The organism is Yoonia sp. R2-816 (genome assembly GCF_046762905.1).
Lineage (GTDB): Bacteria > Pseudomonadota > Alphaproteobacteria > Rhodobacterales > Rhodobacteraceae > Yoonia.
The window spans coordinates 1-110,011 of record NZ_JBKQXN010000207.1; the positions used below are offsets into that span (position 1 = coordinate 1).

The 110,011-nt window shown below is 58.0% G+C and carries 125 protein-coding genes, 2 tRNA genes and 1 pseudogene (1 of these 128 cut by a window edge); 76 read left to right on the forward strand and 52 right to left on the reverse strand.

All coding sequences use genetic code 11. The features are described 5' to 3' along the window. Positions 1-39: 39 nt before the first annotated feature. Positions 40-1,053 (reverse strand): IS30 family transposase, encoded by a 1,014-nt coding sequence (locus ACFWW2_RS12225; RefSeq protein ID WP_393928357.1) that lies wholly within the window; start codon positions 1,051-1,053, stop codon positions 40-42. Positions 1,054-1,395: 342 nt separating this feature from the next. On the opposite strand from ACFWW2_RS12225, the gene kdsA reads away from it, so the two are divergent. Continuing rightward, positions 1,396-2,241, forward strand: coding sequence for a 3-deoxy-8-phosphooctulonate synthase (kdsA, locus tag ACFWW2_RS12230; protein WP_393928358.1), 846 nt, complete (start codon positions 1,396-1,398; stop codon positions 2,239-2,241). Between the two features lie 26 nt (positions 2,242-2,267). On the opposite strand, the gene ACFWW2_RS12235 is transcribed toward kdsA, so the two are convergent. Next, the gene (locus tag ACFWW2_RS12235; RefSeq protein ID WP_393928359.1) at positions 2,268-3,644 is read right to left on the reverse strand and encodes an ISNCY family transposase; all 1,377 of its coding nucleotides are present in this window, start codon (positions 3,642-3,644) and stop codon (positions 2,268-2,270) included. 501 nt (positions 3,645-4,145) lie between these two features. On the opposite strand from ACFWW2_RS12235, the gene ACFWW2_RS12240 reads away from it, so the two are divergent. The 20 genes from ACFWW2_RS12240 (at position 4,146) to ACFWW2_RS12335 (ending at position 13,197) form a co-directional block, all read left to right on the forward strand. Next, positions 4,146-4,829 (forward strand): hypothetical protein, encoded by a 684-nt coding sequence (locus ACFWW2_RS12240; RefSeq protein ID WP_393928360.1) that lies wholly within the window; start codon positions 4,146-4,148, stop codon positions 4,827-4,829. Further along, entirely contained in the window at positions 4,829-5,005 is a 177-nt protein-coding gene (locus tag ACFWW2_RS12245) for a hypothetical protein (protein ID WP_393928361.1), read from the forward strand. Before ACFWW2_RS12240 ends, ACFWW2_RS12245 begins: the two co-directional genes overlap by 1 nt. Before the next feature lie 130 nt (positions 5,006-5,135). Beyond that, positions 5,136-5,354 carry a hypothetical protein gene (locus tag ACFWW2_RS12250; protein ID WP_393928362.1) on the forward strand — a complete coding sequence of 73 codons (219 nt, stop codon included), beginning with the start codon at positions 5,136-5,138 and terminating at the stop codon, positions 5,352-5,354. A 462-nt stretch (positions 5,355-5,816) separates the two neighbouring features. Beyond that, positions 5,817-5,942, forward strand: coding sequence for a hypothetical protein (locus ACFWW2_RS12255; RefSeq protein WP_393928363.1), 126 nt, complete (start codon positions 5,817-5,819; stop codon positions 5,940-5,942). Between the two features lie 128 nt (positions 5,943-6,070). Further along, a complete protein-coding gene (locus ACFWW2_RS12260; RefSeq protein WP_393928364.1) occupies positions 6,071-6,274 on the forward strand; it encodes a hypothetical protein in 204 nt (67 codons plus the stop codon). Next, on the forward strand, positions 6,267-6,590 hold the full coding sequence (locus ACFWW2_RS12265; RefSeq protein ID WP_393928365.1) for a hypothetical protein: 324 nt from the start codon (positions 6,267-6,269) through the stop codon (positions 6,588-6,590). Before ACFWW2_RS12260 ends, ACFWW2_RS12265 begins: the two co-directional genes overlap by 8 nt. Continuing rightward, entirely contained in the window at positions 6,574-7,128 is a 555-nt protein-coding gene (locus ACFWW2_RS12270) for a hypothetical protein (RefSeq protein ID WP_393928366.1), read from the forward strand. The genes ACFWW2_RS12265 and ACFWW2_RS12270 overlap by 17 nt, the downstream gene beginning before the upstream one ends. Next, positions 7,115-7,807, forward strand: coding sequence for a hypothetical protein (locus ACFWW2_RS12275; protein WP_393928367.1), 693 nt, complete (start codon positions 7,115-7,117; stop codon positions 7,805-7,807). Before ACFWW2_RS12270 ends, ACFWW2_RS12275 begins: the two co-directional genes overlap by 14 nt. Positions 7,808-7,999: 192 nt before the next feature. After that, positions 8,000-8,128 (forward strand): hypothetical protein, encoded by a 129-nt coding sequence (locus ACFWW2_RS12280; RefSeq protein WP_393928368.1) that lies wholly within the window; start codon positions 8,000-8,002, stop codon positions 8,126-8,128. Positions 8,129-8,130: 2 nt separating this feature from the next. After that, positions 8,131-8,952, forward strand: coding sequence for a major capsid protein P2 (locus tag ACFWW2_RS12285; protein WP_393928369.1), 822 nt, complete (start codon positions 8,131-8,133; stop codon positions 8,950-8,952). Positions 8,953-9,034: 82 nt separating this feature from the next. Further along, positions 9,035-9,520, forward strand: coding sequence for a hypothetical protein (locus tag ACFWW2_RS12290; protein ID WP_393928370.1), 486 nt, complete (start codon positions 9,035-9,037; stop codon positions 9,518-9,520). Continuing rightward, positions 9,520-9,774 carry a hypothetical protein gene (locus ACFWW2_RS12295; protein ID WP_393928371.1) on the forward strand — a complete coding sequence of 85 codons (255 nt, stop codon included), beginning with the start codon at positions 9,520-9,522 and terminating at the stop codon, positions 9,772-9,774. Before ACFWW2_RS12290 ends, ACFWW2_RS12295 begins: the two co-directional genes overlap by 1 nt. A gap of 81 nt (positions 9,775-9,855) precedes the next feature. Then, entirely contained in the window at positions 9,856-10,248 is a 393-nt protein-coding gene (locus ACFWW2_RS12300) for a hypothetical protein (RefSeq protein ID WP_393928373.1), read from the forward strand. Further along, a complete protein-coding gene (locus ACFWW2_RS12305) occupies positions 10,245-10,931 on the forward strand; it encodes a hypothetical protein (protein WP_393928374.1) in 687 nt (228 codons plus the stop codon). The genes ACFWW2_RS12300 and ACFWW2_RS12305 overlap by 4 nt, the downstream gene beginning before the upstream one ends. Continuing rightward, a complete protein-coding gene (locus ACFWW2_RS12310) occupies positions 10,931-11,182 on the forward strand; it encodes a hypothetical protein (RefSeq protein WP_393928375.1) in 252 nt (83 codons plus the stop codon). Before ACFWW2_RS12305 ends, ACFWW2_RS12310 begins: the two co-directional genes overlap by 1 nt. Then, positions 11,179-11,868: a hypothetical protein gene (locus tag ACFWW2_RS12315; protein WP_393928376.1), complete on the forward strand. Its 690-nt coding sequence runs from the start codon at positions 11,179-11,181 to the stop codon at positions 11,866-11,868. The genes ACFWW2_RS12310 and ACFWW2_RS12315 overlap by 4 nt, the downstream gene beginning before the upstream one ends. Then, the gene (locus ACFWW2_RS12320; protein WP_393928377.1) at positions 11,868-12,611 is read left to right on the forward strand and encodes a hypothetical protein; all 744 of its coding nucleotides are present in this window, start codon (positions 11,868-11,870) and stop codon (positions 12,609-12,611) included. The genes ACFWW2_RS12315 and ACFWW2_RS12320 overlap by 1 nt, the downstream gene beginning before the upstream one ends. A 1-nt stretch (position 12,612) precedes the next feature. After that, entirely contained in the window at positions 12,613-12,795 is a 183-nt protein-coding gene (locus ACFWW2_RS12325; RefSeq protein ID WP_393928378.1) for a hypothetical protein, read from the forward strand. Further along, complete coding sequence (locus tag ACFWW2_RS12330) at positions 12,792-13,001, forward strand: hypothetical protein (RefSeq protein WP_393928379.1); 210 nt, start codon at positions 12,792-12,794, stop codon at positions 12,999-13,001. The genes ACFWW2_RS12325 and ACFWW2_RS12330 overlap by 4 nt, the downstream gene beginning before the upstream one ends. 1 nt (position 13,002) lies before the next feature. Next, positions 13,003-13,197 carry a hypothetical protein gene (locus ACFWW2_RS12335; RefSeq protein ID WP_393928380.1) on the forward strand — a complete coding sequence of 65 codons (195 nt, stop codon included), beginning with the start codon at positions 13,003-13,005 and terminating at the stop codon, positions 13,195-13,197. A gap of 20 nt (positions 13,198-13,217) precedes the next feature. Here ACFWW2_RS12335 and ACFWW2_RS12340 read toward each other — a convergent pair whose 3' ends face one another. The 5 genes from ACFWW2_RS12340 to ACFWW2_RS12360 all read right to left on the reverse strand — a co-directional run bounded on the left by ACFWW2_RS12340 (position 13,218) and on the right by ACFWW2_RS12360 (position 17,808). Then, the gene (locus ACFWW2_RS12340; RefSeq protein WP_393928381.1) at positions 13,218-13,661 is read right to left on the reverse strand and encodes a hypothetical protein; all 444 of its coding nucleotides are present in this window, start codon (positions 13,659-13,661) and stop codon (positions 13,218-13,220) included. 245 nt (positions 13,662-13,906) lie between these two features. Beyond that, entirely contained in the window at positions 13,907-14,926 is a 1,020-nt protein-coding gene (locus tag ACFWW2_RS12345) for an SDR family NAD(P)-dependent oxidoreductase (RefSeq protein ID WP_393928382.1), read from the reverse strand. Further along, positions 14,926-16,092: a nucleotide sugar dehydrogenase gene (locus ACFWW2_RS12350; protein ID WP_393928383.1), complete on the reverse strand. Its 1,167-nt coding sequence runs from the start codon at positions 16,090-16,092 to the stop codon at positions 14,926-14,928. Before ACFWW2_RS12350 ends, ACFWW2_RS12345 begins: the two co-directional genes overlap by 1 nt. Positions 16,093-16,178: 86 nt before the next feature. After that, a complete protein-coding gene (locus tag ACFWW2_RS12355; RefSeq protein WP_393928384.1) occupies positions 16,179-17,033 on the reverse strand; it encodes a hypothetical protein in 855 nt (284 codons plus the stop codon). 106 nt (positions 17,034-17,139) lie between these two features. Continuing rightward, positions 17,140-17,808 carry a hypothetical protein gene (locus tag ACFWW2_RS12360; protein ID WP_393928385.1) on the reverse strand — a complete coding sequence of 223 codons (669 nt, stop codon included), beginning with the start codon at positions 17,806-17,808 and terminating at the stop codon, positions 17,140-17,142. A 1,344-nt stretch (positions 17,809-19,152) separates the two neighbouring features. On the opposite strand from ACFWW2_RS12360, the pseudogene ACFWW2_RS12365 reads away from it, so the two are divergent. The 4 genes and pseudogenes from ACFWW2_RS12365 to ACFWW2_RS12380 all read left to right on the forward strand — a co-directional run. Then, positions 19,153-19,668, forward strand: a pseudogene (locus ACFWW2_RS12365) (glycosyltransferase family 2 protein); the annotation flags it as partial. Positions 19,669-20,116: 448 nt separating this feature from the next. Continuing rightward, the gene (locus ACFWW2_RS12370; protein ID WP_393928386.1) at positions 20,117-21,040 is read left to right on the forward strand and encodes a hypothetical protein; all 924 of its coding nucleotides are present in this window, start codon (positions 20,117-20,119) and stop codon (positions 21,038-21,040) included. Positions 21,041-21,118: 78 nt separating this feature from the next. Further along, positions 21,119-21,565, forward strand: coding sequence for a type II 3-dehydroquinate dehydratase (gene aroQ / locus ACFWW2_RS12375; protein WP_393928387.1), 447 nt, complete (start codon positions 21,119-21,121; stop codon positions 21,563-21,565). Then, a complete protein-coding gene (locus tag ACFWW2_RS12380; protein WP_393928388.1) occupies positions 21,562-22,323 on the forward strand; it encodes an autoinducer binding domain-containing protein in 762 nt (253 codons plus the stop codon). Before aroQ ends, ACFWW2_RS12380 begins: the two co-directional genes overlap by 4 nt. Before the next feature lie 396 nt (positions 22,324-22,719). On the opposite strand, the gene tsf is transcribed toward ACFWW2_RS12380, so the two are convergent. The 3 genes from tsf to ACFWW2_RS12395 form a co-directional block, all read right to left on the reverse strand. Next, on the reverse strand, positions 22,720-23,592 hold the full coding sequence (gene tsf, locus ACFWW2_RS12385) for a translation elongation factor Ts (RefSeq protein WP_393928389.1): 873 nt from the start codon (positions 23,590-23,592) through the stop codon (positions 22,720-22,722). 74 nt (positions 23,593-23,666) lie between these two features. Further along, positions 23,667-24,467: a 30S ribosomal protein S2 gene (gene rpsB, locus ACFWW2_RS12390; RefSeq protein ID WP_393928390.1), complete on the reverse strand. Its 801-nt coding sequence runs from the start codon at positions 24,465-24,467 to the stop codon at positions 23,667-23,669. A gap of 164 nt (positions 24,468-24,631) precedes the next feature. Next, positions 24,632-25,978, reverse strand: coding sequence for a HupE/UreJ family protein (locus ACFWW2_RS12395; protein ID WP_393928391.1), 1,347 nt, complete (start codon positions 25,976-25,978; stop codon positions 24,632-24,634). Here ACFWW2_RS12395 and ACFWW2_RS12400 point away from each other — a divergent pair. The 5 genes from ACFWW2_RS12400 to ACFWW2_RS12420 all read left to right on the forward strand — a co-directional run bounded on the left by ACFWW2_RS12400 (position 25,971) and on the right by ACFWW2_RS12420 (position 30,020). Then, complete coding sequence (locus ACFWW2_RS12400; RefSeq protein WP_393928392.1) at positions 25,971-26,771, forward strand: DUF4198 domain-containing protein; 801 nt, start codon at positions 25,971-25,973, stop codon at positions 26,769-26,771. The two genes, ACFWW2_RS12395 and ACFWW2_RS12400, sit on opposite strands and share 8 nt — an antisense overlap. 36 nt (positions 26,772-26,807) lie before the next feature. Further along, entirely contained in the window at positions 26,808-27,701 is an 894-nt protein-coding gene (locus ACFWW2_RS12405; RefSeq protein ID WP_393928393.1) for a PfkB family carbohydrate kinase, read from the forward strand. Then, on the forward strand, positions 27,698-28,603 hold the full coding sequence (locus ACFWW2_RS12410) for a pseudouridine-5'-phosphate glycosidase (RefSeq protein ID WP_393928394.1): 906 nt from the start codon (positions 27,698-27,700) through the stop codon (positions 28,601-28,603). Before ACFWW2_RS12405 ends, ACFWW2_RS12410 begins: the two co-directional genes overlap by 4 nt. A gap of 82 nt (positions 28,604-28,685) precedes the next feature. Continuing rightward, the gene (locus ACFWW2_RS12415) at positions 28,686-29,414 is read left to right on the forward strand and encodes a DUF502 domain-containing protein (RefSeq protein WP_393928395.1); all 729 of its coding nucleotides are present in this window, start codon (positions 28,686-28,688) and stop codon (positions 29,412-29,414) included. Positions 29,415-29,417: 3 nt separating this feature from the next. Then, on the forward strand, positions 29,418-30,020 hold the full coding sequence (locus tag ACFWW2_RS12420; RefSeq protein WP_393928740.1) for a LysE/ArgO family amino acid transporter: 603 nt from the start codon (positions 29,418-29,420) through the stop codon (positions 30,018-30,020). Here the strand turns inward: ACFWW2_RS12420 and ACFWW2_RS12425 are convergent. Both ACFWW2_RS12425 and ACFWW2_RS12430 read right to left on the reverse strand, forming a co-directional pair. Then, positions 30,013-31,044, reverse strand: a complete 1,032-nt coding sequence (locus tag ACFWW2_RS12425; protein WP_393928396.1) for a patatin-like phospholipase family protein — start codon at positions 31,042-31,044, stop codon at positions 30,013-30,015. The genes ACFWW2_RS12420 and ACFWW2_RS12425 overlap by 8 nt on opposite strands. After that, entirely contained in the window at positions 31,041-31,814 is a 774-nt protein-coding gene (locus ACFWW2_RS12430) for a 3-hydroxybutyrate dehydrogenase (RefSeq protein WP_393928397.1), read from the reverse strand. Before ACFWW2_RS12430 ends, ACFWW2_RS12425 begins: the two co-directional genes overlap by 4 nt. Before the next feature lie 371 nt (positions 31,815-32,185). Between ACFWW2_RS12430 and ACFWW2_RS12435 the strand changes: the two genes are divergently transcribed. The 4 genes from ACFWW2_RS12435 (at position 32,186) to ACFWW2_RS12450 (ending at position 35,481) form a co-directional block, all read left to right on the forward strand. After that, positions 32,186-33,898 carry an extracellular solute-binding protein gene (locus tag ACFWW2_RS12435; protein ID WP_393928742.1) on the forward strand — a complete coding sequence of 571 codons (1,713 nt, stop codon included), beginning with the start codon at positions 32,186-32,188 and terminating at the stop codon, positions 33,896-33,898. A 70-nt stretch (positions 33,899-33,968) separates the two neighbouring features. Continuing rightward, positions 33,969-34,439 (forward strand): arsenate reductase ArsC, encoded by a 471-nt coding sequence (locus ACFWW2_RS12440; protein WP_393928398.1) that lies wholly within the window; start codon positions 33,969-33,971, stop codon positions 34,437-34,439. Further along, a complete protein-coding gene (locus tag ACFWW2_RS12445) occupies positions 34,436-35,086 on the forward strand; it encodes an aquaporin (RefSeq protein WP_393928399.1) in 651 nt (216 codons plus the stop codon). Before ACFWW2_RS12440 ends, ACFWW2_RS12445 begins: the two co-directional genes overlap by 4 nt. A 47-nt stretch (positions 35,087-35,133) precedes the next feature. Next, complete coding sequence (locus tag ACFWW2_RS12450) at positions 35,134-35,481, forward strand: hypothetical protein (protein WP_393928400.1); 348 nt, start codon at positions 35,134-35,136, stop codon at positions 35,479-35,481. A 27-nt stretch (positions 35,482-35,508) separates the two neighbouring features. On the opposite strand, the gene ACFWW2_RS12455 is transcribed toward ACFWW2_RS12450, so the two are convergent. Further along, positions 35,509-36,132, reverse strand: a complete 624-nt coding sequence (locus ACFWW2_RS12455) for a helix-turn-helix domain-containing protein (protein ID WP_393928401.1) — start codon at positions 36,130-36,132, stop codon at positions 35,509-35,511. 65 nt (positions 36,133-36,197) lie between these two features. Between ACFWW2_RS12455 and ACFWW2_RS12460 the strand changes: the two genes are divergently transcribed. The 3 genes from ACFWW2_RS12460 (at position 36,198) to ACFWW2_RS12470 (ending at position 39,678) form a co-directional block, all read left to right on the forward strand. Beyond that, positions 36,198-37,712, forward strand: coding sequence for a class I adenylate-forming enzyme family protein (locus ACFWW2_RS12460; RefSeq protein ID WP_393928402.1), 1,515 nt, complete (start codon positions 36,198-36,200; stop codon positions 37,710-37,712). After that, on the forward strand, positions 37,699-38,346 hold the full coding sequence (locus ACFWW2_RS12465; RefSeq protein WP_393928403.1) for a DsbA family protein: 648 nt from the start codon (positions 37,699-37,701) through the stop codon (positions 38,344-38,346). The genes ACFWW2_RS12460 and ACFWW2_RS12465 overlap by 14 nt, the downstream gene beginning before the upstream one ends. A gap of 135 nt (positions 38,347-38,481) precedes the next feature. After that, a complete protein-coding gene (locus ACFWW2_RS12470; RefSeq protein WP_393928404.1) occupies positions 38,482-39,678 on the forward strand; it encodes a multidrug effflux MFS transporter in 1,197 nt (398 codons plus the stop codon). A gap of 9 nt (positions 39,679-39,687) precedes the next feature. On the opposite strand, the gene mfd is transcribed toward ACFWW2_RS12470, so the two are convergent. Both mfd and ACFWW2_RS12480 read right to left on the reverse strand, forming a co-directional pair. Next, positions 39,688-43,137 (reverse strand): transcription-repair coupling factor, encoded by a 3,450-nt coding sequence (mfd, locus tag ACFWW2_RS12475; protein ID WP_393928405.1) that lies wholly within the window; start codon positions 43,135-43,137, stop codon positions 39,688-39,690. A gap of 39 nt (positions 43,138-43,176) precedes the next feature. Further along, positions 43,177-43,701, reverse strand: a complete 525-nt coding sequence (locus tag ACFWW2_RS12480; protein WP_393928406.1) for a hypothetical protein — start codon at positions 43,699-43,701, stop codon at positions 43,177-43,179. Between the two features lie 120 nt (positions 43,702-43,821). On the opposite strand from ACFWW2_RS12480, the gene hemB reads away from it, so the two are divergent. From hemB to ACFWW2_RS12505, 5 genes are all read left to right on the forward strand, one after another. Further along, a complete protein-coding gene (gene hemB / locus ACFWW2_RS12485; protein WP_393928407.1) occupies positions 43,822-44,823 on the forward strand; it encodes a porphobilinogen synthase in 1,002 nt (333 codons plus the stop codon). A gap of 272 nt (positions 44,824-45,095) precedes the next feature. Continuing rightward, the gene (locus tag ACFWW2_RS12490) at positions 45,096-46,331 is read left to right on the forward strand and encodes a DUF4123 domain-containing protein (RefSeq protein WP_393928408.1); all 1,236 of its coding nucleotides are present in this window, start codon (positions 45,096-45,098) and stop codon (positions 46,329-46,331) included. A 63-nt stretch (positions 46,332-46,394) separates the two neighbouring features. Then, entirely contained in the window at positions 46,395-48,026 is a 1,632-nt protein-coding gene (locus tag ACFWW2_RS12495) for a hypothetical protein (RefSeq protein WP_393928409.1), read from the forward strand. A gap of 179 nt (positions 48,027-48,205) precedes the next feature. Continuing rightward, the gene (locus tag ACFWW2_RS12500) at positions 48,206-48,931 is read left to right on the forward strand and encodes a hypothetical protein (RefSeq protein ID WP_393928410.1); all 726 of its coding nucleotides are present in this window, start codon (positions 48,206-48,208) and stop codon (positions 48,929-48,931) included. Then, a complete protein-coding gene (locus tag ACFWW2_RS12505) occupies positions 48,928-49,284 on the forward strand; it encodes a hypothetical protein (protein WP_393928411.1) in 357 nt (118 codons plus the stop codon). Before ACFWW2_RS12500 ends, ACFWW2_RS12505 begins: the two co-directional genes overlap by 4 nt. 11 nt (positions 49,285-49,295) lie before the next feature. Here ACFWW2_RS12505 and ACFWW2_RS12510 read toward each other — a convergent pair whose 3' ends face one another. Continuing rightward, positions 49,296-49,550, reverse strand: coding sequence for a PAAR domain-containing protein (locus tag ACFWW2_RS12510; RefSeq protein ID WP_393928412.1), 255 nt, complete (start codon positions 49,548-49,550; stop codon positions 49,296-49,298). Then, positions 49,547-51,508, reverse strand: coding sequence for a type VI secretion system Vgr family protein (locus ACFWW2_RS12515; protein ID WP_393928413.1), 1,962 nt, complete (start codon positions 51,506-51,508; stop codon positions 49,547-49,549). The genes ACFWW2_RS12510 and ACFWW2_RS12515 overlap by 4 nt, the downstream gene beginning before the upstream one ends. 470 nt (positions 51,509-51,978) lie before the next feature. Here ACFWW2_RS12515 and ACFWW2_RS12520 point away from each other — a divergent pair, with 470 nt between their 5' ends. Beyond that, positions 51,979-52,536: a YSC84-related protein gene (locus ACFWW2_RS12520; RefSeq protein WP_393928414.1), complete on the forward strand. Its 558-nt coding sequence runs from the start codon at positions 51,979-51,981 to the stop codon at positions 52,534-52,536. On the opposite strand, the gene ACFWW2_RS12525 is transcribed toward ACFWW2_RS12520, so the two are convergent. After that, complete coding sequence (locus ACFWW2_RS12525; protein WP_393928415.1) at positions 52,526-53,812, reverse strand: DUF2254 domain-containing protein; 1,287 nt, start codon at positions 53,810-53,812, stop codon at positions 52,526-52,528. The two genes, ACFWW2_RS12520 and ACFWW2_RS12525, sit on opposite strands and share 11 nt — an antisense overlap. 114 nt (positions 53,813-53,926) lie before the next feature. Between ACFWW2_RS12525 and ACFWW2_RS12530 the strand changes: the two genes are divergently transcribed. Next, on the forward strand, positions 53,927-56,335 hold the full coding sequence (locus ACFWW2_RS12530) for an FAD-dependent oxidoreductase (protein WP_393928416.1): 2,409 nt from the start codon (positions 53,927-53,929) through the stop codon (positions 56,333-56,335). Further along, positions 56,332-56,922, forward strand: a complete 591-nt coding sequence (locus ACFWW2_RS12535; protein WP_393928417.1) for an NTP transferase domain-containing protein — start codon at positions 56,332-56,334, stop codon at positions 56,920-56,922. The genes ACFWW2_RS12530 and ACFWW2_RS12535 overlap by 4 nt, the downstream gene beginning before the upstream one ends. Here ACFWW2_RS12535 and ACFWW2_RS12540 read toward each other — a convergent pair. The 3 genes from ACFWW2_RS12540 to ACFWW2_RS12550 form a co-directional block, all read right to left on the reverse strand. Next, a complete protein-coding gene (locus tag ACFWW2_RS12540; protein WP_393928418.1) occupies positions 56,915-57,526 on the reverse strand; it encodes a Hint domain-containing protein in 612 nt (203 codons plus the stop codon). The genes ACFWW2_RS12535 and ACFWW2_RS12540 overlap by 8 nt on opposite strands. Positions 57,527-57,784: 258 nt before the next feature. After that, positions 57,785-57,870: transfer RNA gene (locus tag ACFWW2_RS12545), tRNA-Leu, on the reverse strand. 63 nt (positions 57,871-57,933) lie between these two features. Beyond that, positions 57,934-58,788: a neutral zinc metallopeptidase gene (locus ACFWW2_RS12550; protein WP_393928419.1), complete on the reverse strand. Its 855-nt coding sequence runs from the start codon at positions 58,786-58,788 to the stop codon at positions 57,934-57,936. 112 nt (positions 58,789-58,900) lie between these two features. Between ACFWW2_RS12550 and ACFWW2_RS12555 the strand changes: the two genes are divergently transcribed. Both ACFWW2_RS12555 and ACFWW2_RS12560 read left to right on the forward strand, forming a co-directional pair. Beyond that, on the forward strand, positions 58,901-59,479 hold the full coding sequence (locus tag ACFWW2_RS12555) for a YqaA family protein (RefSeq protein ID WP_393928420.1): 579 nt from the start codon (positions 58,901-58,903) through the stop codon (positions 59,477-59,479). Continuing rightward, on the forward strand, positions 59,476-59,955 hold the full coding sequence (locus ACFWW2_RS12560; protein WP_393928421.1) for a disulfide bond formation protein B: 480 nt from the start codon (positions 59,476-59,478) through the stop codon (positions 59,953-59,955). The genes ACFWW2_RS12555 and ACFWW2_RS12560 overlap by 4 nt, the downstream gene beginning before the upstream one ends. Here the strand turns inward: ACFWW2_RS12560 and ACFWW2_RS12565 are convergent. Next, on the reverse strand, positions 59,912-60,331 hold the full coding sequence (locus ACFWW2_RS12565) for an Lrp/AsnC family transcriptional regulator (RefSeq protein ID WP_393928422.1): 420 nt from the start codon (positions 60,329-60,331) through the stop codon (positions 59,912-59,914). The genes ACFWW2_RS12560 and ACFWW2_RS12565 overlap by 44 nt on opposite strands. Positions 60,332-60,417: 86 nt before the next feature. Here ACFWW2_RS12565 and rocF point away from each other — a divergent pair, with 86 nt between their 5' ends. From rocF to ACFWW2_RS12580, 3 genes are read left to right on the forward strand one after another with little or no spacing between them, the layout of a single operon-like run. Further along, positions 60,418-61,347, forward strand: coding sequence for an arginase (rocF, locus tag ACFWW2_RS12570; RefSeq protein WP_393928423.1), 930 nt, complete (start codon positions 60,418-60,420; stop codon positions 61,345-61,347). Then, positions 61,344-62,390 (forward strand): ornithine cyclodeaminase, encoded by a 1,047-nt coding sequence (locus tag ACFWW2_RS12575; protein WP_393928424.1) that lies wholly within the window; start codon positions 61,344-61,346, stop codon positions 62,388-62,390. The genes rocF and ACFWW2_RS12575 overlap by 4 nt, the downstream gene beginning before the upstream one ends. Before the next feature lie 55 nt (positions 62,391-62,445). Further along, the gene (locus ACFWW2_RS12580) at positions 62,446-63,219 is read left to right on the forward strand and encodes a fumarylacetoacetate hydrolase family protein (protein WP_393928425.1); all 774 of its coding nucleotides are present in this window, start codon (positions 62,446-62,448) and stop codon (positions 63,217-63,219) included. Between the two features lie 25 nt (positions 63,220-63,244). On the opposite strand, the gene ACFWW2_RS12585 is transcribed toward ACFWW2_RS12580, so the two are convergent. Continuing rightward, positions 63,245-63,511, reverse strand: a complete 267-nt coding sequence (locus ACFWW2_RS12585) for an usg protein (protein ID WP_393928426.1) — start codon at positions 63,509-63,511, stop codon at positions 63,245-63,247. Between the two features lie 196 nt (positions 63,512-63,707). Between ACFWW2_RS12585 and gyrA the strand changes: the two genes are divergently transcribed. After that, positions 63,708-66,437 (forward strand): DNA gyrase subunit A, encoded by a 2,730-nt coding sequence (gyrA, locus tag ACFWW2_RS12590; protein WP_393928427.1) that lies wholly within the window; start codon positions 63,708-63,710, stop codon positions 66,435-66,437. A gap of 80 nt (positions 66,438-66,517) precedes the next feature. Here the strand turns inward: gyrA and ACFWW2_RS12595 are convergent, their stop codons facing one another. Further along, positions 66,518-67,096, reverse strand: a complete 579-nt coding sequence (locus ACFWW2_RS12595) for an outer membrane protein (RefSeq protein ID WP_393928428.1) — start codon at positions 67,094-67,096, stop codon at positions 66,518-66,520. A gap of 494 nt (positions 67,097-67,590) precedes the next feature. Here ACFWW2_RS12595 and ACFWW2_RS12600 point away from each other — a divergent pair, with 494 nt between their 5' ends. The 4 genes from ACFWW2_RS12600 (at position 67,591) to gluQRS (ending at position 71,427) form a co-directional block, all read left to right on the forward strand. Further along, positions 67,591-68,517 carry a porin gene (locus ACFWW2_RS12600; RefSeq protein WP_393928429.1) on the forward strand — a complete coding sequence of 309 codons (927 nt, stop codon included), beginning with the start codon at positions 67,591-67,593 and terminating at the stop codon, positions 68,515-68,517. Positions 68,518-68,584: 67 nt separating this feature from the next. Next, on the forward strand, positions 68,585-69,940 hold the full coding sequence (trmFO, locus tag ACFWW2_RS12605) for a methylenetetrahydrofolate--tRNA-(uracil(54)-C(5))-methyltransferase (FADH(2)-oxidizing) TrmFO (RefSeq protein WP_393928430.1): 1,356 nt from the start codon (positions 68,585-68,587) through the stop codon (positions 69,938-69,940). A gap of 21 nt (positions 69,941-69,961) precedes the next feature. Beyond that, positions 69,962-70,579: a class I SAM-dependent DNA methyltransferase gene (locus ACFWW2_RS12610; protein WP_393928431.1), complete on the forward strand. Its 618-nt coding sequence runs from the start codon at positions 69,962-69,964 to the stop codon at positions 70,577-70,579. Next, positions 70,576-71,427, forward strand: coding sequence for a tRNA glutamyl-Q(34) synthetase GluQRS (gene gluQRS, locus ACFWW2_RS12615; RefSeq protein ID WP_393928432.1), 852 nt, complete (start codon positions 70,576-70,578; stop codon positions 71,425-71,427). The genes ACFWW2_RS12610 and gluQRS overlap by 4 nt, the downstream gene beginning before the upstream one ends. Here the strand turns inward: gluQRS and hisI are convergent. Further along, on the reverse strand, positions 71,396-71,770 hold the full coding sequence (gene hisI, locus ACFWW2_RS12620) for a phosphoribosyl-AMP cyclohydrolase (RefSeq protein WP_393928433.1): 375 nt from the start codon (positions 71,768-71,770) through the stop codon (positions 71,396-71,398). The two genes, gluQRS and hisI, sit on opposite strands and share 32 nt — an antisense overlap. A gap of 67 nt (positions 71,771-71,837) precedes the next feature. Between hisI and ACFWW2_RS12625 the strand changes: the two genes are divergently transcribed. Beyond that, positions 71,838-72,284 carry an iron-sulfur cluster assembly scaffold protein gene (locus tag ACFWW2_RS12625; RefSeq protein WP_393928434.1) on the forward strand — a complete coding sequence of 149 codons (447 nt, stop codon included), beginning with the start codon at positions 71,838-71,840 and terminating at the stop codon, positions 72,282-72,284. Positions 72,285-72,552: 268 nt separating this feature from the next. Here the strand turns inward: ACFWW2_RS12625 and ACFWW2_RS12630 are convergent, their stop codons facing one another. From ACFWW2_RS12630 to ACFWW2_RS12650, 5 genes are all read right to left on the reverse strand, one after another. Continuing rightward, positions 72,553-72,675 carry a hypothetical protein gene (locus tag ACFWW2_RS12630; protein ID WP_393928435.1) on the reverse strand — a complete coding sequence of 41 codons (123 nt, stop codon included), beginning with the start codon at positions 72,673-72,675 and terminating at the stop codon, positions 72,553-72,555. Between the two features lie 100 nt (positions 72,676-72,775). After that, positions 72,776-74,866, reverse strand: coding sequence for an ATP-dependent DNA helicase RecG (gene recG / locus ACFWW2_RS12635; protein ID WP_393928436.1), 2,091 nt, complete (start codon positions 74,864-74,866; stop codon positions 72,776-72,778). Next, entirely contained in the window at positions 74,863-76,962 is a 2,100-nt protein-coding gene (gene ligA, locus ACFWW2_RS12640; protein ID WP_393928744.1) for an NAD-dependent DNA ligase LigA, read from the reverse strand. The genes recG and ligA overlap by 4 nt, the downstream gene beginning before the upstream one ends. 179 nt (positions 76,963-77,141) lie before the next feature. Next, positions 77,142-77,855, reverse strand: a complete 714-nt coding sequence (gene ctrA, locus ACFWW2_RS12645) for a response regulator transcription factor CtrA (protein WP_393928437.1) — start codon at positions 77,853-77,855, stop codon at positions 77,142-77,144. Positions 77,856-77,946: 91 nt separating this feature from the next. Then, entirely contained in the window at positions 77,947-78,225 is a 279-nt protein-coding gene (locus ACFWW2_RS12650) for a DUF1153 domain-containing protein (RefSeq protein ID WP_393928438.1), read from the reverse strand. A 129-nt stretch (positions 78,226-78,354) separates the two neighbouring features. On the opposite strand from ACFWW2_RS12650, the gene mnmA reads away from it, so the two are divergent. The 8 genes from mnmA to ACFWW2_RS12690 all read left to right on the forward strand — a co-directional run bounded on the left by mnmA (position 78,355) and on the right by ACFWW2_RS12690 (position 84,900). Then, complete coding sequence (gene mnmA, locus ACFWW2_RS12655) at positions 78,355-79,494, forward strand: tRNA 2-thiouridine(34) synthase MnmA (RefSeq protein WP_393928439.1); 1,140 nt, start codon at positions 78,355-78,357, stop codon at positions 79,492-79,494. Positions 79,495-79,713: 219 nt separating this feature from the next. Next, positions 79,714-79,902, forward strand: coding sequence for a hypothetical protein (locus ACFWW2_RS12660; protein WP_393928440.1), 189 nt, complete (start codon positions 79,714-79,716; stop codon positions 79,900-79,902). Positions 79,903-80,017: 115 nt separating this feature from the next. Then, complete coding sequence (locus ACFWW2_RS12665) at positions 80,018-80,881, forward strand: ATPase (protein ID WP_393928441.1); 864 nt, start codon at positions 80,018-80,020, stop codon at positions 80,879-80,881. A 36-nt stretch (positions 80,882-80,917) separates the two neighbouring features. After that, on the forward strand, positions 80,918-81,835 hold the full coding sequence (gene metA, locus ACFWW2_RS12670; protein WP_393928442.1) for a homoserine O-acetyltransferase MetA: 918 nt from the start codon (positions 80,918-80,920) through the stop codon (positions 81,833-81,835). Continuing rightward, entirely contained in the window at positions 81,825-82,814 is a 990-nt protein-coding gene (locus ACFWW2_RS12675) for an alpha/beta fold hydrolase (RefSeq protein ID WP_393928444.1), read from the forward strand. The genes metA and ACFWW2_RS12675 overlap by 11 nt, the downstream gene beginning before the upstream one ends. 87 nt (positions 82,815-82,901) lie before the next feature. Further along, on the forward strand, positions 82,902-83,771 hold the full coding sequence (gene ppk2 / locus ACFWW2_RS12680) for a polyphosphate kinase 2 (protein ID WP_393928445.1): 870 nt from the start codon (positions 82,902-82,904) through the stop codon (positions 83,769-83,771). Next, on the forward strand, positions 83,764-84,381 hold the full coding sequence (locus tag ACFWW2_RS12685) for a TetR/AcrR family transcriptional regulator (protein ID WP_393928446.1): 618 nt from the start codon (positions 83,764-83,766) through the stop codon (positions 84,379-84,381). Before ppk2 ends, ACFWW2_RS12685 begins: the two co-directional genes overlap by 8 nt. 3 nt (positions 84,382-84,384) lie before the next feature. Then, a complete protein-coding gene (locus ACFWW2_RS12690) occupies positions 84,385-84,900 on the forward strand; it encodes an acyloxyacyl hydrolase (RefSeq protein WP_393928447.1) in 516 nt (171 codons plus the stop codon). A gap of 309 nt (positions 84,901-85,209) precedes the next feature. Here the strand turns inward: ACFWW2_RS12690 and ACFWW2_RS12695 are convergent, their stop codons facing one another. From ACFWW2_RS12695 to ACFWW2_RS12705, 3 genes are read right to left on the reverse strand one after another with little or no spacing between them, the layout of a single operon-like run. Continuing rightward, complete coding sequence (locus tag ACFWW2_RS12695; protein ID WP_393928448.1) at positions 85,210-86,295, reverse strand: ABC transporter ATP-binding protein; 1,086 nt, start codon at positions 86,293-86,295, stop codon at positions 85,210-85,212. Continuing rightward, positions 86,292-87,092, reverse strand: coding sequence for an ABC transporter permease (locus ACFWW2_RS12700; protein ID WP_393928449.1), 801 nt, complete (start codon positions 87,090-87,092; stop codon positions 86,292-86,294). The genes ACFWW2_RS12695 and ACFWW2_RS12700 overlap by 4 nt, the downstream gene beginning before the upstream one ends. Continuing rightward, a complete protein-coding gene (locus ACFWW2_RS12705) occupies positions 87,089-87,961 on the reverse strand; it encodes an ABC transporter permease (protein WP_393928450.1) in 873 nt (290 codons plus the stop codon). The genes ACFWW2_RS12700 and ACFWW2_RS12705 overlap by 4 nt, the downstream gene beginning before the upstream one ends. A 107-nt stretch (positions 87,962-88,068) precedes the next feature. On the opposite strand from ACFWW2_RS12705, the gene ACFWW2_RS12710 reads away from it, so the two are divergent. Then, the gene (locus ACFWW2_RS12710) at positions 88,069-88,308 is read left to right on the forward strand and encodes an Lrp/AsnC ligand binding domain-containing protein (RefSeq protein WP_393928746.1); all 240 of its coding nucleotides are present in this window, start codon (positions 88,069-88,071) and stop codon (positions 88,306-88,308) included. A 51-nt stretch (positions 88,309-88,359) separates the two neighbouring features. On the opposite strand, the gene rpsI is transcribed toward ACFWW2_RS12710, so the two are convergent. Both rpsI and rplM read right to left on the reverse strand, forming a co-directional pair. Beyond that, positions 88,360-88,860: a 30S ribosomal protein S9 gene (rpsI, locus tag ACFWW2_RS12715; protein ID WP_393928451.1), complete on the reverse strand. Its 501-nt coding sequence runs from the start codon at positions 88,858-88,860 to the stop codon at positions 88,360-88,362. Continuing rightward, positions 88,860-89,357, reverse strand: a complete 498-nt coding sequence (gene rplM, locus ACFWW2_RS12720; protein WP_393928452.1) for a 50S ribosomal protein L13 — start codon at positions 89,355-89,357, stop codon at positions 88,860-88,862. Before rplM ends, rpsI begins: the two co-directional genes overlap by 1 nt. A 241-nt stretch (positions 89,358-89,598) precedes the next feature. Here rplM and ACFWW2_RS12725 point away from each other — a divergent pair, with 241 nt between their 5' ends. Together ACFWW2_RS12725 and ACFWW2_RS12730 are read left to right on the forward strand one after the other, a co-directional pair. Beyond that, entirely contained in the window at positions 89,599-89,913 is a 315-nt protein-coding gene (locus ACFWW2_RS12725; protein ID WP_393928453.1) for a hypothetical protein, read from the forward strand. Beyond that, positions 89,913-90,956, forward strand: a complete 1,044-nt coding sequence (locus ACFWW2_RS12730) for a hypothetical protein (RefSeq protein ID WP_393928454.1) — start codon at positions 89,913-89,915, stop codon at positions 90,954-90,956. The genes ACFWW2_RS12725 and ACFWW2_RS12730 overlap by 1 nt, the downstream gene beginning before the upstream one ends. On the opposite strand, the gene ACFWW2_RS12735 is transcribed toward ACFWW2_RS12730, so the two are convergent. Then, complete coding sequence (locus tag ACFWW2_RS12735; RefSeq protein WP_393928455.1) at positions 90,949-91,374, reverse strand: PaaI family thioesterase; 426 nt, start codon at positions 91,372-91,374, stop codon at positions 90,949-90,951. The two genes, ACFWW2_RS12730 and ACFWW2_RS12735, sit on opposite strands and share 8 nt — an antisense overlap. Positions 91,375-91,425: 51 nt before the next feature. Here ACFWW2_RS12735 and ACFWW2_RS12740 point away from each other — a divergent pair, with 51 nt between their 5' ends. After that, positions 91,426-92,208, forward strand: coding sequence for an enoyl-CoA hydratase (locus ACFWW2_RS12740; RefSeq protein WP_393928456.1), 783 nt, complete (start codon positions 91,426-91,428; stop codon positions 92,206-92,208). Here the strand turns inward: ACFWW2_RS12740 and ACFWW2_RS12745 are convergent. The 3 genes from ACFWW2_RS12745 to ACFWW2_RS12755 all read right to left on the reverse strand — a co-directional run bounded on the left by ACFWW2_RS12745 (position 92,205) and on the right by ACFWW2_RS12755 (position 95,712). After that, positions 92,205-93,674, reverse strand: a complete 1,470-nt coding sequence (locus ACFWW2_RS12745; RefSeq protein WP_393928457.1) for a carboxypeptidase M32 — start codon at positions 93,672-93,674, stop codon at positions 92,205-92,207. The genes ACFWW2_RS12740 and ACFWW2_RS12745 overlap by 4 nt on opposite strands. 3 nt (positions 93,675-93,677) lie before the next feature. Next, the gene (gene ctaA / locus ACFWW2_RS12750) at positions 93,678-94,811 is read right to left on the reverse strand and encodes a heme A synthase (RefSeq protein WP_393928458.1); all 1,134 of its coding nucleotides are present in this window, start codon (positions 94,809-94,811) and stop codon (positions 93,678-93,680) included. Positions 94,812-94,965: 154 nt separating this feature from the next. After that, the gene (locus tag ACFWW2_RS12755; protein ID WP_393928459.1) at positions 94,966-95,712 is read right to left on the reverse strand and encodes an RNA methyltransferase; all 747 of its coding nucleotides are present in this window, start codon (positions 95,710-95,712) and stop codon (positions 94,966-94,968) included. Between ACFWW2_RS12755 and ACFWW2_RS12760 the strand changes: the two genes are divergently transcribed. Further along, positions 95,711-96,109 carry a TfoX/Sxy family protein gene (locus tag ACFWW2_RS12760; RefSeq protein WP_393928460.1) on the forward strand — a complete coding sequence of 133 codons (399 nt, stop codon included), beginning with the start codon at positions 95,711-95,713 and terminating at the stop codon, positions 96,107-96,109. The genes ACFWW2_RS12755 and ACFWW2_RS12760 overlap by 2 nt on opposite strands. A 61-nt stretch (positions 96,110-96,170) precedes the next feature. After that, complete coding sequence (locus ACFWW2_RS12765; protein ID WP_393928461.1) at positions 96,171-96,797, forward strand: thiamine phosphate synthase; 627 nt, start codon at positions 96,171-96,173, stop codon at positions 96,795-96,797. On the opposite strand, the gene ACFWW2_RS12770 is transcribed toward ACFWW2_RS12765, so the two are convergent. The 3 genes from ACFWW2_RS12770 to ACFWW2_RS12780 all read right to left on the reverse strand — a co-directional run bounded on the left by ACFWW2_RS12770 (position 96,774) and on the right by ACFWW2_RS12780 (position 98,687). Next, a complete protein-coding gene (locus tag ACFWW2_RS12770; RefSeq protein ID WP_393928748.1) occupies positions 96,774-97,550 on the reverse strand; it encodes a lysophospholipid acyltransferase family protein in 777 nt (258 codons plus the stop codon). The two genes, ACFWW2_RS12765 and ACFWW2_RS12770, sit on opposite strands and share 24 nt — an antisense overlap. Before the next feature lie 46 nt (positions 97,551-97,596). Next, positions 97,597-98,373 (reverse strand): GNAT family N-acetyltransferase, encoded by a 777-nt coding sequence (locus tag ACFWW2_RS12775; RefSeq protein ID WP_393928462.1) that lies wholly within the window; start codon positions 98,371-98,373, stop codon positions 97,597-97,599. Between the two features lie 131 nt (positions 98,374-98,504). Further along, on the reverse strand, positions 98,505-98,687 hold the full coding sequence (locus tag ACFWW2_RS12780) for a DUF3553 domain-containing protein (protein WP_393928463.1): 183 nt from the start codon (positions 98,685-98,687) through the stop codon (positions 98,505-98,507). 29 nt (positions 98,688-98,716) lie between these two features. Here ACFWW2_RS12780 and ACFWW2_RS12785 point away from each other — a divergent pair, with 29 nt between their 5' ends. Continuing rightward, positions 98,717-99,307 (forward strand): histidine phosphotransferase family protein, encoded by a 591-nt coding sequence (locus ACFWW2_RS12785; protein ID WP_393928464.1) that lies wholly within the window; start codon positions 98,717-98,719, stop codon positions 99,305-99,307. On the opposite strand, the gene ACFWW2_RS12790 is transcribed toward ACFWW2_RS12785, so the two are convergent. The 8 genes from ACFWW2_RS12790 to ACFWW2_RS12825 form a co-directional block, all read right to left on the reverse strand. Beyond that, positions 99,304-100,560: a glutamate-5-semialdehyde dehydrogenase gene (locus ACFWW2_RS12790; protein WP_393928465.1), complete on the reverse strand. Its 1,257-nt coding sequence runs from the start codon at positions 100,558-100,560 to the stop codon at positions 99,304-99,306. The two genes, ACFWW2_RS12785 and ACFWW2_RS12790, sit on opposite strands and share 4 nt — an antisense overlap. Before the next feature lie 11 nt (positions 100,561-100,571). Then, complete coding sequence (proB, locus tag ACFWW2_RS12795) at positions 100,572-101,678, reverse strand: glutamate 5-kinase (protein ID WP_393928466.1); 1,107 nt, start codon at positions 101,676-101,678, stop codon at positions 100,572-100,574. Then, positions 101,666-102,715 carry a GTPase ObgE gene (obgE, locus tag ACFWW2_RS12800; protein WP_393928467.1) on the reverse strand — a complete coding sequence of 350 codons (1,050 nt, stop codon included), beginning with the start codon at positions 102,713-102,715 and terminating at the stop codon, positions 101,666-101,668. Before obgE ends, proB begins: the two co-directional genes overlap by 13 nt. A 19-nt stretch (positions 102,716-102,734) precedes the next feature. Further along, the gene (locus tag ACFWW2_RS12805; protein WP_393928468.1) at positions 102,735-103,295 is read right to left on the reverse strand and encodes a GNAT family N-acetyltransferase; all 561 of its coding nucleotides are present in this window, start codon (positions 103,293-103,295) and stop codon (positions 102,735-102,737) included. 136 nt (positions 103,296-103,431) lie between these two features. After that, positions 103,432-103,947 carry a GNAT family N-acetyltransferase gene (locus ACFWW2_RS12810; RefSeq protein WP_393928469.1) on the reverse strand — a complete coding sequence of 172 codons (516 nt, stop codon included), beginning with the start codon at positions 103,945-103,947 and terminating at the stop codon, positions 103,432-103,434. Next, the gene (locus ACFWW2_RS12815; RefSeq protein WP_393928470.1) at positions 103,944-104,486 is read right to left on the reverse strand and encodes a GNAT family N-acetyltransferase; all 543 of its coding nucleotides are present in this window, start codon (positions 104,484-104,486) and stop codon (positions 103,944-103,946) included. The genes ACFWW2_RS12810 and ACFWW2_RS12815 overlap by 4 nt, the downstream gene beginning before the upstream one ends. A gap of 127 nt (positions 104,487-104,613) precedes the next feature. Beyond that, the gene (gene rpmA, locus ACFWW2_RS12820) at positions 104,614-104,883 is read right to left on the reverse strand and encodes a 50S ribosomal protein L27 (protein ID WP_393928471.1); all 270 of its coding nucleotides are present in this window, start codon (positions 104,881-104,883) and stop codon (positions 104,614-104,616) included. A gap of 12 nt (positions 104,884-104,895) precedes the next feature. Then, entirely contained in the window at positions 104,896-105,585 is a 690-nt protein-coding gene (locus ACFWW2_RS12825) for a 50S ribosomal protein L21 (RefSeq protein WP_393928472.1), read from the reverse strand. A 177-nt stretch (positions 105,586-105,762) separates the two neighbouring features. Between ACFWW2_RS12825 and ACFWW2_RS12830 the strand changes: the two genes are divergently transcribed. Then, entirely contained in the window at positions 105,763-106,110 is a 348-nt protein-coding gene (locus tag ACFWW2_RS12830) for a hypothetical protein (protein ID WP_393928473.1), read from the forward strand. Between the two features lie 11 nt (positions 106,111-106,121). Here ACFWW2_RS12830 and ACFWW2_RS12835 read toward each other — a convergent pair whose 3' ends face one another. Next, positions 106,122-106,958 carry a DUF2059 domain-containing protein gene (locus ACFWW2_RS12835; RefSeq protein WP_393928474.1) on the reverse strand — a complete coding sequence of 279 codons (837 nt, stop codon included), beginning with the start codon at positions 106,956-106,958 and terminating at the stop codon, positions 106,122-106,124. Positions 106,959-107,098: 140 nt separating this feature from the next. On the opposite strand from ACFWW2_RS12835, the gene ACFWW2_RS12840 reads away from it, so the two are divergent. The 4 genes from ACFWW2_RS12840 to ACFWW2_RS12855 all read left to right on the forward strand — a co-directional run bounded on the left by ACFWW2_RS12840 (position 107,099) and on the right by ACFWW2_RS12855 (position 109,867). Next, a tRNA-Ser gene (locus ACFWW2_RS12840) sits at positions 107,099-107,188 on the forward strand. A 569-nt stretch (positions 107,189-107,757) separates the two neighbouring features. Next, positions 107,758-108,492: a helix-turn-helix domain-containing protein gene (locus ACFWW2_RS12845; RefSeq protein WP_393928475.1), complete on the forward strand. Its 735-nt coding sequence runs from the start codon at positions 107,758-107,760 to the stop codon at positions 108,490-108,492. An 82-nt stretch (positions 108,493-108,574) separates the two neighbouring features. After that, complete coding sequence (locus ACFWW2_RS12850) at positions 108,575-109,192, forward strand: antibiotic biosynthesis monooxygenase family protein (protein WP_393928476.1); 618 nt, start codon at positions 108,575-108,577, stop codon at positions 109,190-109,192. A 234-nt stretch (positions 109,193-109,426) separates the two neighbouring features. Continuing rightward, on the forward strand, positions 109,427-109,867 hold the full coding sequence (locus tag ACFWW2_RS12855) for a BLUF domain-containing protein (RefSeq protein WP_393928477.1): 441 nt from the start codon (positions 109,427-109,429) through the stop codon (positions 109,865-109,867). A 96-nt stretch (positions 109,868-109,963) separates the two neighbouring features. Here ACFWW2_RS12855 and ACFWW2_RS12860 read toward each other — a convergent pair whose 3' ends face one another. Beyond that, positions 109,964-110,011 carry the 3' end of an ABC transporter permease gene (locus ACFWW2_RS12860; RefSeq protein WP_393928478.1) on the reverse strand. 1,218 nt of this gene lie beyond the right edge of the window, so the window shows 48 of its 1,266 coding nt (coding positions 1,219-1,266); its start codon lies off the right edge, out of view — the gene reads right to left on this strand; its stop codon occupies positions 109,964-109,966.

The window sequence follows — 110,011 nt, forward strand, 5'->3', positions numbered from 1 at the left end:
TGTGAACTCACGCTGAAGTGCAGTTCCTGATATGTCGTTTTACTCCAATCGGTTCTGGATTTCCATCAGCTTGGTTTCGAAGATCTCGGCAGGGGTGTGATACCCGAGGCACTTGCGCGGTGTGGAATTGAGGCGGTGGCAAATCGACCTCAAATATCGATTTGTCAGCGCCGTCGGTTCGGTTGAGCGGGGGAGATACTTCCGCAGCCTGTTGTTCGTATTTTCGACGGTACCTTTCTGGTACGGCGCTTGCGGGTCGCAGAACCACGCATCCGCACCGATCCCGGCCTTGAGATGCTTCCAAGCCGAGAACTCCGTGCCGCGGTCGAAGGTAATCGACTGGCGCGCGTCGGCGGGCAGGGGAGCCAGGCCCTGGATCAGCGCCTCCATGATCGGTTTCGACTGGCGATCTTCATTGCGCATGACAACAGCATAGCGGCTGACGCGTTCCACCAGGGAGGTTACGTTCACCTTTCCATGCTCCTTGCGGAACATCATCAGATCGCACTCCCAGTGGCCGAACTCGGCGCGTTCTGAAATGCGCTCAGGCCTGTGTGACAGGCTTTGGTCGTCAAATATATGGGTCCTGTTGTGTCTGCGGTGGCCACGCGGTCTGCGGCGTCGGCGATGTTCGGGCAGGTAGCGATAGAACTGCTCGTCGCGACCGTCCTTGGAATAGGCGAAGCGATAGATCGTCTCGTGGCTCACACGGATCGGGTGCCGTTCCAGACGCATCCGGCCTGCAATCTGCTCGGGCGACCAGCCGGCCTTAAGCCGGTCGTCTTCGATAGCTTCCTTCAGTTCAGGGTGAACGATCATCTTGCGATGGACCGCGCGACGCGCCTCGTATTTGTCCTGAGCGACAAGCGCGTGATAGCCATCCAGCTCCGGCAGCTCGCCGTCTGTGTATCGGTTCCGTTTGATGTCCCGGTAGATCGTGGAAGGGTCGCGTCCCAATCTGTCTGCGATCTCTGATATCGGCATTTTGGCTTCAAGACACATTGCAAGCTTGCGTCGTTCGTCCAGCTTCAGGTGACAGTAGTGGCTTCCCATTCTTCATACTCCATGCAACTCTCTGTATTCGTACAGAATTTGCACTTCGTTTGTGAATCCACCAGTAGATCAATTTGTTGCAACCAAGTAGAAATGTCACCGGTTGCGCAAAGCAGAAGTGTCACCTCAAGCACCAACGGTAGCAAAGCCTGACAGGGCGGAGACCTCACATATCGCAGCCCTGGCTGGCTTTGCGGGGGCAGGGAAGCGAACATTGGTGTGTCGAGCAGCCAAGGTCTCAAGAGAGCCCTTCTTACTTCCCGTGAAATTCAATAGATCAGCCGATGCCTTTTGTGTTGGGCATGATAAAGATGCTTCTAACGTGGATTGAGGGGAAGTCTCTTGGCTGATGTAACGGTAGCAGATATTTGTGTAGGTAACCGCAATGCGATGACCTTGATAGGTGGTATGAATGTCATCGAGTCACGTGACTTGGCCTTTCGCGTTGCTGAAGCATTTGTGTCCGTTTCTCGAGAGTTGGACATCCCATATGTTTTCAAAGCTTCTTTTGACAAAGCAAATAGATCATCGTTCCACTCTTACAGGGGGCCGGGCCTAGACGAGGGGCTGAGGGTGCTGCAGGATGTCAAATCTGAGTTTGGTGTGCCTGTCATTACTGACGTGCATGAGGCCGCCCAAGCAGATCCGGTGGCTGAGGTTTGCGATGTGTTGCAAGTGCCGGCGTTTTTAGCTCGCCAAACTGACCTAATTGCAGCTGTTGCCGCCACGGGTGCAGCAATTAATGTGAAAAAACCTCAGTTCATGAGCCCATCACAAGTCAAAAACCTTGTTGAGAAACTTCGAGAATGCGGCAATCAGCGTATCATGCTCTGCGAACGTGGGTCGTGCTTCGGATACGATAATTTGGTCGTGGACATGCTCGGCATCAGAACAATGAGAGAGTGTAGCGATGATGCCCCAATCATATTTGATGTTACTCACGCGCTGCAAATGAGAGATGCAATGTCCAATGCTTCTGGCGGTCGACGCAACCAAGTCGCAGAGTTAGGTCGGTCGGGCTTGGCTGTAGGCATCGCAGGATTGTTCCTTGAAGCCCATCCTGATCCGGACAACGCAAAATGTGACGGCCCAAGCGCCCTACCATTGGATCGCCTCAAAGAGTTTTTGATACAGATGAAGGCGGTCGATGATTTGATAAAAGATATGCCTGATTTGGATTTGCATTGAGGATACCAAACTCAAACAACTGAACGTCAGCTATCGGTCGGCACACCTGCTGTTGCCGCACGTTCGGCCCGACGACGTTCATAGTATGCATCCAATTTAGATGGCGCCCCGGGCGAGCGGCGGCCTTTCTTTTTGTACCCATTTTTAGCGCTGATCGGTTTGACCTTGGGTTGTGGTGCAGACTTGTCTTGTTCCTCTTTGATATATGCGAGAACCGCGCCCAGTCGTTTGTTCTCCGTGACGGCAGCATGTGTGATCCGTCGTTCGGGATTGAGAATGGAGTGGGGCAGGGCAACGCCTTGGGCACGCACCTGAATCTGACCATCGGCCAGTTCGTAAACATCAACATATTTGCCGACCAAACCGCGTGTGAAATCGTTCACCTCCAGTTTGATGCGCTTGCGGTCGTATTTGAGCGTCAGATCCTTTGCGACATAGCGTTTGTCCCGAAGACAGAACACCTGTGCGAGACGATCTGGTTCGATGTTCAGTGCACGATGCAGGTTGTCCGGCCGGGCCGGAGCCTTTGCAAACCTGGCATTGTAGCGTTCAACGAAACCGGCGAGAAACGCGTTTCCGTCATCCATGTTAGAGACGCCAGCGATGCGCAGTTCCTTCACAAGCCGATCCTGAAGTGTCCGGTTTGCGCGTTCGACGCGGCCTTTAGCCTGGGAACTGTTTGCACACAGAATCTCGATGTTCAGCTCAGCCAGCGCACGCCCAAACTGGGTCATGCCGGTCATATGCTTGCTCGGCTTGGCAACCCGAAAGACGGAGTGTTTATCGCTGTAGAATGCGACTGGCCGACCATGTTTGAGGAGATAGCTTTCTAGTGCTTCGAAATAGCTGAACGTGCTCTCGGATTCCACGAACCGCAGTTCCATCAAGGTGCTGGTGGCGTCGTCGATGAAGACGAGAAGGGTGCATGGATCGGCACGATCTTCGAACCACCGATGATCTGATCCGTCGATCTGGATCAGTTCGCCAAAGCATTCCCGGCGCAGGCGCGGTTGGTGAAATGTCCGGCGTTGCTTGCGAGACAACCAGATGCCATCTTCCTGCATCCATTTGCGGACGGTCTCTCGGGACACTTTGAAACCGTGATGTTCGGCCAGCATCTCAGCCGCCAAGGTTGGCCCAAAATCTACGTAACTCTCTTTGATCAGGGCCAAGGCATAGGCACGCTTGGCATGATGGATGCGATTGTTCGGAGGTTTGCCACGCGCCTTGTGGCGGATCGCGGACGCGCCATCCTGGCGATATCGCTTCAACAGCCTGAAAACTTGACGGCGCGTCAGGTTTAACATGTTTGCCGCATTGTCGACCGACAGCCGACCATCATCAACCTGTGCCAATACTTCCACGCGGTTCAGCTCGCGCTCGCTCATAATCACCCATCCCATGCCCGATCTCTCTGCCTGTTATCGTTGCGGGCGAGAGTGACATTCCTGAATTGCAGATGGGTGACATTTTAGCTTTGCTGCTACATCAATTTTGGGCGCATAATCAGTAAATCGGTACGCATTTTTGCAAGAAAAACAGGGGCTTAAAAAGTCTTACGCCCCCATCCCCAAGGCAAGTTTACCAAAACAACCAAAGGATGGGGGCGCTATAACGCGGCCTGCGTACCTACTCTATATATTGCGTGCGATGACCTGACAACCCCTAGAGGCATGTCATGGAAAGAACAGGACGCGGACCCGCATTCACCCCAGAAGAAGACCTGCAAATCGTTTACCTTAAGGCAATTGGCCACTCATATCGGGACGTCGCTGATAGGTTTATGACAGGCCGGTCGCGCCGGTCGGTAAAGACGCGCGCCTCGCGGCTCGAACAGTCAGGGGAGGCGGCCAAGATACGCCAGACCCTGCGAAAAAGACTGAACACGACCGCAGACGCGTAACATGGCACGCGAAAAGCAAGGGCCGAAGCCCTATGGCTACAGCTATCAAAACGCTGTGATTGAAGCCGCTGAAATCATGGAGCTTAAGTTTGGCCCCCTGACCGTGCTGAAATGCCTTGTTAAGCATTGCAACTTCGACAGCGGCGAAGCGCGGCCCAGCAAGGACACGCTGGCCGCATTGGGCGGGCAAGGCGTGCGCACCGTCAAGCGCCACCTTAGGACGCTTGAAGATACGGGTATTATCGAGCCGTTGGCCTACGCGACAGGTGGTCACGGTCGGTCAACCGTCTACAAATTCGGCCTGCCCATGTGGTCCCGGCCCCGCTGGCGCGCTGGCCTCGCAAACTACAGTGCCAAAATGGCATGGTTACGCGATGAGCGGCAGACTTACGGTGCCAATTTGTCCACTTACCGTGCCATTTTGTCCACTTACGGTGCCAATTTGGCACCCCAACCAGATAGAACAGATAAAGAAATGAAGGCAGAGGAGAAGGCCCCCGCTAGTCGCGGGGCGGGGCCATCCGACGCCGATGGCGTCTGCCCCGAAAGCGGACGGCCAGACCGTCCATCCGCTTTTCGCGAGTGGGATGGGAAGGAGCCATACGGCCAATATCTGACTGAGTTGAAAGCTGCTGAAAGAGAGGCGCTTCGCGCCGCGGAGAATGAACAGGGAGTGAAAATCTGATGGCGTACACGAGACAGATAGCCCGGAAACATTTGATAGCGGATGGTCTGGAACTGGCGGCACAGACCTGCCTAGAGCGGGCGCGTGATCCAGAAACCAGCGCGGGCGCCAAAGCCAGATACCGGCAGCTATCCGATGACTATCAGCAAGAGGCTGAGCGGGTGAGGGCGGAATGAGCGGGCAAGGGGCATCGGTGCCAAATGTTGACGATTGTAAATGTCCGCGCCGATGTTGACGAAGGTAAACTTCGCGGCGAGCTGGCCCAGTAGGGCAAGAAGTTGACGAACGTAAACAAGGGCAAGAACCATGTACTACCTGTGGAAATACAAAGATGACAACACACTGGTCAGAACTCAACACAGACCAGTGTACGGCAAGGACTGGATTGTAAAGCCCAAAGGGTGGAGCTCCAGACAGGCGGCGCACGCATACGCCAAACGCCACGGGATTGACTGCATCGTCCTGAGAGAGCGTGAGGGCAAGCAGATCGACCTAGAGGATTACATAAAGAAGAAGGGGCGCTGAGGCCCCTTACTCATCATCAAAAATAAAAGCCTCGGAGCCATCTGATCAGAATCCAATATCTGATCAGAACCCAAAACAAGTAACCGCAAAGCGATACTGTCAGAACGACAAAGGCGAGAAAGAGAAGGGCGGGGGCATCAATCCACATAGCCAAAGCATCCTTACGCTTGATTCAATGATCAGAGAATTGAAGCAAAGAAGCCTTCAAAAAGAAAACTATCGTTCAATAGGTAAAAGCTATAAGGATCGGGGTAAGGTATTGTATTACCTACATTATTGACCCGCTACATCTGGTGTGTTGCTATATGAAAAGGGCGACGAATCGCTCCGTCGCCCAAATACCCAAGTGGAAGGTGTTGAAGCACCTTTCACAAAACCCGCTAGCAACGGGATATAGCGCTATGAGTGATCCATATCGGATAGCGTCTGTTCCGTCAATGCTGGCCAACGATGGAGAAAGACATGGATGCAGACTTGAATAAAGTCGTGCTACTGGCTGTCTGTCTCGCTGCGGCTTACGCAGTGGTCAAGACGCCAGCGCACCAGCTACCCACCATTGGGCGTCTTGCGGCCAAAGCACTGACGTAAAGAAACTCAGTGAGGTCATACAGAGGCGATCCGCAATTAGCGGGTCGCCTCTTTCCTTTTGCGGGATTCTCATATTGACGGTAATATGATACCCCATACGGGCGCGTAACCACATAGGAGGCACGCCCGTGCAAACCACCCAAAATCGAGCAGTCCGCGAAAAGATCACGACGCTACGTGGCGAGATCGCAGGCTTCACACCCGTGAAAGTCATGGCCAACCCAATGTCGATCCAGATGACCGCACTACGTACGTGCGATCTGCTGGCGGAATTGCTGGACCTGATCGACGCCCAAACCCCGTACGTGGACGAGGGGCAGGGCCATGACTGATCCATACCCCGATATCCAGCGCAACAAGACGGTCATCGCCAAGATCGACTGTCCCTGTTGTGGCCGCGTCAATCCGATCCGCATGAACAATGCCAACAAGCTCTTCTTCACCTGCAAATGGCCGACGGGCGACGATGGCACGGTATGCCTTGTGGAGCGGCGATACTCACACAAAGAGACTGCCGAGATGATGCGCAAATACAATCAAGACAAACTCAAGATGAAGAGGCCACAGGATGCCACCGAAGAAGACACAGGAACCGACACCGGAACACCAGCCAAGCGAGGCGGAGGCGTCTATGACTTCTACCAATGATGAAGGTCTGGCCGCACTGGAAAGCATGGCCATGCCGGATATCACACCGGGTGACGCGGACGCGGACGGCCCGCAGCAGGTTGACGACGACGGCAACCCGGTCTTTGAGCCTGAGAGCTTCGAGCCTGAGAAGCTGACCAAGGATGCGTTCTGGGCGGCGTTCAAGGCGGCGTTCCAGTTGGGATCGGTCATGTTCCCCGGCGGTCCATTGCCGCAGCTTGCCATTCAACCCCACGAGCAGGATCACGCCCGCGCGGCCTCTGATGCAACCTATGATCTTCTGGACGCCTATGCGCCGTTCTTTCTCGACAGCGGACGCGATCAGTTGATGCTGTTCATGACGGCCGGGTCATTCTTCTTTCTCAAAGCCAAGGTTGTGCAGATGGCGGTCTTGGAGCGTCGTGCGGAACGGATGGACACCGCCCAGGCATCGCGGCACGGACCGCGACCCCAGCCGCGCCGCCCTTCGCGAGCTGAGCCGGTTGGCGAGGTGTGGGAGATGGACCCAGAGGAGGTTCGGGCCGATGAGCAGGGCTAAAAACGCGGGCCGCATTGGCGTCTGGGGAGCGTCTGGCAGTGGCAAGACGACATACCTGCTTGACCGGCTGCATGGCCGGGGCAGGGTGGTTGTCATGGACGTGACCGGCGACATTGTTGCCGAGGGCTTCAAGCGCTGTGCAACCGTCGATGAGGTGCGCAAGGCGATGGTCGCCGACTGGCGCAAATTCCGCTTGGCATATTGCCCACAGCCGGGGCAGGAGGCGCGTTGCCTCAACCAGTTGGCCGGAATGCTGGCGACAGCACAGAAAGGCTACGAGGCGAGGCAGCATGACATGATGCTGACGCTTGCCGTTGATGAGATGGCAGACGCATTCCCCGCGGCTGGCGGGCCTACCAAGGCCCCCAATTTTGCCACGCTATGCAGTCAGGGTCGGCACAAGGGCGTTGAACTCTTCGGCTGTTCGCAGCGTATCGCGGAGGTGCATTCGCGCTTCCGGGGCAACTGTACCGAGGCAGTGGTCTTTACCAACATCGAACCGAATGACGTTGCACGTTCGGCAGCGACGTTGGGCCTCAAACCGGCGGACGTGGAAAGCCTCAAGCCGCTGCAATTCCTGCATCGCGTTCGTGCGGGGGAGGTCTCATCTGGGGGTGTGACACCCGGTCGCAGAAAAAAGCACAAAACCACGTACGTTACGTACGTGGGGAGACGCTGAGACAGGTTTCCGCATTTCCCGTTAACTGGCCGCACTGAGAGATCAGAGCGGCCATTTTTTTGTGAGGTGAGCGGATGAAAAAGCAGATTGCCAGCGCAGTTATCGCGGGCCTCATCCTGCTGGTCATCCGTGAGATCATCTTCAACCGGCCCGACGATCCGAAACCCGGAATGATGGTCTAGGAGGCCCTTCATGATCAAGAAACAAGATGTGCGGCTTGGCGTAACGGTCGGGGTGGCAATCCTCGCAACCGGCTACCTGATGGCCATGTTCGGCAACAACCCAATCGTCGCGCAATCGCGCATCGGCTACGGGGGCTAAGAATGGTTTATCGCCTTCAGAAACTCCCGACGCCGCAAGGTGTGGGCGCCAGCCAGACGGCCACCTGTCGGATTCCGCTCGGGCCGACCTACACGGCCCTGATGCTGGAAGTGAAATCCGGTCAAACCAACCAACCGGTGACAACCGTCAACCTCGACAATGGCATCGGTGAAATCCGCCTGATTGTGGATGGCGACACCAAAATGCGGGGCGATGCATCCTACTTCCGCAAGCGTGCGGCCTTCTATGGCATCCCGTGGGTGCAAGGGTGCCTGCCGCTGATGCTGACAAGCCCTTGGGCGCGCACGCGCGGCGGCGAGGACAGCACCGGCTACGGCACCGCAGGTGGCACCATGTCCAACTTCACGCTTGAGGTTGATTTCACGGCAACGCTGAACAATCCCAAGCTCGAAGTCTATTCGCGTCAGTCTGACCCGCGCCCCTTTGGCACCCATTTGCGCATCCAGCCCTATGCCGACAATTTCGGCTTTGTGGGTGAGCATGAGATGGCGGGCATCCCGGCCCTTGGGCCGCACCGCTTGCTGGCCCTTGATATCGACAATGCCAATATCGGCGAACTGGAGGTGCTGGCCAACAATGTGCGTCAGTACATCTCGACGCCGATTATCCGCGAACAGCAATTGCGCACCTCTGGGCGCACGCCGCAGGACGGGTTCACGCATATCGACTTCATTGGCGAACAGCGCATGGACGAGGCCCTGCCTCTGACGCTGACCGACTTCCGGGTGAAAGCCGATTTCACCACGGCACCGGACGCGTTCAAAATCTACGCGGCCACGATCCAAGACGACAACATCACCTGACGGCCAATAGGTGAGTGTCCCGGCGGCGGAGCCATGAGTGGTCCCGCCGCCCCCCAAATCCTTCAACAATGGAGCGCCAGACATGCGCAGCCCAACCGACTTTCAGTATTCCGGCAATGCCCCGTCCACAGACGGGCTTGTCCGCCTTGCACGCGGCTGGTTTGACGCCGCTGGCAAGCTGATCATCCCCGCCAAGGCCACAACCAGTCCGGGCAGCCCAACAACCCACCAGTACCGCCCGCCAAGCATCCGGCGCGTGCGCAGCCCCACCGATTTCCAGTACCGGGGCAACCGCGAGAACGTCCGGCCTGTGACGACCGTCACGACCGTGGAAACGGACGGGGCCAGCGGGTTGTTCAAGGATCTCCGCGATGCGGCCCGCAACAGCCTTCTGACGGGGCTTGACGACGCGCTCGACCGTGGTCGCGCCCGGCTCACAAACGGCTCTGGCGGCGGTGCTACCGCGCAGCCAGCGGACTACCCGACGGGTGAAGGCAGCGGCATCCCCGTGGGGCTGATCGTCGGCGCTGCTGTTGTTGGCGGCATCCTCTACCTGAAGTTCGGCTGATGGCGATTTCGGCTGATACACTTCTGGACGATCCCAACAGCGCTGCCGCCTTGGGCAGTGCGGCGACAGGCTTGCCGCCGTTCAGCCTTACGGCAGGACCGGCAACAGCGGAGGGTCGCAACCAAGGCACCAACACTGCAGCGACAGGCACGTTTTCATTCGGCGAGGCACCGACGGGGCTGGCCGCCGTCGCGCAAACCGCCGTGCCGTTTCTGATTATCGGGGGCGTCTTATGGTTCGCGATGCGCGGCTAAAGCGGTGCTGGACGCAACACGCGGGCCTTGTCCGCAAACTGAGAGGCCGCATGGCCTGCACGTACGTTATGGAGGCTTACCTTGGTGTTCAGATTTGGCAGCACTAGCAGAAGCAGCAACCTCACCGAGAACCGCAGCACGGTCGAAGACAACCGTATCGCCGCTGATGGCGAGGGGCGTGTCTACCGCCTTGATGAGGGCGACCTGACCATTACGGATGGCGGGGCCTTTGATCTGGTCGAAACCGCCTCGATCCGCGCCTTTGAGGCCGCAGAGGGAGTGGGGGACATCTCCCGCGATCTGACGCTGCGGTCGCTTGATCTGGCAGAGAACAGCCTTGCACGGGCCGATGCGGCATTCTCTGACGCTGCCGCCCGGTCAGGGTCGGAACAGGCGCAATTCTTCGAGCGGCTCGTCAAATACGCGGTCCCTGCAATCGCCATCATCTTTGTAGCCCGGAGTTACTTCAAATGAGCACAGCTTCTTACCGCAAACTGGCCTACGCCATCCGGCCCGGGGATATTCAGGACATCAATCGGCAGGGTGATTTCTTTCACGTGTTGAGCGCCGACGGCGATTTTTCGGTCGCTTGGGATGATGGGGGAGCGACCCCGTTTTTTGCCGGTCTCGAATACGAGGTGCGCGACGGGCGCAGCTTCAACAAGGTGCAGATCATCAACACAGGTCAGGCTGATCTCAATATCGAAGTGGGCATCGGGCGCGGCGGTATCCGTGACAGTCGCCTGACGACCTCCGGGTCGGTGGATGCGCGCGACAATGGCGGCGCATCCTTTGATGATGTGGTGTCCGGCCTTCAGACAGTGCGCACCGGGGTTAATGAAACGGTGTCTGGCGTTGATGCGCTGCGTCAAGAGCAGTGGCTCGACCTCAACAGCTATACGCGGGGCTTTTTTACCGCAAATACGACGATAGTAAATGAGTTCCAAAACACGAATGGCTTAGACGTTCTCTTTGCGCAGCTTTCATCGGGCAGCAACACCACAGCGCAGCTCGGGGTCGGCGGTCTTCCATTACTGCAGGCGAGCAATGGCGGTTCTGTCCTGATTGAGCGTTTGCACATCCACGAGGGTTTAAGAGTGAGATACGAACATGGCGGCGACGGCTGCGCACTGTGCATTGCCTACAGGAGGCTGTAATGGCGCGCTGGGTCAAAGCCATGGTCGCGGCGGGCATCGTTGGCACTGTCGGCTGGGCCGTCCGCGAGGTGCAGGCCCGTGAGGCGCAGGAGGGGCAGGGAGCAGAGAACAGCCTTGCACGGGCCGATGCGGCATTCTCTGACGCTGCCGCCCGGTCAGGGTCGGAACAGGCGCAATTCTTCGAGCGGCTCTTGAAATATGCCGTCCCTGCCATTGTCATCATCTTCACTGCCCGGAGTTACTTCAAATGAGCACCGCATCTTACCGCAAACTGGCCTACGCCATCCGGCCCGGGGATATTCAGGACATCAATCGGCAGGGTGATTTCTTTCACGTGTTGAGCGCCGACGGCGACTTTGCGGTCGCGTGGGATGATGGGTCCGCCACACCGTTTTTTGCCGGTCTCGAATACGAGGTGCGCGACGGGCGCAGCTTCAACAAGGTGCAGATCGTCAACACGGGCGGCGGTGTTCTCAATATCGAAGTGGGCATCGGGCGCGGCGGTATCCGTGATAGCCGCCTGACGACATCCGGGCCGCTAGATGCGCGCGACAATGGCGGTGCATCCTTTGGCGACGTGGTGAACGCCGCCGAAGAGGCGCAATGGCTCGACTTTAATGGTGTTTATCGGAAACACATTGATTTTGATTTTGATCCCAATCAGTCAATCATAGGGCCCAACGCCCATAATGGGGTCGAAATTCTCCATGCGCAGCTTTCATCGGGCAGCGCGACCACAGCAAAGTTCATACTGACTTATAGCCCCCCGGTGGTGGGTGGCATAGGGCTGCCAATAATCAGTGACCTTCCACTCCTGCAGGTGAGTAACGGCGCTTCTGCCAGTATTGAGCGGGTGCGGGTCCCATGGACAGTAGATTTGAAGTACGCGCATGGCGGCCCCGGCTGCGCGTTGTGCATCGCTTATAGGTTTCTGTGATGGCGCGCTGGGTCAAAGCCATGGTGGCGGCGGGCATCGTGGGCGCTGTTGGCTGGGCAGTGCGCGAGGTGCAGGCCCGTGAGGCGCAGGGACGTGTCACGCCCGCGTCCAGCGGCAACACTGGCGGGGTCCGGCCTCAAGATGCCTTGCGGCGCTTTGGCGACGTCTTCCTGCGCCCTGTTGGCGGCAATGCAGGTCAGCGCCCCACTCAGGGCCACGTACGTACGGCGCGCGGCAGCGGCAATGTTGAGCCGCTTCTGAGCCTGATCCGGAAACACGAGAGCAGGGGCGATTACGGTATCGTGTGGGGTGGGATCGCGCGCAAGGATCACCCGCCACGTACGTTGCCGACGATGACCATCGGCGCGGTGCTGGCATGGCAGGACAGCATCGACGCCAAGTACAATTCCGAAGCCGCCGGGGCGTACCAGATTTTGGAGGATACCCTGCGCGGCATCTACAGGCAGGCGGGCCTGACGCAAAAGGACCTCTTCAATAAAGCCAATCAGGACCGGCTTGCGATTGCGCTGCTGCGCCGCCGGGGCCTTGATCAGTATCGCAACGGCCAGATCACGGACGTGGTGTTCGCGCAGAACCTTTCCAAGGAATGGGCCTCACTGCCTGCGCAGACGCGGGACAAGCGCGGACGCAAGGCGACGGGACAAAGCTACTACGCGGGCGATGGTCTGAACAAATCGCTCGTCTCGAAATCGGCTGTCTTGGCCGCAGTAAGGAGAATCTGACATGCCACTTCCCGCACTTGGGTGGATTATCCTTGGCATCGGCGGCATTGCCGGGGCCGGATGGGTCGCACACGAAACCGGCGACGCCATGGACAGCGCCACGCGCCTGACCAAGGCCGCGACCGTCGCGGGGGGCCTCTACGTGTCCTACCAAGTCCTCAAGACGACTGGGGCCATCAAATGACCACTGTGGAACTGATGTTGGCCGTTCTCATGGGGGCAAACCTGCTTGGGGTAGGGGGGCTGTACTACCGTGTGGGCGCGGCCATTGCCACCATCGAGAACACGGGCAAGCGGGTAGACCGTCTGCATGACGACATGACGCGGCTGATGGGCCGGGTCACGGAACTGGAACGGCACCAGCGGGTGCGCTTAATCAAGGAGAACTAACATGTTATCATTCCCCATTCGTTTCCTGTTGTCGGATCGCGTAACTGCGTCCGTCTCGCGCCATGTTGGCGGTGCCGCAGGTGCTGCGGTGCTGGCGATGGGGCTGGCCAACGAGGTTGACGCCGCCGCCGTGGGTGGCGCGGTCGGCACGCTCGCCGCGTTCGGGCTGGCCGTCATCAAGGAATGGGTGCGCTAGGCCCACTTTGCAATTCACCGTTACCGGGCGTCCTGATCCCGCCATTCATCCCTGAGACGCCGCCCGGTGGCCTCGGAGACGCCAATCGCTTCGCTTGCGGCTTTGAGGGTCTTTCCGTTTGTAATCAGCGTCAGCAGCCTGAGGGTTTGTTCCCGGCGCCCGCGTTCGCGGCGCTGGCGGCGCAGCATTTGGGCGCGGATTGCAACGGGCAGGACCTGCTGACCTGTGGCGCGGGCGACAATTGTGGCTTGCGCGCGGATTTCGGCGGCGGGCAAGTTGATGAGCTGCATGGCGGCGGCATCCAGTGCGGCCAGATGTGGGGGCGGGGTCTGGGGCCGCTCTGGCGCGCTCATGGCATGGTCAAGCTGGTCGGCCAGTTTGCGGTGTTGGCGGGCTTGGTCTTCGAGGTCAGTTGCGATGCGCCGCAAATTGGCGCTGACGTCATTGAATCTGGGATCGGGCATAGAGAGGCGTGCCACTTAGGTGAACGACATTGAGCAGCCTTTAGCGTGGTGCCTCTCTCCAACGCCAACCAGACCTTGCAAGCCATGTACCAACATGACGGGCGGCTGCCAAGACCCTACAGATGGGGGGGGACGCTATATTTAGTGTTGAACGGGGCCGCACTATACGCTATCAGGGGTTTACCAAAACAACTAAAACAGGTCAAAACCCGTATAATCAGTATTATGTAAAAAAACTAAGTCGACTAATTGACTGCATAGTAATCCCGGTGCCAGTCAACATAGGACCTGGCTCCTTCGATAACGCTGGTTTTCGGTGTATAGCCGGTCAACTGCCTTAACAATGTTGTATCGGCCCAGGTTGCTGGTACGTCGCCGGGTTGTATTGGCAGCATTTGTTTTTCGGCCTTCCCTCCAGCGGCCTGTTCAATTGCGCCGATGAAATCGAGCAGTTTTACAGCCTCGCCATTGCCGATATTGACGACCCGCCACGGCGCCACTGGCGACAGGCTATCGCCCTCCGGCACCGTACCATCATCGGGTCGTTCGGGGATCGCATCCATCAGCAACCTTATTCCGCGCACCAGATCAACGACATAGGTGAAGTCGCGCTGCATGTCGCCGTGATTAAAGACCTTGATGGGTCGGCCGTCAAAAATCGCCGATGTAAACAGATATGGCGCCATATCCGGACGCCCCCATGGCCCGTAGACCGTAAAGAACCGAAACATTGTCACAGGACAGCCAAAGAGATGCGCATAGCTGTGTGACATCGCCTCGGTCGCTTTTTTTGTTGCCGCATAGTAGGACATCTGGCTGTCTACCTTGTCGGTTTCCCGGTATGGCATTGCGGTATTGGCACCATAGACGGAGCTGGTTGAGGCGATCAGCGTATGTCTGGGCGGAAAGGCCCGCGCGGCCTCAAGCAACTCAAATGTGCCCAGCAGATTGGCTTCGGTATAGGCCCGCGGATTGTCGATCGAGTATCTGACACCGGCCTGGGCGGCCAGATGGACCACGACATCGGGGCGATGCGCCTCGAACAGGCCCATCAGACGCCCCTGCTCTTCTACATTCGCTTTGACGGATAAGTAATTGCTGTTTCGAAGTAAATCAGCTTCGCGCGCATCCTTCAGCCGCGGATCGTAATAATCGTTGTGGTTGTCCAGCCCCACGACCGATAAGCCTTCGTCCAGCAGAAGCCTGGACAGATGAAACCCGATAAACCCCGCGGCACCGGTGACCAGCACTGTCCGTCGCGCCATCAATCCACCTCGAACAGATCGCGGGTGTAGACCTTGTGCGCCACATCGCGCACATCATCGGCCAGCCGATTGGCCAAGATCAGATCAGCCTCTTGCTTGAAAGCGTCAAGATCGCGCACCACGCGGCTATGGAAGAAATGATCATCCTTCAGGACCGGTTCATAGACGATGCATTCAATCCCCTTGGCCTTGATCCGTTTCATGATCCCCTGGATGGAACTGTCGCGAAAATTACTTGAGCCGGCCTTCATGACCAGCCGGTAAACCCCCACCACACTGGGTTTTTTCGCAATGATCTGGTCCGAAATAAAATCCTTGCGGGTCCGGTTCGATTGCACAATTGCGGCAATCAAGCTTTGCGGCACTTGATCATAATTGGCCAGTAACTGCTTGGTATCCTTGGGCAAACAATATCCGCCATAGCCAAAGGACGGGTTGTTGTAGTGCCCACCAACACGCGGGTCGAGGCTGACCCCCTCAATCACCTCGCGCGTATTCAGGCCATGGGCAATGGCATAGCTATCAAGTTCGTTGAAATACGCCACGCGCATCGCTAGAAAAGTATTTGAAAACAGCTTAATAGCTTCCGCCTCTGTCGGGCTGGTGAATAGAACCGGCATGTCGGTTTTGATCGCCCCCTCTACCAGAAGGTCGGCGAAACGCCTTGCCGCATCACTGTGATCGCCCACCACGATCCGTGATGGATAAAGATTGTCATAAAGCGCCCTGCCCTCGCGCAGGAATTCCGGTGAAAAAATGATGTTGTTATAATCGGTTGCGGCACGCATTTCAGCGACAAACCCGACCGGCACCGTCGATTTGATAATGATGACGGCCCGTGGCGCAATATTGCGCACCTGTTGTATAACCTCTTCCACGCTGGATGTGTCGAACCGATTGGTCTTGGTGTCATAGTTGGTGGGCGTGGCAACGATCACGAAGTCGGCCTGATCATAAGCGGTCTGCGGGTCAGTTGTGGCTGTCAGATCAAGTGTCTTTTCGGCCAGAAAATCAGAGATATCGTCATCTTCGATGCAGGACTGACCATTCCTAACCAGAGCAACCCGGTCTGCGTCGATGTCGATGGCCACGACAGGGTGATTCTGGGCAAGCAACACGGCGTTGGACAAACCGACATACCCAAGACCTGCGACCGAAATCTTCATCCGTTTCCTCACTCGATAGACTTTGATGTGACTAGCGCGGCGCCCGCTTGTTCACAAACCATTTATCGCCCCCTGCTCGCCTTTACTCAATCATAGCTGACAACGCGCCAATGCGTCGTCGGGGCTTTTGCCGGATCAATGCCATGTAGAGCCAATTGATGGCCGATATAGCTTCGCGGCGGGCAAAGACCGTCATAACGTTTTCCCGCGTAACGCTTAATCGGTGCCCACATATGAATAGTATAAGAGTTTTCAGTAAGAAAGCGTTCCACCTTCATGGGGCGCTTGAACAGACTGATACGTTCTTTGAAATGCACTGGATAGAAGAACTCCGGAGGTTTGGCATGTTTCGCCTCACCAGTAGAGCGGGCTAGGTTTGTGATACCCAACGGACCCCAGATGCCCCAGGGCATTTCTGACACATGCACCGGGTCACCGCCTGCGCGACGCTCTGCCATCTGCCGTTTCCAGGCCGGGCTGAGCCAAGTGGGTTCGGGATACTCATCCTCCATGAAGCTTAGCATTTCGGACAGCAACGGCGACTCCGGAGCAAGGCGCAAGACTGCGCCGTTCAGTCGCCCGCGGTCTCTTTCCATGGATTCGTAGCCGAATAGATTTGGCTCATCTATGTCCAAGGGACGCAGGCAATAAACATCGGTGTCGACGTAGATGATCCCGGGGGTCTTCTGGATCATGTGAAACCGGAAAAGATCCGAAAAAAGCGCAACACTTTCGGTGCGTGCGTGTTTGACAAAATCGCCAGTATCCACAATCTCGCGCCCGTCGCGGATTATAACGCCGTCCGGCACACCCTTGACCTCGTTATAGGTGAACAGTGTTGTCTCATGCCCATGCGCGACGAACGACTTCAGACAAAGCTGTTCCAGCCACGTCAGAGATCCACCAATCCAAAGTGCGCCAACAGGCGGTAGTTTACTCATCTTGTCCTCAGCACGGCCCATGATTTGTTATCTGATATGTCCTGCCCAAGTTCGCTGTTTTTGTGGCGCTGCAAAGGCAATAACGTTGATCGGGTCTGATCAAGAGTTAACGTTTATGGATGACGGCGACCTGATCCCGCCTGTGTTTCTGATAGCGCACCTGAAATACGAAACAGCCTGAGATATCGTCGCGCAAAGCGTTGAACTCTTCTGCCGTGTTCGGATCGGAATGCTCGAACTGGCGGGTATTGACGTATGACTGGAACAGCGCGGCCGTCTTAGTCAAACCTCTGATCTCATATGCTGGCGGCTGCCATCTGAGGTCTTCAATGATGTACATTCCCCCCGACTTGAGCTTTGGAAATAAGGTCAGAAAGGCATTTTGCTGGTGATGCGAAGCATGGGACGCATCATCCAGAATGATGTCAAAGGCTGGCGCGTCACCCACCGCATCAACGATGTTCTGACGTTTATCCATGTCACATCTGATGAACTGAAACCGATCATGTTCGAACCACGAAAAATCCGACACATCCAACCCGACGATCTGCGCCTTTTTGAAGTAGTCCAACCACATCCGGATCGACGGCAGATCCTTGGTCTCGCGGTCCGCATCAATGCCATGTTCGGGGCCGCCAATCAGCAGACCCATCTCCATGAACGTGATTTTACGGTTCACAAAAGGTTGGAACAGCATGTGATACAGCTCGGTATAGCGGTGCTTTTTTGAGCCTTTGTCCGACCCGTAGCGGTCTGCAAGATCCGTCAGATTCATCAACGCATAACCCCGTGTTTGGCGACACTACGCATCGCCCGGTGGCCATGTTTTCTACCCAGCCTCATTCGGTTCTCACTTTCGACCAACACATCGTTCCAACCACATATGCGATAACTACCATCCGGACCAGCCCAACTGGCCGCCGCGCTTTGGTCTATCTACACTCCGCAGCTTACAACGTGACGATTGATCAATAGTCAAAAAGTAATGCATTTCCTGCACTATATCTGTTGCAGGCGATGTAGTATTGGCAAGGGCTCAGATGTAGGCGGTGTCAGGTCAGAAAAGCGAGGCCGGATGATACTTTTGCCTGCATGATATCAAAGGTTTGGAACAAGTCGTATCGGTCCGTAGATGAAAACCAAAAACACAACAAATGACGATGCCGCCGAGACGGATACCCCGGATGATGTTGCGGGCGACGCTGCGGCGACGATCCAGCAACCGCTCTGGTTTGCAGACCTTGCCCCCGGTGGCGACGGGCAGGGTTTTCTGGAAAAGACAGCCCGCCATTCGCTGATGTTCGTCAAACGGTTGCGACCGGTACTGCTGGTGACTTTCGACAACCTGTCGAACATCAACGATAAAAGCCCGGGCCGTGTGCCATGGGCCTTCAAATTCGCCGCTGACCAGCAGGTGTCGCATCTGGGCGTCATGGCCAATGGCCCGTTCTGGTTTCGCGATGCTGACCTGATTGCGCGAATGCAGCGGTTGGCGAAGGACGGGTTCTTTCAAGGCTACGACCGGGTGGTGTTTACCGGCACCTCCATGGGGGCCTTTGGTGCGCTCGTGTTTTCCTCGCTGGCACCCGGTGCCCATGTCCTTGCCTTCAATCCGCAATCCACGCTCGACACCAATCTGGTGCCTTGGGAAGAGCGTTATCTGCGCGGGCGACGGCAGGATTGGACCCTGCCCCTCGGCGATGCGCAGGGACTATTGGATCAGGCCGGGCCGGTCAGCGTGTTCTATGACCCTTATCACGAACCCGACAAACGCCATTTCGAACGGCTGCAGGGGCCGAATGTCACGCCCTACAAATGTTTCTTTTCAAATCATAAATCGGCCGTCTTTCTGCGCAAGATTGACGCGCTGAAAACGATCATGACAGCAGGCATGCTGGGCGAGCTGACGCCGGATATGTTCTACAAACTCTATCGTCGGCGGCGTGATCTACCCTGGTACGCTGGCGCGCTGAGCGCTTATTACGCTGACGCAGGGCGGGACACGATGGCGGAACGCGTCCGCACTGCCTTTCGTGCGGCCAAGGGGCCCTCGGCGGTTCCGGCAACGAAAAAGCGCAAGCCCCCTGCCAGCGACGAGAAGTTCACGATCTTTACCACCATGAAGAACGAAGGGCCGTTCATTCTGGAATGGATCGCCTATCACCGCGCCATCGGGTTTACCGGTTTCACCGTCTACACCAATAACTGCGACGACGGGACCGACAAGATCATCATGCGGCTTGAGGAACTTGGCCTCGCCAAACATGAGGTCAATCAATTACGCAAGCATCACAGCCCGCAGCGCAAGGCCCTGCGCGCGTCAGAAACACACCCCTACACGCAGGAGGCCGATTGGCTGATGTGCGCGGATGTGGATGAGTTTCTGAACATCCGAGTGGGCGACGGGCATCTGAATGACCTTCTTGCGGCGACCGGCGATGTCGATGCGATTTCGTTCTGCTGGAAGCTGTTTGGAAATGGTGGTGTTGTCGAATATCAGCCCGAATTCGTGACCGAACAGTTTCTTTGGGCGGCACCTGAGGATCGGTATCCGAACTATCGCGCCTCCGGCATGAAAACGATGATGCGCAACAACGAGAAATTCGTGCGCATGAAGATCCATCGCCCCCTGCTGGCCGAAGGGGCAAAGGATTTGCGCTGGGTCGATGCGGGCGGACAGGAAATGCCAACCGCCTATCACAAGGCCAAATGGTCGGCCCACAGGGGGTTCTCGCATGAATTTGCCCGGCTGCATCACTATTCCGTCCGTTCCATCGACAGTTTTCTGGTCAAACGGGACCGGGGACGAACGAACCATATCAACTCGGATCAGGGGCTCGATTACTGGCGGCACATGAACGCAAATCACGAATATGACGACAGCATTCTCAAACGTCTGCCCGCCGCCAAGGCAGAGTATGAACGACTGCTGACCGACCCGGTTCTGGCCGACTTACATCGCAAGGCATGTGACTGGCATATCGCTAAAATCGAAGAACTGCAGGGGCGCGAGGGTTGGCCGGAATTCCGCGTGGCATTGCAAGAAACCGACGTTGGCGGGGCGGCGCGAAAGAAGGCGGCGAATGCCTGACCCCTATACCGTCCTGCATGCGGGGTTTCACAAGACCGGCGCCGCCGGACTGCACAAGATTTTGGATCGCAACGAAGGCGCCCTGCAAAAGCGGGGTATCAACGCGGTCCATCATCGGCATATGCGCAAGAATTTCACTGCACCCTGCCAACAGAATGCAGGGGGCAGCCGGCAAACCGTGATGGATGACCGCAAATTGCGCAAGGTGACGGGGCGGTTTTTTGATCAGGTCAAGAAAGACGGGCCAGACCGGCTGATCCTGACCGACCAGAATATTGCCGGGTCCATCCGACCCGCGATCAAGACCGGCCAGCTTTACCGCCATGCCGGCCCGATCATGAAGGTGGTTGCGCAACAAATCCCCTTCACCGTCAATGAAATCCATCTGGTGGTGCGCAACTACGCCGATTTTTTCACAGCACTTTACCTTGATTACATCGCCGACCTGAAAAGGCACGATACCGATTTCGTGACGCCCCAAGCGATGTGCGATGCGGTTTTCAAGCGGCTGTCAGGTTGGCACGATGTCGTGCGCCCGATCAGATCGCAGTTCCCGCGGTCCAAAATCATACTCTGGCGTTTCGAAGGGTTTGATCAGGCCAGCGGTGGTATGACCCCCCTCTTGCAGCATCTGGTTGGTGATACGATCGATGCCACCTCGCTGGAAACGGGAAAGCGCAGCAAACAGGGGCCCGCTATCTCAAACCGCGCGGTGGCTGAACTTGGCTTGCTGATGAAAACAGACGGGGCCAAGGTGAAAAGAGAGACGCTTCAGGCGGTTCTGAAAGCCTATCCTGACGATCCGCCCTTTGACCCCTGGCAGGATTGGGAACGCGCGCATCTGGATCGGCTTTACGACCGCGATATTGTGCGCCTCGGCACAGACAAGGCGATTACGATCATGCAACCAGCATGATGCGACACGCATTGTCGCACCGATAAGATGATACCATTTCAACTTTGACCAATTGAATTAAGATGTTAGAGCAAGGCCATGACCCGCTCCATACTCATTCTCAACGGTCCTAACCTGAACCTTCTGGGCACACGCCAGCCAGAGGTCTACGGCCCGACGACCCTGAAAGACATCGAAGCAATGTGTAAGGCGAAGGCCGAAAGCCTTGGCGTGGGCTTGGTGTTTCAGCAGTCCAACCATGAGGGGGCGCTGATCGACGCGCTGCATGCAGCACGCGGCGTACATGCTGGGGTGATCCTGAATGCGGGCGGTTATACCCACACATCCATCGCCCTGATGGATGCGATTTCATCCTGCGCGCTGCCGGTTGTCGAACTTCATCTGTCGAATATTCATGCGCGAGAGCCCTTCAGGCATCATTCCTATATCTCGTCTGTGGCTATTGGCCAGATCTGCGGCTTTGGCGCTGCGGGCTATCCTTTGGCGATGGACGCCCTTCTGGCCTATCTGGGAGACGATCAATGAGCGATTTTGTCAAACAGCTTGACCGGCTGACAAATGCCCGCACGGTCGAAGAACTGTGGGACCTGCATACCAAGCAGATGGAAACCTACGGGTTTGACCGGCTGATGTATGGCTACACCCGTTACCGTACCTCAAGCTCCCTTGGTGACCCGCAGGATTGGGTGCTGTTATCCACGCAAAGCCCTGAATACATGAAGGTTTTCTTTGACGAGGGCTTTTACTATCACGCCCCGATGCTGAAATGGGCACTGGCTAATGACGGCGCCTGCAGCTGGCGCTGGATGATGGACATGAGCCGGGTGGACAACCTGACGCCCAGCGAAATGCGGGTCATGGAATTCAACAAACAGATGAATGTGACGGCAGGCTATACGATCAGCTTCCGTTCCATTTCAGAACGGACCAAGGCGGCGATTGCACTGACGGCCAAGGCGGGTCTGACACAGGACGCGGTTGAACAGACATGGGCGAAACATGGTGACGAAATCATCGTCATGAACAATGTGATGCACCTCAAACTGCTTACCCTGCCCTATACCGGCGAACGTAGCCTGACCAAGCGCCAGCGCGAGGTGTTGCAATGGGTCGGTGACGGCAAAACCACGCAGGATATCGCGATCCTGCTGGAACTGACACCGGCGACGATTGAGAAACACCTGCGGCTGGCGCGCGAGGCGCTGGATGTGGAAACCACAGCCCAGGCCGTACTGAAAGCGGCGTTCTACAACCAGATGTTCATCGTCGATGTCGAGGCCTGACGCAGCATTATTGCCAGTGACGCAAGGGGAAAAATCACAAACCTGCGTCATGGTCAGGTTTCCCTGACTTTCCTAACGTAAGGTAAAAAGCCAAACTGAGGTTGTTCCGTGAGTGGTGGCCTTAGGCCTGGGAACAGCGGCTATAACCCTTGCGATTACAAGGCTCTATTGTCCGTGCCGGTTCAACCGGACGTCGGCGCTCTGGGTTTGCCTAAGAGTGTCGGCAACGATGCATGTCTGCCCCCGTCCCGAATGGGCAGGCATGGGTACATCGAGCGGCACCGCATTTCTCCCGAGTGCGGTGCCGCAGCATGTATTGTGATCACGACAGACCAAATGAAAAAGGCCGCCCGTCGCGGTGGCGAAGGCGGCCCTGATCATGGTTGCTTTGACAGCTTAGCCGTTCATCTTGGCGACTTCGGCGGCGAAATCTTCTTTCTCGACTTCGATGCCTTCACCGACTTCAAGGCGAACAAAACCGGTGATCTCAACACCGGCTTCTTCGGCGGCCTTTGCAACGGTCAGGTCGGGGTTCACCACGAATTGCTGGTTCAGCAACGTGACCTCGGCCATGTATTTCTTCATGCGACCCACGATCATCTTTTCGATCACGGCCTCAGGTTTGCCGCTTTCGCGGGCGATATCCATCTGAACCTGCTTTTCCTTTTCGACGACAGCAGGGTCAAGATCGTCCTCAGACAGCGATGCGGGGTTTGCGGCTGCGATATGCATCGCAACCTGACGACCAAACGCCTCATTGTCGCCATTGATCGCGACCAGAACACCAATATTGCCCATGCCATCAGCAGCAGCGTTGTGGACATAGGTCACAACCTTGCCGCCTTCCAGCGTCGCCATGCGGCGCACGGACATGTTTTCACCGATCACTGCGACTGCGTCAGTCACCGTCTGTTCAACTGTCTTGCCACCCATATCGGCCGCCTTCAGACCGTCGATATCTGATGTACCCAGCGCCACCTTGGCGATCCCGGCAACCATTTTCTGGAAATCAGCATTCTTGGCGACAAAATCGGTTTCAGAGTTCACTTCAACCGCGACACCTTTGCCACCGTCAACGGCGACGGCGACCAGACCTTCAGCGGCTGTCCGGCCGGATTTCTTGGCGGCCTTGGCGAGGCCCTTGGTGCGCAGCCAGTCAACAGCGGCTTCAATGTCGCCATCATTTTCAGTCAGCGCCTTCTTGGCGTCCATCATGCCTGCGCCTGTGCTGTCGCGCAGCTCTTTCACCATTGCAGCGGTGATTGCCATGTTACTTCTCCTTCGGAAGGAATTGAATGTCAGCGGGCGGGGCATAAGGCCCCTGCCCGACCGTTCTGAGACGCTTAGGAAGCGGGCGCTTCTTCGGCCGCAGGTGTCGCGTCGGCTGCAACTTCTTCAGCAACAACTTCTTCGGCCAGCTCTTCCATGGCACCCATGTCAACGCCAGCGGCACCCAGCTGTGCTGTCATGCCGTCAAGGGCAGCACGGGCAGCAAGATCGGTGTAAAGCGCAATGGCGCGGGCGGCGTCATCGTTGCCCGGAATGATGTAATCCACACCATCGGGTGAACAGTTGGTATCGACCACTGCCACAACCGGGATGCCCAGTTTCTTGGCTTCGGCGATGGCCAGGTCTTCTTTGTTGACGTCAATGACAAACAACAGGTCAGGCGTGCCGCCCATTTCGCGGATACCGCCAAGCGACGCTTCCAGCTTGCCCTGCTCGCGCTCCATGCCCAGACGCTCTTTCTTGGTCAGGCCAGCGAAACCATTGCTTGCGGCCTCGTCAATCGCTTTCAGGCGGTTGATCGACTGCGAAACAGTCTGCCAGTTGGTCAGCGTGCCACCCAGCCAGCGGTGGTTCATGTAGAACTGCGCGGATTTCTCGGCGGCGTCCATGATCGGCTTGGATGCCTGACGCTTGGTCCCCACAAACAGAACGCGACCACCCTTTGCGACGGTATCGCGAATGACCTGCAGCGCCTGATCCAGCATAGGAACAGTCTGTGTCAGGTCCATGATGTGGATGCCGTTGCGCGAGCCATAGATGTACTGCGACATCTTGGGGTTCCAACGTGCGGTCTGGTGACCAAAGTGTACGCCTGCTTCAAGCAGCTGACGCATGGTGAACTCGGGGAGAGCCATGTCGTTTTCCTTTTCCGGTTTCAAGCCTCAGCGGGGGATCAGGCATCTGCCCAACCGGTGGATACTTTGGGATTTCTCCCCAACGCACCCGCCCCCGCCTGCGGGATTAAGTGCGCGCCTGATAGACGCGCACTGCCATGATTGCAAGCGATGTTTGCGGCTGTTTACAAAAACACCCGCTCAACAAACCAGTAGGCCCCGACGACGGCAATTGCCAGCGAACAGGGGATCGCCACGAACCGGCGATAGGCCTCCAGTTGATCACGGAACTGGATCGACATCATGCACAGCACGAAGACCGCCGCCAGAGGTGCGGCAAAAAGCCAGACAGGTGATTCCAGCGCTTCTGCCAGACCAGCCGGGTTCAGCGCGATCAGGGCCCCTGCAGCAACCAGCAAGACAGCGTAAAGGGCAAAGCCCTGCCCCACCTCATTCTCGCCCCGATCCACGCGCAGCGCCTGCCAGACGCACAGGAACATCACCGCGATCACAGCCAGCTGGCCAACCTCGACCCCCACGTTGAACCCGATCAGGGCTGGAACAAATGTGCCGTCCGGCAGGCCAAATTCGCCCAGCACGGATGCAAAGCCCAGCCCGTGCAACAACCCGAACCCGAAGATGACAAAAGGCCGCCACGGACTGATCCCGCGGGTAAAGACGTTTTCAACCGCGACAAACACGATTGAGGCCGCGATCAGCGGCTCCACAATCGCCCCGGAAATGTTGACATAACCCAGTGCTGCCAGTGCCAGCGTGATGGTATGGGCGAGCGTGAACAACGACACTTGGACGATCAGCGGGCGCATTCGCGCGGCCAGAAAAAACAGGCCCAGCACAAACAGGATATGGTCCAGCCCCTTGGGGACGATATGGTCAAAGCCCACAGGGATGTAGCGCAGGAAGCTTTGCCAGCCGGTGGGCTGCCCACCCCCCGACAACGCGATCATATCACTCTGCGCGCCTGCCTCCAGATAGCCATCATAGGGCGCATCGACACCCATCTGACGGATCACAAGCACACCGAACGCCTTGTCCCAACCCACCTGCACATTCCGGGCGCCTTCCGGCAAGGCAGCCGAGAACGTGAATTCCGAATCGCGCACAACATCAACATTGCCCACCGAACCAACCGCAACGGACTCCAGTTCGACCGCCAGTGGCACGCCATCCGCATTCACGGTCAAACCGGCGGCCATCTGCGGCCAGAAGGCGCGAAACCGCTCCTCCAAAACCGCTGGCTCAAGCGCCCGCAACTCATCATACGTGGTCGCTTCTGGTGCTTCGTTAGTGTCCTCGGTTTCGGTCAGATCAATGCCTGCAACAAAGCTTTCCAGATTGGCCTGCACATCAAACACCAGCCGCCCATCCACCTCTTCCATATCGGCGATCGACGGCAGTACCTCGTGGGCCGCGACCATTGACAGGGTCGTGAACCACAGCAGAACCGCGCTTGACATCGCCTTGAAGAAGGACACCCTAGAACGAACCGAAAAGGATTTTGTGATGCGCATTCTCTCTCTCATTCTTGCGTTGCTCTCTGCCCCGGCGACGGCCCATGAGCTGTGGCTTGAACCGCTCGCCTATCAGGTTGCGCCGGACGGTATGCTTCAAGCGCATATTGTCAATGGAGAGGAATTTGAAGGGACAAAACTGGCCTACATCCCCCGAAACATTGTAAATTTCGTGGTATTTACCGATGACGCGGCAGATCGCATCGAAGGCCGGGTGGGTGACCGGCCCGCCTTGCGCCGCGACGTGCTGGCCGAAGGGCTGAATGTGGTGGCCTATCAGGCACGCACGTCCACTTTGAAATACGAAAACTGGGAGAAATTCCAGAAATTCGTCGATCACAAGGATTTCGGCGACGTCCGCAGCCAGCACGATGCCCGCGGGCTGCCAACCGAAGACTTCACCGAAGCCTATGGCCGTTATTCCAAGACCCTGATCGGCGTGGGCAACGCCGCGGGGTCCGACCGCCGGATCGGTCTTGAAACCGAGCTTGTGGCGCTGACCAACCCCTATACGGACGATCTGTCTGACGGCATGCGGGTGCAACTGCACTACCGCGAAAACCTGCGCTCCGATGAACAGATCGAGGTGTTTGAAAAAGCCCCCGACGGGTCGGTTGAAATCACGCTCTACCGGACCGATGATCAGGGGATCGGCACCTTCCCCGTCAAGCCCGGCCATGCCTATATGGTGGATGCGGTTGTCCTGCGCGAACCCAGCGCAGAGATGGCCGAGGCGACAGGCGCGGCCTGGCAGACCCTTTGGGCCAACCTGACCTTTGCGGTGCCTGAGTAACTTGCGCATGACCATCGGCTGCGCCACAAGGCGGCCATGACACGAACACCTGACATTATTTGCATCGGCTCCGTCCTGTGGGACGTGATCGGGCGTGCGGCCAGCCATATGCGGGTGGGCTCCGACGTGCCCGGGCGGATCACGCGCCTGCCCGGCGGTGTGGCAATGAACATCGCTATGACGTTGCGCCGTTTTGGCATGACCCCTGCCCTGCTGACGACTATCGGACGCGATGCCGAAGGCGATGAACTGGTGGCCGAAGCGACGCGCATGGGTATGATCTGCGATCATATCTATCGGTCCGAGGATCTGCCCACGGATGTCTATATGGCCGTTGAGGGCGCCAACGGCCTGATTGCCGCCATCGCCGACGCCCATTCGCTGGAGGCCGCTGGCGACAAGATCCTGCGTGCGCTCGACAACGGGGCGCTCGGGTCATTAGACAAACCCTTCACCGGCCCTGTGGCGCTTGACGGTAACCTGACCAAAGAGCTGCTGCAGGATATCGCGCAGTCTCCACTCTTTACGCAGGCTGATCTGCGCGTCGCACCTGCCTCCCCCGGAAAAGCGGAACGTCTGCTGGCGCTGTTGGATCACCCCTCGGCCACGATCTATGTGAACCTCGAAGAGGCCGGATTGCTCTGCCAGACGACATTCGACGATTCAGAAACCGCAGCCGAGGCCCTGATCAAACGGGGCGCGCATCGGGTACTTGTCACCGATGGTGGAAAATCCGCCTCGGAAGGCACCGCAGGCGATATCATCACCCAAACCCCGCCAGCGGTCATGGTGACGCGGGTGACCGGCGCAGGTGACACCTTCATGGCCGCACATATCGCGTCGGAAGCGCAGGATATGAACCGGGCCAACGCGCTCACACGGGCGCTGAATGCGGCTGCCACCTACGTGTCCGGAGAAACACCCCTATGATCCCCATCCAGTACAGTGCGGAGGTTGCGGCGGCCAGCGACACCGGCGGTCCCATCGTCGCACTCGAAAGCACGATCATTACCCACGGCATGCCGTTCCCCCAGAACGTGGAAACCGCACGGCTTGTCGAACAGGACGTGCGCGATCATGGGGCCACACCCGCGACCATCGCCGTTCTTAACGGGGTCCTGCATATCGGGCTGGAGCCCGACCAGCTGGACGCGCTTGGACAGGCACAAAACGTCGCCAAACTCTCGCGCGCTGATATGGCCGCATGCATTGCTACGGGTGGCACCGGGGCCACCACGGTTGCCGCCACGATGATCGCGGCCCATCTGGCGGGCATTCATGTCTTTGCCACCGGTGGCATCGGCGGGGTGCATCGCGGGGCCGAGGACAGTTTTGACATCTCTGCCGACCTGCAGGAACTGGCGCAAACACCGGTCACGGTTGTTGCTGCTGGGGCCAAGGCCATCCTTGATCTGCCAAAAACCTTCGAGTTGCTGGAAACGCTTGGCGTGCCGGTGATCGCCTATGGGCAGGACATGCTGCCCGCATTTTGGTCGGCACAATCGGACATGGCGGCCCCCTTGCGGATGGACGACGCCACCCAGATCGCCAAGGCACAGCAGATACGAACAGCTATGGGCCTGAAAGGCGGGCAACTGGTCACCAACCCAATCCCGCAAAAAGACGAAATTCCTGCCGCGACCCTGGCCCCGATCATTGATCAGGCTTTGGGCGAAGCGGACGCACAGAACATCAGCGCGAAGGCGGTTACACCCTTTCTGCTCGGGCGGATCTTTGAACTGACTGACGGGCGATCTCTGACCGCCAATATCGCCCTTGTGCGCAATAATGCGCGACTTGCTGCACAAATTGCCATCGCCATGGGCAAATAGGCAGGGCAGATCGCGCAGGGCGCTTGTGGCCCCACGCCGCAATGCATAGATATTATCTGAAACGTTTTTTTGGATGAATTTGATGGCCGAACCGCAGCAGACTGAAAACAAGCGCCGCATGCGTCCGGGCCTGATATCCCGTCTGCGCAGCAATTTTCTGGCCGGTCTGATCATCGTCGCCCCCATCGGCCTGACACTCTGGCTGATCTGGACAGTCGTCGGCTGGGTCGACAGCTGGGTCTGGCCATTTGTCCCGGATTATTATCAGCCTGAACAACTCGTGAACCGGCTTCTGGGGCGGACACCCGAAAACTGGATTGACGTCAACGTACGCGGGATCGGTGTTGTCATCTTCCTGTTGTTCACGGTCATCGTCGGCTGGATCGGCAAGGGCCTGATCGGGCGGTCCTTTCTGGGGATCGGTGAACGGCTGGTGGATCGGACGCCTGTTGTCCGCTCTATCTACAACGCCGCCAAACAGATCGCCGAAACCGTCTTTTCCCAACGCGACACGTCATTCGACAAGGCTTGTCTAGTTGAATATCCGCGCAGGGGCATCTGGGCCATCGCCTTCATCTCCACCAATGCCAAAGGCGAGATTGACGCCAAACTCTCCAATGGTGAGCCGACTGTGACCGTATTCCTGCCCACAACGCCGAACCCCACATCGGGCTTTCTGCTGTTTCTGCCGCTCAGCGATGTGCAGGTGCTGGACATGACGGTCGAGGATGCCGCCAAACTCGTGATCTCTGCCGGTCTTGTCTATCCCAACGGGAAAGAGGTCGAAGCGCTTCCTCACGCTGCTGAATAAGTGCTGTTCGTCCCTGCTGCCACCGGTTTCGCGACCGCGTTCGCGCTCATCCTCGCCATCGGGGCACAAAATGCGTTCGTGCTGCGCCAAGGGCTGGCCCGATCGCATGTGTTCTGGCTTTGCCTGTTATGTGCCACATCCGACGCGATCCTGATCACCGCTGGCGTGCTGGGATTCGGGGTCATCGTCACGCTCTACCCGATGTTGCCGCAGATCATGGCCTGGGGTGGGGCTGCGTTTCTGATCGTCTATGGCGCATTGCGGCTTTGGGCGGCGTGGAAAGGCGAATATGCGATGCAGCTATCAGGCCAATCCGCCAGCCTTTGGGGCACGCTTGCCACCGGTGCGGCCTTCACCTGGCTGAACCCGCATGTCTATCTTGATACGCTGGGCCTCGTCGGTGCGGTGTCGACCCAATATACGGATGTGGCTGAAAAAACCGCCTTTGGCGTCGGGGCCGTCACCTCATCCTTCGTTTTCTTCTTCAGCCTCGGATACGGCGCGCGACTGTTGGCCCCGGTGATGCAATCGGCGCGGGCCTGGCGCATTTTGGACGTTCTGATCGGTCTGGTTATGTGGGCGCTGGCCGCGAAACTGATCAGCTGAACATCTCGGTCAGATTGACCGTACTGCGCTTGCCCAGATCTTTTTTATGGGTCTTCAGGAATGCACCTGCTGCGGCCTCCCCTGCCTCTTTCAGCCGGGCAAGCACCACGGCATTCGGGATCGTCTTGGTCGCCACGTTCAGTTCATTCATCAGACCGTCATCAGCGATCATATGAACCAGCACATTCTTCATGGTGCCCTTTTTGATCGACCCGTCGGCCAACAACCGCTTCACAAAATCAATCGCCCGTAATTCGCGAAAGAGAGAGCTATTAAAGCTGATCTCGTTGATGCGGTTCTGGATCGACTGGCTGTCCGTCGGCAGGTCATCACGGTGCAAAGGATTGATATTCACGATCAGAACATCGTCCGGCAATTCATTGACAAACAACGGAAATAAAGCCGGATTGCCGGTATATCCGCCATCCCAGAACGCCTCTGTCTGGCCTGTCTTGGGATCCGTGAACTCAACCGCCTGAAACAGGCTGGGCAAACAGGCAGAGGCCATAATCACGTCAGGCATGATCTCATCACCGGAAAAAACCCTGATCTTGCCGCTCCGGACATTGGTCGCGCAGATGTGCAATGCCGGTCCATCCTTGGCGCAGACCTCATCATAATGAAATTCGTTGACGATATGCTCCAGCGGATTGCGCATCGTCGGCCCATAGACATACGGCGAAAACATCCGCGTCGTCATGTCAAACGCGGCATAGGCTGGCGAATACTCCATCGCTTTGGCCCAGACATGCGCCGTCGGGGCCAGCGACGACACCCACTCCGAAAAGCGCGGATCGGTGATGGCACCCACCTGCTCCCACAACCATTCAAGATTGGCCAGTGCGCCCTCGCGCCCATTGGCCACCCAGCCGGATTTCAACGCAGCGGCATTCAATGCCCCTGCTGATGTGCCGGAAATCGCCGCGATTTCGATATCTTCGTCATGCAACAACGCACATAGCACACCCCAGGTGAACGCCCCATGCGCGCCGCCGCCCTGCAGTGCTAGGTTGATGCGCTTCATAACGCGGTCCAGCCACCATCGACGCTGATGGTAGTGCCGGTGACCTGCGCTGCAGCATCAGAACATAAATAAACCGCCGTGCCACCCAACTGTTCGACCGTGGCAAATTCCTTGGACGGTTGGCGTTCCAGCATCACGTTCTTGATCACATCCTCACGGGACATGTTGTATTCTTTCATCGTGTCCGGGATCTGGCTTTCCACCAGCGGGGTCAGCACGTAACCGGGGCAAATCGCGTTACAGGTGATCGGATCCTGCGCGGTTTCAAGCCCGATGGTCTTGGTCAGACCAACAATGCCATGTTTTGCCGCCACATAGGCCGATTTATAGGGCGAGGCCGTCAACCCATGGGCCGAGGCAATGTTGATGATCCGGCCATACCCGCCCTCGCGCATACCTGTCACGGCGGCGGCAATCGTATGAAAGGCCGATGTGAGGTTAATGGCGATAATCGCCTCCCACTTTTCGGTCGGAAATTCCTGCACGGGGGCCACATGCTGAATGCCCGCATTGTTGACCAGAATGTCGCAACCGCCGGCTGCCACGATCAGGCGGCGGCAATCCTCTGCCTTTGACATATCCGCCTGCACATATTTCGCCTCAACCCCGGTCACATCGGCAATCTCGGCGGCCAGGGCGTGGTCTTCCTCGCGATCGGTAAAGGAATTCAGAACGACGTTTGCGCCTGCCTTGGCCAGTTCACGGGCAACCCCAAGGCCAATGCCAGAGTTCGATCCGGTGATAACGGCGGTTTTTCCTGCGAGTGACATGTTTTGGCTCCGATTCTTTGCGTCGCGACTCAGTCTATATGCTGCAACTGCAAAAGCCACCCGACGTTCCCGAGAGCCCACAAAAAAACGCCCGCACAAGGCGGGCGTAAAGTTATTGAGGCAGGTTTCATACAGGCAAGAAACCTATCGAGCAGTGACATCTTTATAAGCAATCAGTTGCGCGCATCCAAGCTAAAAGTTTGAAAAGGTTGAAAACCCTCTTTACCATCCGGGGAAACAATCAAAGAAACAGCAGGGGGCATCAAATCGTGACACTCAAAATTCTCAAGGCAGCAAGGGCCGCAGGGCTCGGACTGGGCCTGATCATTGCAGGCGCAGCGGCGGTTGCAGAACCGCAACATGGCATAGCTATGTATGGTGACCCTGCCCTTCCACCTGATTTTGTGTCGCTCCCCTACGTCAATCCCGACGCACCCACCGGTGGCAGGATCGTCACGGCAGAGGTCGGCAGCTTCGACAGCCTCAACCCGTTTGTGCGCAAAGGCTCCACACCATGGCAGTTGCGATTCTTCCTCGGCGAAAGCTTCATGGGCCGGTCATTGGATGAACCGTTCTCGCTTTATGGTGTTCTGGCCGAATCGGTCGAAACCGGGCCAGACCGTGAATGGGTGGAATTCACGCTCCGCGAAGGTGCAGCATTCTCTGACGGCAGCCCGGTTACCATCGAAGACGTCATGTGGTCCTACGAAACGCTGGGGACAGTTGGCCATCCGCGTTACTTGGGTTTCTGGACCAAGGTCGACAGCATGGAACAGACAGGTGACCGCTCCGTGCGCTTCACCTTCAACGTTGAAGACCGCGAACTGGCTCTGCTGGCAGGCATGCGCCCGATCCTGAAAAAGGCGCAATGGGACGGGGTCGATTTCGCCGAGACAACGACCGAGATTGTCCCCATCACCTCCGCCCCTTACATGATCGACGATTTCGAACCGGGGCGCTTCGTCTCGTTACGCCGCAATCCGGATTACTGGGGCAATGACGTGCCATTCCGGCGCGGCACCAACAACATAGATGAGGTGCGGCTGGAATTCTTTGGCGATGAAACCGCTGCGTTCGAGGCATTCAAGGTGGGTGAGGTCAATTCGAACCGTGAATTCAATGTGGCCCGCTGGGAAAGCCAGTATAACTTCCCAGCCATCCAGAACGGTGATGTGGTGCTGTCCGTCCTGCCCCACCAGCGGCCGTCTGGCATGACCGGTTTCGTCATGAACACGCGGCGCGACCAGTTCAGCGACTGGCGGGTGCGCGACGCGATGCTGCACGCTTTCAACTTCGAATTCATCAATGAGGCGATGACGGGTTCGCAACAGCCGCGGATCACGTCCTACTGGTCCAATTCACCGCTGGGCATGTCGGACGGCCCGGCCGAGGGTCGCGTGCGCGAACTCCTCTCACCTTTCGCCGAAAGCCTGCTGCCTGGCGCGATGGACGGCTACAGCCTGCCCATGGGTGACGGGACAGAACGCAACCGGGCGGGCACGGCCAAGGCGCTCGAACAGATGGAGGCCGCAGGCTGGACTATTCAGGATGGCCAGATGAAAAACGCATCCGGCGATCCGTTCACCTTTGAAATCCTGCTGGATCAGGGCGCTTCGGAAAATCAGGCAATCATCGACATGTATGTGGAATCGCTGGCCCGGATCGGGGTGACACCAACCGTCACCGTCGCCGACAGCGCCCAGTTCAAGGAACGCACCGACCAGTATGATTTCGACATGACCTATTACCGGCGCGGTCTGTCGCTCTCTCCCGGCAATGAACAATACAATTACTATGGTTCGGAAGATGCAGACACCCCCGGCGGTCGTAACCTGATGGGGATCAAATCATCGGCTGTCGATGCGATGATCGGTCGGCTGCTGACTTCGGAAAGTCAGGATGATTTTGTGGCTGCGGTCAAAGCGCTCGACCGGGTGCTGACCACGGGCCGCTACGTGATCCCGATCTATCAGTGGAACATCAGCCGTCTGGCCCACGCGAAAGAGCTGAAATATCCTGAGTACATCCCGGTTTTTGGCGACTGGCCCGGCTGGCAGCCCGATGTCTGGTGGTATGAAGAATAGCCACTTCGGTCTCCCGTCATGGGTCTGTTACATTTAACCCATAGGCGGGACCGAAAGACCAAAGGCTGTTATGAATATCCTCGTCCTCTGTACCGGCAACTCGGCCCGTTCCATCCTGCTTGAATCGATCCTGACCCACCGCTCTGACGGGCGGATCACCGCATGGTCGGCTGGGTTCAGACCCGCCGGTAAGGTTCATCCTCAGTCCATTGCCCTGCTGCGCGCCAATGGCTTCCCGACCAACGGGCTGAGTTCGCAAAGCTGGGATGACTACGCGAAGGATGACGCCCCGGTCATGGACGCGGTGATTACTGTCTGTGGCTCCGCTGCAACGGAAGAATGCCCTTATTGGCCTGGGGCACCGTTACGCGCCCATTGGGGCGTCGAAGATCCGGCGGCCGCGAAACCAGACGATCAACCCGCCGCCTTTGCCGAGGCCTACCGCCTGCTGGATGCCCGCGCACAACAGCTGCTCGCCTTGCCATTTGAGACGATGTCGCAAGACGATCTGCAATCGGCCTTGAACAGGATCGGGACATGAACGGGCAGAAACTTCTGGCCGAGGGTATCGGCACCGCCTTTCTTCTGATCGGTGTTGTCGGCTCGGGCATCATGGGGGCCGCACTTGCAGACGGCAACGTCGCTATCGCCCTGCTGGCCAATGCCATCGCCACCGGATGCACGCTCTATTTCATCATCACAACGCTCGGTCCCATCTCGGGGGCGCATTTCAACCCCGTCGTGACACTTGCCTTCCTGATCCGGCGCGACATGACGCCTATTACGGCCGCCGCCTATGTGGTCGTCCAGATCATCGGCGGGATCCTGGGCGTCTGGGCGTGCCATATGATGTTCGACCTCGACATCCTGCAATTCTCAGCCACCGACCGCACAGGTACCGCGCAATGGTTCTCCGAAATTCTGGCCACGTTCGGCCTGCTTTTCGTGATCTTCGGTGGTCTCCATTCCAATCGCGATGCGGTTCCCACACTTGTCGCCCTCTACATCACGGGCGCCTATTGGTTCACCTCATCAACCAGCTTTGCCAACCCTGCCGTGACGATCGCGCGCGGGCTCAGCGATACATTCGCCGGGATCAACCCGGCCCATATCCCCATGTTTATCCTGATGCAGGTTGTCGGTGTCGGCATCGCCGCCCTGATCCTGCCACGGCTTTTTCGGAACTAATCCGTATCCGTCGTGTTGTGCCAGCAAGCAACAGACAGGAGAAAACCATGCAATGGAAAGACGTCGCCCAAAACTGGACCGCTTTCACCCCGCGCATCATGACACGCTGGCCTACGCTTGAAGAAAACGAAATCCTCGCGATTGACGGCGATCAGGAGCGTTTCCTGAACTACCTGACGGCCTCCAAAGGTGACGATCCTGTCGGTGCGCAAATGGAACTGGCCGATTGGCTGATGGGCGAAGAACCTGCAGATGCTGTGATGGATCCGACACGCGACAATGCCCGGATCAACGCATCGGCCCAGAACATCCCTGCTGGCGAAGTTCCATCGAACGATGACCGCCGCTTCGGCGATGACAACACGCCGGAGCCACCGCTGGCCAAAGCCAGCTAAATCAAATTTCCAGAAATTTGATGCCCGTCAGGACAGCGACGTGACCCAAAGAATCGTCGCATCTTCTTGGCTGATCGACACCACATTGTGTCCCATGGCAGCGTCATAATAGGCGCTGTCACCCCGCTTCAGCTCAACTGGTTCGTAAAACTCGGTGTAAAGCCGGACCTGACCGGTCAGCACATACAAAAACTCTTCGCCATCATGGCGCACCCAGCCATCAAAATCCTCCATCCGCCGGGCACGGACCCGCGCGCGGTACGGCAGCATTTTCTTTGATGTCAGCGCGGTGCCCAATAAAGCATGCTCATAAGTCGTCGTAAGTTGCGCGGTTTCCTCACCATTGCGGGTCACAGCCATGCGACCATTCACCTGCCCTTTCGAGGGTGGCGTGAACAATTGCGGCACCGAAATCTCCAGTCCCACGGCGAGTTTTTTCAACGCATCATAGGTCGGCGACATCTGCCCGTTTTCGATCTTCGATAGGGTCGACCTAGCCAGCCCGGCCTGTTGTGCCGCCTGCTCCAGCGTCCAGTCGCGCGCCTTGCGCAATTCGCGAACGCGCGCACCCAGATCAAGCGGTTGCGCCACGGAACTGTCCCCGTTTTCATGGGCAATCCGGATCAGGTTCTTAGGGTCGATATCGGTCATGCGTCCCTATCTACGACCCGTCCCGGGTTCTTGCAACTGAGCGCGGCCACAGATAGCGATGCAGCATGCTGTCCGTTACTGATCCTGATCCATTTCCACCTGCGCCCGACCAGTTCAACATGGCCGCCCATGTGCTGACCCACACCGAACGGCTTGCAGACAAGACAGCGCTGGAAATCATAGGCAGCGACCCCGAAACCTTCACCTACCGCCAGCTGGCCGGCGCAATCCGGGGTACGGCAACCGGACTGCTGGACAACGGGTTGACCCCTGGCGACCACCTGCTTTTGCAACTGGGCAACACGCCAGAATTTCCAATCACTTATTTGGGTGCTATCACCGCCGGGATCATTCCTGTCCCGGTCTCATCGCAGCTCACCCAGCCCGAAATCACCAGTATAGCCGCCACAATCAAGCCGGCCATGACCATCCGGGCAAGCGGCATGGCCAAAGGGCCAGAGCCGGTCTTGCCAGCCAGAAAACTGCGCGCATTCTGGACGCTCCCGCCAGCGGATTACGCCATGGGCGATCCCAACCGCCCTGCCTATATCGTCTATACCTCCGGCACCTCCGGCAAACCACGTGCGGTCGTGCATGGGCATCGGGCGATCTGGGCGCGCCAGATGATGTGGGATGGGTGGTATGGGCTGCGCGAGGACGACCGTATGCTGCATGCCGGGGCGTTCAACTGGACCTATACGCTGGGCACCGGCCTGATGGATCCATGGTCTGTCGGGGCAACGGCGCTGATCCCGCATAAGGATAACACCGCCGATCAACTGCCGCGCCTGATCGCCGATCACCGGGCCACCATCTTCGCCGCAGCGCCGGGGGTCTATCGCCGCCTCCTGCGGGCCGATATCCCTGCCCTACCACATCTGCGCCACGGTCTTTCTGCGGGGGAAAAACTGGCCGAGGACTATCGCAGCGACTGGACCACCAAAACCGGCACGCCGATATTCGAGGCGTTCGGCATGTCCGAATGCTCCACCTTCATTTCCGGCAGTCCTGACAACCCGGCACCGGTCGGTACGTCCGGCTTTCCGCAACCGGGCCGAAAGGCGGCGCTGATCGGCCCGGATGGCCCTGTCCCACGCGGCACCCCCGGCACCATCGCCGTCCATAAATCGGACCCGGGCCTGATGCTGGGTTATCTGGACGCGCCCTCAGACACCGCCGCCCGCTATCAGGGCGATTGGTTCCTGACCGGTGATATCGGCATCATGGATGAAAGCGGCGCCATCGCCTATGCCGGACGCGCCGACGATATGATGAACGCGGGCGGCTATCGGGTCAGCCCGGTCGAGGTTGAAGATGTGCTAACCGCCCACCCCCACATCACCGAGGCCGCAGCCTGTGCGGTGCAGGTGGGCACAGGCACATCCATCATTGCGGCCTTTTACGTCGCGACAAACGTGATAGACGAAGACCAACTCGACAGGTTCATGGCGGCCCGGCTGGCTGGCTACAAACGGCCCCGGCTCTATATCGCCAAGGACACCCTGCCACGCGGGGCGAATAACAAATTGCTGCGGCGTGTGCTGCGCACCGAATGGGAGGCCGCACATGGTCAAGCTTGATATCATCTCTGACCCGATTTGCCCGTGGTGCTATATCGGCAAGACAAATCTGGACAAGGCACTGGCCGAAATCCCCGACCACCCGTTCACAATTGAATGGCATCCGTTCCAGTTAAACCCCGACATGCCTGCCGAAGGCATGGATCGGCGCGCCTATCTCGAAGGCAAGTTCGGTGGCAAGGAAGGCGCGATCAAGGCCTATGCCCCCGTGGTCGAACACGCGGAAAAATCCGGCGCGCATATCAATTTCGAGGCCATCAAAAAGACACCCAACACCATCGACGCGCACCGCCTGATCCATTGGGCCGGAATCGAACAGCGGCAACTTTTTATCGTCGATCTGCTCTTCAAGGCCTATTTCGTCGACGGCCGGGATATCGGCGATCACGAGGTGCTGGCCGATATCGCCGACACCGCTGAAATGGACGCGGCAATGGTCACAAAACTGTTGGCATCAGACGCCGATGTAGATGACATCCGCGCGCGGGATAAGCACAGCCGCGAAATGGGCGTCAACTCGGTCCCCACATTCATCGTTGCAAATCAGCACGCTATTCCGGGCGCACAACCACCCGACATGTGGGTGCAGGTGATCAAAGATATCATGGGTCAGCTTGCCGCGACGGAAGGCTGAACCGCGTTGCGCCACAACGCTCGCTTGCGCTATTGCTAACTACCCGCGTCAACGGTTTGTAAATCTTAACACCCGATTAATCCCCGCCCTGTAATGTTTGGTCTGGGCGACCCAATACTCGTTCTGGACCCAGCCATGAAACGCCTGCCCCAAACGGAATTTATCGCGTTGATGGCGATGCTGTCAGCCACAATCGCGTTTTCGATTGACGCGATGCTGCCCGCATTGCCCGAAATCGGCGCGGCCCTGTCACCCGACCATCTCAATAACGCACAACTTATCATTACCAGTTTTGTGTTGGGCATGGGGGTCGGCACGTTCTTCACCGGACCGCTGTCAGACGCGTTTGGGCGACGACCCGTCATGATCGGCGGGGCCTTCGTCTATATTATCGCCAGTATCGCTGCCTGGGCCGCTCAATCATTAGAGGTCATGCTGGCCGCTCGCGTCGTACAGGGCCTTGGTGCGGCGGGCCCCCGCGTGGTTGCTATGGCGCTGATCCGCGACCTCTATTCCGGCCCCAACATGGCGCGCATCATCTCGTTCGTGATGGTCGTCTTCTCGCTCGTCCCCGCTCTGGCGCCGACATTGGGCTACTACATCATGGGCAGCTTCGGCTGGCGCAGCATTTTTCTGGCCTTCGTGGTCTTTTCGGTTATCTCCGTGATCTGGCTCATGCTCCGTCAATCCGAAACACTGGCGCGGGAAAACCGGCGGCCCCTCAGCAGCGCCACCTTGCGCCACGCCGTGTTTGAGATGTTCGCCCATCGCACCGCCCGTCTATCGATCTTTGTTCAGACCCTTACCTTCGGCATGCTCTTTATCGTGCTGTCATCGACCCAGCAGGTGTTTGACATCACCTTTGATCAGGGCGCGCATTTCCACCTCTGGTTCGGCGGCATCGCCGTGATCGCCGCCACCGGCAGTGTCCTGAACGCGCGGATTGTCATGCGACTGGGGATGCGGGCCATCATCAAGGGGATGTATACGGTCCAGATTGCCATCACGCTGCTGATGATCGTGATCACCGCGGCAGGCGGCCCCTACTGGCTCGCCTTTGGCATCTATGTGTTCTGGGTAACGGCCAACTTCTTTCAGGCCGGGCTGACCATCGGCAATCTCAACGCGCTCGCGATGGAGGAAATGGGCCATATCGCCGGCCTTGCCGCGTCTGTCATCGCATCAGTGGCCACCGTCGGTGCAGTACTTATCGCAGCCCCGGTGGCGCTCATGTTCGATGGCACCCCGTTGCCCATGGCCTTCGGTACACTGGTCGCCGCCAGCCTCGCGCTCTGGCTGACCAACATGATCAAACGTCCGGGTGAAGTGTAGGGCGGGGTTCTACCCCACCTGCGCCTTCTTCTCGTCCGCCAGTTTCTGCGCCAGATCGCGCGCGATATTGAACGCGCCCTGAATCTTGTCGCGTTCCTTTGCCCAATCGCGACGTACGACAATCTTGTTGTCCTTCACCTTCGCCAGCCCGCGCTGTGCTTCGATGAATTCCACCAGCCCCTTGGGCGAGGCGAATTTGTCATTATGGAACCGGATCGTAGCCCCCTTCGGCCCTGCATCCAGTGCCGCAATCCCCGCGCGTTTGCACATCGCCTTGATGCGCACGACCAACATCAGCGTGTTCACCTCTTTCGGCAGCTTGCCGAAACGGTCGATCAGCTCTGCGGCAAAGCCTTCCAACTCGACCTTGGTCGTCAGATCCGACAGGCGGCGATACAAGCCCAACCGCACATCCAGATCTGGCACATACTCCTCGGGGATCAGCACCGGCACGCCCAGATTGATCTGCGGCGCCCACTGACCATCATCAATAATCCCCTCAGCCGCACCCGATCGGATCGCCGCGATCTGGTCTTCCAGCATCTGCTGGTACAACTCATAGCCCACTTCGCGCATCTGGCCTGACTGTTCCTCGCCCAGCAGGTTACCCGCCCCACGAATATCCAGATCCTGCGAGGCCAAAGTAAACCCCGCCCCCAGCGTATCAATCGACCCCAGCACGCGCAGCCGTTTCTGCGCCGTATCGGTCAGCTTCTGGCGCGGCTTGGTGGTCAGATACGCATAGGCCCGGGTTTTTGACCGACCCACGCGCCCCCTGATCTGATAAAGCTGCGACAGCCCGAACATATCCGCACGCCAGACGATCATCGTATTGGCCGTCGGAATATCCAACCCCGACTCAACAATCGTGGTCGCCAACAGCACGTCATACTTGCCGTCGTAGAACGCGTTCATCCGATCATCCAATTCCCCGGCCGCCATCTGCCCGGTTGCGGTGATGAAACTCACCTCCGGTACCTGATCGCGCAGGAAGGCCTCCATCTCCGGCATATCGGCGATGCGCGGCACGACAAGGAATGACTGCCCGCCGCGATAATGCTCGCGCAACAACGCCTCGCGCACGGTGATCGTATCGAACTCGCTGACATAAGTACGGATCGCCAGCCGGTCGATTGGCGGCGTGCCGATGATCGACAGATCGCGGACACCCGACAAGGACAGTTGCAGCGTGCGCGGAATCGGCGTGGCGGTCAGCGTCAGCACATGCACATCGGTGCGCAATTGCTTGAGGCGTTCCTTGTGCTGGACTCCAAATTTCTGTTCTTCGTCAATGACAAGCAGGCCAAGGTTCTTGAACTTGACCCCCTTCGCCAGCAGCGCATGGGTTCCCACAACGATATCGACCGTCCCCTTGGTGATTGCATCACGGGTCTTGGCTGCATCCCCCGCGCTGACAAATCGCGACAGCGGTCGCACATTGACCGGGAAACCCCGGAACCGTTCGGCAAAGTTCTGATAATGCTGCCGCGCCAGCAACGTGGTTGGCGCAATAATCGCCACCTGCACACCACTCATCGCGGCAACAAACGCCGCGCGAATAGCCACCTCGGTCTTGCCAAAACCAACATCGCCACAGATCAGCCGGTCCATCGGCCTGCCAGCGGACATATCCGTCAACACGTCTTCAATGGCCGCCAGTTGATCATCGGTCTCGGCATAGGGAAAACGCGCCAGAAACTGATCCCACATCCCATCCGGCGGGTCCAAAATCGGGGCAGTCCGCAATTCCCGTTCTGCCGCCACCCGGATCAGCCGCTCAGCAATCTGCCTGATCCGCTCTTTCAGCTTGGCTTTCTTGGCCTGCCACGCCCCACCGCCCAGCTTATCCAGCAGCCCGGTTTCGTGCCCATATTTCGACAGCAGCTCGATATTCTCGACCGGCAGGTAAAGCTTTGAATCTTCTGCATATTCGATCAGCAGGCACTCATGCGCTGCTCCCAACGCGGTCACCACCTCCATGCCCTTGAACCGGCCCACCCCGTGATCGACATGAACCACCAAGTCACCGGGCGACAGGCTGTTGGCCTCGCTCAGGAAATTCTCCGCCCGGCGCTTGCGCTTGGTCTGGCGGATCAGCCGGTCACCCAGCACATCCTGCTCCGAAATCACCGTCAGGCCGGGTGCTTCAAACCCGTGATCCAGCGCCCAGACCGCCAGATGCAGCCCGCGCTTGCCGACACGGGAGAAGTCGGCAACCGGGATCGCCTCAGCAATCCCCTCGTCCTCAATCAACCCTTCCAACCGCTCCCGCGCGCCTTCGGAGTATGACGCAACGACAACCGGTCCAACCTCCATCCGCGCACGAATATGCTCGGCCAACGCACCAAAAAGACTAATACTTTCCTGCTGCCGCTCCGGCGCAAAGTCACGTCCGATCCGCCCGCCGGCATCAATCACACCCGGCCCAGTCGCCTGTTTCAGCGGCGAAAACTGCAGCACACGCCGCCCCGCAACCGCGGCATTCCATGCGTCATCATCCAGATACAGCAGCTTCGGCGGCGCAGGCTTGTAAACCGTGTCCATCCGGCCCTTCTGGCTCAGCGCATGCATCCGCGTGCCATACTGATCGGCGATCGACTCCCACCGCGATAACCGCATCGGGGTCATCTGATCGTCCAGCGTCACTGTGGCGCCGGGCAGATAATCAAACAGCGTTTCCAGATCGTCCTGAAAGAATCCCAGCCAGTGTTCCACACCGGCATGTTTGCGGCCCGCCGACACAGCCTCGTAAAGCGGGTCATCCGTCCCTGCTGCCCCAAATTCGATGCGGTAATTCTGTCGAAACCGCGTGATCGCGGCCTCATCCAGTATCACCTCAGACACCGGGGCCAGTTCCACCTCGGTCAGCTTCTCGGTTGTCCGCTGTGTCGCCGGATCAAACCGGCGCGCGCCATCGAGCACATCGCCAAACAGATCCAACCGCACCGGCCCCGACTGGCCGGGCGGATAGATATCGATGATCCCGCCACGCACCGCATAATCACCCGGTTCCAGCACTGTCGGACTTTGCGTAAAACCCATACGGATCAGAAAGTTACGCAATCCTTCCTCATCAATCCGACTGCCCACCGTCGCGGTAAACGCCGCCTCCCGCAACAGCGACCGCGCCGGCACCCGCTGGGTCGCTGCCGCCAGCGATGTCAGCAGCACAAACTGGCCCGGCATCCCATGCACCAATGCGGCCAAAGTGGCCATACGCGTGGCCGACACATCGGCATTGGGCGACACGCGGTCATAGGGCAGGCAATCCCAGGCAGGGAAGGTGAAAACGGGCATATCCGGCGCAAAAAAGGCCAGTGCGGCCTGCATCGCGGCCAGCCGCTTGTCATCGCGAGCCACATGCAGAACCGGACCGCCCTTGGCTGCCTCTGCCAGGATCAACTGGGCGTCAAACCCCTCGGGGGCACCGCTGACGGTGATATGTTTGGGATCGGGCATGAGCGGTCACCTACCCCGCCGGGTCGCGGTGTCAACCATTCAGAAGCCCAAGGGCAGCGAAAGATTGTGATACATGCCATACATCGCTGTAATGAAGATCGAAATCATGGCGATCACCTGTATCCAGAACCGCATCCGAAGCAGGGCGGCGGGCAAGGCATCACCTGTCGGCAGCTTCTGCGCGAACTGGCGGCTCATGCGGATATTCATGAGCGCAACAAAGGTCAGCGGAAAGCCCAGGCAAAACACACCTTGCGCCAGTTCGAAGCCATACCAGAAACCCATCAGGGCCAGCGCACTCAGCACAAACGCCGCAAACCCCATCAGCCACAACCCGGCCACATCAGTAATATTCATCAGGCGACGCACGTTGACAGCGACCAGCACCTCCAGATCGGCGGCCGCCTCACCCCCATGCCGGCGTGCGCGATAAATCATGTCAAAGGGGACGCCCAAAATCCAATGGCTGACCATCGACCACGTCACAGCGACCGCCAGCCAATACCAGACATTGGAAAAGGTACGCAGGTCAATCACCTGAAAAATGGCGTCATTCCAATTCACTGCGCGTATCGCCCCCATTTGAACTGCGCCGACCCTAGCGTCCCGATTTGGGATTGCCCAGACTTGTGATGCGTCAAAATCCGTGCGACCCATGTCCGCAACATCAGTCGAGGTATGGCCATGAAACCCACCGTCGCCCCCTTCCCCGCCACACGCCTACGGCGGCTGCGCAAAACTCCGGCGCTCCGGGCGCTGTCGCGGCAAAACACGCTGAGCGTGGATGACCTGATCTGGCCGGTTTTCGTCATGGACGGCACTGATGACGAAACCCCAGTGAGCTCCATGCCCGGCGTGACCCGCAAGACCGTCGACCGTATTGCCAAGGCCGCGGTTGAGGCGCAATCGCTCGGCATCCCCGCGATCTGCATCTTCCCCTACACCGGGATGGAGGCGCGAACCGAAGACTGCGCCATGGCCTGGGACCCCAACAATCTGACCAATCAGGCGATCCGCGCGATCAAGGATGCTGCCGCCGACATCGCCATCATGACCGATATCGCCCTCGACCCCTACAACATCAACGGCCATGACGGCTTCGTTGAAAATGGTGAGATCGTGAATGACCGCACGGTCGAGGCGCTGGTCAAAATGGCGCTCGCCCAGGCCGATGCCGGGGCCGACATCCTCGGCCCGTCCGACATGATGGACGGGCGGATCGGTGCGATCCGCACAGCACTCGAGGCCGAGGGACACCAGAACGTCGCCATCCTCAGCTATGCCGCCAAATACGCCTCTGCCTTCTATGGGCCATTCCGGGATGCGGTGGGCGCGTCAGCGGCGCTGACAGGTGACAAGAATACCTACCAGATGGACCCCGGCAATGCGGACGAAGCGCTACGGCTGGTCGAACGGGACCTGATGGAAGGGGCCGACATGATCATGGTCAAACCCGGCATGCCTTACTTGGATATCTGCCGACGGGTCAAAGACAGCTTCGGCGTGCCCACCTACGCCTACCAGGTCAGCGGCGAATACGCGATGCTGCAGGCCGCGGCACAAAACGGCTGGCTCGACGGGGAAAAGGCGATGATGGAGAGCCTGCTGGCCTTCAAACGGGCCGGCTGCGACGGGATCCTGACCTATTTCGCCCCGGCTGCTGCAAGACTGCTCAATGGGATTTAGGAGACAGGCAAGGTGATCCGCACCCGTTTGAACCCTTCAAACCCAACGACTGGCCATAAGCAGAGCTACCTCTCATGATTGTCGAAATGCGTGTCATGGCTCTTCAATATGCCACAAAATTTCCATAAAGAAGCGCTTCACTATGGTTGATAAAAAACATAGGTCGAGGTGCTCGTCATACACCGAGGTCACATTCCTCAAAGATCGCCGCCAGATCCAAACATGGCTGCTGAATAGTTACAACGGATAAGCAATTATGTGTGAAGTGATAAATGGTTGATGATGCATTGCGGGCGTGGATCGGCCGCTGTTTCATGCGATCGACGCACGATAATTCCATGCAACAACAAAAGACAGACGATGTTCTAAGGGCAGACTTGGTTTTACTTGCCAATACTGAGCAGCAATACCGGACTCAGATTGGACCACAGCTTAACCACATCGGCTATGATCTGATAAAGGTCGGAGCAGTGGCGCCGCTGGACAACACAACCATTCCGCAATCCACGCGGCAGAGCGTCACTGCTCAGCTTCAGGATCCCGGGAATGATCGACCGATGTTGGTAGGAACGATGGACCCGGTCGGATCAGCCGCGTCCATTGAATATGTAAACTGGTCCCAGATTGACATGCCGAACGGGCCGCCTCTTTGGGCGCTCATTGATGGTGCCAGCTGGCCCGAAGCGTCTGCGCTTGTCGCGCAAACTGCTGAGCAATCTACGTGCCTCTACGCCAGTGCCGATCCACAAAGTCAGGCAATTGCACCATGGTTGGTCAAGATCGACCATGGCAGCGAAATGGCAGCTATCATTCAACAGAGACCTCATGGCACCCACTCACATATTCTGTTTCACAGCACATGGTCATTGAGCGATCTACGCCAGCATTTTCGGAAATTCACGATGGTCTGGACGCCAGCCAACGCTGAGGCACCATCGTATTTTCGATTCTACGATCCGCGCGTTCTTGCAGATGTCACTAAGGCACTTGTACCGGACAGCATCGAACAACTTCTACTTGCAACGACTGAGGTCTTTTTGCCAAGCAGCCCGTTTGTCATGATCGAAGAGCCGTTAGCCAATGATTGGACAGTCGATCATGCCAGCAGCTTTGTACGGGTGGCGAGCGGGGCAAAAGAGCGTGATCCAAGGCGCGCACGCAGTTTTCGGGTAAGCCAGCCAGAGTTCAACCGACTGACAGCGTTTCAACAAAAACGCGCACGATTAAGCCTAGCCCACAAGCTTGCGCCGGATTACCCCGGCAAAAAAATGCCCGACATAGCGGCAGCCGTGGTTCACGCCCACAAGACCGGACAAGCGTATCGAATGGTGTCGCATAAACAGATCAACACGCTTGCAAGATGTACGCTTGAACTGGGTCTCCAATTTCCCGATGCCTATCCGGATGCGATTCAAGTTTTGGCAAATGGCAAGACCAAGCCATGGCGAAAGCGCGATCTGATTGACGATTGGCTGGAAGGCCAAAAATCTCCGAAAGTTCATCAATAAATACAGCACTGTCGCGACGCCAATTGACGCTACCTGCACAGACCATATCGAGGAAAAGAAACGATGACTGAAGAAGCTGCGGTAGACACCGAGTTTGGTACAGCCTGTGTCGAGTGCGAAGCACTTACGCCCTGTGTCACTGAGGTTGTGGTGAAGTGTCATGATGGCGGCAATACCCGGGTCACGCTGAAAGGTGAAAATGAACTGGAGGAAACCGACGGCACGATCTATTTCGTAGCGGACCAGTTCGTGTCCGGCGAGGCATCCTTTGAGGCATTCCTGAAAGGTTCCACGCTCAAAGATACATCAGTCATTGATGTTACGGTCGGGCCCGATTGCACACATGGATCCCACACCGCCCGTTGGGAACGCGATAGGCACGCGGTGGCCTGTTCTACGACAACAACGCTGAATTTCGAGACGCATACCAATCCGCGCCCCACAATCCTAAATGTCGACATTTTTCAGCCCACTCACGAGGCATTTGAGGTCATCGCAATCGTCCTTGATATCCTGATCAACCGAACCGTCATGCGCAAGGAGACCGAGTTCACCGTGACTGGTGACGACGGGAGCAGTTTCAGTTTCAAAGCCGTTACCGTGCCACAGCTGAAATTCATTGGCGCGGTTGCGATTTCTCCACCGACGCGTTCAGTGGAGCGTCTGACGAATTCTCAAGGGCGTGCGCTCGCCAATGAGGTTGGCATGGGGCCGCGTGCACGGCAGGTGACAAACGAGTCTAGCTGGGCAATCGCAGCCAATCTGATGGTCGTTGTCGGAAATAACACCAAGAACATCAATATCGGGAACTATAACAGGACAACGCGCACAATTGACAGCGGACCTTCATTGCGGCGTCAGCGAAATGCGCAAAGCGGGTTTGATCGCTTTGTCGGCGCAATTAGCAATGCGGCGAAGACCTTGTCGGGCAACTTGAGCGGTGAAACGCGTCCTGGCAGGGTATTCAACTTTTATGCAGAGGGACCAACGCTAGTTCTGGAACTCGGCACAGAGCAACGCGAAGAAAGCAATGGGCCCGGGCTGACATGGGTTTTGACCGCTGGACTGTCCCTCGAGTTTAAGGTCGGGATGCGCATCGACATCTATGAAGCGTTGAAACGGGCGGCGCGACGCCATCCGGCAGGTGCCGCGCTGGTGGCCTTTTTGGAGGACGCCGAAGATGGTCGAGATCTGTGGGTGGCAAGCTACCAACTACAGCCCAGCCTCTATCTCGACCTCAGCCTCAGCATCGGGTCGGCCCCGACCGAAGATATGAGCGGTGACGCCAATCTAACGGCTGAATGCGATCTGATGACCGGCGACCTGTCCTTTGATGGTCATATCACCGGGTCGATCACCGCCGAGGCGGGTGGCGGCGTTCAAGGTGAGTATGATACGATCTTTACCTCGCCCACTGTTTTTCGGTATGAGGCAACGGTAAGTACAACTGGCGGGATCACGATCAAGACCGAGTGTGGTGAATGGGGTTACCAACTGTTTCACAGGGGGGCGGTTCTGCGGGTAATCAGCGTCAAAAGGATCAGCGGCGCCGACCAATCCGCAAGCCAGACGGAAAGCGGTCGCAGCCGGTCTAATACGGTAACAACGACAACCGCTCAATGGGTCCCGGACGGCGAGCAGAACAACACTTACAGGTTGGCAGATACATGGACAGGGTCATTCACACCTTTCTAGTACGGATCATTGCGGTCGCGATGATCTTCTTATTTTCCGGCATTCAACAGGCAAACAGTATGGAACAGAAATTCTTCTTTGGGGTTCGGTGGGAAGTGAATGGATTACCTCACGCGCTGGATGTGAACGGCATACCTCGTTCATTTGCCGGACCGGCTGACGTCAAACAGCACGAGCCCATGACGCAGTACATGCGCAAGGGTATCAACCGCCTTGATCTGGTATCCTGGCCACCGAATTACACACCCGAACAGTATCTGGCCTTGTCGGTGGTTTACTGGGAAATGGGTGAAAATCCGAGCGCGGACCCCCGTACAGCGTTTCGGGTCAGTTACTACCCCGCCGCCGAAGACCCTGGGCCGTTCGTCGAATATGACGCGACTGCTGGTCACCCGGCCCGACCGGTCGCACCCAGCATCAATTTCCAACCGGGCAGTGAATATGATACATTGCATGTCGATTTTGAAGTTCTGGATGAAATGCCCACGTGGTGCTGGGAGCAAGGCGACATCCTGACCGCGGACAATGCGACCCGTGATCATCTGACCCAGTCCTATCGCAAGATACATGCTTTGATGGCCGCCAAGGACAACGACACTTTGATGGACGAATGGTGGGCCAACATGATCCGTGAGAATGCCGCCGCCTATAATCGTCCCGAGGGCTACGTCCGCAATCGCGCCAGTTTCGACGTGTTCTTCGACAATCCCGACGCCTTCCGGCTGGATCCGCTTCCGACATCGCCCATGACGATGAGGCTGGGTGCCGAAAACCGTGTCGCGTGGCTCGTCACACAGGGCGATGCGGGTCCGTTGCGCTTTGCGCATGTGCAACAAACGGATCGGGTGAATTATGTGACCCCTTACTTCATTCGCCGGAACGGAAACTGGGAAATCTGCAGATGAGACGGACCGGCCGGGGCTTCCGCGATAGCCGAGCCCCGGAAATCCAGAAGACTCGTATTTCCTTTGAACGGGCGCAGCGCAATCCGCGCCTGTTCAAGCTCTATGTGATTGAGTGGCATGCAGTTGAGCGATGCAACGGCTATAAATGTCTAGGCATAGCGATCGTCTCCGGTCTGCTCGTCTACCTGTTCGCAAATTCCGAAGAGTTCATGGCAAACACGCCATGGTATTTGATCTGGTGCCTTGCAGCCGTTCCTGCTGGCTTTGCGTTGTACGCGACATTGGCGATCCTTTTCCCTTGGGTTCTTTTCGGGCTGAACCATCCGAAAAGTCGGGTGAAGGACAAGAAATAGTGAGCCGCCGGTCAAGCCTTTAGGCTGGCTGATCCGCTGACAATAGTGCCACCATGGCTCGTCACCGATCCGATCACCGCAACCGGTTTTCCGTCAATAATCGTGGTGGCCGAACCCGTGACAATGGTTGCACCGCAAGCCGTCATATCGCCGACAAGCGCAATCGGTTTTCCGTCGCAGACTGTTGCCGTTGATGTTTTTACGATAGCATTGGTCCCGTGAATGGGACAGGCATGCTTGTCCGTGAGAAGCGCTGTCGGTCTCATTGGTCATCTTTCAGCGGGCAATGTGACACAAACGGGGATCCCGCACCCGCCGCAGCCTTCAAAATTGCCGGAATCGCGGGCAGCGCCGCTGCCCCCGGTGAGGCAGAACCAACGTTGAGCATCGGTGCAACGTTAACGCTACCGCCTTGGACAACGACCGCAGCACCACCAGAAACCAACGTAATCTTCGAGGCATCTAGCACGATTTCGCCATCGGCCTTCAACGTCAGATCGCCGCCTGTTTTGATGGCGAAGTTGCTGCCGACCGTCAGCGCGCGCTCGCCTTCAATTTTTTCCGACAGATTGGATTTCACCGTCAGTGCCATATCTGCGTCGATTGTTTCGGTGCGATTATTTGCAACGATCAGGTTGGAATCGTTGCCGATGGTTGCCGTATCATCAAACTCAACCCGCTTCTGACGCGAGTTCTGAACATGCAAATCCAGATTCTTCTGCGCATGCATATAGATGAACTCTTCTCCCGCCTTATCCTCGAACGTAAGTTCGTTAAAGCCTTCGCCGTTATGGCTTTTCGTCTTGAAAACGGAGCGCGATTTGTTTTCCGGGAGCTTGGCTGGTGGTTCATTCACGCCGTTGTAGACGCAGCCTGTCACCAGGGGTTGATCCGGATTTCCCTCAAGGAATTCGACAACGACTTCCATACCTGTCCTGGGAATGACCATACCGCCCCACCCTTTGGACGCCCAACTTTGAGATACACGGCATCGCATGGAATATGCCTTGTTCAGATCCCAGTGAAAATGGACAAGAATCCGACCAAATTCATCGCAGTCAATCTCGCCTTCACCAACAACCTTTGCTGTTTGCGGGCCCTGTACCGCAGGAATGGCAGTCTTGCGTTCTGGCGCAAGTGGTGCGCTGGACGGCATAAACACGTAAGATCCAGAATAGGCATAATCATCACTTTGTGCCTCGCCGGACCCATAGGCGTCGGACACATAGCTATGTGTCGCGCTCAAACACAGATAGGTTTCACCCTTCACGCCAGTCACGTGATCGCCGGTCAGTGTCACTGTCATGCCGGAACGTAGCGACGTACAATCACCAACCGCCCGGTGGCGCGCATCCTGACCGCGCTCTTGTTTGGTTCTCAACGCCACAACATCCTTACCATCGCCTTGGGTCAGATATTCACCGGGGTAATCAAAGCTTTCGATCTGCCCCGCAGTGTATTGGGCATCGCCCAATTGTTCGACTTCCATAGCAGATTGCGGCCGCTTGAAGTTGTAATCGCTCAGACGAACTGCCCCAGTCGTCAAACGGCGATAGGGGTGCCATTCCCAGAAATGCTCGTCTCCCGATTGGCGTGCCCCATCGACTGGTTTGTAAACACGACTGCCGCCGGGTACCGCCTCGTGGCTGTCAACACTGTCGGTCAGCACCATGGAGTGCCCGTTAGCGGTGTGGGTAAAGTGATAGCTGATGCCAAACCGCTCCATCAGTCGGCAGGCGAAATCCATATCGCTTTCGCGATACTGCACGGTGTATTCCAGCTCCGGGTAACTTCCCGAAAGCTTTTTGATCAATGCAGGCTGCCCCATGCCAGAGTATGGTCGGAACAGGCTTTCGATAATTTGCACGACGGTCTGGTTATGGAAAATGCGTTGATTGCGACGGCGGCCCGCCAACCAAAGCCAGGGGCGTAAGGTGATCTCGTATTTATTCCCGTTTTCGCCGACACCGGCCCATTTGGCCTCTGTCACGATGCCGCTGAATGGCTGCGGCCCATCATTCTGACTTTCGATTTCAATGGTGGCGCTCGTGCCAATCAGATCGTCAAAATTGATGTTGGGTTCAGTCGAAAGTGCTTCAACCTTATATTCAAACAAGCCGTTCAGATGATCACTGCCTGCAAAGCGCAACAAAACCAGCTTATCCTGCTCAAGAGCTGTGGTCAGACGGCCAAGCCGCGTGCTTTGGTCAAAATGAACGTTCATTAAAGAGTCTCGCCTTAGCTGAATTCCTCTTGTGATACATGCGATTGATGGCCTGCGGAACACCATTAAATGACCATTTTATGATGCCAGAGGCACATTATCAGTCATTCGTACACAAAGAAGCTTACTAGCTGGAATTGTTGCGAAAGGAAGCGCAATGCCACGCGGGCGGGCGAGCCCGCGGATTAGAACTGTCCCTCTGGTTGCCCCTATCGCACGCCCCATTAACCCAGCCAAATTCAGACAGAGGGTCCGACGTTTTGCCGACGCAAATCCGACGTGATGCCGACCGCTGTTTGGCCATGAAAAACGGGCGTTAACCTATGATTCGCTCTCCACCGCACGTTGCGACCGTACGGTGGGGGTCACGCAACACCCAAACCGCGTGACAGCCCGGATGCATTTGCCTATAGTTATGCGCATAAAAGGCGGCAAACGCCTTCACACAGGCACATAAGGCGGAAAAAATCATGAGCAGTTTCTCAAGGCGCAGTTTTGCGCTTGGCGCATTGGCATCCACAACATTGGCCGCATGCGGCAATGGTATCGGCGGCCCAGGGGCCGCGACGATTGATGCGCGCGTCGATAGCACGTTGAATTTTATGTATAATACTTATCCCGGTACCCGCGATCTGGCGAACCGGGCGGCGGGCATGCTGGTCATGCCGCTGATCACCGAGGCCGGGCTTGGCATCGGTGGCGGCTTCGGGCGCGGTGCGCTGCGGGTTGGGCCATCAACGGTCGATTACTATTCGGCCACATCCGGCAGTGCGGGTCTGCAGATTGGGGCGCAGCAGTTCAGCTCAGTCCTGTTTTTCATGACGGATGAGGCACTTCTGGAGTTCCGCCGCGGTCCGGGCTGGGCCGCCGGGGCTGATATCGAATATGCCGTCAGCGATCAGGGCGACAGCCTGCGGGCGGAGACGACAACCAGCCTCGCGCCCGTGATAGCGGTCAACTTTGCGCAGACCGGCCTGCGGTTGGGCGCGACGCTGGAAGGCATCAAGTACACCCGAATTATTCCCTGACTTTTGAAAGACTTACCATAGCGGCGGCCAGCCTTTTGCGGTCGCCTTCACCCGGGATGGCTGCGTTGGCCTGTGCCAGCGCGTCCTTGGCCAGCACCCTTGCGGCATCGGCAATGGCCGGTGGTGCATGGCGGGCCAAACCGGCGAGGCGCTTCTGTAAAACGATCTGCACTTCGACCTGTGCCGCACCATCGCGGGCCAGCGGTGCAAGCGGTTCCTGCACCAGATCAACCGGATCAAGAACTGGTGCCCACAGGTTCGAATAGTCGGGTGTGTGATCACGGTCGACCCCCGGAGAATACCCCTCGATCAGGCGGGCAATCCGGCCGATCACGTCAATCGCAGTGCCCGGGTCATTGATCCCTGCTGACAATGCCTTCGATCCGACTTCACTCAGCATGATCAGGCAGAAGCGGGGGTCCTGATCAGGCGTGCGCGACGGCCCAATCGTGATCCAGGTCCCGATCTTGCGCGCCAGCCCGTCGCTGCCGCCCGCCATATGTCCAATGACATCACCACGATGTACAAAACGCCCGATTGGCGCCAGAAAATAGACCTGCGCGCCCTCTTCTTCAGCATCGGCAGAGACCTTTTCAAAAAGCACCGCCTGCACATAGCCGGTATCGCGTGCCAGCAGATCAACGGCGCCGGCGGGAATGACCGTATCTGGCGTCAGCGGATTGGCCCCCTGACACGGCCGGTCGGCCAGTTCACGAAAGGCGGTTTCGGCAGCCGTTTCGATGGCAGTCGCCGTCTGTTCCAGACTGCCCCATGTCTGCAGATGCATGATCCAGCGCACGATCATCGCCACGATCAGAGCGATCACTGCTAGCGTCACACCGAACAACACGACAATCTCAGCCTCGCCAAAGAACGGCGTGGACAGCAGGATCAGTGAGGCCAGCGCGTAAATATAGGCGCCGATGAACGTGGCCAGCACCGTTTGCGTCGGCGTGTCGCGCAACAGCATCTGGTGCGCACGCGGGGTCCATTGCCCGGCCACCGCCCGATGAATGGTCACCATCACGCTCAATGAAAAGGTGGTGACCGCCAGCATGGCATTGGCGATGATCGTCAATAGTTCGGTCACGGACTCCGCGCCGACGATTTCGGCAAAACCGTCGGGAATGAAATCACCCAGCACCTTTGCGATCAAAACCGCCAGCAGACAAAGCACGGAAATCAGCAAGACCCGCGTCCACAGATTGCGAGAGGCTGACCGCACCCTACGGCCGAACGTGACAAAAGCCGCTATCACCCTGTTTTTCAATTTCATCGTCCGGGCCTTATTGCTGCGACAGTTCATATGCGACACAAACAGTCGCAAGCGGATAATCGTCCACACGCGCCCATGCGCCATGGTGCAGTGGTAAACTAGGGAATGCGGCAGATGAAGACCACAACGCGCGTAGCAGTCATTGGGGGCGGCGTCGTTGGCGCATCCGTTCTTTATCACCTGACCAAGCTGGGTTGGTCGGACGTGTTGCTGATTGAGCGCTCAGAGTTGACTTCCGGTTCGACATGGCACGCGGCGGGCGGTTTTCACACCCTGAACGGCGATACCAACATGGCTGCCCTGCAAGGCTATACCATCAAGCTTTACAAGGAGTTGGAGGAAATCACCGGCATGTCCTGCGGTCTGCACCATGTTGGTGGTGTGACCCTCGCCGACAATCAGGATCGGTTCGATATGCTGGTCGCGGAACGCGCCAAGCACCGGTATATGGGGCTAGAGACCGAAATCGTCGGCCCCGAAGAAATTGCCAAAATCGCGCCGATCACCAATCTCGATGGGATCGTGGGGGCGCTTTATGACCCGCTTGACGGTCATCTGGATCCGTCAGGGACTACCCATGCCTATGCCAAGGCCGCGCGCATGGGCGGCGCTACCATCGAAACTCATTGCAAGGTGCTCGAAACGAACCAGCGCCCAGACGGCACTTGGGATGTGGTCACCGAAAAGGGCACGATCCACGCCGAACATGTGGTGAATGCTGCAGGCCTCTGGGCTCGCGAAGTGGGGGCGATGGCTGGCATCTACACCCCGCTGCACCCGATGGAACACCAGTATATCGTCACCGACGACATCCCTGAGATCTACGAACGCGACAGCGAACATCCACATGTGATGGACCCGGCCGGTGAAAGCTATCTGCGGCAGGAAGGGCGCGGGCTCTGCATTGGGTTCTACGAAAAGCCCTGCAAACCATGGGCCGTGGACGGCACGCCGTGGGATTTCGGGCATGAACTGCTGCCCGACGATCTGGACAAGGTCGAAGCCTCGATTGAATTCGCCTATAACCGCTTTCCGGTGCTGGCCACAGCCGGAGTCAAATCCGTCATCCACGGCCCGTTCACCTTTGCCCCAGATGGCAACCCGCTGGTCGGTCCGGTGCCGGGTGTGCAGAACTACTGGTCCGCTTGCGGTGTGATGGCAGGCTTCAGTCAAGGCGGCGGCGTTGGCCTCATGCTGGCACAATGGATGATTGAAGGCGAATGCGAACGCGATGTCACAGCGCTTGACGTCGCCCGTTATGGCAAATGGATCACCCCCGGTTACACGCGCCCCAAAGTGATCGAAAACTACCAGAACCGTTTTTCCGTCAGCTACCCAAACGAGGAACTGCCAGCGGCGAGGCCCCACCGAACCACGCCGATGTATGACATCTTCAGCGATCTGGGTGCCGTCTGGGGGCATCAGTTCGGGTTGGAAGTCGCCAACTATTTTGCCCAGGACGGCGACCCGGATTATGAAACACCAACCTTCCGCCGGTCTGATGCATGGAATGCGACAGCACGGGAAGTGGCCGCCGTGCGTGGTGGTGTCGGCATCAACGAGGTGCAGAATTTCGGCAAGTTCAGCGTCACCGGTCCAGGCGCGCGCGCCTGGCTTGACCGGATCATGGCCGGGCGCATCCCCCAACCCGGGCGGATGTCCCTGACCCCGATGCTTTCACCCAAGGGACGGCTTTGGGGGGATTTCACCGTTTCCTGCCTGTCGGACACGGAATTCCAGCTCACCGCCAGCTATGGTGCGCAAGAGGTGCATCACCGCTGGTTCCAACAAAACGCCAGCGCCGATTGCAGGGTCGAAAACATCTCCGACAAACGGACCGGGTTTCAGATTGCCGGATCCAAATCCCGCGACCTGCTGCGCGCCTGCACCCGTGACGATGTGGACGGGATCAGATTTCTGGATGTGCGCCGCATGACGGTTGGTCAGGTTGCCTGCATCGTGCAGCGGGTCAGCTATACCGGTGATCTGGGGTATGAGATTTACTGCGATCCGATGGACCAGCGGCAATTGTGGTGGACATTGTGGAATGCGGGTCAACCGATGGGCATCGCGCCGTTCGGAATGCGGGCGATGATGTCGCTGCGGCTGGACCGGTTCTTTGGCTCTTGGCTATCCGAATTCTCGCCCGACTATACGGCAGCAGAAACAGGCATGGACCGGTTCATCAGCTTCAAGAAGAACGTTGATTTCATCGGGCGGGCGTCGGCCGAAGCGGAGCGGGCCAGCCCCCCTGCCCGCACGCTTGTCAGCTTCGAAGTGGATGCAGACGACGCCGATGTGGTCGCCTATGAACCCGTGTTCATCGACGGCGAGGTCAGGGGTTTTTGCACCTCGGGCGGCTATTCGCATCATGCGGGCAAATCCATTGCCCTCGCATTGGTGCCGCGTGAACATGCCTCCGGCACACTGGAGGCCGAAATCGAAATCATGGGTCAACGCCGCCGGGCCGTGCAGATCACCACCCAGCTGTTCGATCCTGACGGCAGCGCGATGCGCGGATGATCCCGATCGTGATCCTTGCAGGCGGCGGGTCCACTCGGATGCGCGGACGTGACAAGCTGTTGGAAGATGTGGATGGCGAACCGCTGTTGCGCAGGCAGGCCAGACGTGCGCTTGCCGCGGGGCATGCCGTTTTTGTGGCACTTCCCGCTGGCGATCATCCAAGAAAGGATGCTCTGGCTGGTTTGGATTTAACCATATTGACGGTGCCCGAGGCTGCGGAAGGCATGTCCGGCACCATGCGCGGCGCTGTGCAACAGCTCCCTGATTGTGCTGCTTTCATGATGCTGTTGGGCGATCTGGTGGGGATTGAAACCACCGACATTCAGGCGATTTTCCAGGCCCGGAAAGACAGCCCGGATTTTCTGATCTGGCGCGGGGCGACGACTGACGGAAAGCCCGGTCATCCGATCGTCTTCGATGGCACACTCAGGCCGGAATTCGCCAAACTATCGGGAGATGGCGGTGGTGAACCGCTCGTCAAACCGCTGAAATCACAAACCCACCTGACACGTTTCGCCGATGATCGCGCGCGCCTTGACCTTGATACGCCAGAGGACTGGGACAGATGGCGGCGCGGCGTTACTTGAACAGCCGGATCGATTCCACGCTGCGTAAGGCACGGCGCGCGGCACGAAACCGTTTGACACCTTCCTGTGTCGCCAAGGCCGGACAGATCAGGAACAACTCTTCACGCTGCGCCGGAACCACGCCCTTGAGCGAATAATCATTGGGCTGAAAGCTTTCCGTCCACGTCCCGTCCGCCAGCACGATCTGATGCGCCTCAAACATGAAATGCAGATAGGTGATGCCCGGGACGTTGACGACATCAACACCCGGCAGCTTTGTCATGTCCTTCGCGGCCACCAACACCTCTGCCTCGCCAAAATGCTTGCGCGCCACGTCGGACACGACCAGCATCCGGTGCATCGGGGACACCAGCAGGTCACGTTCGGGCAGGTCATTGCCCAGACTGCCCGCCCGGATCAGCACAGGGCGCAAACTCGGCGTCGCCTTCAATTCATCCGCGGTCAGTGAGCGGTGACCAGACCATGTAATGTGCTGAATGCCATGGTCGCGGGTCAGGATACGATCGCCGATTGTCAGCGTCTCTACTGCGCGTTCGCCCTTCGGCGTCGCAATATGGGTACCCGGGGTGAAACATGGAACGATACGCGGATGTGCCACCATCATCTGCGGACTCCTGTCCTTGTTCGCCACAACATGCGATTTGGAATAATTCATGACAATAACTGCCCTACTCGTTGCCCTCACTCATGCCGGGTTCAATTGGCCGCGAGGATGAAAAAATACGCGACCGATACAAACCGGCTGATCGGCGAAAACTTGCCGACCTATTAGTTTATAAACCGTAAATGAATCAAAAACCAAGCGTTGGATCGCGGATTACCACGAAAATCCTTCGCGCGTTCATCACACCCAAAGGATAGCTGGTGCCGATGGAGAGACTCGAACTCTCACGATGTTGCCATCGGGGGATTTTGAATCCCCTGCGTCTACCATTCCGCCACATCGGCCAGTGCGCATGTCCTAATCGGGCGCGCCAACGCCGTCAATCAGGACTTGTGTATTTTTGCCTCTTACAGACGGGTCGCAGCAAAGGTATCGCAGGTCGACAGATCGCCGCTTTCCAGACCGCGGGCAAACCAGCGCTGGCGCTGTTCGCTGGTGCCATGGGTAAAGGTATGCGGGCGCACCGCCTGGCCTGCATTGCGCTGCAAAGTATCATCACCGATCTGGGCCGCCGCATTCATCGCCTCGGCGATATCACCGCGTTCCAGACTGCCAAACTGCTGTTGCGCCGCGCGCGCCCAGATCCCGGAAAAACAATCGGCCTGCAATTCCACCCGAACAGACATGGCATTCGAATCCGCCTCGCTCATCTGCGCACGCAACTGGTTCACCTGCCCCAGTATGCCCAACTCGTTCTGTACATGATGGGCAACTTCATGTGCCACCACGTATGCGGCGGCAAAATCGCCCCCTGCCCCAAGCCGTTGTTCCAATGTGGTAAAGAAATCCGTATCCAGATAGGCCTTACGTTCAGGCGGGCAGTAAAACGGCCCCGTCGCGGCAGAGGCGCCACCACAAGCCGATTGCGTTTGCCCTTTGAACAATACCAGGATTGGCGGCTGGTAGGTTTGCCCCAATTGGCGCTGAAAGATGTCTGACCAGACCTCTTCCGTATCAGCCAGCGTCACCGACACGAACTGGGCCGCGCGTTCATCCGCCGGGGTGATTTCGGCGGACGAGCTGGCTTCGAAACCCCCGCCGCCCAGATCGACAAACTGGCTGGTATCGACGCCAAAGTACCACCCCGCCAATAGGACAAGGACACCGGCCACACCACCGATGCCCCCGGCCCGCCGGGCACCGCCCCCGCGCCTGCGGCGATCTTCGATATTGCTGCTGCCGCGCCGTCCTTGCCATTTCATAATCGATACTCCCCACCATCTGGGACCATCTTATGCGGAATGTTGGCCCAGACAAGCTTGACCCTCGGCGATGGCCATGGCCTAACGGCGCGAAACCACAAAAGGCCCGGCAATGCTGCGCGGACTCTATAACTGGACACTCTCACTTGCGCAGTCGCCTTACGCCCTCTGGGCTTTGGTGGTTGTCGCCTTCATGGAATCGTCGTTTTTTCCCATTCCGCCCGATGTTCTGATGATCCCAATGATCATCGCCCGCCCCTCCCGCGCCTTTCTGATCGCAGGGGTCGCCACGGTTGCATCCGTCGCTGGTGGTATGCTTGGCTATTATATCGGCTATGGCCTGTTTGAGGCCGTGGGCCAGCCGATCCTCGACTTCTATGGAAAAGGCGAGAAATTCGATGAATTCGCAACATCTTACAATGAATACGGCGCCTGGGCCGTGCTGTTTGCCGGGGTCACACCTTTTCCGTTCAAGGTGATCACAATCGCGTCGGGTGTGACGCAGCTGTCGTTGCCTGTTTTCATCATTTCATCCATCATCGCGCGGGCCTTGCGGTTCTTCATTGTGGCCGCGTTGCTTTGGAAATTCGGGGCACCGATCCGCGACTTTATCGAACGGCGGTTGGGGCTCGTCTTTATCATCTTCTGCGTATTGCTGTTGGGCGGTTTTGCACTTGTGGGGCTTCTATGACGCGTAATCTGATGATCCTTCTAGCCGCTGGCGGGTCTGCGGCATTGCTGGGGGGCGCATTCTTCTTCCAACTGATCGGCTATCCGCCCTGCGCGATGTGTCTGTGGCAACGCTGGCCGCATGCGGCGGCGATTGTGATCGGCGCACTGGCACTGGTCATCCCCGGTCGGATCCTACCATTTCTGGGTGCTATCGCAGCGGCCACAACCGGCGGGATCGGCGTATACCACACCGGTGTCGAACGGGACTGGTGGGAAGGCCCGTCAAGCTGCACTGGCGCAGGCGGCGGGCTGGACGGGCTGAGCGGTGCCGACCTGCTCGCTATCGAAGGACCACGTGTCGTGATGTGCGATCAGGTGTCGTGGGAGTTTCTGACCCTGTCCATGGCAAGCTGGAACGCGCTGCTGTCCTTTTGCCTGATGGCCATCTGGATCATCGCCGCGTTGACAAAAGCAGGCTCGTCTCGGACCGCGTGACCCCTTCCAGACGGCGGATCGCAAACAGGACCTGATCAAACGCCTCCAGCGTATCAGCCCCGATCTCGGCGATCAGATCCCAGGTGCCATTGGTCGAATGGACTGCCCGCACTTCCGGAATGGCGGTCAGTCGTTTCATCGCGCGCTCTGCCCCGCGCCCTGCGATTTCGAGCATCATCAGCCCACGCACCGCGTCAGGCCGCACATCCGACCGGGTCAGCACGGTAAATCCCGCAATCTCACCGCCCGCAATCAGCCGATCCAGTCGCGCGCGCAGGGTGCTGCGGGTCACCCCAAGCGTCGCCGCCAAATCCGACAGGGGTGCACGCCCGTTCTGCCGCAATGCGCCAATCAGGCGGCTATCCAGTTCGTCCATTCTTACTATCCAATTCGATCAATTCATCATCATTTTGCACAATTTGTATGCTTACCCTACCCCCTATTTTGGGCAACACTCGCCCCATGACACATAAACATTGCATACTCATCGGTGTGCCCGTGGACTGCGGCAAACGCCGCCGCGGCTGCCTTATGGGCCCGGATGCCTACCGTACCGCCGGCATCGCCGAAGCCATCACACAGCTTGGCCATACGGTCGAAGACATCGGCAACCTGACCCCCAAAGACGTGAACGTTCCAGAGCCGAAAAACCCGCTGGTCCATAAGCTGGCGGAAAATGTCGGCTGGACCCATACGCTGATGGACGCCGCACAGGATGCTGCCACAAAGGGCATGCCGATCTTCATGGGTGGCGATCATGCGTTGGCCGCAGGCACCGTGGCCGGCATGGCGGCCCATGCGCAAAAGATCGGCAAACCCTTCTTTGCACTGTGGCTCGATGCCCATAGTGACATCCACACACCCGAAACAACCGACAGCGGAAATTTGCACGGAACGCCAGTGGGTTACGTCACCGGGCGCGACGGGTTTGATGCCTATCCGCCCCTACCCGCCAAGGTGGATCCTGCGAATATCTGCATGATCGGCCTGCGGTCGGTCGACAGTGCCGAACACGCGATTCTGACCGGTGGTGACGTGATGCTGGTCGACATGCGCCGGATTGACGAGGAAGGGATCAGCGCGCCGCTGCAATCCTTCCTCGACAAGGTGGCAGAGGCCAACGGGATGCTGCATGTCTCGCTCGACGTCGATTTCCTTGACCCTTCCATCGCTCCGGCTGTCGGCACGACCGTCCCCGGCGGGGCCACGGTGCGCGAAGGGCATCTGGTCATGGAAATGCTGTCTGACAGTGGGCTGGTCACATCGCTCGACCTCGTTGAACTCAACCCCTTTCTCGATGATCGCGGGACGACCGCCAACCTGATGGTCGACCTGACCGCATCCCTTCTGGGCCGCCGTGTCTTTGACCGCCCAACACGGAGCAAATCATGAGCCTCAAAGCCTCCAAATTGGCGATGGTGCCCTTTGTCAGCGTCGATAACATGATGCGGCTGGTCCATCATGTGGGCATCGAAACCTTCATGGCCGATCTCGCGCACGCAATTGAACAGGATTTTGCCCGCTGGGAACTGTTCGATAAAACCCCCCGTGTTGGCAGCCATTCCGATGTCGGGGTGATCGAACTGATGCCCACATCTGACGGCGAACTCTATGGGTTCAAATATGTCAACGGCCACCCAAAGAACATGGGCGAAGGGCTGCAAACGGTAACCGCCTTCGGCGTCCTATCAGAGGTCTATTCCGGCTATCCAATCCTGTTTTCTGAAATGACGATCCTGACAGCATTGCGGACCGGTGCCATGTCCGCAGTGGCCACCAAACATCTGGCCGGACCGGATGCCAAGACCATGGCGATGATCGGCAATGGGGCACAGTCCGAATTCCAGTGTCTGGCGATCAAGGCTGTCTGTGGGATCGACACCGTGCGGCTCTATGACATCGACAGTGCCGCCACCGAAAAATGCATGAAGAACCTCGATGGGCTTGGCTTTCACATCACCCCCTGCACCACGCCGGAGGACGCTATCGAAGGCGCTGATGTCATCACCGTCGCCACGGCAGACAAGGATATGCAGACCATCCTGACCGACAACATGGTCGGCGCGGGTGTGCATATCAACGCCATTGGCGGCGACTGCCCCGGCAAGACGGAGCTGCACCGTGATATCGTCGCCCGCTCCTCGGTCTTCGTGGAATACCCCCCGCAAACCCGGATCGAAGGTGAAATTCAGCAGATGGATCCGGACCACCCGGTGACAGAGCTTTGGCAGGTCATCACCGGTGCCGCGAAGGGCCGGCAATCCGCTGGTGAGGTTACCCTTTTCGACGGTGTTGGCTTCGCAATCGAAGACTTCAGCGCGCTGCGCTACGTGCATGACAAGATCAAGGATACGCCGTTCTATATCGACCTCGACCTGATCGCCGACCCTGACGATCCACGCGACCTCTTCGGTATGATCAAGCGGGCTGGTTAATCCTGTGCGCGGCCCCTAATGTTCGACAAGATCATGAGCTTAGGGGAAAAACAGGATGGATTGGGCACGCATTCAAGGCACTGACGGGCAGATACTGACCGGGGTCATCAGCGATGGCGTGTTCCTGCCGCGGGAGGAGCTCGGGTCCGATGAAGGGGCAGGCGATCCCGTTCCGCTTGATCAGGAAAGATTACTGGCCCCTACCGTCCCCGGAAAGTTCATTGGCTTGTGGAACAACTATCATGCGGCAGCGACCCGCAACAAACTGGATATCCCTGAACACCCGTTATGGTTCCTCAAACCCGTCACGTCGCTGGCTGGGCCGGACGCGACCGTCCAAATCCCCGCAGATGTCGGCCGTGTCATCTTTGAAGGCGAATTGGGAATCGTGATCGGACAGGAATGCCGCAACATCAGCGAGGACGAAGCCGAGAACGCAATCCTCGGTTATACCTGCATCAACGATATCACAGCCTTGCAGGTTCTGACGGCTGATCCGTCATTCCCGCAATGGACCCGTGCCAAGGGTTTTGATGGCTTCGGCGTTGTCGGCCCCGTCATTGCGACTGATCTGAACTGGCGCGATCTGACTATCCGGGTCGAAGTCAACGGGCGCGAACGGCAATCCTATCCAGCCGATGACATGATTATGCCGCCCGCGAAGATCGTCAGCAAACTGTCAGAGGATGTGACCCTGATGCCCGGCGACGTGATCGCCTGCGGTACGTCAATCGGGGCGCGTCCCGTGAAGGCCGGGGATCGGGTCGAGGTGATTATCGACGGTATTGGCCGTCTTGGTGTCACAATGGCGGATGACACTTCGGGTTAGGAAGCAAACAGGATCAACGCTGTCTTCAGTGATAGTGGAATTCGCCCGTCACATTGCGCCATTCGCCCGCGCTGATCATCTTGCGATGAACAAACCGGACGGAATGCAGCGGACCGTCCAGCTCTTCCTGCCAAAACCCTATGAATTTCAATAATTTGTCGTGATCTGGGGCAAGGTCGTAATCCTGCCAGATAAAGGTGTTCAGCACATGGGGATGATCGGGCATGTGATAGAACAGTTCGGCCGTGGTCAGACCGTACCCTTTCATCATCAATTCTGCTTCTGACTGCATCGGCACTCCTTCCGTTTCTTATGCTTATTCCAAAATGATTCCCGAATTACAAACTTTGTCAATAAAAACAGCTTGTTAGCAGTCAGCCCGCAAGGCTGCCAACCCGGCATGGCATCCGCCATTGCACCCCACATCAAGTGTCTGATAAGGTCAGCGCAACGAAATATAGCAGTGCCAGTAACAACAGGCGGTCCACGTGAACGATACCCCAGAAACCCCTGAAAATGATGACGAAATGCCGCCAATGCGCCCTGCGTATACCGGCCCTTCGGTCACGATCGAACACGAACTGAAGACCAGCTATCTCGACTACGCGATGAGCGTCATCGTATCGCGCGCAATCCCTGATCTGCGCGACGGCTTAAAACCAGTGCATCGTCGCATCATTTATTCGATGTATGAAAAGGGGATCACCGCCGACAAGTCCTATCGGAAATCTGCGAAATCTGTCGGTGATGTGATGGGCTCCTATCACCCGCACGGCGATAGCGCGATTTATGACGCACTGGTGCGGATGGCCCAGGATTTTTCCATGTCGCTGCCGTTGATCGATGGTCAGGGCAATTTCGGGTCGATGGATGGCGATGGCGCCGCCGCCATGCGCTATACTGAATCCCGGCTCGCCAAAGTCGCGCAATATATGACCGAAGACCTGCCCAAGGACACGGTCGACTTCATGGACAACTACGACGGCAAGGAACGCGAACCCAGTGTCCTGCCGTCGCGCTTCCCCAATATGCTGGTCAATGGCGCTGGCGGTATCGCCGTCGGCATGGCCACCAACATACCGCCTCATAATCTGGGCGAAGTGATCGACGCCACACTCGCCCTGATCGACAATTCGGATATGTCCTCCGAAGACCTGATTGAATACATTCCGGGTCCCGATTTCCCGACCGGTGGGATCATCCTTGGCCGCTCCGGCGCGCGCAAGGCCTATCTCGAAGGGCGCGGTTCCGTCATCGTTCGGGCCAAAACCGAGGTCGAGGAAATCCGCAAGGACCGCTATGCCATTGTAATCAATGAAATTCCCTATCAGGTGAACAAATCGGCAATGATCGACAAGATCGCCGAAGCGGCCCGCGATAAACGGATTGAAGGCATCGCCCATGTGCAGGACGAATCCGACCGCAATGGCGTGAGGGTGGTGGTTGAACTCAAGCGCGACGCCACAGCAGAGGTCGTGCTGAACCAGCTGTTCCGCTTTACCCCGATGCAGACCTATTTCGGCTGCAACATGCTGGCGCTGAACGGTGGCAAGCCCGAACAGCTGACGCTGCGCGCCTTCCTGACGGCTTTTGTGGATTTCCGCGAAGATGTCGTGGCCCGTCGCACGGCATTCGAACTGCGCAAGGCCCGGGAACGTTCGCACATTCTTTGTGGTCTGGCCGTGGCCGTCACCAATATCGACGAAGTTGTCGCGACCATCCGCCAGTCCGCCGACGCCGCGACCGCCCGCGAAAAACTGATGACCCGGCGCTGGCCTGCGGAGTCGATCCTTGAATACATCAAATTGATTGATGATCCGACCCACACGGCCAATGAGGATGGCACCTATAATCTGTCCGAAACGCAAGCACGCGAAATACTGGCGCTGCGCTTGCAGCGCCTGACACAGATTGGCGTCAGAGAAGTCACCGAAGAACTTCAGGAGCTCGCAGGTAAAATCCGCGAATACCTTGAGATCCTCGGCTCCCGCGACCGGATCATGCAGATCATCCGGGATGAGCTGCACGAAGTCCGCGAATTGTTTGCTGTCCCCCGTCGCACCGAAATCGTCGACTGGTCCGGCGACATGGAAGACGAGGACCTGATCGAGAAAGAGGACATGGTCGTCACCGTGACCTCCGGCGGCTACATCAAGCGCACCGCCCTCGCCGATTTCCGCGCGCAGCGCCGCGGTGGCAAAGGCCTGTCATCCATGCAGACCAAGGAAGAGGATGTTGTCACCACCCTCTTTGTCGCCAACACCCATACACAGCTTTTGTTCTTCACAACCGACGGAATGGTCTACAAGCTCAAGACCTGGCGCCTGCCACTCGGCAATCGTACCGCCAAAGGCAAGGCGATCGTCAATATCCTGCCCATCCCGCAGGGTGTCTCGATTGCAGCCATCATGCCTGTCGACCGGCCCGAGGAAGAATGGGACGACCTGCAGGTCGTGTTTGCAACGTCCGCCGGAACTGTGCGGCGTAACGCCCTGTCAGACTTCACAAACGTGAAATCCAACGGTAAGATCGCCATGAAATTCGAAGGCGAGCACGAGGGCACCACGTTGATCAATGCCCGCATCGCATCGAACGACGATGACGTGATGCTGATCACCAGTTCAGGTCGGGCCATCCGTTTCCCAGCGACAGATGTGCGGGTCTTTAACAGCCGTGCATCCGTGGGTGTCCGCGGCATCAGGCTAACCGGCAAGGACGAAGTGGTCAGCATGTCCATCATCCGGCATTTTGAGGCTGACCCAGCCGAACGTGCCGCCTACCTGAAAATGCGCCGTGCCATGGCGGGACTGACCGACGAGGCAGAGAACGAAGATGAAGAGGCCGCGCCAGGCCAGATCAGCCAAGAACGCTACGCCGAAATGTCGGCTGCTGAAAACCTGATCCTGACAATCACCGCCAAAGGATCCGGCAAGCTGTCCTCAAGCCACGACTATCCCGTGCGCGGGCGCGGCGGCATGGGGGTCGCGGCGATGGACAAGGCGATGCGTGGCGGTCCGCTGGTGACATCCTTCCCGGTCGATATCTCGGATCAGATCATGCTTGTCACATCAACCGGCCAGTCCATCCGCGTACCCATCGACGGCATCTCGTTCCGGTCCCGTGGCGCGGGCGGAGTCAAGGTATTCGACACCGGCAAAGGCGAAACCGTGGTCAGCGTGGCCTGGATCGCCGATCAGGGTGAGGAAGAAGAGCCGTAACCGCCACCGCTGGCGCTGGCGCAGACAAAAAAGCCGCACCTTCTCGGGTGCGGCTTTATCATTGACCTACTGTCTCTTGATCAGAACTTGTATGATACCCGGAAGGTGAAAGAGTTAACGTCAAAGTCAACATCGTCAGCTGTTTGAAAGCCGTTTTCGACAACTTCGCCTTCCAGATCGCGTGCGATGTATTCAAAACCGACAATGAGGTTGCGGCTAGCGGCAAAATCGACACCAACGCCAATGCCGAGACCTGATGCTCTGAGTTCGTCATCACCGTCAGTGAAGATAACAGCTGTGGAACTGATCAGTCCGTAGGCAAGAATCTCACCAAACGAATAGCCGATCCGCGCCTTCAAATCGCCTTCGCCATAGGCGACGTCGTTCGCGAACTCGCGATTTTTGAAATCAACGTCGCCAGCTATGCCAATGGCGTATTCGCCACCGAAAACCAGACGCCCGCTTTGCTGCTGATATCCGAGAAACAGGCCACCGGGATAGGCTTGGTCAACCTCAAGTTCACCTATCCCCGAGTCCCCGATTTTTCCTTCCGTGACATTTCCTGCCGAAGCACCAAAGTAAAAGCCGCTCCAGTCTGCTTGCGCCTGCATCGGTGCCAAGGCGAAACCAGCAAGTGTCACTGCTGCCAGTGTCTTCATGATTCTTTTGCCGTTTTTGATATTGCTTGATGGGCGCTTCTAATATGGCCAATGAGACATAATTGCGGCGGTAAGACAGCGATCATGATCGTCATTTCAATGTTCTCATCTGTGTTGCATTCTGGTCGAAAACGAGGCTGGTTCTCGACAATCTGGTTCAACAATGGCGCTGGTCATGCCATCAAACCTGCCCGCAAGAAAGGCGCCAATACTCTTTCAATAAGGACGGAAACACCGTTGGGCATGTCGGCGGCCACCCCATGACCGATCACCCGCCGATAACTGTAAACGCCCCAAATCAGAACAATCCTTGCAAAGCTCCGCCATTGTTGCGGGGCTTTTTGCGGTCTTCCGCCGACCTCGGCAAGACCTTGCCACTCCTTGCGACAAAGATGCATCAGTCAGGTTTTCTGCCACTGCCCCCCGATTGCGCCATTTCCCCTAGGGCAGCATTCCAGATGTATCGCTACCAGCATCCATTAAAGGTTTGGACAATGACAAGAACCAAAATCATTCTCAGCTCCACCGCTGTCGTCGCGCTTGTGACCGGCACGGTTGCGGCTGATGGTGTGCGTTACGCACAATTTAGCTATGACCGAAATAACTATTCTGTCGGTGATGACGACATCAACGCCAACGAACTGGTCGGCGAAATCGAATACCAGGTGGGCGATGTCCTGCTTTCGGGCGCGGTCGAAAACCTCTCGGCGGATCGGGGCGACCTGGATGCAACGACGCGTGAGATCTCGGTCGGGGCTGGATATTTCCTCTCACCCGACATTCTGATCGGGGCCGAAATCGGCAATGTTGAGACCGATACAGCGGACGCCACTGTCGCCGGTGCGTTCGCCCAATACCGGACAGATCAATTTGGCGTCGGGCTGAGCATCCGGCAGGACCTCGATGCAGAGGAAACCCTGTATCTGGGTGTCGCCACGTTCGAAGTATCGCCAGGGATCGACCTCGGCATCGGTCTGAGCAGCAACACCGCCAATGACAGCACAGGCTACGTCATTTCGGCAGATTACGAACAGGGCCCCATCGACGCACGCGTCTACTTTGCGGGCAATTCCGAAGATGATGCCAGCACCATCGGTGCGCGCGGGGCTTACGAATTCGGCAGCGCTTTCCGCGGTACAGCCGCTTTCGAAAACGTGTCCGGCGGGCTGGTCGACTACACCAGTTTCAAGATCGGGGCCGGATATGAGATTGCGGATGGGGCATGGATTGACGCATCCATCGGCCAGATTGATCCCAGCAATGGTGAAACTGTCGACACTTTGAGCCTTTCGATCTCGTTCGAAACTGGCGGGCCCACACGTCTGGACCGCGAATTCGCTCGCGACCTGCGCGGGGATGCCAATGCAGGCAGCGGCCAGTTCCGAAATGCGCTTGGTGCGCTGCCAATCGCCACACCCTAACCAATCAGGGCCCGCGCCACCTGCGCGGGCCTTTTCATTCCCCGGCACAGGACCTAAATGTGCCCTCATGGAAAAAACACTCAACATCATTGGCGGCGGCATGGCCGGGTCCGAAGCTGCGTGGCAGGCGGCCAATGCGGGCCTGAACGTGACGATCCACGAAATGCGCCCCAAAGTGGGCACCTTCGCCCATCGGACCGGCAATCTGGGCGAAATGGTGTGTTCGAACTCCTTCCGCTCTGACGATCATGAACAAAACGCCGTAGGCTTGCTGCATTGGGAAATGATGCAGGCCAACGGACTGATCATGCAAACCGCCTACCGGCACCGGCTGCCTGCGGGCGGCGCGCTGGCCGTTGACCGTGATCCATTTGCCGAAAGTGTGACAGCCGCGCTCACCGCACACCCGAACATCACCATTTCCCACGATGAAATCACGACGCTCCCCGATGACGGTCACTGGATCATCGCCACGGGACCATTGACATCCGGTGCACTGGCTGAGGCGATCCAGACGGAAACAGGGGCCGAGGCGCTCGCCTTTTTCGATGCCATCGCCCCCATCGTCTATGCCGACAGCGTCAATATGGACGTGGCCTGGATGCAGTCGCGCTATGACAAGGGCGAGACCGAGGAAGAGCGCACCGCCTACCTCAACTGCCCGATGACACGCGACCAGTACGAAGCTTTCATCGACGCATTGCTGGCCGCTGAAAAGACGGTATTCAAGGAAGGCGAAACCGCCGGTTACTTCGACGGCTGCCTGCCGATCGAGGTCATGGCCGAACGCGGGCGCGAAACCCTGCGCTTTGGCCCAATGAAACCGGTTGGCCTAACCAACGACCATGATCCGCAAAACAAACCCTACGCCGTTGTCCAGTTGCGCCGCGACAATGCACTTGGCACGCTGTTCAATATCGTGGGCTTCCAGACCAAGATGAAATACGGCGCGCAAAAGGCTGTTTTCAAAATGATCCCCGGGCTTGAGAATGCTGAATTCGCCCGCCTCGGCGGTATCCACCGCAACACCTTTATCAACTCTCCCACGCTGCTCGATAACCAGATGCGTCTGCGGTCGCGGCCCAACATCCGCTTTGCCGGCCAGATCACCGGGGTCGAAGGCTATGTCGAAAGCACCGCGATGGGCCTGCTTGCGGGTCGCATGGCCGTGGCAGAAATGACCGGCCAGACCTTGGACCCGGTGCCGAATACGACCGCGATGGGCGCGCTTGTCACTCACATCACCGGCGGGGCTGATGCCAAGACATTTCAGCCCATGAACGTCAATTTCGGTCTCTTCCCACCGCTGGACGGTGTCAAGGGCGGGCGACGCAACCGCAAGGACCGCTACAAGGCCTATACTGACCGGGCCAAATCCGACTGGCAGGCGTGGCTGGGTCAAATGGCGCTGGACGCCGCCTGAACTGCCGCGTTAGCCTGACCCATGGCTGAAAAGAAGGACCCGCTGCGCCCCGATCTCTGGACACCGCGCCCGGTGGAAGAAACCATCGCCGTTTACGCAAACTGGGCTGCGACCTATGACGCCGATATCACCGCGCGCGGGTATCATACCCCTGCCCGGATCGCCGCTGCGCTGAAAACGCATGCGACGCCTGACACTACCATTCTGGATTTTGGCTGCGGCACCGGTTTCTCCGGACAAATCCTGCGCGAAGCGGGCTTCGGCACACTGCACGGCACCGACGTCACCGCAGAGATGCTTGAAAAGGCCACCGAACGCGGCGTCTACGCCAAGACCTGGCTCTCGCAACCCGGCGAACTCAGCTTCGGGCGTGGCGCTTACCCGGTGATCGTCGCGGCAGGCGTCGTTAGCCTCGGGGCCGCGCCACCCGAAACGCTGGGCGCGCTTGTGGGGAAACTCAACACAGGTGGCCTCTTGGCGCTATCCTACAACGATCCAACCCTTGTAGACGCCAGGTATGCAGAGACGCTCAGCACGGAAATCGGCGCGGGTCGGGCCGAGGTCATTTTTCGCGAACACGGGCCCCACCTGGATGACATGGACATGGGTTCAGACATCATCATCCTGCGACGGCGATGATCACCCGCTTTGCGCCATCGCCCACCGGGCCGTTGCATCTGGGACATGCCTATTCCGCGATGCTGGCCTATGACATGGCCATGGCGGCCGGTGGAACATTCATCTTGCGCATGGATGATATCGACCGTGTCCGCTCAAAGGCGGAATTCGAGCAACAAGCCATCAACGATTTGCACTGGCTGGGGCTGTCTTGGCCGGAACCAATCATGAAGCAATCGCGGTCCGAACCCCGTTTTCGGGCCAATATCCAAAAACTTGCCGCGATGGGTCTGCTCTACCCCTGCTCCTGCAGCCGGACCGACATCGAAAACGCGGCCAGCGCCCCCCAAGAGGGCGTGCCGACACATGGCCCCGATGGACGCATCTATCCCGGCACCTGCCGACATCGGACGATGGCAGACTTCAGGGAGGGCGATGCGATCCGCTTGCATATGGAAGAAGCGGTCGATCAGGCCGCGCCCCTGCCGAGTTACAAGGAAACCGGCGAAAAGCATCGCGGCACGCTGCAACTGGACGCTGGCGACCTGATGACATCAATCGGTGATGTCGCCGTGGCGCGGCGCGGCATGGCCGCCGCCTATCATATTGCCGTGGTCGTCGATGACCATGCACAGGGCATCACCCATGTGATCCGGGGCGAAGACCTGTTCGATGCTACCCGCATCCATGTGCTGCTTTATCACCTGCTGGGTTTGCCGATCCCGATTTACCATCACCACAAATTGATCCGCGACGAGAACGGCAAGCGTTTGGCGAAACGCGACGACGCCCGCGCGATCGCCAAATACCGGGCCGAGGGTGCCACGCCCAATGACATCAGGCAGATGGTGGGTCTTCCGGCAGTTTGACCACTTCAATCTCTTCACCATTGCGCACGGCTGTATAGAAACATGTCCGGCGGCCGGTATGGCAGGCCGGCCCCGCCTGTTGCACCTCGATCAACAGACAATCGCGGTCGCAATCCACCTTGAAATCCACCAGCGCCTGCGTATTCCCGCTGGTCACCCCCTTCACCCAGAATTCCTGCCGAGACCGCGACCAATAGGTCACCTGCCCTGTCTCCAGTGTCCGCGCGACAGCCTCTGCATTCATCCAGGCCATCATCAGCACTTCACCTGATGCGGCATCCTGCGCAATCGCCGGGATCAGACCTGCGTCATTATACTTCAGACTGGCGGGATCGAAGGGCATGTCAAAAACCTTTGCATCAGGATCGGTCCGGACTATCTAAAGAGGACCGTGAGGAAGAGCAAACGCGATGTCAGCTGAAACAGACATGATCAAACTCTATTCCGGCAGGATTCTTGCCCTGGCCGCCGACATGCCGCGCACCGAACGGCTCGCGCAGCCCTCTGCCACGGCCAAGAAACGGTCCCCCCTTTGTGGATCAACCGTCACTGTCGATATCGTCTTGGAAGACGGCGTGATCACGGACTATGCCCAGGACGTCAAGGCCTGTGCCTTGGGCCAAGCCGCCGCTGCCGTCGTTGGCGGCAGCATCGTAGGCACAACGCCCGCGCAGGTGCAGCAAGGGCGTGATGAGCTTTACGCCATGTTGAAATCTGACGGCCCTGTGCCCACCGCCCCTTTCGACGGGCTTGAGGTCCTGCAACCTGCCAAGGATTACAAAAACCGGCATGCATCGATCCTGCTGGCTTTTGATGCCACGCTAGACGCATTGGAAACCGCCAAAGCCACCGCCTGAGCAGGCAATTTCTGTCACAGAAATTGCGGCCAAATCCTCTTCCGAGGATTTGAACTCAGACTTTTCGTCACGAAAAGTCTCCCCCCTTCAAAGAAAAAACCGCCGCACATCCGGGACAGGATGGCGGCGGCAGTTTAAGCGACAGGTCCGGTCCGGCGTTCCAGCGGGGGAGGCAAAACCCCTTTTTGGACTCAGACAGGCAGGTCATCAGACATTGCATTCTTGGGACAGGGCAATGTGATGGATCGGACGGCAATCGCCAGGGAGGTCAGATCAGCCCGGGCAAGGACAATCCGACAAACAACATGATCATCAGGGCCACGACACCAAGTGCATCAGCCAAAAGCGTCTCGCGGGACCGGACGATGATGGATTTGATCTCTTGGGCCATACTGTGTTCCTTACATTCTGTTGCTACTTTGTTCTCACATCATTAACCTTGTGTAAAGAACTTTTTAGGAACATTCGTGAACATTTTGGAACACGGTGCGCTAACCCACTGAAATCAAACGGATCGCCTTGTCCTGCTCCATCAGCCACAGCAATGTGCGGGCCGCTTTCCCACGATCTGTTTCCAGCGTCGGATCATCATGCAACAACTTGCGCGCATCTGATTGCGCCAACGCCATGAGTGACGCCTGACGCTCCAGATCGGCGATCCGAAACCGCGGCAAACCGGACTGCGCCGTGCCAATCACATCACCCGCCCCGCGCATGGCCAGATCTTCCTCGGATATGCGGAACCCATCCTCTGTCTCGCGCAGTATTTCCAGCCTGCGCCGACCGCTCTCGGTCAGAGGGGCCTGATAAAGCAGCAAACAGGTCGACGCCGCTGCTCCGCGCCCGACCCGACCGCGCAATTGATGCAGCTGTGCGAGGCCAAAATGCTCGGCCCGTTCGATCATCATGATCGACGCATTCGGCACATTCACACCAACCTCAATCACCGTGGTTGCGACCAACACCTTTGTCTCTCCCGATACAAAGCGCGCCATCGCCGCGTCCTTCTCTGCCGGCGGCAATTGCCCATGTACCAGCCCAACAACACCTTCACCCAAGGTGGCACGCAAATGCTTGAACCGCTCCTCTGCGGCGGTCATGTCCATGACCTCGCTTTCCTCAACCAGCGGGCACACCCAATAGGCCTGCCGTCGTTCGGCCACCGCGTGGCGCAGCTTTTCGACAACCTCCTCCATCCGTGCAGTTGAAACCAGCGCGGTTTGCACCGGCGTTCGCCCGGGTGGTTTTTCATCCAGAACAGACACATCCATGTCGCCATACTGCGCCAGCGCCAGTGACCGTGGAATCGGCGTTGCGGTCATGACCAGCACGTCCACCGCCTGCCCTTTGGCGCCCAACTCCATCCGCTGGGCTACCCCAAAGCGATGTTGCTCATCCACGATTGCCAGTCGCAGATCATGAAAATGCACATCTTTCTGAAACACGGCATGGGTGCCGACCAGAATATCAATCTTGCCTGCAGCCAACGCCGCCAGCTTGGCCTTGCGCTCCGACCCCTTGTCGCGACCCGTCAGAATCTCCAGCACCACGCCCGCGCTTTCTGCCAGCGGCTGTAGCCCTTCCAGATGCTGGCGCGCCAGTATCTCGGTCGGGGCCATCATCACCCCCTGCCCGCCCGCCTCTACCACAATCAACAGCGCCATCAGCGCCACCAGCGTCTTGCCCGATCCCACATCCCCCTGCAGCAGCCGGTTCATCCGCAGCGCAGTGGCCAGGTCCGCCTCAATCTCACCGATGGCGCGGATCTGCGCAGCCGTCGGCTGATAGGGTAGCTCCGCCAGAACCTTCCCGCGCAAAGCACCCGACCCCTCCGAAGACACCCCCTTCCCCCGGCGCACCACCGCCCGCGCCAAGGCTAGCGTGATCTGATGCGCGAACAATTCGTCATAAGCCAACCGTTGGCGCGCAGGATCATGTGGCGACAGATCAGTCGAAGACGCAGGCGCATGTACCTTCGCGAAAGCGGCACGCCAATCCGGCCAGCCTTCTCGCTTCTTCAATTCCGGGTCAATCCACTCGGTCAGGTCCGGCGCCATCTCCAGCGCCGATCGCGTCGCCTTCCACATCAGTTTCTGCGAAATACCCGCATGCAGGGGATAAACCGGCTCATAAGCCGGTATCTCATCCGCCTCGGCCACCGGCAGGACATGATCAGGATGTACGATCTGGGCAATTCCATCAAAAATCTCGACCTTGCCTGACACGATGCGTTTCTGCCCGGTCGGCAAGAGGCGCTGCAGATAATCGCCCTTGGCATGAAAAAACACGAGCTGAAACGTCGTCTGCACGTCTGTGACCTGAACCCGGTATGGGCGGCCCCGCGACCGCGGCGGATAGTGATCCCCTACCGTCACCTCAACCGTCGCTGTGGCTGGCGGCACGACATCACGAATGCTGGCCCGCCGGTGCCGATCCACCCCGCCATGCGGCACGGTCATCAGCATATCGCGTGGTTTTTCAATCCCTGCCTGTTCCAGGATCTGTGCTGTCTTTGGCCCCACGCCGTCCAGATTATTCAGCGCACCAAATAGTGGAAACAGAATCTCAGGGCGGCCGCTCATGCGTCGCCAATCAGGGCCAGCCAAGCATCTTCGTCGATAGTCTCGACACCCAATGCCTCCGCCTTGGAAGCCTTCGATCCGGCCCCTGGACCTGCTACCAACAAATCAGTCTTGGCACTGACCGAGCCCGAGACCTTCGCGCCCAACGCCTCGGCCCGGGCTTTCGCCTCGGCGCGGGTCATCTTTTCCAACGACCCGGTGAAAACGACGGTCTTGCCCGCGACCGGGCTGTCGGTCGCGATGGCCTCTGCATCCTCCACGTTCAAATGTGCAACCAAAGCGTCAATCGATGCGCGCTCGGCCTCCTGCTGCATCGCCGTGATGACCGACGTCGCCATGACCGCGCCTACACCGTCAATGCCAATCAAATCCTCCCAGATCTCGCCTTCACCGACTGTCGCGTTGGTCATGGCCGCCTCAAAGGCATCCCAGGACATGTAGTGGTTGGCCAGCGTCGTCGCCGCAGAGTCGCCCACATGCCGGATACCGAGCGAGAAAATCAGCCGATGCAGCGGAATTTGCCTTTTATCATCAATCGCATCGAAAAGATTAGCCGCGCTTTTATCGCCCCAGCCTTCCCGGTTCTTGAGCTGCTGCATTCCGGTTCCATACCGATCCCGCAAGGTAAAGATATCGGCAGGCGTCTTGATCCAGCCATCGCCATAGAACTGCTCTACCTGTTTGGCTCCAAGCCCTTCGATATCAAACGCGGCGCGCGACACAAAATGCTTCAACTTTTCAACCGCTTGCGCCGGGCAGATCATACCACCCGTACAGCGGCGGACCGCATCGCCCTCCTCGCGGATCGCCTCTGACCCGCATTCGGGGCAGATCTCTGGAAACGCATATGGCACGGCAGCATCAGGCCTGCGCGCCAGATCGACATCCTTGATCTTGGGGATCACATCGCCCGCGCGATAGACCTGCACCCAGTCGCCAACGCGCAGATCGCGCCCATCGCGTATAGGCTGTCCGTCACCACCGATGCCGGCGATATAGTCTTCGTTATGCAGCGTCGCATTCGACACCACCACACCGCCGACCGTCACCGGCTTTAAACGCGCCACCGGCGACAGCGCGCCAGTGCGCCCGACCTGAATGTCAATCGCCTCAAGCGTGGTCCAGGCCAGTTCTGCCGGAAACTTATGCGCCACAGCCCATCGCGGCGTGGTTGACCGGAACCCCAGCCGCCGCTGCAAATCCAGATCATCCACCTTGTAGACGACGCCATCAATGTCATAGCCCAGCGTCGCGCGGCGTTCCTCGATCATGTGATAGTGCGCAATCATGGCAGTGGGGCCATCACAGGTCACTGTCAGATCATTGGTCGCAAAACCAAGCGCAGATAGGCGTGCAATGGCACCCGATTGCGTGTCAGCCAGAGGTGCCGACAATTCACCCCATGCATAAGCAAAGAACCGGAGCGGGCGCGATTTGGTGATGCTCGCATCCAGCTGCCGCAACGATCCGGCAGCCGCGTTGCGCGGATTGGCAAAGGTCTTGCCCGCCGCTGCCTCTTGCCGCTCATTCAGCGCGGCGAAATCAGCGTGGCTCATGTAAACCTCGCCCCGCACCTCCAGCACCTCCGGCGCGCCTTCAATCCGCTCTGGAATGTCATCAATCGTGCGGGCATTGGCGGTCACGTTCTCGCCTACAGTTCCGTCGCCACGTGTGGCCGCCTGCACCAGCACCCCAGCTTCATAACGCAGAGACAAAGACAGCCCGTCGATCTTTGGCTCGGCCGTGTAAATCAGGGGCGCCTCGGCGTCCAACCCCAGATACTTGCGAATACGGGCGTCAAAATCCGTCACATCGCCGTCATCAAACGCATTGCCCAGTGACAGCATTCGCACAGCATGCCGCACCTTGCCAAACCCTTCAGCAATGGCCCCGCCCACCTGTTCGCTCGGGCTGTCGGCGCGCTTCAGGTCAGGAAAGGCCTCTTCGATCGCCAGATTGCGCCGTTTCAGCGCGTCATAGGCGGCATCACTGATCTCGGGCGCATCATCACGGTGATAGGCAGTGTTGGCTGCCTGCAACTGTGCCGCCAGCCATGCCAACTCGACCGTTGCCTGATCAACCGACAATGCATCCACATCCAGATGGCCTGTTTCGGGATGCCCAACGCTCGTGCTTTTATTCACTTCTGCGCCCTCAGAAAAAATGAACCCACCGCCGCAATGACGATGGGTTCAATTCTTAGGCAGGCATCTTCACAACGTCCAGTCGTGAAGCACCGCCCCGTTTTGTGAGTGGCCTTTGGCTCGCGGTCGCGTCAGGCGCCAACCGCGATTTTTTCCGCTGTCGTGACCGGTTCTGGATCGCGCAGCACATAACCGCGCCCCCAAACCGTTTCGATGTAGTTTTCACCATCGGTTGCTTCGCTCAGCTTCTTGCGCAGCTTGCAGATGAACACATCGATAATCTTCAATTCGGGCTCGTCCATGCCGCCGTAAAGATGGTTCAGGAACATCTCCTTGGTCAGCGTGGTGCCCTTGCGCAGGCTCAGAAGCTCCAGCATCTGATATTCCTTGCCGGTCAGATGCACGGTACTGCCGCCCACCTCGACCGTTTTGGCATCAAGATTGACCGCAATGCGGCCAGTCTTGATAATCGATTGCGCGTGCCCTTTGGAGCGGCGAATGATTGCATGGATACGCGCCACGAGTTCTTCGCGGTGGAAGGGTTTGGTCAGATAGTCATCTGCACCGAAACCAAAGCCTTTTAGCTTGCTTTCTGTCCCATCGTCCCCTGAGAGGATCAATATAGGCGTATCGATACGGCTCAGGCGCAGCTGGCGCAGCACCTCATGGCCATTCATGTCCGGCAGGTTCAAATCCAACAGGATCAGGTCGTAATCGTAAAGCTTTGCAAGATCGATCCCCTCCTCACCCAGATCCGTCGCATAGACGTTCAGGTTCGCATGGGTCAGCATCAGTTCAATGCTTTTCGACGTTGTTGGGTCATCTTCAACCAGCAAGACACGCATCCGAGTTCTCCGCTCTCTCTTCGGTGTCGTTAACCTAAACGGCTAAAGGTTAATCACCCGTTACCATACCAGAATATCTTTACATTTCCACCTATGGTTGTCGATAACGTTGCAAAGCCGTTGCTTTTAAGGCCGCTTCGCCATGTGCAGCGACCGCATTTTCCCATTCACCAAACTCTTCATCGGACAATTTATAGCGTTCCAACGCCTCTTTGCGCTGAATCAGCCCGGCATTCACCGCCCTGACAACGGCCGCTTTGCGCGACGCGACCCAGCGGCGCGTATCACTGCATGGCAGGTCAGCCCGGGTCATAATGGTTCCATCCGGCAGCGTCACAGAACGCGGCCCTTCTATTTTCCTTAGATACATGGGCACCCCTTTCAGTAACTCCCGGGGGCGTTATCGGGGTTAATGGCTTAATGAGAGGTATAACTGCCCCTTGAGAGTATGTCGCATTTTCCTATATTTCATTGCGAAACGATCCTATCTGGACAAACCATGCCCCTTGATTCGCCGCTGAACTCCCTCGGCTTTGCAAAGCCGCCCGCGCAGACACGTGTTGTCGTGGCGATGTCCGGTGGCGTCGACAGTTCTGTCGTGGCTGCACAACTCGCCGAAGAAGGCTATGATGTGGTCGGCGTCACCCTGCAGCTTTATGACCACGGCGCAGCACTGGCCAAAAAAGGCGCCTGTTGTGCTGGGCGCGATATTCACGACGCCCGCCGCGTGGCCGAAGAAATGGGATTTCCCCATTATGTGCTGGATTACGAAAACACCTTCCGTGAAGCGGTGATGGACGAATTCGCTGACAGCTATCTGGGCGGGGCTACACCCGTACCCTGCATTCGTTGCAATGAACGGGTGAAATTCAAGGACCTACTGGAAACGGCCAAAGACCTGGAGGCCGATTGCATGGCGACCGGTCATTACATCCAGCGCAAGATGGGGGCGCAGGGGGCCGAACTGCATTCCGCCGCTGATGCCAGCAAAGATCAAAGCTATTTTCTGTTCTCAACGACGCAGGAACAGCTTGATTATTTGCGCTTTCCGCTGGGCCACCTGAAATCCAAGGAAGAAACCCGGGCGCTGGCCGCCAAATACGGGCTCAGCGTCGCTGACAAACCTGACAGTCAGGATATCTGCTTTGTGCCAAACGGCGACTATGCTGCCGTGATCGAAAAACTGCGGCCAGGTGCGGCAGAACCCGGCGATATCGTTGACACAGATGGCACCATACGCGGGACCCACAAGGGCGTGATCCACTACACCGTCGGCCAGCGGCGGGGTCTTGGCATCGGCGGCCTGTCCGATCCGCTTTATGTGGTAAAACTCGACGTAGACAAAAAGCAGGTCATCGTCGGGCCCAAAGACATGCTTGCCACCCGGCGGGTCCCCATTCGTGAAATCAACTGGATCGGCGGCGGAAAGCTGACCGACCTTGCCGAACGTCAGATCGCCGTGCGCGTACGGTCCACCCGGCCACCGACCGACGCCATTCTGCGCCCGATCTCAGAAACAGAGGCAGAGGTCGAATTGATGGTCGCCGAACAGGGCGTCTCACCGGGACAGGCTTGTGTCTTTTACGATCCCGACAGCACCCGCGTGCTGGGTGGGGGATGGATCTGGCGCGGTGCCTGACGCCCCGATAGGCACCGGTAATCAATAAAAACAGCGATTTGAATGGAACGAACTGCACCGGAGGTATTAAACCTCCGGCTGTACTGTGTTAACTTTAATAGAATTTGATCAACTTTTTTTGGCCCGTTTAACCTGTTCTTTTGTTCAGTTTCGTCAATTCGCCCCATAAATGCCCGAAATCAATCTGATCGAGGGGACGTTAATGAAGGACGTGACATGATGACCAGACAGACCCAGAAAGCCGCGCCATATGACGCAGCCGAGGCATTCTACGGACAAAGTGAACTGAAATTCGAGGAACAACTGAGGCTGATGGGGGCGACTGACCCGCGATTGCTCAAGGCTTTCAAGCGAACTCGCGAACGCTACGTCGAACAAAAGCGCAGCAAGAACGCCTCGGCAAACTAAGCGAGCACAAAGCGATATTGTTGCTGTCGCAAAGTCGCACGCCGTCCAGAGCGACAAAGCCAAGGCTCAAAAAATCCCCTAGATCATTCCTGATCCGCCGGTTACCCAAGGCGTCATGATCTACGCATCCGCATCAGAATGGCGCAACGCCCCGCAGAAACGTGTCCTGCTTTTTGCCATGTCCGGGCTGGGCAAGACCTATCTGTCCAACATGCTGCGCGGTACTGGCGACTGGTTTCACTATTCCATCGACTACCGGATCGGCACGCGCTACATGGGCGAAAAAATCGCCGACAATGCCAAACGCGAAGCGATGAAGGTGCCGTTCCTGCGCGAATTGCTGCGGTCGAATTCAATCTATATCGGCTCCAACATCTCATTCGATGATCTCAAACCAATGTCATCCTATCTGGGCAAACCCGGTGACCCCGCCAAGGGCGGTTTGGCATGGGATGAATACACCCATCGGCAAGACCAGTTTCAACAGGCCGAGGTCGCAGCCCTGCATGACACGGGGTACTTCATTGACCGGGCCGTTGACCTTTATCAATATCCGCATTTTGTTTGCGATACGGGCGGATCAATCTGTGAATGGGTGGATGTGAACAACCCCGACGACCCCATCATGACCGATCTGGCCTCCAAAACGCTGATGGTCTGGATCAAAGGAACCGATGAGCACACCGCAGAACTGATCCGGCGGTTTGATCGCGAACCCAAGCCGATGTCCTATGACCCGGACTTCCTGCTGGCCACGTGGAACGCCTACCTGTCGAAATTCAAGGTCGCTCCGGACAAGGTCGACCCTGATGATTTCATCCGCTGGGCCTTTGCCAAGGCACTCGCCCACCGGCAACCCCGGTATCAGGCGATGGCAGACCGCTGGGGGATCACTGTGCCCATGCAGGCAGTCACACAAGTTCACGATTCGGAGGGCTTTGTCAGCATGATCGCTGACGCCCTTGAGATGCGCAGCTAAGCCGCCTATCTCTTCCCCCTGATCAGGATTTGTCCCATGCCCATCAAACTGCCTGCCGCCCTGCCCGCCTATGACGTCCTTTCCAAGGAAGGCGTTATGGTGCTCGATGAAGACACCGCCGCCCGTCAGGATATCCGGCCTCTGCGGATCGCACTCCTGAACCTGATGCCCAAGAAAATCCAGACCGAAAACCAGTTCGCCCGGCTGATCGGGGCCACACCGCTGCAGATCGAATTCTCGCTGATCCGGATGTCTGAACACCAGACCAAAAACACCGCCGCCGCCCATATGGAGGAATTCTACCACCCCTTCAGCGAGGTGCAGGATCAGAAATTCGACGGGCTGATCATCACCGGTGCGCCCATCGAACACCTGCCCTTCGAAGAGGTGACATATTGGGACGAACTCACCCAGGTCTTCGACTGGACCCAAACCCACGTGCATTCCACCTTCGGTGTATGCTGGGGGGGCATGGCAATGATCAACTATTTCCACGGCGTAAAAAAACATATCCTGGATCACAAGGCCTTCGGCTGCTTCCGGCACCGAAACACCGCACCCGCATCACCCTATCTGCGGGGCTTCTCTGATGATTGCGTGATCCCCGTCAGCCGCTGGACCGAAATGCGCCAAGGCGAAATCGACGCAGCCAAGGGCCTGAACACACTGATCACCAGCGACGAAGCCGGGCCTTGCCTGGTCGAAGATCCGGGCCATCGCGCTCTCTATATCTTCAACCATTTCGAATATGACAGCGGCACGCTCAAGCAGGAATATGACCGCGATATCGCCAATGGCGCGCCGATCAACGTGCCGATGAACTATTATCCGGACGATGACCCAACGGCAGAACCGCAAAACAGGTGGCGAAGCCACGCACACCTTCTATATGGCAATTGGATAAACGAGATTTACCAGACGACCCATTTCGAGGTGGACAAAATTGGCACGTAAAACCCTTACATTCACGGCAGCCACATTGGGGCTGGGCGCGATACTGACGACATTCAGCGCGGGCTATCGCACCGCCAAGGCGGAAGAGGCCTTTCCCCCGATCGGCGAATTTGTCGATGTGACCGGCGGGCGCGTGCATTACGTTCAGGAGGGCAGCGGCCCACATGTGATCCTGCTGCATGGGGCTGGCGGCAACCTGCGGGAATTCACCTTCGATCTGATGGACCGGCTGACGGATCGGTATACGGTCACCGCCTTTGACCGGCCAGGGCTGGGATATACCGACCGTGTCCCCGGTATCGCAACCGGGGCATTGGCCACCGAAGGGGATCCACCGCGTGCCCAGGCGCGCATGCTGCGCGAGGCCGCCAGCATGATCGGCATCGAAAGCCCCATTGTCGTCGGGCATAGCATGGGCGGGATCATCAGCTATGCTTGGGCGGTTGAGGGTCTGGATGAGGACAGCCTCGTCAACGCCGCAGCCATCGTATCACTTGCCGGCGTGACCATGCCCTGGCCCGGCGATCTGGGGAACTACTACACCGTAAACGGCAGCGCATTTGGCGGCGCGGTCACCATACCGCTGATCTCAGCGCTTGCCCCGGAAAGCCGGGTGCGTGCCGGGATCGAGGATATCTTTGCACCGCAATCCTCGCCTGAGGGTTACGCCGAATACATTGGCGCGCCGCTTACCCTGCGGGTGGATAGTTTCCGGGCCAATGTCAGGCAGGTCAACACGCTCCGGCCCAAAGTGGTCGAGATATCAGCGCGCTATCCCGAATTGACACTCCCCATCGAAATTCTGCATGGCACAGCGGACACCACCGTGCCGATCCATGTGCATGCCGAAGAGGTGATCAAGGTGGCGCCCACCGCCAGACTGACGCGGCTCGATGGGATCGGACATATGCCCCAGCAAACAAACCCGGTCGAAACCGTCGCCGCCATTAACCGGGCCGCGGAAAGGGCCGGCTTCTGATCAGGACCCGGGGCGCAAATCAGACCCGAATTGCGCTCCGCCTTCGGAAGCCCCATATATGTAATCCAGAAGATCGGGAGAGTTTTCATGGATTTACCCTTTGATGGCGGCATCAGCCGCTATTACCAAGAGGACGCGCCCGCCGACGTCCGTGCCATCATTGAAGGCGCTCGCAATTCCAAAATTCTCAACGACAGCTATCCTTATGACAAACGCTGGAAGCGCGGCGAGTATGAGGCCGCTCTTGAGTTGCTGCAGATCGAACTCGTGCGCATGCAAGCCTGGGTGCGCGACACTGGCCAGCGCATCGCCATTGTTTTCGAAGGGCGTGACGCCGCTGGCAAAGGCGGCACGATCAAACGCTTCCGCGAGAACCTGAACCCGCGCGGCGCCCGCCTTGTGGCACTGTCAAAGCCCACCGAAACCGAAGCCGCGCAATGGTATTTCCAACGCTACATCGCCCATTTGCCAGCAAAGGGTGAGATCACCATCTTCGACCGTAGCTGGTACAACCGCGGCGTGGTCGAGCATGTGTTTGACTTCTGCACGCCTGCGCAACGTGCGCTCTGGTTCAAACAGGTTCCCGAATTCGAACATATGCTGGCACAGGAGGGGATCAAACTCTTCAAAATCTGGCTCAATGTCGGCCGGGCCACGCAGTTGAAACGGTTCCTCAACCGGGAAAGCGATCTGCTGAAACAGTGGAAACTCAGCTGGATCGATGTCAAAGGTCTGTCCAAATGGGATGAATACACCGACGCGATCCAGGAAACACTGGACAAGACCCATTCTGAAGAAGGACCCTGGACCATTATCCGTTCTGACGATAAGCGCCGCGCGCGCATCCAGGCAATCCGCAGTATCCTGACCCAGCTTGACTATGCCCGCAAAGACCCCAAAGCGCTGGGCGAAATCGATCCCCAAATCGCAGGAGGTCCGGACCTCTGGCATGCCTAAACGCGGCTATCATCACGGCAATCTGCGCGAGGCGCTGATCGACGGCTGTCTGCGGCTGATCGAAAAGCGCGGGCCAACAGGGTTCACCCTGTCCGAGGCCGCGCGCGAGGCAGGGGTCACCCCCGCCGCCGTTTACCGGCATTTCGAAGGCCGCGAAGACCTGATCGCCGCCGCCGCACATCAAGGCTACGAGATGTTCGGCGACCTGATGGAATACGCCTATGGTGAAGGCCAACCATCCGCCCTCGCCGCGTTTGAGGCGACCGGGCGCGCCTATCTCGCCTTCGCCCGCAAGAACCCCGGCCACTACATCGCCATGTTCGAATCCGGGATATCAATCAACCGCACCCCGGAACTGCATGCCGTCGCCACCCGCGCCATGGGGGTACTGGAAAAAGCGGCAGAGGAACTCAGCCAGCACATCCCGGCTGAAAAGCGGCCACCGCCGCAGATGTTCAGCGCCCACATCTGGGCCATGTCCCACGGGGTGGTTGAACTTTTCGCCCGCTCCAACCCCGGCACCAAAAGCCCCTTCCCGCCCGAGGACCTGCTGGAATCCGGTATCGGTATCTACCTGCGCGGCCTCGGCCTCATTGAACCGGATCGCTGACACATGGATGGAACCCTCGCCGTTATCTGGCTGATCACCAGCCTCGCCGATATGGGATTGAACGAATGCGCCTCTGGCTGCCTTGCCCAACGGGACGCCGCGTCTCGCTTCTGGGTGCAGGGCGGACAGGTGATTTTTCAGGAGGAAGAGATCGGCGAAGAAATCTATGTCGGTTATGACGCGCCACGCCGCTACGGGCCGTTCCAAATCACCTACGGTGCCTCAATCACCGATGAAGGGGCTGGATGGGTCGGTGCAGGGGCCAAATGGACGACACGCAATTTTTCGGATGGGCCATTCTTCATCGAAACCTCCTTCATGCCCGGACTATACGCCCAGGGCGACGGCCCCGACCTGGGTGGGGCCCTGCATTTCCGCTCAGCTTTCGGCGCGGGCTATATCTTCGACAATGGTGCGACGCTGACGGTCAGCTACGACCACCGCTCCAACGGTGATATCCAGGATCTCAATCCGGGTCTGGAAACACTCTCGGTGCGTTATGCGGTCAGGCTGAACTAGAGCGAAATCCCAAAAATCTGAATCAGATTTTTGATTTCAAGACAGATGCAACCGTTGCTCCTGTCTTGTCGCCGAGAAAATCTGCGTTGCAGATTTTACGGACGACGCTCTAAGCGGCGTCAAACGCAAGACTCTGTTAACGAATGAGCACCGCACGGTCCGTTACCGGCCATGTCCCGCCAAGTTGCCATACGCATGGCCGACGCAAGTCCGACGCTTTGCCGACACCGCATTTTCCATATTTTGCAGGGGTTAACAGGCCTGTTTTGAGATTCCGCGCCGATACCGACAAAACCGTTGCGCGCACGGTCAATTAAGCAATACCAAAGACCGCTCATCCCACACCACCCGCGTCGCGGCACCCACATCCAAAACCGGGCGTCCGATCACGTTTTTCATCGCGATATTCAGTGGTTTTTCAACACCTTGAACCCGCACATCGTAATAGGTCATGTCGCCATAATAAACGACCTCGTCCACCACCCCGTCGATCAACCGCAGATCGGTCGTTTCGCCATCAAAAAGCAGGCTGAGCGTTTCAGGCCGGATGCCAACAATCGCCTTGCCGATCGTCACCGGCTCCGGCACCTGATCCGGCGAAATTGTCACCCGTCCCAGACCCGATATCTCCAGATCAACGGGCTCGTTTGATGATCGCACCTCCACGTCAAGAAAGTTCATTTTTCCAATAAAATCAGCGACCTGCTGATTACGCGGACGACGATAAAGGGTCTCGGCATCCGCAAGTTGTCCGATCCGCCCTTCAAACATCACCGCAATCCGGTCGGACATCACCAGCGCCTCTTCCTGGTCATGTGTGACCAGGATGAACGTGATCCCCACATGGCGTTGCAGGCGCATCAGCTCCACCTGCATCTGTTCACGCATCTTCTTGTCCAGCGCCGAAAGCGGCTCATCCAGCAGCAGCACTTTCGGTTTCAGAATCAATGCTCTGGCCAATGCAACGCGCTGCCGTTGCCCTCCAGACAGGGCATGTGCGGCGCGCTTACCATAGCCATCCAAACCCACCATATCCAGCGCATCCTCAACCAGCGTCTGTTTCGCCTTGGTGTCCAAATCCGACCGTTTGCGCAGACCAAAGGCGACGTTCTCAGCAACGCTCAAATGCGGAAAAATCGCGTAGGATTGAAACACCATGTTCGTCGGGCGCAGATTGGCAGGCACGCCCGCCATATCCTTGCCACCAATGGTCACCAACCCGTTGGAAACACTTTCAAATCCCGCAATCGTGCGCAGCAGGGTTGTCTTCCCGCAGCCAGATGGGCCAAGCAGGGAAAAGAACTCGCCCTCGCCAATCTCAAGATCAATATCGCGCAAGGCGTGATAGTCGCCATAGTGCTTGTTAACACCCTTCAACGTGATCAATGGGGTCACAGAAACCCTCCCTTGTCCTTCACCCCGACACGCGCCATGCCACGGCGACGCAGGATTTCTGCGATTGTTAACAACAGGATAGACAGCGCAACCAGGATCGTGCCCAGTGCCATAACCACCGGCAAAGATTGTGGAAAGCGCAGCAAACCCCAGATATAGACCGGCATCGTCGGGCTCGACCCCGACAGGAAAAACGCGATGATGAATTCATCCAGGCTGATCGTGAAGGCAATCAGCATCGACGCAATAATCCCCGGCATCACCAGTGGCAAAGTGACAAGGCGAAAGGCTGAAAACCGGCTCTCTCCCAAATCCATCGCCGCCTCTTCCATCGACGGATCCAGGTTCTGAAACGCTCCATTAAGGATTGCGATAGAAAACGGTGTGCAGATAAGCACATGTGCCGCGATGATCGTCCAATTGGACAGCCCAAGATCAAGGATCTGCACAACCACCACCAAAAGCGACACGGCGACAATAATCTCAGGCAAAACAAGGGGTAACATGATGAACCCCATGATCCCGGCCTTCATGGGAAAGCGGTACATCGCACCCGCGCGCGCCGCACAGACACCCAGCAAAGTGGACAGAATCGATGTCATCACCGCAATGAAAAGCGAATTGCCAACAGCCGTATGCAATGCGCTGTTGGTCATCAGTTCACCAAACCACTTCGTCGTGCCCCCGCTCAGCGGAAAGGCAATGATCGTTGCGTCATTAAACGCGAAGATCGGCAGCAAAGCGATTGGGGCATAAAGGAAAATCAGATAGGCAATGGCATAGACACGCAGGCTCATGATCGCCCCTTCAACCATCGACGGTTCAGCAGAACAAAGACCAGCGAAATCGCCGAAACGCTCAGCATCGCGACAATGGCCAGCGCCGCACCCAATGGCGCGTTATTAAGCGCCAGAAACTGCGTCTGGATCATGTTCGCAATCAGCTTGCCGCCCGCCCCACCCATCAGCTCTGGCGTGACATAATCCCCGATTGTCGGGATAAAGACGATCAGAACAGCCGCCACAACACCCGGCATCGATAGCGGTAGCGTGACCCGCAGAAAGGTCATGAATTTGCTTTCGCCCAGATCCTGGCTTGCCTCCAGCAGCGAGCGATCGATCTTTTCCAGCGCCACGAAAATAGGCAGGATCGCAAAAGGGGCAAAGGCATGGGCCAGCGTGATGATCACGGCGTTCACATTATACAGGATAAAGGTAAGCGGCTCCTCGATCAGACCCAGATTGATCAGCCCGGTATTGATCACGCCGTTATAGCCCAAGATCACTTTCCACAGAAAAACCCGGATCAGATAGGATGTCCAAAAGGGGATTGTGATCAGGAACAGCCACAGCGATTTACGTTCTGGCCTGACATGGAACGACACGAAGTAAGCCACTGGAAATGCAAGGATAACCGTCATGATGGTCACACAGCCGGCCACGAATAACGACCGCTGCAGCAAGGCACCGTAGATCGGTTTTTCAGCGATCTCGCGGTAATTGTTGAGCGTAAATGTCGTATCTACCGCCATGAAATCCTGCGTCCAGAAACTGAACAACAGGATTGCCCCCAATGGAACTGCCAGCAGCGCCAGCGCATAGATCAAGGGCGGGCTGACCATCAGCAACCCCTGCCCGCCTTCCGTCGCTGTCAATCTGCGCCACATCTTCCGATGCTTTCCCGGCGCGACAAAAAGATCAATACGCAAGACACAGAATTTGCATCACGCGGCGCAACAGCTATGGTCATTTCAAACCCCGACCTTAGGAAAACCTGATGACCTGCGTCTTTGTCCAGATCCGCTGCAAACCCGGCACCACCTATGATGTGGCCGACGCCATTGCCCTGCGTGAAATCCATTCAGAGCTTTATTCAACCAGCGGCGATTTCGACCTGCTGATGAAGCTCTACATCCCCGAGGGCGAGGATGTAGGCAAATATATCAACGAAAACCTATTGGATATCAACGGGATAGAGCGATCCCTGACGACCCTGACTTTCAAGGCGTTCTAACGAAAAAGGCGGCCCAAACGGACCGCCCTTTCCAAAACATCTTGCCAGCAACTAGCGCTTGGAGAACTGGAAGCTCTTACGCGCTTTCGCTTTACCGTATTTCTTCCGCTCAACCACGCGGCTGTCGCGGGTCAGGAAGCCGGCCGCTTTCAGCGCCGGACGCAGGCTTGGGTCATAAAGCTGCAGTGCCTTGGACACGCCGTGCTTGACCGCTCCAGCTTGACCCGACAAACCGCCGCCTTTGACCGTGGCAACCACGTCAAATTGACCTGTCACGCCAGCGACCGAAAACGGCTGGGCGAGGATCATTTGCAGCACAGGACGGGCGAAATAGCTATTCATGTCCTTGCCATTGACAGTCACCTTGCCTGAACCCGGCTTGATCCAGACACGGGCAACCGCATCCTTGCGCTTACCGGTGGCGTAGGACCGGCCCAGTTCGTCGCGAACAGGTTCACGGGGGGCGGCAGTTTCAACCACAGGTGCATCAACAGCTTCGACGCCCTCGGCGACTTGGCCCAGCTCTTCGAGCGAGTTTACTTGATCGGCCATTATGCACTCCCCGGTGTGCCGGTTGTGTCGGCTTTATGCTGTGTACGTGTGTTCTTTTTGTTCATGGAGGCAACATCCAGAACTTCGGGCTTCTGGGCATCCATGCCATGTTCAGCGCCTGCAAAAACGCGCAGGTTTGTCATTTGCTTGCGGCTCAGCTTGCCACCGGGCAGCATGCGCTGAATGGCCTTCATCACAACGCGCTCGGGATGCGCGCCTTCCAGGATCTCGGCTTTGGTCTTGGATTTGATCCCGCCCGGGTGGCCGGTGTGCCAGTAGTAACGCTCATCACGCTTGTTGCCGGTCATCTGGATTTTTTCGGCGTTGATGACGATCACGTTGTCGCCCATATCCATGTGCGGCGTGAAGGATGGTTTATGCTTGCCGCGCAAGCGCATGGCGACGATCGACGCAAGACGGCCCAGAACAACGCCTTCGGCGTCGATCAGGATCCATTTCTTGTCGATATCCGCCGGGGTCGCGGTAAAGGTTTTCATATCTCACCAATATCGTTGGGGTGGCATCGGCCACGGAGGTCATTCAGATTGCGCCGTTATAGAGAGATGCGATTGGCAGTCAAGCGTCGCTTGCTCGAGTAAGTTTAGTAAAAACAATGCATTACAAATTAGGTATTATATTACCCCATAAATCACTCGACGTTAGTTATGCTGGTTCTCTTGCCAAACCGGATCCACCTGCCCACAAGTTTTGATCAGCGACTACAGGCATTCGGCACCCATGTTTCTTGATCTCCTTCTCCCCTATATCTTCGGGCTCATCTTACTGGCGGCCGCAACCCTTGTTGGGATTTATCCGGTCACAAAGCTGATCCAGATCTATGAAGGCAAACACGAGTTGAAACAAGGTTCAGCCGGCTGGCTCAGAACCGTGTCAGGCTGGTCGATGATCGCCTTCTGGATCATGACCACATGGTTTCTGGCAACAATCCTTGGCGACTGGTCCAGCAGCGGCGATCTGGAAGGAGCGATCAATCGGTCATGGTTGCGGTTGCGTATCCTGCTTGAGATCGCAGCCGCATTGGGTGATGACTGATGGCCCTGCGCGCAGCCCAATCCGATCTGCAATGCGCGGCATGCGGGGGGCAGTGCAGCTATTCCCCGTCTGATGCAGCGCTGAAATGCACAAGCTGCGGTGCCGTTCACCCGATTGCGCATGACACCAGCACCGATCCTGCGCGCGAATTCCACTATCACCCGGACACCGCCCACACCGAACAAACCATTCTGACCAACACCACAACCCATCAATGCCAGACCTGCGGGGGTGAGGTTGTGTTTACCGGTCCTGCCCTGTCAGAACGCTGCGCCTATTGCGATGGACCCGTTGTTCTCAAAGCACAGGAAGCCAGCTATCAGACCATGGGAGTCATCCCGTTCCGGATCACCGAGGCCGAGGCACAAGAGCGCGCACTGGCCTGGGTCAAGGCACGGCTGGCGGCCCCTGATGATCTGCCCGGTATCGTGTCGCAGGGGCGGGTTGCCGGGCTATATGCCCCATTCTGGACCTTTGATAGCCGCGAGGCCATCAATTACCTCGCCCGATACAGGGTCAAGCGGGGCAAGAACTGGGAAACCCGTTCGACCGGCGGCGATATGACCGTTGTCTTTGATGATCTGCTGATGCCCGCATCGCACCACATCACGCCGCTGATCCGCGACGGCATCCTGCATGATTTCCACCCTGACAGCTTGCGATCTTATGATCCGGCCTATCTGGCGGGTTTTGCCGCCGAACGGCATCATCAAAGCGTGGGCGAAGGGCTGGCCGCCAATGCCGCCGACAAGGATTTGCTGATCCGCAACCAGATCAAGAAGCGGATCAATAAAAACCGGATCATCGATCTGAGCTATAAGACCGATACAACCGGTATTCGCTACCGACGTATCCTGCTACCGGTCTGGATTCTGCATTATCACTATGGCGACAAACCCAAGAAGATCGTTGTCTGTGGGATTCACGGGCGCACCTTTGGCGAACGCCCGTTTTCGCGCCTGAAACTTGCCGGTTATGCCGCAGCAGTTTCAGCTGCCACCATCCTGATTGGATGGGTCTGGGGGGCGGCCCAGTTCATTTAGGTGCGGGCGGTATGGAATAGGTGAGCGAAGCGCGCGCCACCGGGGCCACCTGCCCTTCACTGAAAAGGATGGCATCACCAACGGCCAGCACCCGACCGAGTTTCAGCAGCCGTGTCTCGCAGATCATGTCAGCATGGGCCGCCGGTTTGCGCATGAAATCAATCGCACAATTCGTGGTCACAGCCAGTGCGACAGGCCCGATCCGGCCCAATATCGCCAGATACATGCCCACATCAGCCAGTGCGAACATGGACGGACCAGACACCGTGCCGCCAGGCCGCAGATGCCGCTCCGCCACTTTCAGCCGCACGCGCACGCCGCCCGGTGTCAGCTCTTCAATCAGAAAATCATCGCCAAGTTGCGGAAACTGCTCAGCAACGAAAGCTTCCAACTGCGGAATATCCATCTTGAGTTCCATATCGGCCTCCGCTGACTTAACCTTGGGTCAAATCAGCACGGGAGGGCGATGATGACAATCCTTGAACGCAGTGACGCGGCGTCGGTCGCGACGCTCACCATGAATGCGCCGGCGCGCCTGAACGCGCTGTCTGACGCGATGATCGCGACGCTGCACCATGCGCTTGACGGGATCGCCAACGATCCGGCTGTGCGGGTGGTGATCCTGCGCGGGGCCGGCAAGGCATTCTGTGCCGGCCACGATCTGAAGGAAATGCAGGCAGTCCGTCAGGCAGAGGATGGTGGTGCGGCCTATTTCAAGGACCTGTTCGACCGCTGTGCGGCACTGATGGCACGCGTTCAGTCCCTGCCCCAGCCAGTCATTGCGCAAGTCCACGGGATCGCCACGGCGGCCGGCTGTCAGCTGGTCGCGACCTGCGACATGGCGATATCGGACGACGAAACACGTTTTGGCGTCAACGGGGTGAATATCGGGCTGTTCTGTTCGACCCCTATGGTCGCGCTGACCCGCAACATCCCCCGCAAGGTCGCGTTCGAGATGCTGACCACCGGGCGGTTCATCAATGCCCGCGAGGCGCAGGACCTAGGCCTCATCAATCGCGCCGTGCATTCCGATGCGCTGGAGCGAGAGACACAAGAACTGGCCCAGTCTATCGCAACCAAACTGCCATCAGCCGTCAAAATCGGGAAGGAGGCATTTTACCAGCAAATTCAGATGCCTGTCGCAGATGCCTATCGTTTCACCGGGGATGTCATGGTGCACAATATGCTAGATCAGGACACTGACGAAGGGATCAACGCCTTTCTGGAAAAACGTGACCCGGACTGGAGTTAGAGCCCGTAGATGCCACCGAATTTATCCTCAAGATAATTCAAAAGCGGACCCTCATCCGGCGCCCTTCCAGCGGCGTGCTCGATCGTCTCCACCGGGCTGCGCAAGCCGCCGAATTGCTGCAGGCTCTCGCGCAGCCACCCTGTCGCCCGCGATGTATTACCATTGGCCAGATCATCATCCAGGCCGGACACATCCGCGCGCAGGGCGTCGTGCAAACACCCGGCATAGACATTGCCCAGCGTGTAGGTCGGGAAATAGCCAAATAGCCCTTCCGACCAGTGCACATCCTGCAGGACACCGTTTGAAGGTCTGTCGACCGCATAGCCAAAATCAGCCTTGAACCGGTCGTTCCAGGCGGCTTCCAGATCATCCACCGCCAAATCACCGGCGATCAATGCACGCTCCAGATCAAAGCGCAGCAAGACATGCAGATTATATTGCACCTCATCCGCTTCGGTGCGGATAAACCCGTCATGCACGCGGTTCACCGTGGCATAGAATGTCTCTTCATCCGCAATACCGAAATCACCGAAGGTGTCGCGCATTTGGCCGTAGAGCCAGCCGGTAAAGGCGCGGCTACGCCCCAGCTGGTTTTCATAGATGCGGCTTTGGCTTTCATGCACACCCATGGATACGCCACGCCCAAGCGGGGTCAGAAGGTGTTGATCATCAATACCTTGCTCATAGGTGGCATGGCCGACCTCATGCACGGTCGAGTAGAAGCAGTTGAAGGGATCCTCCGCGCTCGTCCGCGTGGTGATCCGCACATCCAAGCCTGAGCCAGAGGAAAACGGATGGACTGCCTTATCGATTCGACCGTTTTCCAGGCTGTAGCCGAAGGCCAGTGCCAGTTTCCTGGAAATCTCCAGCTGCCCGGCCTCGTCGAAGGTACCCGATATCGATGCGGGGGCGGGTTGATCGAGGATGGCCGCGCGCAACGCCACAAGCCGGGGCCTAAGCGCGTCGAACATGGCGGCAAGGCTGGCACCTGTGGCACCGGGTTCATAGTCGTCCAACAATGCGTCATATGGGTCAGCGTCACCGGCAACGGCGGCAGCCTCTTCTTTCCTAAGGTCCACAACCTTTTGTAAAATAGGCAGAAAAGCGGCGACGTCTTCTTCTGCTCTGGCCTGCGCCCAGATACGATGGGCCAGCGATGTTGTCTTGGCCAGTTCCGCTGCAAGCCGCGCCGGCACTTTTGCGGTCCGTTCGTAGCTGCGCCTGATCTCGCGCAGGTTCGCCGCCGCGATATCATCAGCGGCCTCTGCCTTTTCCAGCCACTCGCCGACGCGCGGGTCGATCCGGCGGGCGTGCAGGATGTTGGCCATGGCGCCGTGTTCTTCGGATCGTTGCGGTGTCGCCCCCTCTGGCATGACGGTTTCCTGATCCCACCCAAGCCGACTGGCAATTTGGCTAAGCGCCTCAGTTTCCCGCTGAAACGCCATAAGGTCTTGATATGCTGACATTATTTAGCCTCGGACGGATTGTGGAATGGGGTATTGCGCCAGAAAACGGCCACGCAGGATCATCGCCCAAAGCAGGACTGCGCCGAACTGATGCAGGATCGCGATGTGCCATGGTGCGGAATAGATGACGGTCACGATGCCCAGCAACATCTGGATGAACATCATCGCGATGACCATGTTGAACGCGGCCTGCGTGCGCCGGTTCGCCGATTTGCGCGCCCGCAGCCAGACGAAAATACTGAACAAAAACAAAATGTAACCGGCCATTCTGTGCATGAACTGCACAAGCCCCGCATCCTCGAAAAAGTTGCGCCAGATCGGCTGCAGATCAAACGGCTGTGGCGGCAGGAAACCCCCAGCCATCAGCGGCCAGTCGGGATAGGCGCGGCCTGCGTCGATCCCGGCCACCAGTGCGCCGATCAGGATTTGCAGGAACGCGAAACCGATTAACACGTTGGAAAGACGTGATAATCCGGCATCGGCACTGCGGCGCGCCTGAAGCAGTTCGGCCTGTGTGCGGCCCAGCCGATAGATGTACCAGGCGATGAAACTCAAGATGACAAAGGCCAGCCCAAGATGCGTGGCAAGCCGGTAAGAGGCGACATCAAGCATGCCTTCACGCAGGCCGGATGACACCATCCACCAGCCGATGAAGCCCTGCAATCCGCCAAGCGCGCCGATGAAAAGAAGCCTGCCGGTCCAGCCGGTCGGGATCTTTTTCGTCGCAAGAAATAACAGGAATCCTGCCGCCCAGACCACGCCAATGACCCGGCCCAATTGCCGATGCCCCCATTCCCACCAGTAGATGACCTTGAATTCTTCCAGGGTCATCCCTTTGTTTTGCAATTGATATTCGGGAATCGCGCGGTATTTGTCGAACTCTTCGGTCCACGCCTCTGCCGATATCGGGGGCAGTGCACCGGTAACCGGTTTCCATTCGGTGATGGACAGACCGCTATCGGTCAGCCGGGTTAAACCCCCGACGGCGATCATGATCACGACCAATGCAAAAAGCACCATCAGCCAAATGCGGATCGCACCCCGCGCGCCTTGCCCCGCCTTGTCGATCCCGCCGGGCGTGGCGGTTTGTTTGGGGGTTTCGCCGACCTCTTCAAAGATGCTGCGCTTGGATGGCATGGTTGCTCCGCAATTGCTTGGCCGGAACCTATGTCTGACGCCGGGCGGCTGCAAGCGTCAGGATGCCGCGCGAGGCCAAAACGGGCGGTCGGCCTCGCGTCGGATTTGCGTCGGCAAAACGTCGGACCCCAACGAGCGCTTGGCGGACCGCATATTAACCTTTATCGCGTTCTTTCCAGCGGACCATCTGCCGCATGATCCCATGCAGCATCTGCACGTCCGCCCGCGTCAGCGGCATCCGCGACCACAGGTTGCGCATGTTGATTTTCATGTTCGCCGCCTTGTGGTCGGGAAAGAAGAAGCCAGCCTGATCCAGCCGTTCCTCGTAATGATCAGCCAGCTTTTCGATTTCGATCTGTTCGGCCCAGTCACCAAGTGCGTCGACACGCGTCGCCTCCGCCGGGACGGTATCGCGCCGCCATTCATAGCCGGTCAGCAGCACACATTGCGCAAGGTTGAGCGACGGGAAATCCGGATTGACCGGGACCGAGATGATGGCGTTGGCGCGTGCGATGTCATCGTTTTCCATTCCCGCCCGTTCGGGGCCGAACATGACTGCGACCCTTTCGCCCGCTGCAATCCGCGCGCGCGCGTCCTGCATCGCAGCCTCTGGCGTGAAGACGGGTTTGGTCAGCCCGCGTGGCCGCGCGGTGGTGGCGTAGACGAATGAGCAATCACCAATCGCGCCGGCGGTGTCGTCAAACAACTGTGCTTCGTCCAGTAACCGCCCGGCCCCGCTGGCCATCGCCACCGCCTTTTGGTTGGGCCAGCCATCGCGCGGGTCGACGATGCGCATCCGGTCCAGTCCGAAATTCCACATCGCCCGCGCGGCTGCCCCGATATTTTCGCCCATCTGGGGCCGGATCAGGACAAAGGCAGGTTGTGGATGAGGGGTTGGCATGCTGGTTCCTTTTGGTGGTCGCGGCGTGATACGCTGCGCCAAATCGCAAGGCAAGGAGGGGGTCATGGCCTATGATGAAGGGCACGCGGAACTGATGCGTACCGAACTGGCTGATGAGGTGGGGATTTCAGAGAAGAAGATGTTTGGCGGCTTATGTTTCCTGAAACATGGCAACATGATCTGTGGCGTGCATCGTGGCGGTGGCATGGCACGGGTTGGCAAGGCGGCTGAGGCCGAGGCGCTACAGATTAATGGAGTGGCAGAGCTGTCCTTTACCGGGCGCAAGATGGGTGGGATGGTCGATATCTCTGAAGATCTCATCGCTGATGATGCCCGCCGCACGCAGATCGTGAAAATGGCACTGGCCTATGCGTCATCGCTGCCACCCAAGGCATAGCCAAGCCTGCCAATCCCGGTTACAAACGCCCGCAACGCAAGAATAATTCCGGAACGCCCCGATGTCGGACGCCCAAGATGCACCGCAAATCTATCTGATCACCCCGTCAGAGTTTGACCTTTCCACCTATCCCGATCAACTGGCCGCCTGTCTTGACGCGACCGAGGTCGCCTGCGTGCGGCTGGCGCTTGGCACCAAGGATGATCTGCGCATTTCCAAGGCGGCTGACGCGCTGCGCGAGGTGACCCATGCCCGTGATGTCGCACTGGTCATCGACAGCCATATCCTGATGGTGGAACGGCTGGGTCTTGATGGTGTGCATCTGCCTGATGGTGCACGGTCGGTCAAGAAAGTCCGCAAGGAACTGGGTCCGGACGCCATTGTGGGCAGCTTTTGCGGCAATTCCCGCCATGATGGCATGACTGCTGGTGAGTTGGGCGCGGATTATGTGAGCTTTGGCCCCGTTGGTGTGACGCCCTTGGGTGATGGCCGTCAGGCCGAACTGGAGCTGTTTGAATGGTGGTCGCTGATGATCGAGGTGCCGGTTGTGGCCGAAGGGGCGCTTGACGCCGACCTGATCCGGGCCTTGGCCCCGCACACGGATTTCTTCGGGATCGGTGATGAGGTTTGGGCGCAGGATGATCCTGTGTCAGCCCTGCGCGATTTACGTGTCGCTATGGGCGGTTAGACCAGCGCGCACCTGTTCTTCGAGCGTTTTGGCCAGTGTCTTGCGGTCGGTGAAGACCGCCAAACTGTTTGGATCATGGTAATGGACGCTCACCCCACCCTGCCGTGGCGCTGACAGCACGCCAAGCAGATGCGGGGCCAGTTCCATATCCCCCCACCATCCGTAAAAGCGTGGATTAACGCCGACAGGTGCCTCATAATTCAAGGTCACGGGCTGTAGTTGCAGCTGATCAGCGAGCGCGGGATCGAAGAACGCCCCAAACAGCGCGGGTTTGAACGGCAGCACCCGCCGCCCGTCGGTAGAGGTGCCTTCGGGAAAGAACAGAAGTTTGTGCCCTGCCGCAAGCCTGGTGCGGAAGAGGTCGATTTGCGCTGCCACCTCGCGCCGGTCCCGTTTGATGAACACCGTGCCCGTGGCCCGGGCCAGCCAGCCGATACCGGGCCAGCCTGCGACCTCGGCCTTGGCGACGAAATAAATCCGTTTGCGCGCGTTCAGCGCTAGAATATCCAGCCACGAGACGTGATTGGACACGACGGCACCGGGGCCTTGCATGGGCACGCCGATGGCCTGGTATCGCATCCCGAGGATGCGAAAGGCATTGCGGCAGACAAATTGGGTGATGTGCGGGGTGATGGGACGGCGTTGCCCAAAAAGCGGCCATTCGACCAGCCGAACCATAAGCAGGATCAGAAGCCCGCCAAAGACAAGCAGGCCCAAAGGTATCCCGCGCCGCGCCACCCTGACCCAGCCCATGGGACTGACCGGTGGCAATGCTGGGTCGTCATCGCTGTACCAAACGTCAGGCAAGCCCCTGGCCCCGTTCATAGACACGCCGCTGCATCGCGCCGACCGCGTCGGTGGGCAGGATCAGGCAGATATCGGTTGTGTTGAACGCCTGATCCACGAAGGCGCCGTCGCCCACCACACCGCCAAGCCGCAGATAGGCCTTGATCAGGGCCGGAATGGCGCGCGTCGCCGCCACCTTGTCGATCTGGTCGGTGTCGCACATGTTCATGGCACGCGCCCCAGGCGGTCGCGCTGTCACCCGCAAATGTTCCGGGGCCAGATGCCGGTCATGCAGCAGGCTGAGCGGTGCAGCCAATGCGTTGACATCGGTGCCATGGAAAGAGGCCACGCCAAAGAGGATGTCGACGTCATTGTCCTCCACGAAATCTGCCAGCCCGGACCACAGATGCATCAGGCCAGGACCGCGCCGATAGGCCGGATGCAGGCAGGACCGCCCCAGTTCCAAAAGCGTTTGACCAGTCGCTTTGAGCGGGGTCAGATCATACTCATCTTCACAATAATACTGCCCAGCCGCTGCTGCACCTGCAGCTGTCATCACCCGGTAGACCCCGACAATCTGGTCATCCGCCACCCGGGTCATATCGCGCAGGATGATGTGGATCGCGTGATCATCGAACCGGTCACGTTCCAGCCGGGCCGCGTGGTCAACCATTGGGCCGGTGCCGCCCAGTTCTTCGATAAACACGCGGTAGCGCAGTTTCTGGGCTGCTGCGATCTCTGCCTTAGTCTGCGCGATGGAGGTTTTGAAAAGAGGTCCGTGCCGGTTCATCTGTCTGCGGACCCTTTTGCCTGCGCGATTTTTCTAGGAGTGTGGTAACCTTTTGGCAACCAATTCCTCGCTAGCTGGGAGTTACGAACGTTGACAGAAAACCCCTGCGTGCTACCCATGGTTGAACCGATTTACGTGGATCCGATCAAGATGAGCGTGACCTGCGTCGCATCAATCACAACCTTGCCTGCCTCGCGGAAGTTCACGGTGATCTTGCCGCCGATGTTTGATTGTACCTGCCCGACGCCCCAACCGGGTTGCTGCGGGTGCTGCACCAGCATGCCCGGTGTCAGCAATGCGTTGATATCTGACATGTCTTTCCCCTCAGGACGGAGTTTGCCCCATGCCCACTGATCTTGCAGCACTGGTCGGCTCGCGCATCTGCCATGACCTTATCAGCCCTATTGGCGCGATCGGCAATGGGGTTGAGTTGCTGGCCCTGACCGATGGCGGTGCCGGGGCCGAAATGGACCTGATCAGCGAGAGTGTTCAAAACGCCAATGCCCGGATCAGGTTTTTCCGCATGGCATTCGGGGCCGCCGGTGCAGATCAGATTGTTGGGCCGTCAGAGGTGCAATCGATCCTGGCGGCCGTCGCGCAGGGTGGACGGTTCATTTATGACTGGCAGATCGCGGAGGATCAGCCGCGCCGCGATGTGCGCTGTGCCTTTCTGATGTTGCAATGCTTTGAAACCGCTATGCCGATGGGGGGTAACGTTCATATTGATCTGTCAGGGGGCACTTGGACGCTGCGCGCCCAGGGTCAACGTATGAAGATTGATGCCGCACTGTGGGATAGCCTGACAAATCGTCATCATCAGGTGGATCATAAGGCGGCACAGGTCCAATTCGCCCTGCTGCCGGACGTATTGGCAGAAGCAGGGCGCGCGCTGCGGCTTGATCTTCACGAGGATCGTATCGTCGCGCGGTTCTAGGGCCGCACTGTTCCGTCACCCGTGACAAGATATTTGAAGCTGGTCAGTTGTACCGCCCCAACCGGCCCGCGTGCATGCAGTTTGCCTGTGGCGATCCCGATCTCGGCCCCCATGCCGAATTCACCGCCATCGGCAAACTGGGTCGAGGCGTTGCGCATCAGGATCGCACTGTCGAGTTGATGAAAGAACCGTTCAGCGATGGCATCATTTTCGGTGATGATCGCGTCGGTATGGTTTGAGCCATATTGGCGGATATGCGCAATCGCGTCATCAACCCCATCCACTACCTTTGCAGCGATGATCATATCGAGGAACTCTTTGCCAAAATCGTCTGGTTGTGCGGCCACACTGCCTTTCAGACTGGCATCCGCCCGGACCTCGACGCCCGCATTCATCAGCGCTTCGGTCAGCACGTCACCATGCGTGTCATGAAAGGCTTTATCGACCAGCAGCGTCTCAGCCGACCCACAGATACCCGTGCGCCGCGTCTTGGCGTTCAGCACAACCGCCTTGGCTTTTTCCAGATCGGCGTCACCGTCGACATAGACGTGGCAGATGCCTTCCAGATGGGCAAAGACCGGCACCCGCGCCTCGCGCTGTACCAGACCAACAAGGCCCTTGCCGCCGCGTGGGACGATGACATCGATATGGTCGGTGGCCTGCAGCATGGCCGTGACAGCGGCGCGGTCGCGCGTCGGGATCAGTTGAATGGAGGTTTCCGGCAGCCCCGCCGATGCAAGCCCAGCCACAAGGCAGGCATGGATCGCCTGACTGGAATGAAAGCTTTCCGAGCCACCGCGCAGAATAACCGCGTTGCCGGATTTCAGGCAAAGCGCACCGGCATCAGCCGTCACGTTCGGGCGGCTTTCATAGATCACGCCGATCACCCCGATGGGTGTGCGCACCCGCTGGATATGCAGGCCGTTGGGCTGTGTCCATTCCTCGGCCACCTCACCGACCGGGTCGGTTTGACCGGCGACCGCGCGCAACCCATCAACCATGCCCTTGATCCGGTCCTTGTCCAGCATCAAACGGTCCATCATCGCAGGTGACAGGCCCTTTTGGGCGCCGAAAGCCATGTCCTGTTTGTTTGCGGCAATGATAGTCGCGCGCTGGTCCCAGAGGGCATCCGCCGCCGCATTCAGCGCGTTTTCCTTGGCCTCGGCCGAGGCAGTCGCGAGTGTCGCCGCAGCTGCACGGGCCCTTGCCCCGATTTGGGTGATCATAGGTCCAATTGCGTCGTGATCGTTCATAGCGATATCCCCTAAAGCACCATGTCGTCGCGATGTACCAGTGCTGCGCGCCCGTCATACCCCAAAACGGTGACGATGTCAGCGCTGCGGCGGCCCATGATTTGTCGTGCTTCGGCGCTAGTATAGCGGATCAGCCCGCGCCCCAGTTCCGGACCGTCCGCCGCGACAATGGTCACCATGTCACCGCGCCCGAAACTGCCGTTCACATGGGTCACACCTGCAGGCAGCAGGCTTTTGCCGCGGCTCAGTGCATCCTGCGCGCCAGCGTCGATGGTAATCGTGCCCCGCGGCTTCATCGCAGAGATCCAGCGCTTTCGGGCGGTTTGTGGGTCTGTTTGCGCGGCGAACCAGGTGGCGGGCGCGCCGTTTTCCAGTTTGCCCAACGGGTAAAGCGCCGTACCGAGGGCAATGGCCATGTTGCACCCCGCCTCTGTCGCGATGCGCCCGGCCATGACCTTGGTGATCATGCCGCCCTTTGATAGCCCATTGCCCGCGTCACCTGCCATCGCTTCGATTTCAGGCGTGATTTTTTCAACGTGATCAACGTGTTTTGCGGCGCTGTTGATCTTTGGGTTCGCTGTGTAAAGCCCATCCACGTCCGACAGCAGGATCAGTTGATCCGCGCCGATGGTGACGGCCACCTGTGCAGCCAGCCGGTCATTATCGCCATAGCGGATTTCATCGGTGGCAATCGTGTCGTTTTCGTTCACGATGGGCGTGACGCCCAGTCCTAGCATGGTTTCCATGGTCGCGCGGCTGTTGAGATAGCGCCGCCGATCTTCGGAATCTTCAAGCGTGACAAGGACCTGGCCTGCGATAATCCCATGAGGTGCCAGTGCTTCTTCATAAGCGCGCGCCAGTTTGATTTGCCCCACCGCGGCAGCGGCCTGGGATTGTTCCAGCGCCAGCGATGTCAGCGGCAGCCCAAGCACGCCGCGCCCCAGGGCGATGGAGCCGGACGAGACAAGGATCACGTCCGTCCCGCGCGCCCTGATCCGGGCCACATCACTGGCGAGCGAGGTCAACCAGTTCTGGCGCAACTGGCCCGTCTCTGCGTCGACCAGAAGCGCCGAGCCGATCTTGACCACCAGTCGTTTGGCATCGGTCAAGGCTGCCATGTGGTGTCTTCCCCGGCTTCCTCCTCCGCCGCTTTGCGATGGCGTAGGCGGTTTTCGTCGATTTCGGCCCTGAGCGCGCGCAGCACATCGGGGATCCCTTCCCGGCTGACGCCGGACATCTGCATCACAGGGCCTTGCGCAACAGCCGCGATTTCATCGGTGAGAAAGGCGCGTTCCTCTTCATCCAGAGCGTCGATTTTGTTCAGCACCGTGATGCGCGGCTTTTCGGCGAGTGCGCCGCCATAGGCCTCGAGCTCTGTGATGATCGTGGTCAGGTCGCCCGCTGGATCGCCGGATGTGCCGTCGATCAGGTGCAGCAGGACCGCGCAACGTTCCACATGACCAAGAAAGGTGTCACCCAGCCCCCGCCCTTCGGAGGCACCGGCGATCAGGCCGGGGATGTCGGCCACGACAAATTCCACATCGTCGATACCAACGACGCCGAGATTGGGGATGAGGGTCGTGAAGGGATAGTCGGCGACCTTCGGCCGGGCGTTGGATGTCGCGGCCAGAAAGGTGGATTTGCCTGCATTGGGCATACCCAGCAGGCCCACATCCGCGATCAGTTTCAGCCGCAGCCAGATTGTGCGTTCAATTGCCTCTTGCCCCGGATTGGCGCGGCGCGGCGCCTGATTGGTGGCCGTCTTGAACCGCAGATTGCCCCAGCCGCCATTGCCGCCCTTGGCGATGACCACGCGCTGGCCGACCTCTGTCAGGTCGGCGATCAGGGTTTCCTGATCTTCGTCAAGGATTTCGGTGCCGACGGGGACGCGCAGGATCTTGTCGTCACCATCCTTGCCGGTACGCTGGCTGCCCATGCCGTGCTGGCCGTTGCCGGCAAAGAAATGCTGCTGATAGCGGAAGTCGATCAGGGTGTTCAGGCCATCCACCGCCTCGACGATGACATCACCGCCGTCGCCGCCATCGCCCCCATCGGGCCCACCATATTCAATGAACTTTTCGCGCCGGAACGAGATACAACCCGCACCACCGGCACCGGACCGGATGTAAACCTTGGCAAGGTCGAGGAATTTCATGGCGCATGGGCTTTCTGGACTATTCAGCCGCTGCGATAGTCCATTCTCCGCGGCTTCTCAAGCCGTCCCAGTGGGTGCGGGTCAACAGATACTTGTGGCAGGCTGTTGCTTCGTCCCGGGCCTTGGCGTGCTGCACCTTGGTGCTGAGTTGCGAAAAGCTGAGCTTTTCAAGCACACGGTCGGACGCGCCGTTGTCGTGCCACGCGCTGGCGGTGATCCGGGTCAGTGCGGGGTCGCGAAAGGCCTCGTCCACTGCGGCCTTGCCCACATAGGTGGCGATCCCCCTGCCCCAATGCGATTTTTTCAAGCAATAGCCAAGGTCGCCGTCGGTGACCCCCATTGTCCCAATCAACATGTCACCGTCAAAAATGCCCCAGACAAATCCGTCGCCTTCATAGGGCTTGCTGCGGCTGGCGGTAAAGTCACGGTCAGGCGGCCAGGGCCAGCTGCCGAGCTGGCGCACGACCTCCCAGTCGCTGACGATCTCGTGCAGCGCGTCAGCGTCTTCGGGGCGCAAGGTCCGGTAGCTGATACCGTCCAATGCTGTTCCGACATGTGCATGGTCTTCTGGTTTTGCCATGACCGAATGGATCATCCCGCTTGTGGTCCTGTTGAGTTAACATCGTGATGGGACAATCTGGCCAATTTTTGTCGCGTTTCACAACCATACGCCCGGACACAATACCGTGGGTCGCCGTGAGGTTGAAATCACGCGACTAGCGCAGGTTTGTGTCCTCCCAGCGTGCACGGGTTAGTTCCATGCTGCGGCCTGGCACAGCACATCCGCGCGCCTTCGAAAAATGTTCGTGTGGACCCACATCAACAAAACCCAGTTTTTCCAATACGTTCCGGGATGAAGTGTTGTCCACGAAGTGACTTGATTTGACCAGATCAATGTCGCTGTCGGCGAAGTGATCAGACAGAACAGCCATTCCCGCCTCCGTCGCGTAACCCTTGCCCCACTGATCCTGCGCCAGCCAGTAGCCCAGTTCGGTATCAAGACCGATGGTGCCGACGAAATCCTCGCCCGCCCAGATCAGGCGGGCGTTGAACCTGCCAGTCGCGTTTTCATTGATGAACCACTCGGCGTCGGTGATGCCGTAAGGGAACGGTACAACCGCCAGCCAGCGGCTGATGGCAAAGTCATTCAGCGCCTTGGTGATCACCCGGGCATCCCGCAGCTCTGGCGGACGTAGCAGCAGGCGTTCCGTCCGCAACGTGCTGGCGGTCATCCCTCAGTCTTGAGGGTATATGTCCAGGTCGGCACAGTCGCCCCGCGCGCCACGGAAAATGCCTCCGCATCGCCCAGATAATCAAAACCGCAATTGGTCAGTACACGGGCCGAACCCGGATTGTCCTGAAACACCTCGGCAAAGATGCGGTCTGATTTATGCGGGTTTGTCGCGATCAGCGTGCGCACCGCTTCGGTGGCAAAGCCGGTGTTCCAGAATGCAGGCGCGATCCAGTAGAAAATCTCGGATTGGTCACGATCCATCCGCTCAAGGCTGATCAGCCCCAAGGCTTCCGCATGACCATGGGCAGAGCCGTCGATGACCCAGACATCTTCGGTCCGGTCAGGTTGGCTGGCGCGTTCGATCATCGCCTCGACCGTGCCGGGAGGGAGCGGATGCGGCATTGCACGGGTGCCACGGGCCACACGATCATCAGCAGCATACATGGCAATCAACCCGGCGTCAGATTTGCGGCAAGGGCGCAAAATGAACCGGTCCGCCTGGATTGTGTCCTGCACTGTGATTTCCTCGTGTAACATCGTTTTCCTCCTCAAAACCGAACCGATCTATAATGCCCGTTTATTCCAACATGGTGGCAAAACTATGAATGAAAAAGGGGACCGGTGTTCACCGATCCCCTCAAATGCGTTACCTGAGACTTTCGGCTTATTCAGCGGCCTCCGCCACTGGGAGAACCGAAATAAAGGTACGGCCTTTCAGGCCTTTATGAAATTTGACTGCACCTTCGGCGGTTGCAAAAATCGTATGATCCTTGCCCATGCCGACGCCATTGCCGGGCCACATTTTGGTGCCGCGCTGACGCATGATGATGTTGCCGGGGACGACAGCTTCGCCACCAAACTTTTTCACGCCAAGGCGACGACCGGCTGAGTCGCGCCCGTTACGGGATGAACCGCCTGCTTTTTTATGTGCCATTGGTTTTCTTCCTTAGCCTTTTGCCAGTTCTTTGGCCTGGTCGATCCAGCCTTCACGCTCGATCCGGCCTTTGAACGACAGTTTCTCGTCCATAGCAGCTACGTCTGCATCCGTCCATGCGGCGATCTGCGCGAATGTCGTGACACCAGCCTCATGCAGCTTTTTCTCAAGCGCGGGGCCGACACCGGACAGTTTCTTCAGATCGTCAGCGCCTTCGGATTTCGCAGGCGCGGCTTTCTTTTCTGCCTTTGGCTTTTCGGCCTTGGGCTTTTCAGCCTTGGGGGCCTCTGCTTTGGCTTCTTTCTTCGGCGCGGCTTTCTTTGCAGCAGGCTTGGCTGCAGGTGTCGCCACCATGCCGGCACCCGATACAGCGGCCATCACGCCGGACTTGTCAGCGCCTTTTTCAAGGATGTCAGCGATCCGGACCAGTGTAAGTTGCTGACGGTGGCCTTTCTTACGCTGGCTGCCGTGCTTACGGCGGCGCTTGACGAAGTTGATCGTCTTTTCGCCCTTGATCTGATCGATCACCTCGGCCTGGACGCCTGCGCCCGCGACCAGCGGTGTGCCCACGGTGGAGCCGACCATCAGAATCTCGTTGAATTGGATTTTGTCGCCAGCCTGTGCTGCCAGCTTTTCGACGCGCAGAACGTCACCGGATGTGACCTTGTACTGCTTGCCGCCGGTTTTGAGAACCGCAAACATCTGTTATTCCTTCGTTTTCCGCGTCTCTGAGGCCCCGGATCAAACCGGCGTTTGGTGCCTGTGGACTGCGCGCCCGTGGGCGTGTTTTCGCATAAGCCCCAGCAAATACCTTGCTGAGATGGCGGCTTATGTGACCAATACCCCTGTAAGTCAAGCACAAAGAAGGCGAAAAAGCCCATGTATCGCGCACTGATCCCCCTGACACTCATCGCTGCCTGCAGTGGAGAGGCCAACCATCTGGGCAATCCGCTGCTGCTGCCCATATCCGGCCTGAGCACGGCGGCTGAAAATGCAGTCTATAACCGGCGGCGCGGTCAGGTGGAGCTGATCGTCAAATCCAACTTTCCCGGCATCATCGACGAAATTCAGGCAGGCGGCGGCCCTGCCCTGACCGAGGCGATGGATGCCGCCGGTATTCCGCCGGGTGACCGCCCTGCCCGCATTCTGCAAATGCAGGGTGATCTGGGGCTTTATGCCCAGAACCCCGGTGCGCTAGTTGTCGCGCTGATGGTCTATGCCAACTAGGCGGCGTCCGCCTAAAGCTCCTGACTGATCATGAACCGCGACACGCCCAGCCCGAGCGCGCGTGAGATATCATCGAACATGCCGTTGAACGCTGTGAACAGGGCTGCATTCAGGTCCTGCCCAGCTTCGGTCTCTGAAAAGGCGATATAGGCCTGCAGCTCCTCGTCCGACAGCGGCTGGTAGGCCATCAGCAGAAAGGAATAGACCCATTCAGCGGTATCGCTGCGGATCTCGTCTTCTTGCGCCCAGACATCCTGCAAGGCCAGTTCCGCTGTCACCCCTTCGGGCATGGCTCCACCATCGATCAGCCCCATATAGAAGGCGTAGTTCGAATTCAGCGCACCCACCACGTTGGTTTCGATCAGGTCATTGGCGTCTACGAAGGCTTCGATCATCTGGAAACGCGGTGTTTCGTCCATGGCGGCAATGGCGGCGCTGTCCTTGCTTGCCTCTTCGACCGCGTCGTCCAGCAAAGCCTCGCGCGCGCTGACTTCAAGGTTGATGATCGTCTGTCCCGGCTCGGTCGTGTAAAAGGCGAGCATGGCATCAAGATCGTCACCTTCCAGTTCTTCACCGAAAATGGCGCGCACTTCCTCTTGCATCATGTCCACATCATAGATGTCGGACACCAGCGCATCCCAACGCGCGCTTTGTCCGCCGGGCAGCATGTCCTGCGCGATCGTATCCCCATATTCCAAACCTTCCGCACGCATGACCTCCAGCATCTGCGGCAGGCCAAGCGCCTCGAAAAGTGCATCCGTCTTTTCGGTTCCCGTGTCCTGTGCAAAGGCTGGTAACCCGGCCAGGGCAAGGGTTGCAGCCAAAACAGGGCCGGCAAGATTGAGCATCGGATTTCCTTCCAAGAACGGTGTTAGTCTGTTGATATGTCTCCGCCGGGCAGTTTCCAAGGGGACTGACGGAATTGTCAGTCAGCGTCGATTTGGCCTTGCACACCTGTCATGCGGGCATTACGACGCCACCACCCCGCGGAGAGGTGCCGGAGTGGTCGAACGGGGCGGTCTCGAAAACCGTTGTGGGTGCAAGCCCACCCAGGGTTCGAATCCCTGTCTCTCCGCCACAAACCCCATTCTAGCCATAAAAAACAGATACTTGGAGAAATTGAGTTTCGAGTTTCCAACAGATTTCCAAAGTTGCGTTTGCTGCGATTGGAAAAATGCATGACCTGACGTCAGCCCAAACGAAAACCCCGCCACCATGTCGAGACACGGCAACGTGGCGGGTCATTCCCCTGATTTCAGTCTGAGTGAAACCGGAGCAAGCTGAGAATATCAGGCTTACGTCAGTTTATGAAACGTAAACCGACCGGGCGCGCCAGCCGCATTGCTTGCTTTGCAGGCTTCGGTCTTGGCTAAGCAGGACAAACCAGGACCCTGGTAACGAAGGTCAGCTTTCGCGGCCTGCACAGATTCCAGCTGTATTGCGGCGAATGCACACTCATCGCCGGACCTGCAGACACGCAAAGTCTGCTTCGGGCTGACACCAGTCGACCAACTGAACTTGTCGGATGTCGGCAGCGAGCCCAAGCTGATGTTCAGCGAATGGCGTCTCATGTTCCGAGTCATATACACTAACGGAGATTCGAACTCTTGGCTGACTGTAGAAGTTGCACATGCAATAACGCCACTTATGGAACAAGAGCCGACCAGATGGACCTATAGGCGCATCAATCACAAGCTAGGTTTGGAAACATCCGAATGGCTTGGGAGCGGCAGCCCATCTTTATCGGCGCATTTTCATGACGAAATACAGATATCAGTCGTTCAGGACGGCCACCGCGTTTTCCAGATTGGACGGCAGTGTATTCATGTTCCAGCGGGTCAGTTTGTCATCATCCCGGCTGGCACCCCACATCGCTCGCATGGGCAAAACGGTACACTGACCAAAAGCCGCGACATCTTTCTTGATCCTGCTTGCGCTTTGATTGAACGTCAATCATCGGTCCTGACCGGATCAGTGTCCGACCGATACAACAATGATGATGGTGTTTCCATAGAGGAGGTTCTTCATAAGATAAGCTCGAACAAGGTGTCAGAGCTGAAACTGCATTTGCAGAGTTCCTTGTCAGATGACCTGATCGAAGCCATCAGCGACGGTGACATCCCCGTCACAAAGCTCGCTCGTTTTTCATCCCTCAGCCGCGAAGGGTTCATTCGTCGATTTGCACGAGAGATCGGGATGACGCCGCACGCATATCGCTTGGCCACGCGCGCGACCCAAGCCCGCTCGCTACTGCGCAGGTGCTTGACGCCAGCTGCCGTAGCCCATGAATGCGGATTTGCCGATCAAAGTCACTTGGGCCGGGTTTTTAAGAGGAATTTCGGGACAAGCCCGGGTGTCTACCGGAAAGCCTGGCAGCCCTGACCGGTATCACTTTTGTTCCAGACAAGCCGCTTAAGACTGATAGTCTATCGACTTGTGAGAACAACGATTTGACAGGCCCGAGATGCAGGCATTACTTTTCGAGATGACGCCGCGTGCTGGTCACGAGGACGACTACTTTCGGCACGCTGCGATGCTGCGCCCCATTCTCATGGAACATGACGGTTTGCTGTTTATCGAGAGGTTTAAATCTTTGGCTCGCCCAAATGTCATTCTGTCTCATTCACTTTGGCGCGATGAAGCATCAATCGCCCGGTGGAGAACCGACCGCCAACACCACAAATCCCAATCTGCCGGACGGTTCAAACACTTCGCAGACTACCGTATTCGCATCGCGCATGTTCTGCAGCATGTCGCCCAAGGCGAACCGCAGAAGAACTGGCCCAAAGATGGCGCATATAATGACGCGGGTACAACACCTAACCGCTTTCTCACGATTACCCGAACCAATGAGATACCGGACATCGAAAGCATTGAAGTGTTTGAAAGCGTGACCGAGGCGAATTCCTATCTGATGGTCGCTAGCGTTTTCAGCGAGAGTGAGGGGCGATCCATGGTCGAAAAGGCCGATGGTGACGATACGGTCATAAGTGCATTGTCGAGCCGCGTGTCCAGGGATTACGGGATGTTTGAGCGTGCCGAAGCCCCGCAGTATTTTGGGCCGGTCGGGCACCAAGAGTAACGTAGCGATTGACGACCGTTCCGGGAAATGGGCCATTTACGCTGATGTAACTTGGCTCATCCAAAGCGATGCTGCGTCGCATCCTAGGTCGGCTTGCCACCGTTCGCTGCGTTCGCCAAGGGGCTGGGCAAGAATGGCCGCCAGCCAAATTGAAACGGACTCCCATCTGACAACAGGCTACACTCACCGGATCCAGCAACGACCCAACTGGCTTTTGATCTGCCTTAAGATCGGATGGCCCAAGCAGGAGCGAGGACAATTACGGATCTCACCCAACTCATCTACGCATCGCAACCCTTTGGCTATGATAGCGCAATACTTGGCGGAATCTTGATAGATGCGCGCAGATGCAACGCACGTGACGGCATAACAGGCGCACTTGTCTGCCGCCATGATATCTATCTTCAATTACTCGAAGGCCCCAACGAAAAGGTAGACGCTGCCTATGGTCGTATCTGCCGAGACGACAGGCATGCCGGGATCAATAAACTTGTCAGCAGGACGGTAAACAGCCGCATGTTTGGAGACTGGGCGATGCTCCATGACCCAGCGAAGTCCTTGATTTGGACACTAGCCGAGATTTCTGCAGGCATCCTTGAGCGGATCCCTCAGGCTGACGTTATCTGCATGTTCGAAAGTGTTTCTGAGAATGCTGGGCCCGAACACTCCAAATAGTTGGCCTTCAAAAACAAGGGCCGAAAATGAGGTTGTCGCAGCACTTCAGCGCTGCGCGGTTTGGCAACAGGGGACATAAGGCGCGGCGCGGTTGCTCTATTCCTTGACGTAAGGTTTCCCATCAGCCGCAGGTGCGCGTGCCCG

Bases quoted from the DNA above. Each gene is read 5' to 3' on its own strand.
- ACFWW2_RS12380 (WP_393928388.1), top strand. From the start codon at position 21,562: ATGAGCGATTTTGTCAAACAGCTTGACCGGCTGACAAATGCCCGCACG.
- ACFWW2_RS12775 (WP_393928462.1), bottom strand. From the start codon at position 98,373: ATGAACCGGCACGGACCTCTTTTCAAAACCTCCATCGCGCAGACTAAG.
- gluQRS (WP_393928432.1), top strand. From the start codon at position 70,576: ATGATCACCCGCTTTGCGCCATCGCCCACCGGGCCGTTGCATCTGGGA.
- ACFWW2_RS12835 (WP_393928474.1), bottom strand. From the start codon at position 106,958: ATGCTCAATCTTGCCGGCCCTGTTTTGGCTGCAACCCTTGCCCTGGCC.
- ACFWW2_RS12450 (WP_393928400.1), top strand. From the start codon at position 35,134: ATGCAATGGAAAGACGTCGCCCAAAACTGGACCGCTTTCACCCCGCGC.
- aroQ (WP_393928387.1), top strand. From the start codon at position 21,119: ATGACCCGCTCCATACTCATTCTCAACGGTCCTAACCTGAACCTTCTG.
- ctrA (WP_393928437.1), bottom strand. From the start codon at position 77,855: ATGCGTGTCTTGCTGGTTGAAGATGACCCAACAACGTCGAAAAGCATT.
- ACFWW2_RS12810 (WP_393928469.1), bottom strand. From the start codon at position 103,947: ATGACCGCCAGCACGTTGCGGACGGAACGCCTGCTGCTACGTCCGCCA.
- ACFWW2_RS12470 (WP_393928404.1), top strand. From the start codon at position 38,482: ATGAAACGCCTGCCCCAAACGGAATTTATCGCGTTGATGGCGATGCTG.
- ACFWW2_RS12315 (WP_393928376.1), top strand. From the start codon at position 11,179: ATGAGCACCGCATCTTACCGCAAACTGGCCTACGCCATCCGGCCCGGG.
- ACFWW2_RS12345 (WP_393928382.1), bottom strand. From the start codon at position 14,926: ATGGCGCGACGGACAGTGCTGGTCACCGGTGCCGCGGGGTTTATCGGG.
- rplM (WP_393928452.1), bottom strand. From the start codon at position 89,357: ATGAAAACCTTTACCGCGACCCCGGCGGATATCGACAAGAAATGGATC.
- ACFWW2_RS12725 (WP_393928453.1), top strand. From the start codon at position 89,599: ATGTTTCTTGATCTCCTTCTCCCCTATATCTTCGGGCTCATCTTACTG.
- ACFWW2_RS12295 (WP_393928371.1), top strand. From the start codon at position 9,520: ATGGCGATTTCGGCTGATACACTTCTGGACGATCCCAACAGCGCTGCC.
- ACFWW2_RS12520 (WP_393928414.1), top strand. From the start codon at position 51,979: ATGAGCAGTTTCTCAAGGCGCAGTTTTGCGCTTGGCGCATTGGCATCC.
- ACFWW2_RS12780 (WP_393928463.1), bottom strand. From the start codon at position 98,687: ATGTCAGATATCAACGCATTGCTGACACCGGGCATGCTGGTGCAGCAC.
- ACFWW2_RS12855 (WP_393928477.1), top strand. From the start codon at position 109,427: ATGGCCCAAGCAGGAGCGAGGACAATTACGGATCTCACCCAACTCATC.
- ACFWW2_RS12445 (WP_393928399.1), top strand. From the start codon at position 34,436: ATGAACGGGCAGAAACTTCTGGCCGAGGGTATCGGCACCGCCTTTCTT.
- ACFWW2_RS12790 (WP_393928465.1), bottom strand. From the start codon at position 100,560: ATGAACGATCACGACGCAATTGGACCTATGATCACCCAAATCGGGGCA.
- ACFWW2_RS12585 (WP_393928426.1), bottom strand. From the start codon at position 63,511: ATGCAGTCAGAAGCAGAATTGATGATGAAAGGGTACGGTCTGACCACG.
- obgE (WP_393928467.1), bottom strand. From the start codon at position 102,715: ATGAAATTCCTCGACCTTGCCAAGGTTTACATCCGGTCCGGTGCCGGT.
- ACFWW2_RS12255 (WP_393928363.1), top strand. From the start codon at position 5,817: ATGGATGCAGACTTGAATAAAGTCGTGCTACTGGCTGTCTGTCTCGCT.
- proB (WP_393928466.1), bottom strand. From the start codon at position 101,678: ATGGCAGCCTTGACCGATGCCAAACGACTGGTGGTCAAGATCGGCTCG.
- ACFWW2_RS12340 (WP_393928381.1), bottom strand. From the start codon at position 13,661: ATGCCCGATCCCAGATTCAATGACGTCAGCGCCAATTTGCGGCGCATC.
- ACFWW2_RS12700 (WP_393928449.1), bottom strand. From the start codon at position 87,092: ATGAGCCTGCGTGTCTATGCCATTGCCTATCTGATTTTCCTTTATGCC.
- hisI (WP_393928433.1), bottom strand. From the start codon at position 71,770: ATGCCCTTCGATCCCGCCAGTCTGAAGTATAATGACGCAGGTCTGATC.
- ACFWW2_RS12705 (WP_393928450.1), bottom strand. From the start codon at position 87,961: ATGTGGCGCAGATTGACAGCGACGGAAGGCGGGCAGGGGTTGCTGATG.
- ACFWW2_RS12465 (WP_393928403.1), top strand. From the start codon at position 37,699: ATGGTCAAGCTTGATATCATCTCTGACCCGATTTGCCCGTGGTGCTAT.
- ACFWW2_RS12665 (WP_393928441.1), top strand. From the start codon at position 80,018: ATGATCTACGCATCCGCATCAGAATGGCGCAACGCCCCGCAGAAACGT.
- ACFWW2_RS12560 (WP_393928421.1), top strand. From the start codon at position 59,476: ATGACGCGTAATCTGATGATCCTTCTAGCCGCTGGCGGGTCTGCGGCA.
- ACFWW2_RS12755 (WP_393928459.1), bottom strand. From the start codon at position 95,712: ATGCCAACCCCTCATCCACAACCTGCCTTTGTCCTGATCCGGCCCCAG.
- ctaA (WP_393928458.1), bottom strand. From the start codon at position 94,811: ATGCCATCCAAGCGCAGCATCTTTGAAGAGGTCGGCGAAACCCCCAAA.
- ACFWW2_RS12400 (WP_393928392.1), top strand. From the start codon at position 25,971: ATGCGCATTCTCTCTCTCATTCTTGCGTTGCTCTCTGCCCCGGCGACG.
- rocF (WP_393928423.1), top strand. From the start codon at position 60,418: ATGACACATAAACATTGCATACTCATCGGTGTGCCCGTGGACTGCGGC.
- mfd (WP_393928405.1), bottom strand. From the start codon at position 43,137: ATGCCCGATCCCAAACATATCACCGTCAGCGGTGCCCCCGAGGGGTTT.
- ACFWW2_RS12540 (WP_393928418.1), bottom strand. From the start codon at position 57,526: ATGATGGTGGCACATCCGCGTATCGTTCCATGTTTCACCCCGGGTACC.
- ACFWW2_RS12335 (WP_393928380.1), top strand. From the start codon at position 13,003: ATGTTATCATTCCCCATTCGTTTCCTGTTGTCGGATCGCGTAACTGCG.
- ACFWW2_RS12805 (WP_393928468.1), bottom strand. From the start codon at position 103,295: ATGGCAAAACCAGAAGACCATGCACATGTCGGAACAGCATTGGACGGT.
- metA (WP_393928442.1), top strand. From the start codon at position 80,918: ATGCCCATCAAACTGCCTGCCGCCCTGCCCGCCTATGACGTCCTTTCC.
- ACFWW2_RS12495 (WP_393928409.1), top strand. From the start codon at position 46,395: ATGACTGAAGAAGCTGCGGTAGACACCGAGTTTGGTACAGCCTGTGTC.
- ACFWW2_RS12320 (WP_393928377.1), top strand. From the start codon at position 11,868: ATGGCGCGCTGGGTCAAAGCCATGGTGGCGGCGGGCATCGTGGGCGCT.
- ACFWW2_RS12595 (WP_393928428.1), bottom strand. From the start codon at position 67,096: ATGAAGACACTGGCAGCAGTGACACTTGCTGGTTTCGCCTTGGCACCG.
- ACFWW2_RS12360 (WP_393928385.1), bottom strand. From the start codon at position 17,808: ATGAATCTGACGGATCTTGCAGACCGCTACGGGTCGGACAAAGGCTCA.
- ACFWW2_RS12550 (WP_393928419.1), bottom strand. From the start codon at position 58,788: ATGAAATGGCAAGGACGGCGCGGCAGCAGCAATATCGAAGATCGCCGC.
- hemB (WP_393928407.1), top strand. From the start codon at position 43,822: ATGAAACCCACCGTCGCCCCCTTCCCCGCCACACGCCTACGGCGGCTG.
- ACFWW2_RS12785 (WP_393928464.1), top strand. From the start codon at position 98,717: ATGCCCACTGATCTTGCAGCACTGGTCGGCTCGCGCATCTGCCATGAC.
- ACFWW2_RS12770 (WP_393928748.1), bottom strand. From the start codon at position 97,550: ATGGGCTGGGTCAGGGTGGCGCGGCGCGGGATACCTTTGGGCCTGCTT.
- ACFWW2_RS12735 (WP_393928455.1), bottom strand. From the start codon at position 91,374: ATGGAACTCAAGATGGATATTCCGCAGTTGGAAGCTTTCGTTGCTGAG.
- ACFWW2_RS12280 (WP_393928368.1), top strand. From the start codon at position 8,000: ATGATCAAGAAACAAGATGTGCGGCTTGGCGTAACGGTCGGGGTGGCA.
- ACFWW2_RS12555 (WP_393928420.1), top strand. From the start codon at position 58,901: ATGCTGCGCGGACTCTATAACTGGACACTCTCACTTGCGCAGTCGCCT.
- ACFWW2_RS12440 (WP_393928398.1), top strand. From the start codon at position 33,969: ATGAATATCCTCGTCCTCTGTACCGGCAACTCGGCCCGTTCCATCCTG.
- ACFWW2_RS12460 (WP_393928402.1), top strand. From the start codon at position 36,198: ATGCTGTCCGTTACTGATCCTGATCCATTTCCACCTGCGCCCGACCAG.
- ACFWW2_RS12405 (WP_393928393.1), top strand. From the start codon at position 26,808: ATGACACGAACACCTGACATTATTTGCATCGGCTCCGTCCTGTGGGAC.
- ACFWW2_RS12370 (WP_393928386.1), top strand. From the start codon at position 20,117: ATGCCTGACCCCTATACCGTCCTGCATGCGGGGTTTCACAAGACCGGC.
- ACFWW2_RS12660 (WP_393928440.1), top strand. From the start codon at position 79,714: ATGACCAGACAGACCCAGAAAGCCGCGCCATATGACGCAGCCGAGGCA.
- ACFWW2_RS12500 (WP_393928410.1), top strand. From the start codon at position 48,206: ATGACGCAGTACATGCGCAAGGGTATCAACCGCCTTGATCTGGTATCC.
- ACFWW2_RS12845 (WP_393928475.1), top strand. From the start codon at position 107,758: ATGGAACAAGAGCCGACCAGATGGACCTATAGGCGCATCAATCACAAG.
- ACFWW2_RS12275 (WP_393928367.1), top strand. From the start codon at position 7,115: ATGAGCAGGGCTAAAAACGCGGGCCGCATTGGCGTCTGGGGAGCGTCT.
- ACFWW2_RS12610 (WP_393928431.1), top strand. From the start codon at position 69,962: ATGGCTGAAAAGAAGGACCCGCTGCGCCCCGATCTCTGGACACCGCGC.
- ACFWW2_RS12510 (WP_393928412.1), bottom strand. From the start codon at position 49,550: ATGAGACCGACAGCGCTTCTCACGGACAAGCATGCCTGTCCCATTCAC.
- ACFWW2_RS12685 (WP_393928446.1), top strand. From the start codon at position 83,764: ATGCCTAAACGCGGCTATCATCACGGCAATCTGCGCGAGGCGCTGATC.
- ACFWW2_RS12850 (WP_393928476.1), top strand. From the start codon at position 108,575: ATGCAGGCATTACTTTTCGAGATGACGCCGCGTGCTGGTCACGAGGAC.
- ACFWW2_RS12730 (WP_393928454.1), top strand. From the start codon at position 89,913: ATGGCCCTGCGCGCAGCCCAATCCGATCTGCAATGCGCGGCATGCGGG.
- ACFWW2_RS12225 (WP_393928357.1), bottom strand. From the start codon at position 1,053: ATGGGAAGCCACTACTGTCACCTGAAGCTGGACGAACGACGCAAGCTT.
- ACFWW2_RS12760 (WP_393928460.1), top strand. From the start codon at position 95,711: ATGCTGGTTCCTTTTGGTGGTCGCGGCGTGATACGCTGCGCCAAATCG.
- ACFWW2_RS12530 (WP_393928416.1), top strand. From the start codon at position 53,927: ATGAAGACCACAACGCGCGTAGCAGTCATTGGGGGCGGCGTCGTTGGC.
- trmFO (WP_393928430.1), top strand. From the start codon at position 68,585: ATGGAAAAAACACTCAACATCATTGGCGGCGGCATGGCCGGGTCCGAA.
- ACFWW2_RS12435 (WP_393928742.1), top strand. From the start codon at position 32,186: ATGTATGGTGACCCTGCCCTTCCACCTGATTTTGTGTCGCTCCCCTAC.
- ACFWW2_RS12825 (WP_393928472.1), bottom strand. From the start codon at position 105,585: ATGTTTGCGGTTCTCAAAACCGGCGGCAAGCAGTACAAGGTCACATCC.
- ACFWW2_RS12690 (WP_393928447.1), top strand. From the start codon at position 84,385: ATGGATGGAACCCTCGCCGTTATCTGGCTGATCACCAGCCTCGCCGAT.
- ACFWW2_RS12630 (WP_393928435.1), bottom strand. From the start codon at position 72,675: ATGGCCCAAGAGATCAAATCCATCATCGTCCGGTCCCGCGAGACGCTT.
- mnmA (WP_393928439.1), top strand. From the start codon at position 78,355: ATGCCCCTTGATTCGCCGCTGAACTCCCTCGGCTTTGCAAAGCCGCCC.
- ACFWW2_RS12250 (WP_393928362.1), top strand. From the start codon at position 5,136: ATGTACTACCTGTGGAAATACAAAGATGACAACACACTGGTCAGAACT.
- ACFWW2_RS12565 (WP_393928422.1), bottom strand. From the start codon at position 60,331: ATGGACGAACTGGATAGCCGCCTGATTGGCGCATTGCGGCAGAACGGG.
- ACFWW2_RS12285 (WP_393928369.1), top strand. From the start codon at position 8,131: ATGGTTTATCGCCTTCAGAAACTCCCGACGCCGCAAGGTGTGGGCGCC.
- ACFWW2_RS12395 (WP_393928391.1), bottom strand. From the start codon at position 25,978: ATGCGCATCACAAAATCCTTTTCGGTTCGTTCTAGGGTGTCCTTCTTC.
- ACFWW2_RS12525 (WP_393928415.1), bottom strand. From the start codon at position 53,812: ATGAAATTGAAAAACAGGGTGATAGCGGCTTTTGTCACGTTCGGCCGT.
- ACFWW2_RS12505 (WP_393928411.1), top strand. From the start codon at position 48,928: ATGAGACGGACCGGCCGGGGCTTCCGCGATAGCCGAGCCCCGGAAATC.
- rpsI (WP_393928451.1), bottom strand. From the start codon at position 88,860: ATGGCCGATCAAGTAAACTCGCTCGAAGAGCTGGGCCAAGTCGCCGAG.
- ACFWW2_RS12455 (WP_393928401.1), bottom strand. From the start codon at position 36,132: ATGACCGATATCGACCCTAAGAACCTGATCCGGATTGCCCATGAAAAC.
- ACFWW2_RS12415 (WP_393928395.1), top strand. From the start codon at position 28,686: ATGGCCGAACCGCAGCAGACTGAAAACAAGCGCCGCATGCGTCCGGGC.
- ACFWW2_RS12245 (WP_393928361.1), top strand. From the start codon at position 4,829: ATGGCGTACACGAGACAGATAGCCCGGAAACATTTGATAGCGGATGGT.
- ppk2 (WP_393928445.1), top strand. From the start codon at position 82,902: ATGGATTTACCCTTTGATGGCGGCATCAGCCGCTATTACCAAGAGGAC.
- ACFWW2_RS12830 (WP_393928473.1), top strand. From the start codon at position 105,763: ATGTATCGCGCACTGATCCCCCTGACACTCATCGCTGCCTGCAGTGGA.
- rpmA (WP_393928471.1), bottom strand. From the start codon at position 104,883: ATGGCACATAAAAAAGCAGGCGGTTCATCCCGTAACGGGCGCGACTCA.
- ACFWW2_RS12310 (WP_393928375.1), top strand. From the start codon at position 10,931: ATGGCGCGCTGGGTCAAAGCCATGGTCGCGGCGGGCATCGTTGGCACT.
- ACFWW2_RS12350 (WP_393928383.1), bottom strand. From the start codon at position 16,092: ATGAAGATTTCGGTCGCAGGTCTTGGGTATGTCGGTTTGTCCAACGCC.
- recG (WP_393928436.1), bottom strand. From the start codon at position 74,866: ATGAGCGGCCGCCCTGAGATTCTGTTTCCACTATTTGGTGCGCTGAAT.
- ACFWW2_RS12600 (WP_393928429.1), top strand. From the start codon at position 67,591: ATGACAAGAACCAAAATCATTCTCAGCTCCACCGCTGTCGTCGCGCTT.
- ACFWW2_RS12765 (WP_393928461.1), top strand. From the start codon at position 96,171: ATGTCGGACGCCCAAGATGCACCGCAAATCTATCTGATCACCCCGTCA.
- ACFWW2_RS12580 (WP_393928425.1), top strand. From the start codon at position 62,446: ATGGATTGGGCACGCATTCAAGGCACTGACGGGCAGATACTGACCGGG.
- ACFWW2_RS12430 (WP_393928397.1), bottom strand. From the start codon at position 31,814: ATGTCACTCGCAGGAAAAACCGCCGTTATCACCGGATCGAACTCTGGC.
- ACFWW2_RS12270 (WP_393928366.1), top strand. From the start codon at position 6,574: ATGACTTCTACCAATGATGAAGGTCTGGCCGCACTGGAAAGCATGGCC.
- ACFWW2_RS12490 (WP_393928408.1), top strand. From the start codon at position 45,096: ATGGTTGATGATGCATTGCGGGCGTGGATCGGCCGCTGTTTCATGCGA.
- tsf (WP_393928389.1), bottom strand. From the start codon at position 23,592: ATGGCAATCACCGCTGCAATGGTGAAAGAGCTGCGCGACAGCACAGGC.
- ACFWW2_RS12745 (WP_393928457.1), bottom strand. From the start codon at position 93,674: ATGTCAGCATATCAAGACCTTATGGCGTTTCAGCGGGAAACTGAGGCG.
- ACFWW2_RS12535 (WP_393928417.1), top strand. From the start codon at position 56,332: ATGATCCCGATCGTGATCCTTGCAGGCGGCGGGTCCACTCGGATGCGC.
- ACFWW2_RS12410 (WP_393928394.1), top strand. From the start codon at position 27,698: ATGATCCCCATCCAGTACAGTGCGGAGGTTGCGGCGGCCAGCGACACC.
- ACFWW2_RS12265 (WP_393928365.1), top strand. From the start codon at position 6,267: ATGACTGATCCATACCCCGATATCCAGCGCAACAAGACGGTCATCGCC.
- ACFWW2_RS12650 (WP_393928438.1), bottom strand. From the start codon at position 78,225: ATGTATCTAAGGAAAATAGAAGGGCCGCGTTCTGTGACGCTGCCGGAT.
- ACFWW2_RS12325 (WP_393928378.1), top strand. From the start codon at position 12,613: ATGCCACTTCCCGCACTTGGGTGGATTATCCTTGGCATCGGCGGCATT.
- rpsB (WP_393928390.1), bottom strand. From the start codon at position 24,467: ATGGCTCTCCCCGAGTTCACCATGCGTCAGCTGCTTGAAGCAGGCGTA.
- ACFWW2_RS12740 (WP_393928456.1), top strand. From the start codon at position 91,426: ATGACAATCCTTGAACGCAGTGACGCGGCGTCGGTCGCGACGCTCACC.
- ACFWW2_RS12575 (WP_393928424.1), top strand. From the start codon at position 61,344: ATGAGCCTCAAAGCCTCCAAATTGGCGATGGTGCCCTTTGTCAGCGTC.
- ACFWW2_RS12235 (WP_393928359.1), bottom strand. From the start codon at position 3,644: ATGGGATGGGTGATTATGAGCGAGCGCGAGCTGAACCGCGTGGAAGTA.
- ACFWW2_RS12515 (WP_393928413.1), bottom strand. From the start codon at position 51,508: ATGAACGTTCATTTTGACCAAAGCACGCGGCTTGGCCGTCTGACCACA.
- ACFWW2_RS12330 (WP_393928379.1), top strand. From the start codon at position 12,792: ATGACCACTGTGGAACTGATGTTGGCCGTTCTCATGGGGGCAAACCTG.
- ACFWW2_RS12355 (WP_393928384.1), bottom strand. From the start codon at position 17,033: ATGAGTAAACTACCGCCTGTTGGCGCACTTTGGATTGGTGGATCTCTG.
- ACFWW2_RS12290 (WP_393928370.1), top strand. From the start codon at position 9,035: ATGCGCAGCCCAACCGACTTTCAGTATTCCGGCAATGCCCCGTCCACA.
- ACFWW2_RS12815 (WP_393928470.1), bottom strand. From the start codon at position 104,486: ATGTTACACGAGGAAATCACAGTGCAGGACACAATCCAGGCGGACCGG.
- ACFWW2_RS12625 (WP_393928434.1), top strand. From the start codon at position 71,838: ATGTCAGCTGAAACAGACATGATCAAACTCTATTCCGGCAGGATTCTT.
- ACFWW2_RS12425 (WP_393928396.1), bottom strand. From the start codon at position 31,044: ATGAAGCGCATCAACCTAGCACTGCAGGGCGGCGGCGCGCATGGGGCG.
- ACFWW2_RS12240 (WP_393928360.1), top strand. From the start codon at position 4,146: ATGGCACGCGAAAAGCAAGGGCCGAAGCCCTATGGCTACAGCTATCAA.
- ACFWW2_RS12305 (WP_393928374.1), top strand. From the start codon at position 10,245: ATGAGCACAGCTTCTTACCGCAAACTGGCCTACGCCATCCGGCCCGGG.